87 protein-coding genes, 1 tRNA gene and 7 pseudogenes are annotated in these 101713 nt (G+C 72.2%); 44 read left to right on the top strand and 51 right to left on the bottom strand.

What is annotated here, in order from left to right:
- The coding region (locus AB0L75_RS20275) for a maltotransferase domain-containing protein (RefSeq protein WP_365182571.1) at window positions 1-953 on the bottom strand (953 nt) is incomplete at its 3' end.
- 108 nt (window positions 954-1061) lie between these two features.
- Window positions 1062-1361 carry a DUF5133 domain-containing protein gene (locus AB0L75_RS20270; RefSeq protein WP_365182569.1) on the bottom strand — a complete coding sequence of 100 codons (300 nt, stop codon included), beginning with the start codon at window positions 1359-1361 and terminating at the stop codon, window positions 1062-1064.
- A 284-nt stretch (window positions 1362-1645) separates the two neighbouring features.
- Between AB0L75_RS20270 and AB0L75_RS20265 the strand changes: the two are divergent.
- A pseudogene (locus AB0L75_RS20265) lies at window positions 1646-2101 on the top strand (pep a2); the annotation flags it as partial.
- Window positions 2102-2361: 260 nt separating this feature from the next.
- Window positions 2362-4548, top strand: a complete 2187-nt coding sequence (glgX, locus tag AB0L75_RS20260; protein WP_365182567.1) for a glycogen debranching protein GlgX — start codon at window positions 2362-2364, stop codon at window positions 4546-4548.
- Here glgX and AB0L75_RS20255 read toward each other — a convergent pair.
- Entirely contained in the window at window positions 4531-5340 is an 810-nt protein-coding gene (locus AB0L75_RS20255) for a VOC family protein (RefSeq protein ID WP_365182565.1), read from the bottom strand. The genes glgX and AB0L75_RS20255 overlap by 18 nt on opposite strands.
- A gap of 128 nt (window positions 5341-5468) precedes the next feature.
- Between AB0L75_RS20255 and AB0L75_RS20250 the strand changes: the two genes are divergently transcribed.
- Entirely contained in the window at window positions 5469-5783 is a 315-nt protein-coding gene (locus AB0L75_RS20250) for an ANTAR domain-containing protein (RefSeq protein WP_365182564.1), read from the top strand.
- Window positions 5784-5830: 47 nt separating this feature from the next.
- Here AB0L75_RS20250 and AB0L75_RS20245 read toward each other — a convergent pair whose 3' ends face one another.
- The gene (locus AB0L75_RS20245; protein ID WP_365182562.1) at window positions 5831-6622 is read right to left on the bottom strand and encodes an RNA polymerase sigma factor SigF; all 792 of its coding nucleotides are present in this window, start codon (window positions 6620-6622) and stop codon (window positions 5831-5833) included.
- Between the two features lie 260 nt (window positions 6623-6882).
- On the opposite strand from AB0L75_RS20245, the gene AB0L75_RS20240 reads away from it, so the two are divergent.
- From AB0L75_RS20240 to AB0L75_RS20225, 4 genes are all read left to right on the top strand, one after another.
- Window positions 6883-7368, top strand: coding sequence for a MarR family transcriptional regulator (locus tag AB0L75_RS20240; protein ID WP_365182560.1), 486 nt, complete (start codon window positions 6883-6885; stop codon window positions 7366-7368).
- A 118-nt stretch (window positions 7369-7486) separates the two neighbouring features.
- A complete protein-coding gene (locus tag AB0L75_RS20235) occupies window positions 7487-8449 on the top strand; it encodes an ATP-binding cassette domain-containing protein (protein ID WP_365182558.1) in 963 nt (320 codons plus the stop codon).
- Window positions 8409-9269 carry an ABC transporter permease gene (locus AB0L75_RS20230; RefSeq protein ID WP_365182556.1) on the top strand — a complete coding sequence of 287 codons (861 nt, stop codon included), beginning with the start codon at window positions 8409-8411 and terminating at the stop codon, window positions 9267-9269. Before AB0L75_RS20235 ends, AB0L75_RS20230 begins: the two co-directional genes overlap by 41 nt.
- Window positions 9270-9458: 189 nt before the next feature.
- A complete protein-coding gene (locus AB0L75_RS20225) occupies window positions 9459-9983 on the top strand; it encodes a hypothetical protein (RefSeq protein ID WP_365182554.1) in 525 nt (174 codons plus the stop codon).
- A 99-nt stretch (window positions 9984-10082) separates the two neighbouring features.
- Here the strand turns inward: AB0L75_RS20225 and hemC are convergent, their stop codons facing one another.
- The 6 genes from hemC to AB0L75_RS20195 all read right to left on the bottom strand — a co-directional run bounded on the left by hemC (window position 10083) and on the right by AB0L75_RS20195 (window position 15795).
- Complete coding sequence (hemC, locus tag AB0L75_RS20220; protein WP_365182552.1) at window positions 10083-11018, bottom strand: hydroxymethylbilane synthase; 936 nt, start codon at window positions 11016-11018, stop codon at window positions 10083-10085.
- Window positions 11019-11135: 117 nt separating this feature from the next.
- Window positions 11136-11990, bottom strand: a complete 855-nt coding sequence (locus AB0L75_RS20215; RefSeq protein WP_365182550.1) for a hypothetical protein — start codon at window positions 11988-11990, stop codon at window positions 11136-11138.
- Window positions 11987-12463 carry a GNAT family N-acetyltransferase gene (locus tag AB0L75_RS20210; protein WP_365182548.1) on the bottom strand — a complete coding sequence of 159 codons (477 nt, stop codon included), beginning with the start codon at window positions 12461-12463 and terminating at the stop codon, window positions 11987-11989. The genes AB0L75_RS20215 and AB0L75_RS20210 overlap by 4 nt, the downstream gene beginning before the upstream one ends.
- Complete coding sequence (locus tag AB0L75_RS20205; RefSeq protein ID WP_365182546.1) at window positions 12460-12978, bottom strand: hypothetical protein; 519 nt, start codon at window positions 12976-12978, stop codon at window positions 12460-12462. The genes AB0L75_RS20210 and AB0L75_RS20205 overlap by 4 nt, the downstream gene beginning before the upstream one ends.
- A gap of 87 nt (window positions 12979-13065) precedes the next feature.
- Complete coding sequence (locus tag AB0L75_RS20200; protein WP_365182591.1) at window positions 13066-14046, bottom strand: ATP-dependent DNA ligase; 981 nt, start codon at window positions 14044-14046, stop codon at window positions 13066-13068.
- Window positions 14047-14322: 276 nt separating this feature from the next.
- Window positions 14323-15795, bottom strand: coding sequence for an MFS transporter (locus AB0L75_RS20195; RefSeq protein ID WP_365182544.1), 1473 nt, complete (start codon window positions 15793-15795; stop codon window positions 14323-14325).
- 210 nt (window positions 15796-16005) lie between these two features.
- Between AB0L75_RS20195 and AB0L75_RS20190 the strand changes: the two genes are divergently transcribed.
- A complete protein-coding gene (locus AB0L75_RS20190; protein ID WP_365182542.1) occupies window positions 16006-16656 on the top strand; it encodes a TetR family transcriptional regulator in 651 nt (216 codons plus the stop codon).
- A gap of 70 nt (window positions 16657-16726) precedes the next feature.
- On the opposite strand, the pseudogene AB0L75_RS20185 reads toward AB0L75_RS20190, so the two are convergent.
- A pseudogene (locus AB0L75_RS20185) lies at window positions 16727-17529 on the bottom strand (EamA family transporter).
- Between the two features lie 65 nt (window positions 17530-17594).
- On the opposite strand from AB0L75_RS20185, the pseudogene AB0L75_RS20180 reads away from it, so the two are divergent.
- The 6 genes and pseudogenes from AB0L75_RS20180 to AB0L75_RS20155 all read left to right on the top strand — a co-directional run.
- Window positions 17595-17983 (top strand): annotated as a pseudogene (locus tag AB0L75_RS20180) (4-carboxy-4-hydroxy-2-oxoadipate aldolase/oxaloacetate decarboxylase); the annotation flags it as partial.
- Window positions 17980-18985: pseudogene (locus tag AB0L75_RS20175) on the top strand (PrpF domain-containing protein). The pseudogenes AB0L75_RS20180 and AB0L75_RS20175, both read left to right, overlap by 4 nt.
- Window positions 18966-19565: pseudogene (locus AB0L75_RS20170) on the top strand (VOC family protein). The pseudogenes AB0L75_RS20175 and AB0L75_RS20170 overlap by 20 nt, the downstream one beginning before the upstream one ends.
- Window positions 19566-19738: 173 nt before the next feature.
- Entirely contained in the window at window positions 19739-20026 is a 288-nt protein-coding gene (locus tag AB0L75_RS20165; protein WP_365182540.1) for an MFS transporter, read from the top strand.
- Window positions 20027-20283: 257 nt separating this feature from the next.
- Window positions 20284-20931, top strand: a complete 648-nt coding sequence (locus AB0L75_RS20160; protein ID WP_365182539.1) for a hypothetical protein — start codon at window positions 20284-20286, stop codon at window positions 20929-20931.
- Window positions 20932-21098: 167 nt separating this feature from the next.
- Window positions 21099-22262, top strand: a complete 1164-nt coding sequence (locus AB0L75_RS20155) for an alpha-hydroxy-acid oxidizing protein (RefSeq protein ID WP_365182537.1) — start codon at window positions 21099-21101, stop codon at window positions 22260-22262.
- Between the two features lie 92 nt (window positions 22263-22354).
- On the opposite strand, the gene AB0L75_RS20150 is transcribed toward AB0L75_RS20155, so the two are convergent.
- From AB0L75_RS20150 to AB0L75_RS20140, 3 genes are all read right to left on the bottom strand, one after another.
- Window positions 22355-23146 (bottom strand): XRE family transcriptional regulator, encoded by a 792-nt coding sequence (locus AB0L75_RS20150; RefSeq protein WP_365182536.1) that lies wholly within the window; start codon window positions 23144-23146, stop codon window positions 22355-22357.
- Window positions 23147-23335: 189 nt separating this feature from the next.
- Window positions 23336-23908 (bottom strand): SH3 domain-containing protein, encoded by a 573-nt coding sequence (locus AB0L75_RS20145; protein ID WP_365182534.1) that lies wholly within the window; start codon window positions 23906-23908, stop codon window positions 23336-23338.
- A gap of 208 nt (window positions 23909-24116) precedes the next feature.
- On the bottom strand, window positions 24117-24404 hold the full coding sequence (locus tag AB0L75_RS20140) for a putative quinol monooxygenase (RefSeq protein WP_365182532.1): 288 nt from the start codon (window positions 24402-24404) through the stop codon (window positions 24117-24119).
- 318 nt (window positions 24405-24722) lie between these two features.
- On the opposite strand from AB0L75_RS20140, the gene AB0L75_RS20135 reads away from it, so the two are divergent.
- Window positions 24723-25190 carry a peroxiredoxin gene (locus tag AB0L75_RS20135; protein ID WP_365182530.1) on the top strand — a complete coding sequence of 156 codons (468 nt, stop codon included), beginning with the start codon at window positions 24723-24725 and terminating at the stop codon, window positions 25188-25190.
- A gap of 79 nt (window positions 25191-25269) precedes the next feature.
- Window positions 25270-27609 carry a SpoIIE family protein phosphatase gene (locus tag AB0L75_RS20130; RefSeq protein ID WP_365182528.1) on the top strand — a complete coding sequence of 780 codons (2340 nt, stop codon included), beginning with the start codon at window positions 25270-25272 and terminating at the stop codon, window positions 27607-27609.
- Window positions 27610-27718: 109 nt separating this feature from the next.
- Here AB0L75_RS20130 and AB0L75_RS20125 read toward each other — a convergent pair whose 3' ends face one another.
- Both AB0L75_RS20125 and AB0L75_RS20120 read right to left on the bottom strand, forming a co-directional pair.
- Window positions 27719-28327, bottom strand: coding sequence for a DNA polymerase ligase N-terminal domain-containing protein (locus AB0L75_RS20125; protein WP_365182527.1), 609 nt, complete (start codon window positions 28325-28327; stop codon window positions 27719-27721).
- Window positions 28328-28383: 56 nt separating this feature from the next.
- A complete protein-coding gene (locus AB0L75_RS20120; RefSeq protein ID WP_365182525.1) occupies window positions 28384-29247 on the bottom strand; it encodes an oxidoreductase in 864 nt (287 codons plus the stop codon).
- A gap of 160 nt (window positions 29248-29407) precedes the next feature.
- Here AB0L75_RS20120 and AB0L75_RS20115 point away from each other — a divergent pair, with 160 nt between their 5' ends.
- Window positions 29408-30283, top strand: a complete 876-nt coding sequence (locus AB0L75_RS20115) for a helix-turn-helix transcriptional regulator (protein ID WP_365182523.1) — start codon at window positions 29408-29410, stop codon at window positions 30281-30283.
- A 14-nt stretch (window positions 30284-30297) separates the two neighbouring features.
- Here AB0L75_RS20115 and AB0L75_RS20110 read toward each other — a convergent pair whose 3' ends face one another.
- Complete coding sequence (locus tag AB0L75_RS20110; RefSeq protein ID WP_365182521.1) at window positions 30298-31128, bottom strand: aldo/keto reductase; 831 nt, start codon at window positions 31126-31128, stop codon at window positions 30298-30300.
- Between the two features lie 94 nt (window positions 31129-31222).
- Here AB0L75_RS20110 and AB0L75_RS20105 point away from each other — a divergent pair, with 94 nt between their 5' ends.
- A complete protein-coding gene (locus AB0L75_RS20105; protein WP_365182590.1) occupies window positions 31223-32287 on the top strand; it encodes a LacI family DNA-binding transcriptional regulator in 1065 nt (354 codons plus the stop codon).
- Here the strand turns inward: AB0L75_RS20105 and AB0L75_RS20100 are convergent.
- Genes AB0L75_RS20100 through AB0L75_RS20085 form a run of 4 tightly spaced genes read right to left on the bottom strand, consistent with a single transcriptional unit; the run spans window position 32250 to window position 36914 of the window.
- Window positions 32250-33653 (bottom strand): glycoside hydrolase family 32 protein, encoded by a 1404-nt coding sequence (locus tag AB0L75_RS20100; protein ID WP_365182519.1) that lies wholly within the window; start codon window positions 33651-33653, stop codon window positions 32250-32252. The genes AB0L75_RS20105 and AB0L75_RS20100 overlap by 38 nt on opposite strands.
- Window positions 33650-34525, bottom strand: coding sequence for a carbohydrate ABC transporter permease (locus AB0L75_RS20095; protein ID WP_365182517.1), 876 nt, complete (start codon window positions 34523-34525; stop codon window positions 33650-33652). Before AB0L75_RS20095 ends, AB0L75_RS20100 begins: the two co-directional genes overlap by 4 nt.
- Window positions 34526-34539: 14 nt before the next feature.
- Window positions 34540-35508: a sugar ABC transporter permease gene (locus AB0L75_RS20090; protein WP_365182516.1), complete on the bottom strand. Its 969-nt coding sequence runs from the start codon at window positions 35506-35508 to the stop codon at window positions 34540-34542.
- Window positions 35505-36914 (bottom strand): extracellular solute-binding protein, encoded by a 1410-nt coding sequence (locus tag AB0L75_RS20085; protein ID WP_365182515.1) that lies wholly within the window; start codon window positions 36912-36914, stop codon window positions 35505-35507. Before AB0L75_RS20085 ends, AB0L75_RS20090 begins: the two co-directional genes overlap by 4 nt.
- 151 nt (window positions 36915-37065) lie before the next feature.
- Between AB0L75_RS20085 and AB0L75_RS20080 the strand changes: the two genes are divergently transcribed.
- Window positions 37066-38628 (top strand): GH32 C-terminal domain-containing protein, encoded by a 1563-nt coding sequence (locus tag AB0L75_RS20080; RefSeq protein ID WP_365182513.1) that lies wholly within the window; start codon window positions 37066-37068, stop codon window positions 38626-38628.
- A gap of 55 nt (window positions 38629-38683) precedes the next feature.
- Window positions 38684-39658, top strand: coding sequence for a TauD/TfdA family dioxygenase (locus AB0L75_RS20075; protein ID WP_365182512.1), 975 nt, complete (start codon window positions 38684-38686; stop codon window positions 39656-39658).
- 33 nt (window positions 39659-39691) lie between these two features.
- Here the strand turns inward: AB0L75_RS20075 and AB0L75_RS20070 are convergent, their stop codons facing one another.
- Window positions 39692-40720, bottom strand: a complete 1029-nt coding sequence (locus tag AB0L75_RS20070) for an LLM class flavin-dependent oxidoreductase (protein ID WP_365182510.1) — start codon at window positions 40718-40720, stop codon at window positions 39692-39694.
- A gap of 68 nt (window positions 40721-40788) precedes the next feature.
- On the bottom strand, window positions 40789-42291 hold the full coding sequence (locus tag AB0L75_RS20065) for a metallophosphoesterase (protein ID WP_365182508.1): 1503 nt from the start codon (window positions 42289-42291) through the stop codon (window positions 40789-40791).
- 235 nt (window positions 42292-42526) lie between these two features.
- Here AB0L75_RS20065 and AB0L75_RS20060 point away from each other — a divergent pair, with 235 nt between their 5' ends.
- Together AB0L75_RS20060 and AB0L75_RS20055 are read left to right on the top strand one after the other, a co-directional pair.
- Window positions 42527-42814 carry a DUF1905 domain-containing protein gene (locus AB0L75_RS20060; RefSeq protein ID WP_365182506.1) on the top strand — a complete coding sequence of 96 codons (288 nt, stop codon included), beginning with the start codon at window positions 42527-42529 and terminating at the stop codon, window positions 42812-42814.
- A gap of 453 nt (window positions 42815-43267) precedes the next feature.
- Window positions 43268-45673, top strand: coding sequence for a M4 family metallopeptidase (locus tag AB0L75_RS20055; RefSeq protein ID WP_365182504.1), 2406 nt, complete (start codon window positions 43268-43270; stop codon window positions 45671-45673).
- 50 nt (window positions 45674-45723) lie between these two features.
- Here AB0L75_RS20055 and AB0L75_RS20050 read toward each other — a convergent pair whose 3' ends face one another.
- From AB0L75_RS20050 to AB0L75_RS20040, 3 genes are all read right to left on the bottom strand, one after another.
- Window positions 45724-46923, bottom strand: a complete 1200-nt coding sequence (locus AB0L75_RS20050; protein ID WP_365182502.1) for a glycoside hydrolase family 64 protein — start codon at window positions 46921-46923, stop codon at window positions 45724-45726.
- 174 nt (window positions 46924-47097) lie between these two features.
- The gene (locus tag AB0L75_RS20045; protein WP_365182500.1) at window positions 47098-47853 is read right to left on the bottom strand and encodes a dienelactone hydrolase family protein; all 756 of its coding nucleotides are present in this window, start codon (window positions 47851-47853) and stop codon (window positions 47098-47100) included.
- Between the two features lie 114 nt (window positions 47854-47967).
- Complete coding sequence (locus tag AB0L75_RS20040; protein WP_365182498.1) at window positions 47968-48588, bottom strand: L-threonylcarbamoyladenylate synthase; 621 nt, start codon at window positions 48586-48588, stop codon at window positions 47968-47970.
- A 451-nt stretch (window positions 48589-49039) separates the two neighbouring features.
- On the opposite strand from AB0L75_RS20040, the gene AB0L75_RS20035 reads away from it, so the two are divergent.
- Window positions 49040-50605 (top strand): helix-turn-helix domain-containing protein, encoded by a 1566-nt coding sequence (locus tag AB0L75_RS20035; protein ID WP_365182496.1) that lies wholly within the window; start codon window positions 49040-49042, stop codon window positions 50603-50605.
- A gap of 191 nt (window positions 50606-50796) precedes the next feature.
- Here the strand turns inward: AB0L75_RS20035 and AB0L75_RS20030 are convergent, their stop codons facing one another.
- The 3 genes from AB0L75_RS20030 to AB0L75_RS20020 form a co-directional block, all read right to left on the bottom strand.
- A complete protein-coding gene (locus AB0L75_RS20030) occupies window positions 50797-52047 on the bottom strand; it encodes a serine hydrolase domain-containing protein (protein ID WP_365182494.1) in 1251 nt (416 codons plus the stop codon).
- A gap of 199 nt (window positions 52048-52246) precedes the next feature.
- Complete coding sequence (locus tag AB0L75_RS20025) at window positions 52247-52714, bottom strand: hypothetical protein (protein ID WP_365182492.1); 468 nt, start codon at window positions 52712-52714, stop codon at window positions 52247-52249.
- 216 nt (window positions 52715-52930) lie between these two features.
- Window positions 52931-54034, bottom strand: coding sequence for a PP2C family protein-serine/threonine phosphatase (locus AB0L75_RS20020; protein WP_365182588.1), 1104 nt, complete (start codon window positions 54032-54034; stop codon window positions 52931-52933).
- Window positions 54035-54477: 443 nt separating this feature from the next.
- Between AB0L75_RS20020 and AB0L75_RS20015 the strand changes: the two genes are divergently transcribed.
- Window positions 54478-55386: a GNAT family N-acetyltransferase gene (locus AB0L75_RS20015; protein WP_365182490.1), complete on the top strand. Its 909-nt coding sequence runs from the start codon at window positions 54478-54480 to the stop codon at window positions 55384-55386.
- 82 nt (window positions 55387-55468) lie between these two features.
- Here the strand turns inward: AB0L75_RS20015 and AB0L75_RS20010 are convergent, their stop codons facing one another.
- The 4 genes from AB0L75_RS20010 to AB0L75_RS19995 form a co-directional block, all read right to left on the bottom strand.
- Window positions 55469-56362, bottom strand: a complete 894-nt coding sequence (locus tag AB0L75_RS20010) for a Gfo/Idh/MocA family oxidoreductase (protein ID WP_365182488.1) — start codon at window positions 56360-56362, stop codon at window positions 55469-55471.
- A 35-nt stretch (window positions 56363-56397) separates the two neighbouring features.
- On the bottom strand, window positions 56398-57381 hold the full coding sequence (gene tgmB / locus AB0L75_RS20005; RefSeq protein WP_365182486.1) for an ATP-grasp ribosomal peptide maturase: 984 nt from the start codon (window positions 57379-57381) through the stop codon (window positions 56398-56400).
- A gap of 17 nt (window positions 57382-57398) precedes the next feature.
- Window positions 57399-57590, bottom strand: coding sequence for a putative ATP-grasp-modified RiPP (gene tgmA, locus AB0L75_RS20000; RefSeq protein WP_023553158.1), 192 nt, complete (start codon window positions 57588-57590; stop codon window positions 57399-57401).
- 263 nt (window positions 57591-57853) lie between these two features.
- On the bottom strand, window positions 57854-58729 hold the full coding sequence (locus tag AB0L75_RS19995; RefSeq protein ID WP_365182484.1) for a fructosamine kinase family protein: 876 nt from the start codon (window positions 58727-58729) through the stop codon (window positions 57854-57856).
- A 188-nt stretch (window positions 58730-58917) separates the two neighbouring features.
- On the opposite strand from AB0L75_RS19995, the gene AB0L75_RS19990 reads away from it, so the two are divergent.
- Complete coding sequence (locus tag AB0L75_RS19990) at window positions 58918-59628, top strand: tRNA-dependent cyclodipeptide synthase (RefSeq protein ID WP_365182482.1); 711 nt, start codon at window positions 58918-58920, stop codon at window positions 59626-59628.
- On the top strand, window positions 59625-60836 hold the full coding sequence (locus tag AB0L75_RS19985; RefSeq protein ID WP_365182480.1) for a cytochrome P450: 1212 nt from the start codon (window positions 59625-59627) through the stop codon (window positions 60834-60836). The genes AB0L75_RS19990 and AB0L75_RS19985 overlap by 4 nt, the downstream gene beginning before the upstream one ends.
- A 177-nt stretch (window positions 60837-61013) precedes the next feature.
- On the opposite strand, the gene AB0L75_RS19980 is transcribed toward AB0L75_RS19985, so the two are convergent.
- Entirely contained in the window at window positions 61014-61931 is a 918-nt protein-coding gene (locus tag AB0L75_RS19980) for a hypothetical protein (RefSeq protein WP_365182478.1), read from the bottom strand.
- Window positions 61932-62268: 337 nt separating this feature from the next.
- On the bottom strand, window positions 62269-63264 hold the full coding sequence (locus AB0L75_RS19975) for a hypothetical protein (protein WP_365182476.1): 996 nt from the start codon (window positions 63262-63264) through the stop codon (window positions 62269-62271).
- On the opposite strand from AB0L75_RS19975, the gene AB0L75_RS19970 reads away from it, so the two are divergent.
- Together AB0L75_RS19970 and AB0L75_RS19965 are read left to right on the top strand one after the other, a co-directional pair.
- Entirely contained in the window at window positions 63259-63531 is a 273-nt protein-coding gene (locus AB0L75_RS19970) for a hypothetical protein (protein WP_365182474.1), read from the top strand. The genes AB0L75_RS19975 and AB0L75_RS19970 overlap by 6 nt on opposite strands.
- 175 nt (window positions 63532-63706) lie before the next feature.
- The gene (locus AB0L75_RS19965; RefSeq protein WP_365182473.1) at window positions 63707-64408 is read left to right on the top strand and encodes a class F sortase; all 702 of its coding nucleotides are present in this window, start codon (window positions 63707-63709) and stop codon (window positions 64406-64408) included.
- 14 nt (window positions 64409-64422) lie between these two features.
- Here the strand turns inward: AB0L75_RS19965 and AB0L75_RS19960 are convergent, their stop codons facing one another.
- From AB0L75_RS19960 to AB0L75_RS19950, 3 genes are all read right to left on the bottom strand, one after another.
- On the bottom strand, window positions 64423-65589 hold the full coding sequence (locus AB0L75_RS19960) for a GDSL-type esterase/lipase family protein (protein WP_365182471.1): 1167 nt from the start codon (window positions 65587-65589) through the stop codon (window positions 64423-64425).
- Between the two features lie 24 nt (window positions 65590-65613).
- Window positions 65614-66183, bottom strand: a complete 570-nt coding sequence (locus AB0L75_RS19955) for a WHG domain-containing protein (RefSeq protein ID WP_365182586.1) — start codon at window positions 66181-66183, stop codon at window positions 65614-65616.
- 255 nt (window positions 66184-66438) lie between these two features.
- Window positions 66439-66789 (bottom strand): helix-turn-helix domain-containing protein, encoded by a 351-nt coding sequence (locus AB0L75_RS19950; protein ID WP_365182469.1) that lies wholly within the window; start codon window positions 66787-66789, stop codon window positions 66439-66441.
- Window positions 66790-66851: 62 nt separating this feature from the next.
- On the opposite strand from AB0L75_RS19950, the gene AB0L75_RS19945 reads away from it, so the two are divergent.
- From AB0L75_RS19945 to AB0L75_RS19935, 3 genes are all read left to right on the top strand, one after another.
- Window positions 66852-67739: an NAD(P)-binding domain-containing protein gene (locus tag AB0L75_RS19945; RefSeq protein WP_365182467.1), complete on the top strand. Its 888-nt coding sequence runs from the start codon at window positions 66852-66854 to the stop codon at window positions 67737-67739.
- A gap of 340 nt (window positions 67740-68079) precedes the next feature.
- Window positions 68080-69033 (top strand): LysR family transcriptional regulator, encoded by a 954-nt coding sequence (locus tag AB0L75_RS19940; protein ID WP_365182465.1) that lies wholly within the window; start codon window positions 68080-68082, stop codon window positions 69031-69033.
- A gap of 149 nt (window positions 69034-69182) precedes the next feature.
- A complete protein-coding gene (locus tag AB0L75_RS19935; protein WP_365182463.1) occupies window positions 69183-71150 on the top strand; it encodes a collagenase in 1968 nt (655 codons plus the stop codon).
- 73 nt (window positions 71151-71223) lie between these two features.
- Here the strand turns inward: AB0L75_RS19935 and AB0L75_RS19930 are convergent, their stop codons facing one another.
- Entirely contained in the window at window positions 71224-72678 is a 1455-nt protein-coding gene (locus tag AB0L75_RS19930) for a glyceraldehyde-3-phosphate dehydrogenase (protein WP_365182461.1), read from the bottom strand.
- A 185-nt stretch (window positions 72679-72863) separates the two neighbouring features.
- Between AB0L75_RS19930 and AB0L75_RS19925 the strand changes: the two genes are divergently transcribed.
- The 5 genes and pseudogenes from AB0L75_RS19925 to AB0L75_RS19905 form a co-directional block, all read left to right on the top strand.
- Window positions 72864-74072 carry a glycosyltransferase family 39 protein gene (locus AB0L75_RS19925; protein ID WP_365182459.1) on the top strand — a complete coding sequence of 403 codons (1209 nt, stop codon included), beginning with the start codon at window positions 72864-72866 and terminating at the stop codon, window positions 74070-74072.
- 197 nt (window positions 74073-74269) lie between these two features.
- Window positions 74270-75100, top strand: coding sequence for a PP2C family protein-serine/threonine phosphatase (locus AB0L75_RS19920; RefSeq protein WP_365182457.1), 831 nt, complete (start codon window positions 74270-74272; stop codon window positions 75098-75100).
- 172 nt (window positions 75101-75272) lie between these two features.
- Window positions 75273-76295, top strand: a complete 1023-nt coding sequence (locus AB0L75_RS19915) for an MASE1 domain-containing protein (RefSeq protein WP_365182585.1) — start codon at window positions 75273-75275, stop codon at window positions 76293-76295.
- Window positions 76296-76470: 175 nt separating this feature from the next.
- The gene (gene selA, locus AB0L75_RS19910) at window positions 76471-77886 is read left to right on the top strand and encodes an L-seryl-tRNA(Sec) selenium transferase (RefSeq protein ID WP_365182455.1); all 1416 of its coding nucleotides are present in this window, start codon (window positions 76471-76473) and stop codon (window positions 77884-77886) included.
- Window positions 77886-79583 (top strand): annotated as a pseudogene (locus AB0L75_RS19905) (GTP-binding protein); the annotation flags it as partial. The gene selA and the pseudogene AB0L75_RS19905, both read left to right, overlap by 1 nt.
- Window positions 79584-79666: 83 nt before the next feature.
- Here the strand turns inward: AB0L75_RS19905 and AB0L75_RS19900 are convergent.
- Window positions 79667-79759 (bottom strand) — tRNA-Sec (locus AB0L75_RS19900).
- A gap of 34 nt (window positions 79760-79793) precedes the next feature.
- Here AB0L75_RS19900 and selD point away from each other — a divergent pair.
- Window positions 79794-80813, top strand: a complete 1020-nt coding sequence (selD, locus tag AB0L75_RS19895) for a selenide, water dikinase SelD (RefSeq protein ID WP_365182453.1) — start codon at window positions 79794-79796, stop codon at window positions 80811-80813.
- A gap of 13 nt (window positions 80814-80826) precedes the next feature.
- On the opposite strand, the gene fdnG is transcribed toward selD, so the two are convergent.
- Window positions 80827-83967 carry a formate dehydrogenase-N subunit alpha gene (fdnG, locus tag AB0L75_RS19890; protein WP_365182451.1) on the bottom strand — a complete coding sequence of 1047 codons (3141 nt, stop codon included), beginning with the start codon at window positions 83965-83967 and terminating at the stop codon, window positions 80827-80829.
- 83 nt (window positions 83968-84050) lie between these two features.
- On the bottom strand, window positions 84051-84626 hold the full coding sequence (locus AB0L75_RS19885) for a TetR/AcrR family transcriptional regulator (protein WP_365182449.1): 576 nt from the start codon (window positions 84624-84626) through the stop codon (window positions 84051-84053).
- A gap of 129 nt (window positions 84627-84755) precedes the next feature.
- On the opposite strand from AB0L75_RS19885, the gene AB0L75_RS19880 reads away from it, so the two are divergent.
- The gene (locus tag AB0L75_RS19880; RefSeq protein WP_365182447.1) at window positions 84756-85655 is read left to right on the top strand and encodes an MBL fold metallo-hydrolase; all 900 of its coding nucleotides are present in this window, start codon (window positions 84756-84758) and stop codon (window positions 85653-85655) included.
- 37 nt (window positions 85656-85692) lie between these two features.
- Here the strand turns inward: AB0L75_RS19880 and AB0L75_RS19875 are convergent, their stop codons facing one another.
- On the bottom strand, window positions 85693-87210 hold the full coding sequence (locus tag AB0L75_RS19875) for an MFS transporter (RefSeq protein WP_365182445.1): 1518 nt from the start codon (window positions 87208-87210) through the stop codon (window positions 85693-85695).
- A gap of 282 nt (window positions 87211-87492) precedes the next feature.
- Here AB0L75_RS19875 and AB0L75_RS19870 point away from each other — a divergent pair, with 282 nt between their 5' ends.
- A complete protein-coding gene (locus AB0L75_RS19870; protein ID WP_365182443.1) occupies window positions 87493-88089 on the top strand; it encodes a DUF4232 domain-containing protein in 597 nt (198 codons plus the stop codon).
- Between the two features lie 27 nt (window positions 88090-88116).
- On the opposite strand, the gene nrfD is transcribed toward AB0L75_RS19870, so the two are convergent.
- The 3 genes from nrfD to AB0L75_RS19855 form a co-directional block, all read right to left on the bottom strand.
- On the bottom strand, window positions 88117-89094 hold the full coding sequence (gene nrfD / locus AB0L75_RS19865) for an NrfD/PsrC family molybdoenzyme membrane anchor subunit (RefSeq protein ID WP_365182441.1): 978 nt from the start codon (window positions 89092-89094) through the stop codon (window positions 88117-88119).
- Complete coding sequence (locus tag AB0L75_RS19860) at window positions 89091-90023, bottom strand: 4Fe-4S dicluster domain-containing protein (RefSeq protein WP_365182583.1); 933 nt, start codon at window positions 90021-90023, stop codon at window positions 89091-89093. The genes nrfD and AB0L75_RS19860 overlap by 4 nt, the downstream gene beginning before the upstream one ends.
- A 791-nt stretch (window positions 90024-90814) precedes the next feature.
- Window positions 90815-91261, bottom strand: coding sequence for an ATP-binding protein (locus tag AB0L75_RS19855; protein ID WP_365182439.1), 447 nt, complete (start codon window positions 91259-91261; stop codon window positions 90815-90817).
- 248 nt (window positions 91262-91509) lie between these two features.
- Here AB0L75_RS19855 and AB0L75_RS19850 point away from each other — a divergent pair, with 248 nt between their 5' ends.
- Window positions 91510-91932, top strand: a complete 423-nt coding sequence (locus tag AB0L75_RS19850) for a MarR family transcriptional regulator (protein ID WP_365182437.1) — start codon at window positions 91510-91512, stop codon at window positions 91930-91932.
- Window positions 91933-91994: 62 nt separating this feature from the next.
- The gene (locus AB0L75_RS19845; RefSeq protein ID WP_365182582.1) at window positions 91995-93656 is read left to right on the top strand and encodes an MFS transporter; all 1662 of its coding nucleotides are present in this window, start codon (window positions 91995-91997) and stop codon (window positions 93654-93656) included.
- Between the two features lie 54 nt (window positions 93657-93710).
- On the opposite strand, the gene AB0L75_RS19840 is transcribed toward AB0L75_RS19845, so the two are convergent.
- From AB0L75_RS19840 to mgrA, 3 genes are all read right to left on the bottom strand, one after another.
- Window positions 93711-94334 (bottom strand): DedA family protein, encoded by a 624-nt coding sequence (locus AB0L75_RS19840; RefSeq protein ID WP_365182435.1) that lies wholly within the window; start codon window positions 94332-94334, stop codon window positions 93711-93713.
- Between the two features lie 96 nt (window positions 94335-94430).
- Window positions 94431-94613 carry a hypothetical protein gene (locus tag AB0L75_RS19835; RefSeq protein WP_365182433.1) on the bottom strand — a complete coding sequence of 61 codons (183 nt, stop codon included), beginning with the start codon at window positions 94611-94613 and terminating at the stop codon, window positions 94431-94433.
- Window positions 94614-94791: 178 nt separating this feature from the next.
- Window positions 94792-95835: an L-glyceraldehyde 3-phosphate reductase gene (mgrA, locus tag AB0L75_RS19830; RefSeq protein ID WP_365182431.1), complete on the bottom strand. Its 1044-nt coding sequence runs from the start codon at window positions 95833-95835 to the stop codon at window positions 94792-94794.
- A 277-nt stretch (window positions 95836-96112) separates the two neighbouring features.
- On the opposite strand from mgrA, the gene AB0L75_RS19825 reads away from it, so the two are divergent.
- Complete coding sequence (locus tag AB0L75_RS19825) at window positions 96113-96952, top strand: chitosanase (RefSeq protein WP_365182429.1); 840 nt, start codon at window positions 96113-96115, stop codon at window positions 96950-96952.
- Between the two features lie 24 nt (window positions 96953-96976).
- Here AB0L75_RS19825 and AB0L75_RS19820 read toward each other — a convergent pair whose 3' ends face one another.
- Window positions 96977-97597, bottom strand: a complete 621-nt coding sequence (locus AB0L75_RS19820) for a DUF4328 domain-containing protein (protein ID WP_365182428.1) — start codon at window positions 97595-97597, stop codon at window positions 96977-96979.
- Window positions 97598-97759: 162 nt separating this feature from the next.
- Here AB0L75_RS19820 and pgm point away from each other — a divergent pair, with 162 nt between their 5' ends.
- Entirely contained in the window at window positions 97760-99400 is a 1641-nt protein-coding gene (gene pgm / locus AB0L75_RS19815) for a phosphoglucomutase (alpha-D-glucose-1,6-bisphosphate-dependent) (protein WP_365182427.1), read from the top strand.
- A 53-nt stretch (window positions 99401-99453) separates the two neighbouring features.
- Here the strand turns inward: pgm and AB0L75_RS19810 are convergent, their stop codons facing one another.
- The gene (locus AB0L75_RS19810) at window positions 99454-100371 is read right to left on the bottom strand and encodes an SGNH/GDSL hydrolase family protein (protein ID WP_365182425.1); all 918 of its coding nucleotides are present in this window, start codon (window positions 100369-100371) and stop codon (window positions 99454-99456) included.
- A gap of 562 nt (window positions 100372-100933) precedes the next feature.
- Here AB0L75_RS19810 and AB0L75_RS19805 point away from each other — a divergent pair.
- A pseudogene (locus AB0L75_RS19805) lies at window positions 100934-101713 on the top strand (hypothetical protein); the annotation flags it as partial.

The raw sequence follows: 101713 nt of genomic DNA, 5'->3' as shown, positions 1-101713 counted from the left end.
TGATCCGGCGAGCACTGCAACGCGAAGTCGAGCGCCACCTCCAGACCGAGCGCGCGGGCCTGCCCGACGAAGAAGTCGAAGTCCTCGATCGTGCCGAGATCGGGGTGGACGGTGTCGTGGCCGCCCTCGGGCGAGCCGATCGCCCAGGGCACGCCCACGTCGTCGGGCCCGGCGGTGAGGGTGTTGTCGGGCCCCTTGCGGAACGTGCTGCCGATGGGGTGGATCGGCGGGAGGTAGACGACGTCGAAACCCATGTCCGCGATCGGCTTCAGCCGGCGCACGGCCGTGCGGAACGTGCCGTGCGGCTGCCCGGCGGAGCCCTCCGAACGCGGGAAGAACTCGTACCAGGAGCCGTACAGGGCGCGCTCCCGCTCCACCAGCAGTGGCATGGGATCCGAGGCGGTGACCAGCTCCCGCAACGGGTAGCGGCTCAACAACGCCTCCACCTCGGGCGAGTAGGCCCCCTTCAGGCGCTCGTGCACGGGCAGCGAGTCGTCGCCGAGGGTCTGCGCGGCGGAGAGGACGGCGGTGCGCTCCGGGCCCTTCGGCACCCCGGCGGCCGCACGCTCGTACAGCTCGGCGCCCTCCTCCAGCACCACCCCGATGTCGATCCCGGCCGGGACCTTGACCGCGGCGGTGTGCCGCCAGGTCGCCAGTGGATGGCTCCAGGCCTCCACTCGGAAGGTCCAGCGGCCCGTCGCGTCCGGGGTGATCTCCGCGCCCCACAGGTCGCTTCCGGGGGACAGCTCCCGCATCGGCGTCCACGGGCCGCGACGGCCCTTCGGATCACGCAGGACCACGTTGGCGCCGACGGCGTCGTGCCCCTCGCGGAACACGGTGGCCGTCACCAGGAAGGTCTCCCCGGCCACCGCTTTCGCCGGGCGCCTGCCGCACTCCACGGCCGGCCGGACGTCTCGTACCGGTACACGGCCGATGGCCGGGGTCCTGCGCATGTATCTCACCTCCGCCGTGCGCGAAGCCGGGCACCCGGCCCGGCTTCGCGATCCGAGAGGGGGCCGGCCGACGCCGGCCCCGGGGGGAACGCCTTGTACGGTGCCAGGTCAGGGGCTTGGCGCCGTGGAACGCCGCTCCGATGGCGGCGCTCTTCTGGCCGACCGGCGTGACCGCGGCCGTCCGTCCTGCTCACGCAGGTAGGTGACCAGGTTGGTCCGCAGATAGCGCTCGGCGGCGTCCGCGGCCTCGCGGGCGCAGCGTTTGCCCATCAGCACGCACAGCGTGTAGCCCGAGTCCTCGAAGGTGACCCGGACCGTGCGGTCGTGGGGCGAGGCGAGCATCACGCGCTCCCACGCCCGGTAACGCCGCAACGCCCGGGCCACTTCGGCCTTGGCGGGTAGCAGCATCGCCCTCTTCACCCTCCACGCTCTCGACTGGGCGCGTTCCCGACGGTCGGGTGGTGTTCGCGCGCGGAAGCGCACGGCACCGTTACGGCGATCGAGGCTTTCACTTATGGTGCACGGACGACGACGCAGCGTCTTGTTGGATCTTCAACGAGGAGTGGTGTCGGGTGCTCGTGTTGCACGAATGGCGTAGCACCCGCACCGTAGAGGTGACTCAAAAGCGATCAACGCTCACGTTGGGTGCCCGGGAGGGGAGCGAGAGCTTCGCCGGTGAGGAGCAAGCGACGATGAAGACCGCAGTGCCCTGCTACTACCACCTGGACGTGGAAGTCAGCCCGGAACGGGTGGGACAGGTCAGCCGCATCCTGGCCGCCCACCTGCGCTACTGGGACCTCGAGAACCTCGCGGTCCCCGTCTGCCGCGGCGCCGAACTGCTGCTGCGGGCGATCGACCAGCACGCCACAGACAAGCACACGTCGATCGAGATGTGGTGGAACGGCCAGCACCTCATCACCGCCTTCGGGGACGACGACCCGGATCTCCGTCCCGACCAGGATCTGCGCGCCTGTCTCGCCGACATCGCCGCCATGAGCGACGGCTGGGGCTGCTGCGCCTCGGCCGGCGGCAGCAAGATCATCTGGTTCTCCCAGCGTGCCCGGGCCGGCCAGCGCGTCCCGCTGGTGCCGACCGCCCCCTCGCCCACGCTGCGGCAGGGGCTGGCGGTGCCGCGCGATCTGCCGGTGACGGTCCTGACCGCCCCGGCGGCAGCGGCGGACGACGTCCTCGACGGGCCGGAAGCCGTGCCGGACCGCTTGCTCGCCGGGTTGGTCGCCGCGGTAGCTGTGCCGGACGACGTGCTCGCCGCGCTCGCCGCTGTGCCGGGCGACGTGCCCGCCGGGTCGGCCGTCGTGCCCGACCACGTGCCTGCTGCGTCGGCCGCTGTGCCCGATGGCATCCTCGCCGGGTCGGCCGTTGTTCTCGATGCCGTCCTGGAGGGCGGCCGGTGACCTCCTGCTCCTCCCGCACAGGGCTGCCCGCGTGGAGCGGGCAGCCCTACCCTTTGGGCGCCGCGTTCGACGGGCAGGGCACCAACTTCGCCCTCTTCAGCGAGGTGGCCGAACAGGTCGAGCTGATCCTCGTCGACGACGTCGGCACCGAGACCCCCGTCCGGCTGCACGAGGTCGACGGATTCGTCTGGCACGCCTATCTGCCCGGCATCGCCCCGGGTCAGCGCTACGGCTACCGGGTGTATGGTCCCTGGCAGCCCTCGCTCGGCCACCGCTGCAATCCGGCGAAGCTGCTCCTCGACCCGTACGCTCGCGCCGTGGCCGGCCGGTTCGACAACCACCCCTCGCTGTACGAGCGCGCCCCGGACGGCCCCGCCCCGGCCGACAGCGCGGGGCACTCCATGCTGGGCGTCGTCACCGACCCGTACTTCGACTGGGGCGACGACCGCCCGCCGCGGACGCCGTACGCGGACTCGGTGATCTACGAGGCCCATGTACGCGGCCTGACCCGAACCCACCCGGACGTCCCCGACCGGCTGCGCGGCACCTACGCCGGCCTCGCCCACCCCGCCGTCGTCGAGCACCTGACCTCGCTCGGGGTGAGTGCGGTGGAGCTGATGCCGGTGCACCAGTTCGTGCAGGACGGCGTGCTCCAGGACCGCGGCCTGTCCAACTACTGGGGCTACAACACCATCGGCTTCTTCGCCCCGCACAACGCCTACGCCGCCTTCGGCACCCTCGGCCAGCAGGTCAACGAGTTCAAGGCCATGGTGAAGGCGCTGCACGCGGCCGGCCTCGAAGTGATCCTCGACGTGGTCTACAACCACACGGCCGAGGGCAACGAGAAGGGCCCGACCCTGTCCTTCCGCGGCATCGACAACGCCTCCTACTACCGGCTGGTGGACGGCGACTGGGCGCATTACTACGACACCACGGGCACCGGCAACAGCCTGCTGATGCGGCATCCCTACGTGCTCCAGCTGGTCATGGACTCGCTGCGGTACTGGGTCACCGAGATGCACGTCGACGGCTTCCGCTTCGACCTCGCGGCCACGCTGGCCCGGCAGTTCCACGAGGTGGACCGGCTGTCTGCGTTCTTCGACCTGATCCAGCAGGACCCGGTGATCAGCCGCGTCAAGCTCATCGCCGAGCCCTGGGACGTGGGGGAGGGCGGCTACCAGGTCGGCAACTTCCCGCCGCTGTGGTCGGAGTGGAACGGCAAGTACCGGGACGCCGTACGGGACTTCTGGCGGGCCGAGCCCGGCTCGCTCGGCGAGTTCGCCTCCCGGCTGACCGGCTCCTCCGACCTGTACCAGCACAGCCGGCGCCGGCCGCGCGCGAGCGTCAACTTCGTCACGGCGCACGACGGTTTCACGCTGCGCGACCTGGTGTCGTACAACGACAAGCACAACGAGGCCAACGGCGAGGGCAACCGGGACGGCGAGAGCCACAACCGGTCCTGGAACTGCGGTGCGGAAGGCGACACCAGCGACCCGGCCGTCCTCGAACTGCGCGCCCGCCAGCAGCGCAACCTGCTGGCCACACTGCTGCTGTCGCAGGGCATCCCGATGCTCTGCCACGGCGACGAACTCGGCCGTACACAGCGGGGCAACAACAACGCCTACTGCCAGGACAACGAACTCTCCTGGATCGACTGGAAGACGGCCGACGGGCAGCGCGGCCTCGCGGACTTCACCCGGCGTCTGATCGCCCTGCGTGCCGCGCATCCCGTGCTGCGGCGCCGCCGCTTCTTTCGCGGCGAGACCGCGACCAACGCCGCACAGCCGCTGCCCGACCTGGTGTGGTTCAGGCCCGACGCCCGTGAGATGACGGACCGGGACTGGCAGCGCGGCGACGCGCACTCGGTGGGTGTGTTCCTCAACGGCGACGCCATCGCCGAACGCGACTGCTACGGCCGCCACATGGCCGACGACTCCTTCCTCCTCCTCGTCAACGGCTACTGGGAGCCGGTCGACTTCCGCCTGCCCGACGACTCCTTCGGCGAGCGCTGGACGACCCTGATCGACACCGCCGACCCGGACGGCCCCCCCGACGAACGCGAACGCAAGGCCGGCACGGGGCTCCGCACGGAAGCCCGCAGTCTCGTGCTGCTGTCGCGTCCGTCACGTGCGATGAGCCGAGCGGCGGTCCGCAGGGCCGTCGGCTCAGCGAGCGCGGTGTGACGTCACCGTGAACTGCGCCCCGTCCGGATCCCGCAGGATCGCCTCGTCCTCCTCCTCGCTCAACACGCTGCCACCGTGCTTCTCCGCCGTGCGGGCGCAGTCCAGGACGTCCGCGACGGCGAAGTGGATCTGCCAGTGCGGCCGCACGGAGGGGTCCGGTGCCGCCTCCAGGGCGCCCGAGTCGATCCGCGCCACGATGTCGCCCTGGCTGCGCAGCACCACCTCGCCGCCCTCGTACTCCACCTCGCAGCAGCCCGGCTGCCCGGACGCCCAGTCGAGGATCTCGCCGTAGAACATCGCGGCGTCGAAGGCGTCGCGGGTGTGCAGCCGGATGAAGGTCGGCGACGCCCGCCGCCAGGCCTCCCAGTTGCCGACCAGTTCCCCCTGCCAGATCCCGAAGGTCGCCCCGTCCCGGTCGGCGAGCAGCGCGGCCCGGCCCGGCGGGAAGGAGAGCGGCCCGACGGCCGCCGTACCGCCGCGTTCGCGGGCCCGGGCCACCGCCACATCGGCGTCCGGCACGGCGAAGTACGGCGTCCAGGCCACCGCCATCTGCCACATGGCGGCCACGGCTGCGATCCCCGCCACCGGCACCCCGTCCGCGAGCGCGATGCGGAAGTGCTCGCCGAGCTTGGCGCCGCGCCAGCGCCAGCCGAGGACGGCGGTGTAGAAGTCCTGGGTGGCCTGGAGGTCACGGCTGGTCAGGCTCACCCAGCACGGGGCGCCGAAGACGGAGTGCGTGGAGACGACGTCTCGCCTGCGCGCTCCACCGCCGGCGGGGGCGTTGTGGTTCATGGCAGTCGCATCCTGCTCTCGGGGCCGGGCGGCCACCGGTCTGGCACCAGTGTCCAACCGAAAGGGGGGCGGATGCCTGTCGAGTACCCCCGCTGGCATCGGCGCAGGCCGCCGAGGACGATGGGGGCATGGGAGCGAGCGAGCCCGACCGGCTCTCCGAGCTGCAGGCGCAAGTCGACCAGTTGAAGGAGGCCGTGGCCTCCCACGCGGTCGTCGACCAGGCGATCGGGATGATGGTTGCTCTGGGCAGGGTGACCCCGGACGAGGGCTGGGAGGTGCTGAAGGAGGTCTCCCAGCACACCAACATCAAGCTGCGCAACATCGCGGAGCTGATACTCGTCTGGGGCCGCCGCGGCGACATCCCGCCCGAGGTCAGCGCCGCCCTGGAAGACGCCCTGGACCGGTACGGGCCCACCCAGGTGCCCGGGGCCCTGGACGACTGAGTCATGGTCGGGCCCGGTTGGTCCGGTCGGGTCGGGGCCGGCGGGGTTCAGCGGACTTCGGCGAGCAGCTCCTCGCGCAGCCGGTCGAAGCAGCCGCTGAGCAGCCGGGAGACGTGCATCTGTGAGATGCCGAGCTGCTGGGCGATCAGGCTCTGCGTCATTCCCCGGAAGAACCGCAGGTAGAGGATGGTGCGCTCGCGTTCCGGCAGCGCTTCGAGACACGGCGCGACGGCGACCCGGTCGACCACGAGGTCGTAACCGGGGTCGGAGTCGCCGAGGGAGTCCCCGAGGGCGTAGCCGTCGGTGCCGGCCACCTCGGCGTCCAGGGACAGCGCGGAGAAGCACTCCAGCGCTTCCATGCCCGTGCGCACCTCGCCCTCGCTGAGCCGCGTGTGGGCGGCGATCTCCGCCACGGTGGGCGGGCGCCCCGAGGTGCTCTGGGTCAGTTCCTTGATGGCGGAGCGGACCCGGTTGCGCAGGTCCTGCACCCGGCGGGGCACGTGCAGGGTCCACATGTGGTCGCGGAAGTGCCGCTTGATCTCGCCGGTGATGGTGGGCACGGCGTACGCCTCGAAGGCTCGACCGCGCTCCGGGTCGTAGTGGTCGACGGCCTTCACCAGGCCGAGGGCGGCCACCTGGTACAGGTCCTCCAGGGCCTCCCCGCGGCCGCGGAACCGCACGGCGATCCGCTCGGCCATGGGCAGCCACAGCCGGACCAGCTCATCACGGAGCGCCCGCCGCTCAGGGCCGTCGGGCAGCCCCGCGAGCCGCTCGAAGGACTCCGCGGTGTCGGGGGCGTCGTCGTGCGGATGGGATTTCGTGCTGCCGGTGACACACATGATGCGCACCTCTCTCAACAGGTGCTGGATGAACAGACACCGTGGGAGGCGCGCTCGGACCGGATGAGGGATTCGGGGCGGCCGACGGAGCCTGCTCCCACAGATGTGCCTCCGGTCCGAAGCACTGCCGTGCGGTTTCCCGCTCAGGGACATCATTAAACAAATCGGTGTAATTGGAACACTGCTGGGGGGAACACTGTCTGGCTGCCTTGACCGGCCCTTGGCGAGCATTATCTCTGTAACAGAGATAATCTTCAGGTGTGGAACCCGAGACAGCGCGGCGAACGGCGACGGGGTCCGAGACCCTCCCGGAAGAGCTGGCGGACACGCTGGTGCGTATCCAGCGGCTGATCCGGCGGCGGCTGCGCGACGGGATGACCGTGCCCCGGCTGCGCGGTGCCGAGGTGGAGCTGCTGCGGCTCGTCGAGTCCCGGCCCGGCATCGGCATCTCGGACGCGGCGAGGGCGCTGCACCTGGCGAGCAACTCCGTGTCGACGCTGGTCAACCAGCTCGTCCGGGCCGGATTCCTGCTCCGCGAGACCGACCCCGCCGACCGGCGCGCCGCGCGGCTGCGGCTGACCGAGGCCGCCGAGAAGCGGCTCGCTGACTGGCAGCGCCGCAGGGCCGACCTGGTCGGCCGGCATGTGTCCCGGCTCGACGAGACCGACCGGGAGGCCCTGCGCGCGGCCCTGCCGGCGCTGCACAAGCTGGCCGCCGGCCTGCACGAGGAGGCCGGGGACGGATGACCGAAGGGGCCGGGGACGGATGACGGAGGAGGCAGTGGACGCATGACCGAGGCCGATGGTCATGACGGAGGTCCAGACATCTGACGGGTCACGACACCATGACGGAGGTCCAGACACGATGACGAGGGACACCGCGGACACACCCCCCGAAGCCGTCGGCACCGCCGGCGGGTCCGGCGCACCCCCTGAAGCCACCGACACGGCCGCGCCCCCCGGCGCATGCACCGAATCCGCCCACACGACCGAGGCCGCGCACGTGCCCGCCGAGGCCGTCAGCTGTGTGCGGCTCGTCTACGCCTTCGGCGAGAACCGCGCCGTGGACGGCCTTGATCTGGGCGTCCGTGAGGGCGAGGTGTTCGGGCTGCTCGGGCCCAACGGCGCCGGCAAGACCACCGCGATCCGCTGCATCACCACCCTCCTGCCCGTCCCCGCCGGCCTGGTCCACGTCTTCGGGCACGACGCCGCCAAGGAACGGATGGCGGTGCGCCGCCTGCTCGGCTACGTCCCGCAGCAGCTGTCCGCCGACAGCGGGCTCACCGGCCGGGAGAACGTCGCCCTGTTCGCCCGCGTCTTCGACGTGCCCCGCCGCGAGCGCGCCGCACGGGTCGCCCAGGCGCTGGCCGCCGTCGGCCTCGCCGACTCCGCCGACCGGCTCGCCGGCACCTACTCCGGCGGCATGGTCCGCCGCCTCGAACTCGCCCAGGCCCTGGTCAGTGCGCCCCGGCTGCTGATCCTCGACGAACCCACCATCGGCCTGGACCCGATCGCCCGCACCGGCGTGTGGGAGCACATCAACGGCGTGCGCGCTGCCACCGGCATGACCGTCCTCGTCACCACCCACTACATGGACGAGGCCGACCAGTACTGCGACCGGGTCGGCCTGATGCACCGCGGCCGTATCCGCGCCCTCGGCACCCCGGCGGAGCTGCGCCGGGGCCTGGCCGAACGCCAGGGCGCCGGCACCCTGCCCACGCTGGAGGACGTCTTCCGCCACGTGGCGGGCAGCAGCCTCGACGACCACTCCAAAGGAGGTTTCCGCGATGTCCGCAGCACCCGCCGCACCGCGCGCCGCGTCGGCTGACCGCACCCCCGGCAGCGGCACCGACCTGCTGCTCAGCCCGCCGGTCCCGCGCGCCGGCTGGCGGCTGCTGCCCGCCCGGGTCATCGCCATGTGCGCCGTCGAGCTGCAGAAGCTGCGGCACGACCGGACCGAGCTGTACACCCGCGCGGTCCAGCCCGCCCTGTGGCTGCTGATCTTCGGCCAGACCTTCACCCGGATGCGCGCGATCCCCACGGGAGGCGTCCCGTACATCGACTTCATGGCGCCCGGCATCATCGCCCAGTCGGCGATGTTCATCGCGATCTTCTACGGCATCCAGATCATCTGGGAACGCGACGCGGGCATCCTGGACAAGCTCCTCGTCACCCCGACCCCGCGCTCGGCACTGATCACCGGCAAGGCGTTCGCCGCCGGGGTGAAGTCGCTGATCCAGGCGGTCGTCGTCATCGCCATCGCCGCCGTGCTCGGCGTGGCCCTCACCTGGAACCCGCTGAAGCTGCTCGGCGTCGCCGCCGCGGTGGTCCTCGCCTCCGCCTTCTTCTCCTGTCTGTCGATGAGCATCGCGGGCATCGTCCTCAGCCGCGACCGGCTGATGGGCTTCGGGCAGGCGATCACCATGCCGCTGTTCTTCGGCTCCAACGCCCTGTACCCCGTCTCGGTGATGCCGGGCTGGCTGCAGGCCGTCAGCAAGGTCAACCCCCTCAGCTATCAAGTCGACGCCCTGCGCGGCCTGCTGCTCGGCACGCCCGCGCATCTCGGCACCGACTTCGCCGTCCTGGCGGTGGCCGCCGCGCTCGGCGTCACCGCGGCCTCCTCACTGCTCGGCCGCCTGGCCCGATGATCTTGCGCCGGACGTGATGTGCGGCACGCACGCGTAGCCCGCAGAAAGTGCGGCGCACGCATACTTCCTGGGCAGCGCTTGATCACTGATCAAAGCGGGCGAACCCGCTGGCCACGGCGCATTCTGCTCATTTGACAGTGCGCTCGACGCACAGATAGACAGCAGCTCTCGAAGGTCGAGAGGGGCACTGTGTACGAGCCGAACGTGGTCGGGGACTGGCACGAGTACGACGAGCATGCCGGTCTGCGGGTCCGCGTCCACCGTCTGGAGGCGGCCGAGCCGCCGCGCGGACGTGATGACGCCGCCGTCGGCCTGACGTACTTCAGTGTCCGGGTGACGGTCGAGAACCGTGGTGCCCAGCACTACGGCATCCACCTGGAGGACGGCCAGATCGACGTCCGTGTCGGCCCCGACGGCGAGGGCGCGTTCATCGACTGGCGCAACTCCCAGTTCATCGAGGGCTTCGACGTCTACCCGCTGCGCCGGGCCACCGCCGTGGTCTACGCGGCCGCCCCCGAGGCCGCCCTGACCCACGTGGATGTGCAGGTGCAGCTGCGGGTGGACGAGGAGTGGGCCGACCGCCGGCTGTGGACGGGCGGCATCGGCGTCCTTGAGGCGACCCCGACCGCCGCCCCCGCCGTCACCGGGCAGGGCGGCCTCGCCCACCAGGTCAGCGCCTTCCTGCGGGATCAGACGGAGCCCGGCACCGCCTGATGCGGTCCTGCGGCGCACGAGCCGCGGCTGCGCGCGGTACGACCGTCACCGGGCCGCCGTACGCGGCCCGGTGCCTCAGAGCCTGTGTCGCACAGGCTCTCAGTGCGGGATGCCGTCGATGATCTCCCGGGCGCCCTGCCGCAGCAGCGCCACCGCGACCGAGGTGCCGAGGGTGGCCGGATCGAGCCGGCCCGCCCACTCGTGGGCGTTCAGCCGGGTCTTGCCGTCCGGAGTGAACACACAGGCCCGCAGGGACAGCTCCCCGCCGCGGTCCACGCGTGCGTACCCGGAGATGGGGCTGTTGCAGTGCCCCTGCAGCACATGCAGGAACATCCGCTCGGCCGTCGCCTCGCGATAGGTGTCCGGGTCGCCGAGCCCGCTGACGGCGTCGATCACCTCGGTGTCGTCCTCACGGCACTGCAGCGCGAGGATGCCCGCGCCGATCGGCGGCATCATCGTCTCCGTCGACAGCACCTCGCTGATCACGTCCGTGCGGCCGATGCGCTCCAGACCGGACACCGCGAGCAACAGCGCGTCCGCTTCCCCGGCGGCCAGCTTCTCCAGCCGGCGGTTGGCGTTGCCGCGGAACGGCACGCATTCCAGATGCGGGTGCGTGGCGGCCAGTTGGGCCACCCGGCGCACCGAGGAGGTGCCGATCCGGGTGCCCGCCGGCAACTCGTCCAGGGTGCGGCCGCCCAGGTCCACCAGCGCGTCGCGGATGTCGTCCCGCTTCAGGAACGCGGCGAACACCGTCCCGGCGGGCAGCGGCCGGTCGGCGGGCACGTCCTTGACGCAGTGCACCGCGAGATCGGCCTCCCCGGCCAGCAGGGCCGCGTCGACCTCCTTGGTGAACGCCCCCTTGCCCTCGACCTTGGACAGATCGCCGAGCCACTTGTCGCCGGTGGTCTTCACCGGAACGACCTCGGTGCGCACACCCGGGTGCAGTACGGCCAACTCGGCGCGGACCCGGTCGACTTGGGCCAGAGCCATGGGGGAGTCACGGGAGACGATACGAATCAATTCCGGGACGGACATGGGGGACACGATAGACCCTCGGGCCCGACGCCCGGTCCCGGCCCGCTCCCACCGCGCCCGGGTCCGGATCGCACCACGCTCGCGTCCCGCTCCCACCGCGCTCAAGTCCCGCTCGCGTCACCGCCAGTCGTACGGGAACAGGTCCGCCATCCAGCCGGGGCGGCCGTCGAGCGCGGCGGCCCGCTCCGGGGTGCGCACCAGGCATCGGTGCCGCAGCAGGTCACGCCGCTCGGCCGGGGTCAGCAGCGCCTCCGCGCTGCCCGCTTCGACGTCGTCGATGCGCTCCTCGCCCAGGACGTTGAGGCGATCGCCGTCGGCGGTCCTGACGTCGACGCGGAAGTCGGTGCGCCACTGGGAGTTGGATCCCCAGCCCATGGACAGATCGGCCGTCGGCCGGTGCCGGCGCCGGTAGGTCCAGTACAGCGGGGAGCGGTCGGCCACTGCGCGCTCCGCGTGCCGGAGCCCTGCCCGTACCCGTACGCCCGCCCGGCCGAACAGCACTTCGGCGCCCAGCCACAGGCCGGGCCAGACGACCTCGGTGACCTGGATCGGCTCGGTGGGGTCCGCTGCCTGCTCGACCTCCACGATCTCGTGCAGGAACGGGTCGAACACCGCCGTCCGCCCGAACGGTGTCATCCCGAGAGCCGTGAAGAGCGCCAGATACTGTTCCCTGCTCAGTCCGGGTCCCGCCCAGTGATCGTGCCCGGGCGGCTGGAAGGACAGCAGCAGCGTGTCGCTGACGCGGCTCAGGGCGTACAGCTCCCACAGGTCCGCGGCCAGTCCCGCGGGCCGCGGATCCCGAGTCCCGGGCGGATGGCCGCTCAGCGACTCGGCCACTGCGGCGAGCCGCTCGCGGTAGGCGGCTCCGGCCCGCGCGGCCCATGGCTCGGCGACGGCGTCGTACGCGTCCGGACCCGTGTGTTCGAGCAGCCGCCGATACAACTCCCGGGCGCCGACCGGCTCCTGAGTCACGCGCCTGCCTCGGTGACCGGGAGGCTGTAGCGCAGCTTGTCCTTCGCGCGGGCGCCGAGCCGGTCGTAGAACCGGACCGCGCCCTCGTTCCAGGCAGGCGTCTGCCACTGCACCTCCGCGACGCCGAGCCGCCGCGCCTCGGCGACCACCGCGTCCACGAGCAGCGGGCCGAGCCCGAGGCCGCGGTGGCCGGGGGACAGGAACAGGCAGTCCATGTGCAGGTACTCCCGCCCGTCCCAGGTGGACAGTTCGGGCGCGCAGGTGGCGTAGCCGACGATCCGGCCGTCCGGGGTCTCGGCGACCAGGCAGCGCAGACGCGGGGCGGGCGTGTCGAACAGCAGGCCGGCGAGCCGGGCGGCGAGGTCCGGTACCGGCGGGGCGGCGCGCTCGTACGCGGCATGCTGGGCGGCCAGTTCGGCCACGCGGGGCAGATCGGCGCGGTCGGCGTGCCGGACCCGGGGAGTGCCCGTCACCGGACCTCGCCCTCCAGGCTGTCGGTGCTCCAGGCGGCCAGGCGCTCGGCGAGCGGGGCCCCGCCGTCGAGGACGTGTCGGGAGAACGCCTCCCGCTCATGCGCCAACAGCGCGCCCTCCCAGACGCAGGGCGCGAGCCCCGCCCGGCCCGGCCGCAGCTCGGCCGGTCGTCCTGCCGGTCCGGTGAACACGGCCAGGTCGGACATGTGCCCCTCGATCCAGCTGTGCACGAGGACGTAGTCGCCGTCGCCGCCCGCGTGCACGATGAGCACCGCCAGGCCCAGCGAGCCGCGTGCGCGCCCCAGCGCCAGATGGCCCGAGGCCAGGTCCAGTGCCGTCGCCACGGTCTCGGCACCGACCGTACGCCCCGGCGCCTGCAGCGCGTACACCTTGACGAGGTGACCGGCGGCTTCCCGGACGCCGAGAGCGCGCGCGGTACGGCTGTGATGCCCCTCGGCGAGGGCGAGCAGTCCGGACGTGTCGACCGCCGGGGGTGGTGCCGCGTGAAGATCCATCCGTCCATGATGGGGGTGTGGACAGTGGGGCGTCCATGGCGGGGCGGAGGCGCGCCGTACGGCATGGCCGCGCCCGGGTGTGTCCCCTCAGCCGAAGCCTTCCGGCAGGTCCGCCGCGGAGTCCTCCGGGGTGAGGTCCGGGCGCAGCCGCAGCCACGACGGCTGGCGCAGCAGCCCGGCCCGGGTACGGGTGCTGTAACTGACCTCTCCCACCAGCCGGGGCAGCACCCAGCGGGCGTCCGGGATCCGGGGCGCCGGGTCGAAGGGGCACCGGTCGCTCGCGGCGGCTTCCAGCAGACGGGCCAGTTCGGTCCGTTCCGCCTCGCTCCAGCCGGTGCCCACCCCGCCTGCGTACCGCAGCCGGCCGTGCGCGTCGCGCTGTCCGACCAGAAGGGCGCCGGGCAGTCCGCTCAGCCGTCCCTTGCCCGGCAGCCAGCCGCCGACGATCACATCCTCGGCGCGCATGTTCCGGATCTTGATCCAGGCGCGGGAGCGCACCCCGGGTTCGTACACCGAGTCCAGCCGCTTGCACACCAGGCCCTCCAGGCCGTGCTCCCTGGTCGCCGCGAGCGCCTCGGCCCCGTGCCCGGTCACGGCACCCGGCGTCGACCAGTGCGGCCCGGCCAGCCCCAGCTCCGTCAGCCGGGCCCGCCGCCGTATGTACGGCAGCCGCACCAGGGACTCCTCGAGGTAGGGCACGTCGAACAGCACCAGGTGCACCGGCACCCGGGCGGCCCGGCGCGCCGCCCGCGCGGGGGAGTGGGCGAGGCCCATCCGGCTCTGCAGCAACTGGAAGTCGGCCCGGCCCTGTTCGTCGAGGGCCAGCACCTCGCCGTCCAGCACGGCGGGCGTGGAACCGAGCGCGTCGCCGACCGGCCGCAGTTCGGGATAGGCCGCGGTGATGTCCTCGCCGGAGCGGGCGCGCAGCAGCAGGCTGCCGTCACCGGGCAGATAGACCATCACCCGCTGGCCGTCCTGCTTGGTCTCGTACGCCCATCGCTCGTCCTGGGCGGCGGGCGGCAGGCTGCCCGCCGTGGCGAGCATCGGCGGAATCAGCGGCAGGGGCACGGCGGTCACGGCTGAAGACCTCGACCGCCGCCGCCCCCCTCACGCGCCTGCGTCCACGGGTTCCCCTGAACGGCCCGCGCCGTCTGTGTGGCGTCCGGGCGTCCGGTGCCGTGTTGTCGGGGGTGGTGGTCGGGGCCGTCGTGGCGGCGGGCGCGCCACTCGGAGTGGGGCGCGGGGTGGCCGCGGTGTGGTCGCATGGGCTGTCCCGTGGGGCAGGGGCGGCGCCCGTGCGCCGCCCCCTCACGCGCGATCCGTGCGGCTCCACTCCGCTCGTCCTCAGCCGACCGCCTCCGCCGAAGGCTCCGTGGACGCCGGTGCCGGGGCCGCAGCGGTCGGGCGGGCCCGGGGGAGGAAGGACGCGAGGACGAAGGCCAGGAGCGCCGCGCCCGCGCCGATCGCCATGACGACCTTGAAGCCGTTCTCGGACGGCAGCGCGTGGCCGCCGAGGCTGATCGTCAGCTGCGCCAGGATCACCCCGGCGACCGCGCTCGCCACCGACGTGCCGATGGACCGCATCAGCGTGTTGAGGCTGTTGGCGGCGGCCGTCTCCGACGGCGGGACGGCGCCCATGATCAGGGCCGGCATGGCGCCGTAGGCGAAGCCGACGCCCGCGCCGATGACACAGGACACCAGGATCAGCTGCCAGACCTCGCTCATCAGCACGATGTTGAGGCCGTAGCCGGCGGCGACGATCACGGCTCCGGTCATCAGCGTGATCTTCGGCCCCCGGGCCTTGGTGATCATGGCGGACACGGGCGCCGTGGCCATCATCACCAGGCCCTGCGGGGCCATGACCAGACCCACGGTGAGCATGGACCGGCCGAGGCCGTAGCCGGTCTGCGTGGGCAGCTGGAGCAGCTGCGGCAGGACCAGCGACATCGCGAACATCGAGAAGCCGAACGCGATGGACGCCAGGTTCGTGAAGAGCACCTGGCGGCGGGCCGTGGTGCGCAGGTCGACCAGCGCCGCGGCCGTGCGCAGTTCGAAGAGGCCCCACGCCACGAGGACGACGAGGGCGAGCGCGAACAGACCGAGCGTGGTGCCGCTGCCCCAGCCCCAGTCGGCGCCCTTGGAGATGGCGATCAGCAGCGAGACCAGGCCGACCGCCATGCCGAGCGCCCCGACGAGGTCGAAGCGGCCACCGGTGCGCACTCCGGACTCCGGCACCAGGGCCAGCACGAGCGCGAAGGCGGCGACACCGAGGGAGGCGGAGGTCCAGAACAGCACGTGCCAGTCGTAGTGGTCCGCGATGAACGCGGCGGCGGGCAGGCCGAGCGCACCGCCGACGCCGAGCGAGGCGCTCATCAGCGCGGTCGAGCCGGCCAGCCGCTCCGGCGGAAGTTCGTCGCGCATGATGCTGATGCCGAGCGGGACGACGGCCGCGGCGAGACCCTGCAGCGCACGGCCGACGATCATCGGGACCAGCGTGTCGCTGAGCGCGCAGACCACCGAGCCGGCCACCAGCAGCACCAGGCTGACCAGCAGCAGGCGCCGCTTGCCGAACATGTCGCCGAGCCGGCCCGCCACCGGAGTGGCGACGGCGGCGGCCAGCAGGGTGGCGGTGACCGCCCAGGCGGCGTTCGACGGCGAGGCGTGCAGATAGCCGGGCAGCTCCGGAACGATCGGGATCACCAGGGTCTGCATCAGCGACACGGTGATACCGGCGAGGGCCAGCACCGCGACCACGGCATCGGGCCGCGACGGAACGGATCTGCCGGCCTCGCCGGACCGGACGGGGATCTCGGTCATGGGGGACCTTTCGAAGAGGGCATCATTTAAGTCAATTGATTGACTTACTTTAGCGGGCCCGCAGAGCGCAGTGCGCGGGGCCTGTCCCGGGCGGGGCAGGGACGCACGTAGGCTTCTTCGGCTGGACCTCGCCGCCCCGGTCGAGGCCCCGGGGCGATGTGCGGGACTGACCGCTCCGGGACGATGCACAGTCCCGGAGCGGTGGTGACCATGGCGCAGCGGACGGCGCGGGCCGAGCAGGTGAGCGCGACACGGGAGGCGATCCTGGCCGCGGCGGAGCGGCTGTTCGCGGAAGACGGCGTGTACGCCGTCTCCAACCGCCAGGTCAGCGAGGCCGCCGGCCAGGGCAACAACGCGGCGGTCGGCTACCACTTCGGCACCAAGGCCGACCTGGTCCGTGCGGTGGCCCGCCGGCACGCCGAGCGCATCGAGGCGCTCAGGGTGCGGGCCCTCGCCGCGGCCGGCGACTCCGCCGACGTACGCGACTGGGTCGACTGCCTGGTGCGCCCGGTCACCGAGCATCTGGCCGGGCTCGGCAGCCCTACCTGGTACGCCCGGTTCTGCGCCCAGGTCATGACCGATCCGGCGCTGCACGAGATCATGGTCGAGGAGTCCCTGGTCTCACCGGCACTGCGGCAGGCGATCGAGGGACTGAACCGCACCCTCCCGGAGCTGCCGCCCGAGGTCCACGCCGAACGCGGCCAGATGGTCCGCCTGTTGATCCTGCACACCTGCGCCGAGCGGGAACGGGCCCTCGCCGAGGGCACCCCGACCCCGCGCGCCACCTGGGCGGAGGCGGCCGACGGACTCGCGGACGCGATCGTGGGCCTGTGGCTGGCCCCGGTCGGCCCCGCTCGCTGACTCGCCGCGCCCGCACGGTCCGCAGCACACCTTGTGAACCGGCGCCGTGCCGCCGGTGCGTGAGGTGATGTCAGGTGCGGGTCGTCGCGATGCTGACCGCGTTCGCGGCGACCACCGCCCCGATCCCCGTCCACTCCGGCAGGCCCAGCCCCTGTCCGATGACCACCCAGCCGACCACGGCCGCCAGCACCGGGTTGACGCTCATGAACAGGCCGAAGGTCCGGGCCGCCACCGTGCGCAGGGTGAGCAGATCGGCGAGGTACGGCACGGCCGACGACAGCACCCCCGCCGCCACCGCGCACATGAGGGCCCCGGCCGTCGGCGGATGCGTACGGCGACGAGGATCCCGACCGGCAGGAAGGTCACCGCGGATGCGCACGCGGCCGCCGCCGGACCCTGCGCGCCCGGGACGCGCCGCCCGACGATCCGGTTGAGCAGGATGTACGAGGCCCAGCAGCAGGCGGCCACCAGGCCCAGGCCCATCCCCAGGCAGTCGGTGGACGGCCGCGGGCGCATCAGCACCACGACTCCGGCCGCCGCGAGCACGGCGCACCCGGCGTCCAGCCGGCGCCGCGAGGCGGCCAGCGCGATGCTCAGCGGCCCCAGGAACTCCAGGGTCACCGCCAGCCCCAGGCCGATCCGGTCGATCGCGCTGTACAGGGTCAGGTTCATGGTGCCGAAGACCCCGGCGAGCAGCAGCACCGGCCACCACTGCCGCCAGGTGAACTCGCGCAGCCGCGGCCGTCCGACGGCCACGAGGACCAGCGCGGCGACGTACTGGCGTACCGCCACCACCCCGAGCGGGCCGAGGACCGGGAAGGCCAGTGACCCGATCGCCGCGCCGGTCTGGTTGGACAGGCCGCTGCCGAACATGGTCGCCACGCCGGCCGGCCTACCGGGCGCGGGAGCCTGGGCCGCCGGGGACACCGTCGCCGGGCGAACTCGGCTTCCCCGCCTGGTCCGCGGTGCCGTCAGCGCGCAGGGCACCGTGAAGGCCACCGGCGGCTCGGTCAACGTCCCCGTCGCCCTCAGCGGCCAGGTCGGCCGCCCCGGCGATGTCATCCTCGCCGACGACGACGGCGCCGTGGTCGTACCCCGCGAGCAGGCCCGCGCGGCCGCCCGCGCCGCCCGCGCCGCCCGCGCCGCCCGGGCCGCAGAGGCCCGTGAGGCCAAGGAGGCGGCCGCCCGCGCCGCTTTCCAGGACGGCCAACTCGGCCTCGACCACTACGGATTGCGCGAGAAGCTCGCCCGACTCGGCGTCACCTACGCCTCGTACGACACGTACGTCCGGGCGAATGCCGAGGACCGGGACGGAGCCGGGGCGTGACCGGACCCACGGAGGTGCGCTGCGTGCTGATGCGCGGCGGCACCTCCAAGGGCGCGTACTTCCTGGCCGAGGACCTGCCGGCCGACCCGGCCCTCCGGGGCGACCTGCTGCTGCGCATCATGGGCAGCCCCGACCCGCGCCAGATCGACGGCCTCGGCGGCCCATCCGCTCACCAGCAAGGTGGCGGTGGTCTCCGCCTCGACCGACCCGGACGCCGATGTCGACTACCTCTTCCTCCAAGTCGCCGTTGACCGCCCGGAGGTGAGTGATCGTCAGAACTGCGGCAACCTCCTTGTCGGAGTCGGCCCGTTCGCCGTCGAGCGAGGGCACGTGGCCCCCGGTGACGGCGAGACCTCCGTACGCATCCGCATGCTGAACACGGGGGAGCCGGCGATCGCCACCTTCCTCACCCCCGGAGGACGGGTCGACTACACCGGCACCGCCGAGATCGCGGGCGTGCCCGGCACCGCGGCGCCCGTGGTGATCGAGTTCCCGGCCGGCGACACGCCCCTGCTGCCCACCGGCAACGTCCGGGACACCGCCGGCGGCACCACGGTGACCTGCGTCGACAACGGGATGCCGACCGTGCTGATCCTCGCGGCCGCGCTGCGTGTCACCGGATACGAGTCCCCCGAAGACCTGGAGGCGGACCCGGTGCTCACCGGCCGCCTCCGTGAAATCCGGCTGGCCGCAGGACCGTTGATGGGACTGGGCGACGTCGAGGGCGCCACCGTCCCCAAGCTCACCCTGCTCGCTCCGCCCCGCTCCGGCGGCGCGGTCACCACCCGCACCTTCATCCCCGTCCGCATCGAGCACCCCACGGGCTTCCTGGACATCGACACCGACATCGAAACGGACACCGATCCGGAGGCGCCCATGGCGCGCCGCACCGCCGTCGTCCGCACCGCCCGCAAGATCTTCGACGGCACCGTCTTCCCCCGCGCCGCTGCCACCGCACCCGCGCAGCCCTTTGGAGGCAACGATGGCTCCGCCCCTCGGTGACATCGCCCATGTCGCTCACGCCCAGCTGTTCACCCCGGACCTGGACGCCAGTGTCACCTTCTTCACCGACTACCTCGGACTCACTGTCAACGGGCAGCAGGGCGACACCGTCCACCTGCGCACCTTCGACGACTACGAGCACCCCAGCCTGACACGCCCTGTACGGGGAGAGCGAGCACTGTCAGGCCCCCGAGGAGCTGAAGCCCGCCCTGAAGAACCAGCCGCAGGCCAAGCCCAACCGGGGAGTCGGCGTTCGCCGTCTGGACCACATCAACTTCCTGGCGGCCGATGTGCTCGCGAGCGTCGAGTTCCAGCAGCATGTGCTCGGCGCCCGGCCCACCGAGCAGATCAGGCTCGACTCCGGCCGGATCGCCGCCCGTTGGCTGACCTTCACGAACAAGTCGTACGACGTGGTGTACACCGAGGACTGGACCAGCTCGGCAACCCGCTCACCCGGCTCGTCCTCGCCCCGGACTGGCCGCTGATCACCTGGACCGAGGCCGAGCGGGCCAAGGCGCAGGCGTGGGGCCTGAAGACCATCGAGTCCTTCCACACCCACGGCACCCCACCGGTGGAGTGACGCCACGCGCGGCCGTCCCCTGGGCTGGTCGTCGCCCTGTGCTGGCTGGCCGTCCTCTTCGACGGCCTCGACATGTTCGTCCACGGCTCGGTCCTGCCGCACATGCTGCAGACCAAGGCCCTCGGGCTCACCCCGGCCAGGCCGGTGACCTCGGCAGCTACGCCACCCTCGGCATGGTGGTGGGCACGCTCACGGCGGGCACCGTCGCCGACCGCGTCGGCCGCAAGAAGCTGATGGCCGGCTGCGTCACCCTGTTCTCGCTGGCCGCCTCCGGGATCTGCGCGCTGTCCGGCTCGGTCGCCGTCTTCGGCCTCGGCCGGACCCTCGCCGGCGTCGGCCTCGGCGGGCTGCTGCCCACCGCGATCAGCATGGTCGGCGACTACGCCCGCGGCGGCCGGGCCGCGCTGACCATCGGCACCCTGATGACGGCCCACCACACGGGCGGCATCCTCTCCGCCTAGGTGGCGAGGTGGCTCGTGGAGCCGTACGGCCGGCGGTCCGCCTTCTGGGTCTGCGTGGCGCCGCTGCTCTTCGTGCCGGTTCTCGCCAAGGTCATGCCCGAGACACTGAGCTTCCTCGTCGCCAAGGGCCGTACCGACGAGGCGCGCGCCCTCGCCGGCCGCTACGAGGCCGAACTCCCCGCCGTGGCCGCCCCGACGGCCCCGGCCGACCTCCGGACCCCCACGGGCGCCCTGCTCGGCCTCTTCCGTGACGGCGAGTGGATCCGACCCTCCTCTACTGGCTGGCCTCCTTCGGCGGACTCCTCCTCGTCTACGGCGTCGCCACCTGGCTGCCCACCCTCATGCGCGGCGAGGGCTACCACCTCGGCTCCGCCCTGACCTTCGTCGTGCTGTTCGACCTCGGTGGCATAGCCGGCATTCTCCTCGCTGGCCAAGCCTCCGACCTCCCCCACGCTCGGCTCCGCTCGTGCAGGGGGACCCCCATCGGCCCCGCGCGCGTCTCGGCGATCTGGTTCGCGCTCACCGCGGCCGGAGTCTTCCTGCTCGGCGTGCACATGCCGCTGGGGCCGACCTTCCTGGTCGTCTTCGTGACCGGCGTGTTCCTCAACGGCGCCCAGACGATGATCTACGCGAACGTCTCCCTCCGCTCCACCCCCGCTCACCGCGCCACAGCCGTCGGCTGGACCTCGGGCATGGGCCGCTTCGGCGCCGTCTTCGGGCCTTGGCTGGGCGGCCGGTTGTTCGGCGCGGGCAACGGCGACTGGGCTTCACCGCCTTGGCGCTCGCCGGAGTGTCCTCCACGGTGTTCATCGGCATCGCCGCCCCTGCGCTCGGCCCGGCGGCCCGAACGGCGCAGCGGCACCGAGCAGCGGCTCGCCGCGCCGACCAGCAGGACGCCTGGCTGATCGCCACGACCCGCGCGGCGCCGCCCGGACCGGTCGATCGAGAGCCGGTGATCCTCGCTACTCTGTGGAATTCGCCGCCGGTACGGGGCGATCGAGCTGCTCCGCACCATGCGGTCACCCCAGAGACAGGCACGTTCCGACGCAGTCGAGGAAAAGGGAGAAGAGCGGTGGGCGGGTTCGGCGAGTATCAGAACGAGATCTATCTCGACGGGCTGCGCGGGGTCCTGCCCCGCTTCCCCATGACGTTCGAGGGCTGGGAGGCGGGGGCGCGCGCGGTGATGTCCCCGTCGGTGTGGTCGTACGTGGCGGGCGGGGCCGGAGACGAGCACACACAGCGGGCGAACGTCGCCGCGTTCGCCCGTCATGCGCTGGTCCCGCGGATGTTCGTGGGAGCGGCCCAGCGCGACCTGTCGGTCTCGATGTTCGGACTGTCCCTCCCCTCGCCGTTGCTGATGGCGCCGATCGGAGTGCTGGGGTTGTGCGCGCAGGACGGGCACGGCGACCTCGCCGCCGCTCGCGCGGCGGCCGCCACCGGCGTGCCGATGATCGCCTCGACGCTCTCGGTGGACCCGCTGGAGCAGGTGGCCGCAGAATTCGGCTCGACGCCCGGGTTCTTCCAGCTCTACACGCCCACGGACCGGGACCTGGCCGCGAGTCTGGTCAAGCGCGCCGAGCAGGCAGGGTTCCGCGGGATCGTGGTCACGCTCGACACCTGGGTGACCGGATGGCGTCCCCGGGATCTGTCGACGAGCAACTTCCCCCAGCTACGGGGGCACTGCCTGGCGAACTACACCGGTGACCCGGTCTTCCGCGCCGCCCTCGCCCAACCCCCGGAGCAGGACCCGGGCGGCGCGGTGCTGCACTGGGCGGGCGTGTTCGGCAACCCCCTGACCTGGGAGGACCTGCCGTGGCTGAGGTCGCTGACCACACTCCCGCTGATCGTCAAGGGCCTGTGCCACCCGGAGGACGTGCGCCGCGCCAGGGACGGGGGCGTGGACGGCGTCTACTGCTCGAACCACGGCGGCCGGCAGGCCAACGGAGGCCTGGCGGCGCTCGACGCGCTGCCCGAGGTGGTCGAGGCCGCCGACGGACTGCCCGTGATCTTCGACTCGGGAGTCCGCAGCGGGGCGGACGTCATCAAGGCACTCGCCCTCGGCGCCACCGCGGTGGCGGTCGGCCGCCCCTACGCCTACGGCCTCGCGCTCGGCGGCGTCGACGGGCTCGTGCACGTACTGCGTTCCCTGCTCGCCGAGGCGGACCTGCTGATGGCGGTCGACGGATACCCGGCCCTCGCCGACCTCACCCCGCAGGCGCTGCGTCGGGTCGCCTGAGGTCAGGGGGGCGCTCAGCGGCCGCCGCGTCGCACGGGCCCCCACTTGTCCCGGCGGACGCGGACACCGCCCGCGCACCGCCCCCTTGTGCCTCACTCCTGACCGTTGGGCTCCACGTCCAGGCCCGTGCAGGCCAGCTCCCCGTCCACCTCGGCACAGGCCTCCACGCCCCGGGGTGAGGACACCGAGAGCATGGGGCTGCTGTATCCGGCGGAGTCGGCGGCCGGATAGCCGGCCGAGAGCACGTCCTGTCCGGCCCGCACCGACACCTCGCGCGCCTTGGCCGACCGCAGCTTCACCTCGGACCAGGCGGTCCCGCAGGCGGGCGAGAAACGCAGCCGGACGGAGTAGGCGGGGTCGGCGACGGTGCTCGTGGTCCGCGCGTCCCTGGCGCAGGCCGACGCGTCGGGCAACTCGCCCTGGCAGGACCGGCCGTGACAGCGGGGCACGACCGAGGGGGGATGGACGGCGGGCGAGGCAGCCGGCCGCGCGGACAGGGTCAGGGCTGCGGCCACAGCCGTTGCCGCGCCGAACAGCGCGAGCCCGGACAGCGGAAGCCAGGGCGCCCGCCAGGACGGCATCCGCAGGAGGCGCCGCGTCCGGCCGGGCTGCTCGGGCGCCGCCGTGGCCGCGGCCGGTGGGACGTCGGCCGTCTCCCACCGGGCCAGTACGGCCTCGGGATCGGCGCCGGCGAGCCGGCAGAGCGCCTCCACGGCGGGCCTCGGCGGCGGCGTGCCGCCGGACAGATAGCGGTGCCACGCGGACTTGCTGTACGGGGTGCGAGAGGCCAGCGCCGCGAGGCTCAGCCCCGTACGGTCCTTCAGTTCGCGCAGTCCCACCACCAGTGGCTCGTCCGGTGTGGTCGGCGCTTGGGGGTGCCGCATCGTGCGTCCTCGACTCCCTTTCCGCTATGGGCGTTTTAGCCCCTGTTGCCGGAATGGCTTCCCAGTGGTGCGGCGACTGCAACGCCCGGTGAGGTATGAGGAGGGTGAGGTGTGCGGGCGCACCGAAGGCCCGTTCGGGGATCGTCGAACGGGCCTTCGGTAGCTAGGTGGTGCGGCGGAGTCGTGGCGTCAGCACCAGGGGACGGTGCGGTTGGCGCGGACGTAGTGGGCCGAGACGTAGCCCGCATGGTGCGGCAGCCGGTACCAGGTGCGGTTCCCGTGCACCCAGGAGCCGTGCGTCCGGCAGATGAGCGTCAGGTGCCGGCCCTTCTGCCGGTGGCCGATCACCCGGTAGCCGGTGCCCGGGCCGGAGCGGACGTTCAGCCTGAGGTGCCGCGTGGCGACCCGGCCGGTGACGGGCGGAAGGTGACGGTGCGCCACCGGCTGCGCCGCGAGCCGGTACTGCAGACGGTACGGCGCCATGTGCATGGAGAGCCGGTAGGCCATCGACTGCCCGAAGGAGCGGTACACGGCTCCCTGGGGCGCGAGGCGGTGGGCGCTGTGCACGCGGTGCGCGTGGCGGCGGTGGTGGCGGTGCGTGGCGTGGTGGTGGGTGCGGTGGTGGGCGTCGTCCCGGGCGACGGCGCCGGGCACCGGGTGCTGGCTGGCGGCGCTCGCCGCGGTGGACCCGGCCGCCGTGGGCAGGAACGCGAGCACCGCGACCGTGGCCAGCAGACCGCTCTTGAGACTCCGTAGGATCATGGCAACCTCCGGCTGTCGTTCTCGTGACCACGAGCGGTGATCACGACAGCCAGCGTTTCCATGACGGGCCGTCAGAATGCCGTCCCGCTGTCCCCGGGGACGGCCGGGACGTCCCAGGGGACGGGCACCCCGCGGCGCAGGCCGTCCGGCCCGCGGCCGGGCGGTGTTCCGCCGTCCCGCGCGTCCCGGCGGACGTCCGGGTGACGGGTCAGAGCGTCTCGGTGAAGGTGATGGTCCGCTCCTTCAGCAGCGGGAAGACCGTGGCCCGGATCAGCTCCGCGAAGTGGTCCGTCTCCTTGTGCGCCTCGAAGCCGGCCCGGTCGGTGTAGCGCTCGTACAGCATGAACGCCCCCGGCCGGTCGACGACCTCGTGCGCCTCGTAGGCGAGGTTCGCGGGTTCCGACGGGACGAGTTCGCGCATCTTCCGCAGCGCGTCGCGCACGGTGTCCGCGTCGGCGGGGGCGCACTGGTACTGGGCGACGACGGCGAAGGCCATGGGTTCCTCCGGTCTCGGGAACGGCGGTGGACCCGCTGATTCCAGCACGCCCGCGACGCCCGGCGGCCAGTGCGACACGCAGCGGATGCCCGGCGGCCGGGCGGCGCGAGGCCGCGCAGGTGACGAGGACTGAGCGGCGGCTCCAGATGGGCGGCCGACGTCCTGCGCCAAGGGGGGCACCCTCACGCTTACCGTCCAGTAATATCCGGCGCGGCACCGGGCCGCGCCGCCGGAGGTATCGCCGGTGCCGTGGCGCCGGCAGCTCGCCCGGTGCGAGGAGGGCCCGGGCGGCAGGCGCCCGGGCGAGGAGGGACGGTCATGACGGAACGCATCGAGGTCGGGGACAAGGCCGAGGACTTCGCCCTGCCCGACGAGACCGGCGCCACTCGCCGGCTCGGCGAGCTGCTGGCCGACGGACCGGTGGTGCTGTTCTTCTACCCGGCCGCGCTCACCCCCGGCTGCACCGCCGAGGCCTGCCACTTCCGTGACCTCGCCGCCGAGTTCGCCGCCGTCGGCGCCCGGCCCGTCGGCATCAGCGGCGACACCGTCGACAAGCAGCAGGAGTTCGCCGGCCGGCACGGCCTCGGCATGCCGCTGCTCTCCGACGCCGACGGCATGGTCCGCGAGCGGTTCGGCGTCAAGCGCGGGTTCTCCCTCGCCCCCACCAAACGTGTCACCTTCGTGATCGCCCAGGACCGCACGGTGCTGGAGATCGTCCGCAGCGAGCTGCGCATGAACACCCACGCCGACCGGGCTCTTGCCGCCCTGCGCACCCACAAGGGCTGAACAGCGCCCGCCCCGCGCCGGCTGCTCCGTAACGTTCCCGCGCTTGATGTGCCGGGGCAATCGGAACATCCTGGGGCGTATGAAGCATGGCGCCGCCGTGGCGGTCATCGACGCCCTGGGCACGGTGACGGGGTGGAGCGAGGGCGCGCGGCGGCTCACCGGCCGTCCGGCCGCGGACGTCGTGGGCCGGCCCGCGACCGAGTTGCTCGCCGAGGACATCCCGGACCACACCCTCGCCGCGCGGGCCGGCACCGTCGTGCTGCGGCACCGTGACGGCCACCGTATCGAGCTGACCGTCACGGCCTGCCCCGTCGCCGGAGCCGACGGGCGGCCCACCGGCTTCGTCGTCACGGCCGGCCCGGCCGGCCCGCCCGGCACCCCCCTGGCTGCCGAGGCCTTCGAGCAGGCCTCCATGTCCATGTCGGTCTTCGACCTCCAGCAGCGCTATCTGCGCCTCAACGACACCGCCTGCAAGGTCATGGGCGTCCCCGAGGCCGCGCTGACCGGCCGCTTCTTCCCGGACACCGTGGAGGACGCCGAGTACAACCGGGGCTTCCTGCGCCATCTCAAGGAGGTCGCCGAGACCGGGCGGCCCATCCGCTACGAGAGCTTCGCCGGCGCCCCCGCACTGAACCGGGAGCATCTCTGGAGCATCGAGATGTGGCCGCTGCGCGCCGCCTCCGGCGAGCTGACCGGGGTCGCCATGGCGGCCCTCGACAGCACCGAGCAGTACTGGGCCCGGCGCCGCCTCGCCCTGCTCAACGAGGCGGCCACCGGCATCGGCACCACCCTGGACGTGGTGCGCACCGCCGAGGAACTGATCGACATCCTCGTCCCGCGCTACGCCGACTTCGCCAGCGTCGCCCTGCTCGACTGGGTGCTCGGCGCGGACGAGCCGCCCATGATCCCGGACGCCGGTGTCGTCCTGCACCGCATCGCCCACGGCTCGACCTGCGAGGGCAACCCCGGCGCGGCGGTCCGTATCGGCGAGACCGAGGTCTATCTGACGGACTCACCGCCCGCCCGCGCCCTGCGCGAGGGCCACGCGGTGCTCAGCCAGGCCGGTGAGCCGGAGTTCGTCGAATGGCTCGCGGAACGCAACGCGCGCTCGCCGGAGGGCCGCCCCTATCGGCAGGGCGTCCACTCCCTGATCGCGGTGCCCCTGCGGGCCCGCGGCACCACCCTGGGCGTCGCGGTCTGCGTCCGCATGGCCCACCCCGACGACTACGGCCCCGACGACGCCGTCTTCGCCGAGGAACTCGGCAGCCGCGCCGCCGTCTGCATCGACAACGCCCGCCGCTTCGCCCGCGAACGCACCACCGCCCTCGCCCTCCAGCACAGCCTGCTGCCCAGAGGCCTGCCAGGACAGGTCGCGGTCGAGGTGGCCCACCGCTATCTGCCCTGCGGATCGCTGGCCGGCATCGGCGGCGACTGGTTCGACGTCATCCCGCTCTCCGGCGGCCGGGTCGGCCTGGTCGTCGGCGACGTCGTCGGCCACGGCATCCAGTCCTCGGCCACCATGGGCCGGCTGCGCACGGCCGTACGCACCCTCGCCGATGTCGACCTGCCACCCGATGAACTCCTCACACACCTGGACGACCTGGTCACCCACCTGGCCGGCGGGGACTGCGGCGAGGAGGTCGCCGAACTCGGCGCCACCTGCCTGTACGCCGTCTACGACCCGGTCTCCCGCCGGCTCAGCCTGGCCGCGGCTGGCCACCCGGCCCCGGCCGTGGTCCTGCCCGGTGGCACCGCCGAGTCCGTCCCCATGAGCGCCGGTCCACCCCTCGGCGTCGGCGGGCTGCCGTTCGAGGCGACGGAACTGGAACTGCCCGAGGGATCCGTCGTCGCGCTCTACACCGACGGCCTGGTCGAGGACCGCGACCGGGACCTCGATGGAGCGACGGACGAACTGCGCCGCGCCCTCAGCGCACCCGCCGCCTCCCTCGAGGCCCTGTGCGACAGCGTCCTCAAGGCCGTCCTGCCCGACCAGCACAGCGACGACGTCGCCCTGCTGCTCGTACGCACCCGCGCCCTCGGCGCCGACCGGGTCGCCACCTGGGACGTCCCGCCCGACCCCGCCCAGGTCGCGGCCTTCCGGCAGGCGGCCGGCGAGCAACTGACCGCCTGGGGGCTGGACGAGGCCGCCTTCATCACCGAACTCGTCGTCAGCGAACTCGTCACCAACGCCATCCGCTACGGCGAACCGCCCATCCAGCTCCGCCTGATCCGCGACCGCGCGCTCATCTGCGAGGTCTCCGACGCCAGTTCCACCTCACCGCACCTGCGCCGGGCGCACGCCTACGACGAGGGCGGCCGCGGACTGCTGCTGGTCGCCCAGCTCACCCAGCGCTGGGGCAGCAGACAGACCGGCCGGGGCAAGACGATCTGGGCCGAGCAGGCACTGCCCGACACCTGATCACCGCAGACGGCAGCTGATCACTGGAGGCGGAACTCGTGATTCCGGACCGCTGCCCGAGCCGCCATCGGTCCCGCCACCGGTCACGGCACCGGCCCGGCACCGCCGCTCACTTCTCGCCGTCGGCCGCGACCTGCGCCAGGGTACGGCCGGTGCGCACGGAGCGGGCCCGCCGGGGATCGGGGGTGCCATGGCCGTCCGACCGGGCCGGCCCCTTGCGCACCAGCAGCCACGCCTCCTCCTCGTCCGCACCGCCGCGGAACCGGGTCAGCGCATACTCCCCGTGCAGCTTCGTCCCCCGCAGCCGGAACGTGGCGTGCCCGCCCTCCAGGGACTCCGCGAACTCCACCGGCCGACCCCTGCGGTCGTGGCTGAGCGGCTCATAGGTCCCGCGGTCCCACACGATCACCGTGCCACCGCCGTACTCGCCCTTCGGGATCACGCCCTCGAAGTCCTCGTACTCCAGCGGATGGTCCTCGGTCGGCACGGCCAGCCGCTTGTCCCCGGGGTCGGTGGACGGCCCCTTCGGGATCGACCAGGACTTCAGGACGTCCTCGACCTGCAGCCGGAAGTCGAAGTGCATCCGCCGCGCGTCATGGATCTGCACCACGAAATGCGGCTCGTCGCCCCGGGCCCCGGGCTCCTGCCCCGACGGCTCACGGGTCCGCTCGAAGTCGCGCTTGCCACGGTACGTCCGCAGCCGGTCCTCCGCAGCCACGTGCGGCTCCTTCCGTGCGTCCGGGTCCTGGGCCCCGAGTACCCCGCACCGGCCGTTCAGCCCGCGATGCCGTCCAGCTCGGCGACCGCGTCCTGCGGCAGCACCAGGCTCGCGGCGGCGATGTTCTCCCGCAAGTGCTCCGGCGAGGAGGTACCGGGGATGAGCGCGATGTTCGGCGACCGGCGCAGCAGCCAGGCCAGCGCCACCTGCTGCGGCGACGCCTCCAGCCGGGCGGCGACCTTCGCGAGCGTCTCCGACTGCAGCGGGCTGAAGCCGCCGAGCGGGAAGTACGGCACGAAGGCGATGTTCTCCGCGGCCGTGCGCTCCACCAGCGCGTCGTCCTGCCGGTTGGCCAGGTTGTACAGGTTCTGCACGCACACCACCGGCGCGATGGCCAGGGCCTCGTCGAGCTGCGCTGCGGTTACCGTGCTGAGCCCCAGGTGCCGGACCAGCCCCCGCTTCCGCAGCTCGGCCAGCGCGCCGAACTGCTCGGCCAGCGAGTCCCCGTTCGGGGCGTCCACATCACCCACCCGCAGATTGACGACGTCCAGGGACTCCACACCGAGGTTCCGCAGATTGTCGTACACCTGCGCCTTCAGGTCCTCGGGATGGCGCGACAGGACCCAGCTGCCGTCGGCTCCCCGGCGGGCGCCGACCTTGGTGACGATGTGCAGGTCCTCGGGGTAGGGGTGCAGGGCCTCCCTGATGATCTCGTTGACGACCACGGGCCCGTAGAAGTCGGCGGTGTCGATGTGCGTGATGCCCGCCTCCACCACCGCGCGGAGCACCGCCACGGCCCGGTCGCGGTCCTTCGGCGGGCCGAAGACATGCGGCCCGGCCAGCTGCATGGCGCCGTAGCCGACGCGGGTCAGGGCCAGACCGTCGGCCGGGGTGATCGTGCCGCCGCGTTGTGCAGTCATGTCGTACCTCACGCAGATGCTCAGGGTGTCCGGGCCGCCGGGGGCTTCCCGCGGCCTCGCTCTCCACCTTGCGCCCCACACGTCCGCCGAGGCAGTACCCCGGTGATCCTGGGAGTGGCAGGGCCAGTCACCGCCGCCCGGGCGGCCGTACCGTGGGGCCATGGACGGATCGAACGCGCTCGGCGAGTTCCTGCGCGCCCGCCGGGCGCTGGTGCGGCCCGAGGAGGTGGGCCTGCCCGGCGAAGGACTGCGCCGGGTGCCGGGGCTGCGCCGCGAGGAGGTCGCGATGCTGGCCGGCATCAGCTCCGACTACTACCTGCGGCTGGAGCAGGGCCGGGACCGCAACCCGTCCGTGCAGGTCATCGAGGCCATCGCCCGCGTGCTGCGGCTCGACGCCGACGCCACGGCCCACCTCGTCGGCCTCGCCCAGGACCGGCCCAGCCCCGGCGTACGGTCCGCGCGCCGTACCCGGCAGGTGCCGGCGAGCCTGCTCCAGCTCATCGACGGCTGGCCGCGCAACCCCGCCTACGTCCAGAACCGCTACACCGACTGCCTGTCCGCCAACGCCCTCGCCACCGCACTCACCCCGAACTACCGGCCCGGCGTCAACATCCTGCGGGCCGTCTTCCTCGACCCGGCCGAGCGCGAGCTGCGCCGGGACTGGGAGGACCTCACCGAGGAGGGCGTGGCCGTGCTGCGGTCCGAGGCCGGGGCGGACGCGGACGATCCGCGGCTGCGCGACCTGGTCGGCGAGCTGTCCCTGCGCAGCGAACGCTTCCGCACCCTGTGGGCCCGGCACGAGGTACGGCCCCGCCGCGGCCGGGTGAGCCATCTGACCCATCCGCAGGTCGGCGACCTCGACCTGCAGTCGACCAAGCTGTCCGTGGACGGCACCGACGGACTCATCCTGGTCGTCTTCCACGCCGGGCCCGGCAGCCGCAGCGCCGAGCTGCTGGACATCCTCGGCAGCCTTGCCGCGCCCCCGGGCGACGGCGCCGGGCAGGGCGGGGCGCGGGAGCGGATCGAGGAGCAGTAGGGCCCGCGGCCGGCTCAGAACTCCTCGTGCCGCTCGGGATCGCCACCGAGCCGGCGCGGAGCGCGGCGGGTGATCGCCGCCAGCTGGTCGGAGTCCAGCGTGAAGCCGAAGACGTCCAGGTTGGCGCGCTGCCGGCCCGGATCCGCCGACTTCGGAATGGGCAGCGCACCCATCTGGATGTGCCAGCGCAGCAGCACCTGGCCCGGTGTCACCCCGTGCGCCGTGGCGATCCGCTCCACCGCGGGGTCGTGCAGCAGCCCGCTGCCCCGGCCCAGCGGGCTCCAGCTCTCGGTGACGATGCCCAGGTCCGCGTGGAAGGCGCGCAGCTCCTCCTGCGGGAACAGCGGGTGCAGCTCGATCTGGTTCACCGAGGGCAGCACACCGGTCTCCTTCTCCAGCAGCGTGATGTGCTCCGGGGTGAAGTTCGAGACACCGATCGAGCGGACGAGCCCGTCCTCGCGCAGCTTGATCATCGCCTTCCAGGAGTCGACGTACTTGCCGACCCGGGGATTGGGCCAGTGGATCAGATACAGGTCCACGTACTCCAGGCCGAGCCGCCGCCGGGACTCCTCGAAGGAGGCGAGCGTCTCCTCGTAGCCGTGGTGGCGGCCGGGCAGCTTGGTGGTCACGACCAGCTCCTCGCGCGGAACGCCGCCGCCGGCTATGCCCCGCCCGACACCGGTCTCGTTGCGATAGTTCGTCGCGGTGTCCACCAGCCGGTAGCCGAGGCCGAGCGCGGAGCGTACGGCCCGCTCGACCGCCGTGTCATCGAGCGGCCAGGTGCCGAGGCCGATGGCGGGGATCGTCGTACCGTCGTTGAGCGTGTGCGCCGCAATACCGTTCACGATGGGACCTTCCCTCGACTGTGTCGTCCCTCCAGCCTCACGGATAGGGTGAGCGGTGATCAAGCGGACGGGTGGGGAGAGGGCAGCGGACGGCATGGGCGGCGGCACGGAGCGGGGCGGCGGGGGCGGCGGACGGCCCACCTCACGGGATGTCGCCCGGCTCGCCGGCGTCTCGCACACCGCCGTCTCCTTCGTCTTCAACGGCCGCGCCGAGGGCAACCTCTCGCCCGCCACCCAGGAGCGCATCCGGCAGGCCGCCGCCCAGCTCGGCTACCGGCCCGACCCGGTCGCCCGCGGCCTGCGCCGCCGTCGTACGGCCGTGATCGGGCTGGTCACCGACGAGATCGCCTCCTCCCCGTTCGCCGGGCGGCTGCTGCGCGGCGCGATGGAGACCGCCTGGGACAGCGACCACCTCGTGCTCACCGTGGACTCCGGCGGGGACCCGGCCAAGGAGGACGCGGCCGTCGCCGAACTCCTCGACCGGCGCGTCGACGGCATCATCTACGCGGCCATGTCCCTGCGCCGGGTCCGGATCCCCGAGGGCCTGCACCGCACCCACTCCGTCCTCGCCAACTGCCTGCCCGAGGACGACTCGCTGCCGGCCGTCATCCCGGCCGAGCGGGCGGGCGGGCGCAGCGCCGCGCGACTGCTGCTGGAGGCCGGGCACCACCGGCTCGCCCTGGTCGGCGGGCAGGACGACATCGCCTCCGTGGAGCGGCTGCGCGGCTTCCGGGACGCCCTGCGCGCCGAGGGCGTCACCGTGCCCAGGGAATGGGTCGTACGCACCGGAGGCGAGATCACCGGCGGCTACGAGGGCGCGACCCGGCTGCTCGACGGCACCGACCCGCTGCACCGGCCCACCGGGATCTTCTGCTACAACGACCGGGTCGCGGCAGGCGTGCTGCATGCCGCGACCCGGCTCGGGATCGCCGTACCCGGCGAGTTGTCCGTGGTCGGCTACGACGACCAGGAACACATGGCCGCCTTCCTCACCCCGGCGCTGACCACGGTCGCGCTGCCGCACCGGGCGATGGGCGAGGCGGCGGCCCGGCTGCTGCTCGACGCCATCGACACCGGCCGCACCCCGCCCGCCACGGTACGGCGGCTCGCCTGCCCCGTGGTCAGCCGCGCCTCGGTGGGACCTGCTCCCACCCGCTGACCTCGGCGTCCCCGTCGACCACCAGCTCGGCGACGTCGTCCGGGCGGCGATAGACCCGCTCGGTCACCATCGCCCGGTCCGCGACGAAGAGTTCCAGGAGCGAGCCGTCCACGAGGACCCGGACGGTGAGGGACGGGCCGGACGGCACCCGCACCGTGATCGCCGCCGCGCCCTCGGCGCCCGTGCGGGGCCAGCCGCCGCGGTCCAGGACGACGATGCCCGTCGCCGGGTCCAGCCGGACGGTGAGCGCCCGGTCGGCCGCCCGCAGCAGAGTGACGGCCGTACGTCCGCGGGCGGTGACGGTGAGGTCGTACGACGCCGGGAGCGGCACCCGGCCCGGCGCCGTCGCGAACGGATCGGGCGCGCGCAGGAGTTCCAGCTCCGGAGCCGGTGTCACCCGCAGCGAGCCGTCCGGACCGACGTCGACCACCCTCGGCGCGGTCAGCGTGCCCGCCCAGCCCGCCGCCAGCACCTCCGGTGTCTCCCGCGCCTCCCACGACCAGCCCCACATCAGGGCCCGCCCGGGCTCCTGACGGACCGCGGGCGCGTAGAAGTCCCGGCCCTGGTCCAGCCGGCCCCCGGTGCGGGCGGTGAACCGCAACCCGCCCTCCGCTTCCGCCTCCAGACGGCCCGTCAGATACGCGGTCGAGCAGGGTGCACCGTCCCACAGGGACACCACCAGCACCTGCGCACCGCCGCCGCTCGCCTCGTAGAGCTGCGGGCACTCCCAGCCGACCGCCTTGTCGCCGAAGGCGTCGGCGGCGACCGGGTCGTGGCCGTTCAGCAGGACGCCGGCGAACCGCCACCGGGTCAGCTCCGAGCAGTCGTACAGCAGCACCGACGGAGTGCCGTCGGCATGACCCGCTCCGACCAGTGCCCAGCGCCGGCCGGCGTACCGGAAGAGGAACGGATCACGGAACATCACCACGTCGAGCCCGGCGGGCGGCGCCGCGACCACCGGCTCGGGCAGCGGACGCCACTCCACGAGCCGCTCGTCGCCCGGATCCGCCGCGCGGGCCAGGCAGATGGTGCCGAGACCGGTGTGGGTGTGGTCGACACCGGTGTACACGGCCGTCGGGACGCCGTCGTCGTCCACCACGCAGCCCGACCAGCAGCCTGCCTCGTCGGGGCCGCCCGGCGTCGGGGTCAGGGCGATCGGATGGTGCTCCCAGTGCGCCAGGTCGGGGCTGGAGACATGCCCCCAGTGGACGTTCGCGTGCACCGGAGCGGCAGGATTGTGCTGGTAGAAGAGGTGATGGCGGCCACGCCAACGGAACGGCCCGTTCGGGTCGTTGACCCAGCCCGCGGGCGGACGGACCCGGAAGCGGGGAGCGGCCGGGTCCGGGGTGGGGCGTGCGGGGCTCAACGGTTGACTCCTGCGGAGGTGATGCCCTCGCGCAGAGGGCGCTGGCCGACGACGAACACGGCGACGGCGGGGATCATCGACAGGACGACACCGGCGAGTACGACGGAGATGGAGCCGGTGCCCAGATTGCCCTGCAGGGAGACCAGGCCCAGGGGGAGCGTGTAGTTCTGGCCGGAGGTCTCCAGGATCAGCGGGCGGAAGAACTCGTTCCAGTGGTAGTTGAAGGCCAGTACGCCGACGATCGCCAGGCCCGGCCTGGCCAGCGGCGCGTACACGGACCGGAAGATCCGCCAGGGCCCCGCTCCGTCGAGCATCGCCGCCTCGCCGAGGTCCTTCGGCATGCCGAGGAAGTACTGCCGCATCAGGAAGGTGCCGAACGCGGTCGGAAACGCCGGAATGATCAGACCGAGCAGCGTGTCGGTCAGACCCATCGACTTGAGCACCAGGAACACCGGAACGATCGTGACCTGGAGGGGGACCATCATGGTCGCCAGGACCAGACCGAACAGCGGCTTCTTGAACCGGAAGTCGAGCCGGGCGAACGCGTAACCGGCGAGCCCCGCGGTGATCATCTGGCCGATCGCGATCAAAGCGGTCACGAGGGTCGAGTTGAGCGCGAGCAGCCACACATCGATCTGGTCGAAGACACCGCGGTAGGCGGCCGTGCTCGGATGGGACGGAATGATCTGCGGCGGCAGGTTGAACGAGTCCGCCGGGGTGCGCAGCGAGGTGGAGACGGTCCACACGACCGGGCCGAGCGTGAGCAGGGCGCACACGGTCAGCCCGGCGATCCGCGCCCACGGCCCGAGCGAGTACCGGGCGCGCCCGAGCGTGAATCGGGAGCGGCTGAGGGGCAGGGTTGCTTGGCTCAAGGGGATCACCCGGCTCACTGGTAGTGGACGAAACGCCGGCTGAGCCGGAACTGGACGGCGGTCACCGCCATGATCAGCACGAACAGCAGCACGCCCACCGCGGACGCCTCGCCGAACCGCAGCTGCTCGAAGGCCTTCTCGTAGATGACCATCACCACCGTCCGGGTGGAGTCGCCGGGACCGCCGTCGGTGAGCACATACGGCTGCTCGAAGACCTGCAGGGCGTTGATGATGCCGACCACCGAGGCCACGAGCAGGGTGGGGGAGAGCAGCGGAAGGGTGATGGCGAGGTGCTTGCGCAGCCCGCTCGCGCCGTCGAGGGCGGCCGCCTCGTGGATCTCCTTCGGGATGTTGTTCAGTCCGCCCACGAACAGCAGGAAGGAGAAGCCGAACTGCTGCCAGACGTACACGATGATCACTGTGGCCATCGCGCCGTGCTCCGAGGTCAGCCAGGGCACGGGAGCGATCCCGAACAACCCGATCAACCAGTTGATCACCCCGAAGTCCTGGTTGAACAAGTACTTCATGACGACCGAGATGGACGCCGCGGACAGCACGAGCGGGAAGAAGAACGCCGAGCGGAAGACCGATCGCAGCCAGCCCGGCATCCGGCCGTTCAGCGTGAGCGCGAGTGCCAACGCGATCAGCAGCTGCGCCGCGACCGCGAACACCATGAAGACGAGCGTGTTGCGGAAGGACACCAGCATGGTCGAATCGGTGAACACCTCGCGGTAGTTGGCCGTTCCGGCGAAACCGGGCGAGTCGATCACGTTCCAGTGGAAGAGGCTCAACACGACCGAGCCGATGATCGGTACGACCGTGAAGACCACGATCCCGACCACCGTCGGGGCCAGGAACAGCGCCGCCAGCAGCCGTGAGCCCCGCTCGCGCGCCGGGCGCCGGACGGCCGCCACGGGCGGGGGCGCGGCCTGGGGCGACACGGTGGCGATCCGGGTGTCCGTCGTGTCCGTCGTGTCCGTCATACGTCACGCTCCATGGCCTTCTCCAGATCGCCCTGCATCCGCCGTAGCGCGGGCCTGACCGAGCTGGGGCTCGCCAGGGCCGTCCCGGTGTGCTTGAGCAGCACCTGGGTCACCTCGGCGACCTGCGGCGGGGCCGGGATGGGTCCGGTGTCGGGGAACTTGTCGAGGGTGTCGTAGAAGACCCGCCAGTGCGCCGGGCCGGTCTCCCGGTAGCGGGCCGCCGTCAGCATCGAACGGCGGGCCGGGGTGGTCTGGTTGGTCGAGAACAGCTCGGTCAGGGTGTCCAGCCGGGCCGAGTACTTGATGAACTCCCAGGCCGCGTCCCGCTTCTTCGATGTGCGCAGCAGCGCGTAACCCGCCGCGCCGAACTGGTGCCGCTGGGTGCGCCAGCGCGGGAAGTAGCGCACGTCGAAGGCGTCGTCGCGCATGCCCGCCAGATGCAGACCGCCCGCCCAGAAACCGCCGGCGGGCGTGACGCCGACCCGGCCGGTGGAGAACACCCCGATGAGGTTCTGGCCGTTGCCGCCCTCGGGCCGTGTGCACAGCCCCTCCTGGATCAGGGCGGTGAGATAGTCGTACGTCTCCTCGACCCGGCCGTCCGTGGCCTGCGGGGTCGTCCAGCGGAAGCCGCCCCCGCGCCCCTGCCGCTGCGCCGGCGGATAGAAGCCGTCCCACAGCCAGTTGCCGCCCGGCGCCTTGGACTCGGCGAGCAGGTTGGTGCCGTTCGCGAACAGCCAGGGCACCACCCCGCCCCACAGCCGGTTCGTCCAGAAGTACGGCGTGAAATGGGAGTCGTTGGCCTTCTTCATCCGGCGCAGCAGCGCGGTGAAGTCGTCCCGGGTCCAGTCGTCCGCCGGCAGGTCCGCGCCCGCGCGCTGGACCACTCCCGTGTTGAAGTACATGTCGGCCGCGTTGAACTCGATCGGCAGCTGATACAGGCTGCCCTCGTACATCATCGACTCCACCAGCGAGGGATGGACGTCGGCGAAGTACTCCTTCAGCTCCGCCGCGTCCCGCTTCACCCAGCGGTCCAGCGGCACACCCAGGTGCCGGGCGAACAACTGCACGCCCTCGGTGGCCACATAGACCAGGTCGGGCGCGGTGCCCGCCGCGATCTGCGTGAGGATCTTGGCGAAGAAGTCCGGCCAGTCCACGGCCTGTACCGCGTTGACGCGGACCTTGATGTCGGGGTGCAGCGCACGGAAGCCCGCGACCAGGGCGCGGACCCCGGCCGGGGAGAACGCGGAGCCCAGGGTCGCGACGACCAGCGAGCCGTCGTCTCGGCCGGGAATGTCATTGCCGGTGAGCCGGTCCCAGCCGGCGGCGGTACCGGCGAGCGCCGCGGCCCCCGCGCCGTAGGCGCCGTAGCGCAGCAGTGCGCGGCGGGAGAGATGCGAGTCGGTCATCCAGAGTGCCTAACTCGTGTTAGCAAACGTGAGATGACCCAGATGATGAGAAGCGTGTTACGTCCCTGTCAAGGTGCGGGGACGCTTGACCTTTAACGAGTTAGGTCTACAGTCCTGGTCCCATGGATCATCACGAGAGGGACGATGCGTGATGCGTGGCCCGACCAGAAGAGCCCTGTTCACCACGACCGCCGCGGGAGCCGGCGCGGCGCTGCTGCCGGCGCTCCCCGCAGGCGCTGAGCCGAGTGCGAGGCCCAAGCCGGCGCGGAACTGCCTGAGTTACCGGGCCGGTTACCACTTCACGGTCCCCGACCAGTGGAAGAACGACCCCCAGCGCCCCGTCTGGATCGACGGCGAGTACCACTACTACTACCTCTACAACGCCGACTATCTCGACGGTGGCGAGGTGGGCACCGCCTGGCGCCTGGCCACCAGCACCGACCTGGTCTCCTTCACCGACCGGGGGATCGCCGTGCCCAAGGACACGACCGTCAACGGCGATGTCTGGTCGGGCTCGGCGGTGGTCGACAGCGCCGACACGGCCGGTTTCGGCGCGGGCGCGGTGATAGCCGTCGTCACGATGTCACCCGGCGGCGGCACCGACCGTCAGGCGCAGTTCCTGTACCACTCCGCCGACGGCGGCCGCACTTTCGCGAACTACGGCACCGACCCCGTCCTGGCCGGCCCGGGCGTGGGGGCCGACTTCCGTGACCCCAAGGTCATCAGGGACGAGGACCACGACCGCTGGCTGATGGCCCTCGCCGAACGCGACAAGATCGGCTTCTACCGGTCGGCCGATCTCAAGTCCTGGACGTATGCGGGCGGTTTCGTCAAGGACGGCATCGGTGTGTTCGAGTGCCCCGACCTGTTCCGGATCACCGCCGACGACGGCACGCAGAAGTGGGTGCTGGGCGCGAGCGCGGACGGCACGGGGTCGGGACAGCCCAACACCTTCGCCTACTGGACCGGTTCCTTCGACGGCACTTCCTTCACCGCCGACTCCGGCGATCCGCAGTGGCTGGACCACGGCTGGGACTGGTACGCGGCGGTCACCTTCGAGAAACGGCAGGCGGACGGATCCCCGGACCCGGCCGCGCGCTACGCCCTCGGCTGGCTGAACAACTGGGCCTACGCCCACACCACACCCACGATCGACGCGGACGGCTTCAACGGCACCGACTCCGTCGTCCGCGAGATCACGCTCAAGAAGTCCGGTTCCGGCGGCTACTACCTGGCCTCCCGGCCGGTCGCCGCACTCGACTCCTACGTCTCGCGCACCGTGAACCTCGGCGACCTCACCGTCGACGGTACCCGCCTCCTCGACCACACCGGGATCTCCTACGAGCTGACGACGGAGATCACCTGGTCCCAACTCACCGGAGCGGGCGTGCAGTTGCGCCGCTCACCCGACGGTGGGCGGCACATCGACGCCGGGTTCTGGAACGACTACGTCTTCCTCAACCGGCGGGGGACCGTCAACCCCGACACCAGCGGCAACCGGCAGGAGAGCCGCAGCCCGTTCGATCCGAGCGCCGGACGGGTGAGGCTGCGCATCCTGGTGGACCGCACCTCCGTCGAGATGTTCGTGGACGACGGCCGGTATGTGCACTCCAGCGAGGTGTTCCCCTACCTGGTGGACGACCGGCTGGCGCTGTTCTCGGCCGGCGGCACGGCCGTGTTCGGGAACACGCTCATCCGGGAGTTCGCCGTGTGAGGCCCGCGGTGCCACGATCTTGGTGGAGCCGGTTCGGACGAGCACGGGAGCGCGCATGACGACGCACAGAGCCACCGCGGAGCAGACGGAGCGGGTCGAGGGCGTGGAGGTGAAGCCGGCTGCCGGACACATCGGGGCCGACATCACCGGCGTCGATCTCGCCGGGCCGCTGGACGACGCCGTGGTGGCCCTGATCCGGCGGGCCGTGCTGCGCTGGAAGGTGGTGTTCTTCCGCGGGCAGGAGCTGGACCACGCCGCTCATCTCGCCTTCGCCCGCCGCTTCGGCGAACCGGTCGCGCTGCCACGCCGCGGTCCGCACTCGCCGCCGGACTTCCCCGGGGTCGAGACGACCGCCGACCTGCTGGAACTGGCCGGACAGTACGGCATGGAGCGCGACGAGTGGCTGCACCGGCGCCACCACACCCTGCTGCGCGGCTGGCACTGCGACCACGGCACCCGGATCGACCCGCCGGCCGCGACCATCCTGCGCGCCGAGACCGTCCCGCCCTACGGCGGCGACACCACCTGGGCCAATCTGGCCGCCGCCTACGCCGGTCTGTCGGCACCGGTCCGGGCCTTCGTGGACGGGCTGTGCGCCGAGCACCGGCTCGGCGTGGGCTACCAGCCCCGGCCCGGCGACGACGCGTTCGCCCGGCGCCTCCTGGACAGCCAGGTGGCCTCCCTGCACCCCCTGGTGCGGGTGCATCCGGAGACGGGGGAGCGGGTGCTGTTCGTCAACGGCTACTACGTGGAGGAGATCGCCGGCCTCTCCCGTCCGGAGAGCACGGCGATCCTGCGGATGCTGCTGGAGCAGGCGGTCCGCCCCGAGTACACCGTCCGCTTCCGCTGGGAGCCGGGCAGCGTCGCCTTCTGGGACAACCGGGCCACCATCCACCTCGCTCCGAGCGACCACGCCCACGCCGGCTCGCCCCGGATCATGCACCGGGTGATGCTCCAGGGTGATGTGCCGGTGGGCGTGGACGGCAGGGCGTCGCAACCGGTCGTCGGTACGGAGGCCGGCCGCTGGTGAACCGAGACATCGAGCGGCGGTGCGGGACCCCGGTCAGCCCGCAGGCTGCCACCCCAGCGCCGGGCCCAGCCTGGTCGCCATGTCCGTCAGGATCTGTATGTAGTCCTCGTGCTCGAAGGTGAACGGCAGCGCGAACGCCACCTCGTCCACCTCCCGGAACGCGGCATGCGCGTGCAGCTGTCCGGCGATCTCCTCCGAGGTGCCGACCAGGTCCGGGGCGAACAGCAGCCGGCCCGGTCCCTGCGGGGAGGTCGTGCGGGGCAGGCGCTGGGCCGCGTACGCCGTGTACCTGGCGCGCTGCTCCGGGGTCGCGGAGTCGGTGGGGATCACCACCAGCCCCTGCGAGACCCGGGCCGCCTCCCCGTCGGGATGACGGGCGCGGAACTCCCTGATGAGGGACAGCTGGATCTCAGCGAAGTCCCATGGCCCGTCCGGCTGTTCCGCCTTGACGACGCTGCTGGTGAGCAGGTTCATGCCGTGCTCGCCCGCCCAGCGCGCCGAGCCGGGGCTGCCGCCGCCGTACCACAGCCGCCGGCCGAGTCCGGGGGAATGCGGCTGGACCACGTCCGAGAACACCTCGAAGCCCTCGACCCCGCTGAAGTCGCTCGCGGGCTTGCCGCGCACCAGGTCCAGCAGTCGCCGCACCCGTTCGTGGCCGAAGTTCTCGGCCTCGGCGGTGTCCGGGTACAGGGCGTCCTTGACCTGCTCGAAGTGCATCGGCGGGCCCACGCTGACGCCCGGGTTCAGCCGGCCGCCGGACAGGATGTCCACCGTCGCGAGGTCCTCGGCGAGGCGCAGCGGGTTCTCCCAGCCGAGCGGGGTCACCGCGGTGCCCAGCTCGATACGGCGGGTGCGCTGGGAGGCGGCGGCGAGGACGGCGACGGGGGACGAGATGCCGTACTGCAGATGGCGGTGGCGCAGCCAGGCGCTGTCGAAGCCGAGCCGCTCGCCCAGCTCGATGATCTCCAGCGTGGACTCGTGGCCCCGCCCCGGCTGCGCCGGGTCGAACAGGCCGATGGTGAGGAAGCCCAGCTTGCGCAGCGGACGGGGCATGGACGGCACGGGCTCCTCCAGCGGTCGTACGTCGGTTCCGCCCTCGATTCTGGCAGGCGGATGTGACAACCGTGTGATCACTTCAGCGGGATGGTGATCTCGTCCTCGACCGGTGGATCGACCTCCTGCGCTCGGTTGCCGGTGGCGGCGAAGCAGCGCAGCCGCAGCTCCTCCGGAGCGACGTCCAGCCGCAGGAAGCACTTGAAGAACGGCGGGCTGTAGGTGGCCGAGCTGGGCGAGAACAGCCGGGTGTAGAGCTGGCGCACGGGCAGCCGGAAGCGGGACGTACGGTCCGGGCGGCCGCCGGTGCCCAGGAGGCTCGCGACCAGACGGGTGCGCCGGGTCACCCGGGCGTCCGGACCGGGCGCGCGGCCCGGCTTGATGCCGAGCCGTTCGGCGACGACGGCCATGGCCTCGGACTCGCTCAGGGTGAACAAGCGGGGCAGCCGCAGCCTGCGGCCGTACAGGCGGCTGTAGAAGGCGAGCGAGTCGCCGCGCAGCGGATAGCAGCGGAAGTCCCGCTCGGTGACGCCGCCGACCGACACCCGCGGGATGGTGTGCGTGGCGTGCATGAACGCCCCGCCGCCGCCCGCGACCACGTACTGGATGGTGCGGCCGTCCACGTCGACCGGGTAGCGCTGGTAGTTGTGGATGTCGCCGCCGATCGCGGCCACGTAGTGGTGTTCCGGGTCCCGCACGATCGCGTCCACCGTGCCGCCGCCCTCGATCTCGCACGGGTGGTGCTCGCCGTCGACGTACAGCGGCGACCCGGTGATCAGGATCTTCGGCTTCGGTCCCCGGGACACCTGGCGCAGCCAGGCGCCCTGTTCGGCGTCGATGGTGCCGAGCAGGCCGGTGTCGATGCCGACGATCCGGACCGGACCCGCGTCGATCGCCCAGTACGGCCCGGGCTGTGCGGCCTGTTGGCCGGGTGCCGACCGCAGGGCCCGCGCGGCGGCGAGCCGTCGCTCGTCGGTCGGACGGGGCCGGTGCCACAGCAGGGCGCGCCACCAGGCCCGGCTGAGGGGGCGCGGCCGGGGCTCGGGGCCGAGCGGCGGGGTGTCGGCGCAGAAGACCCGCATGAAGGCGCCGAGGTCCTCGTACCAGTCGTGGTTGCCCGGTATCGCGTATATCGGCGCCGGATAGTCCTGGTAGGGCCGGAAGAACTTGTCGCCGTAGTCCTGGGCGCTGCCCACCGGATAGATCACGTCGCTCGCGATCACCGCGAAGTCGGTGTCCTGACTCATCTTCAGAAAGCCTGGCACGACGGCGTACTGGGGGTCGTCGCCCTCGCCGGTGTCCCCGATGACCATGAAGGAGAAGTGGTCGGTGACCTCCTGCCGGATCACCTTGTCCGCCGGCGCCCCGGCCGTCTCCCGGCGCGCCACCCAGCGGGCTCTGGTGTGACCGGTCGGATCGCCGAACCAGGACGCCAGCACGCCGTTGCGGGCGATCCACAGGGTCCGTGGATTCAGCCACGACAGTTTCTCGACGTGGTCCGGCATCAACTGCTTGTAGGCGCCGGGCTCGGCCGAGCCCCAGCCGGCGCCCTGTGCGGTATCGCGTGAGGAGTCAGACACACCATGCACCGTAACAACGTGCCGGTCAGCGGCGGTTGGGGGGTCCGGTGCCCGGGCGTGTCGCCCGCGGGCCGGGGCTCGGTGTCCGTCCGGAACGCCCAAGGTGCCCACGAGCCGGGCTGCACACCGCGCTGGACGGATCGCACCGGTCGCTTGCGGATCGGAGGTGACCTGACAGCCGGGGAGCCGGGCGGGCGCCGCTACTCTGTGGTCCTCCTTCAGGACGGGGCAGGGCATGCAACTCGCGTTCGCCGGACGGGTCGTGGAGTGGCGGGGGCCGGCGCCGTACTACTTCGTCGCCGTGCCGGACGCGGAGTCCGCCGACATCCGTGACGTGGCCGCGCTGGCCAGTTACGGCTGGGGTGTGATCCCGGTCGAGGCCAGGATCGGCGCCACCGCCTTCACCACGTCCCTCTTCCCCAGGGACGGCGGCTACCTGCTGCCGCTCAAGGCCGCCGTGCGCCGCCCGGAGGCGCTGGAGGCCGGCGACGAGGTGACGGTGGCGATGACCGTACGGCTGTGAGCCGCCGGGCTGGACGGAGGTGAGCCCCGGTGGCTGCCGGTCGCAGGCCCCGTGTCCCGATCCCGCAGGCCCGTCGTACCGCCTACGCCTGCTCCGTGTTCCGCGCGGCGCCGGAGCCCGCGGGGCCGCCTGTGCGAGGTGCTGTTGTCGCCCGGCGCGGGGCGCCGGCCCGTCGGCGGCGACGTCACCTGCGACCTGCTGCGGCGCCAGGTGCGGTTTCCGCGCCGGGACTTGGGAGCGACCCGGCCCTGAGCCGTCTCATAGGGAAAACCCTCGATTGGCCGCAAGTGTGATGACATGGCCTGGTCAATCCTGTCATCCTCCGTGCGCACGTCGATCCTTCGCAACCCGCACACGGATCCACGGTCCGCACAGCTCAGCTCACCGGGCAGCAGACCGGTCTGCCCGTCTGTCACCGGCCGCGACCCGGCGGCCGCAGCAGGAGGAGTACGAGTGAGACCCCACAGACGCTTTCCCCACAAGCGCACCACCGTCGGAGCCGCCCTGGTCTCCACCGCGGCCTTCCTCGCCGTCGGCATGCAGGCGGCCCCGGCGATCGCCAAGCCCGCCGCTCCCCACCCCAGCCCGCTGCGCACCGGCGGCCTGGAGGCCAAGCTCAGTCCGGCCCAGCACCAGGCGCTGCTGACGAGCGCCCAGCAGCAGACCACCGCGACCGCCCGCACCCTCGGGCTCGGCGCGCAGGAGAAGCTGGTCGTCAAGGACGTCGTGAAGGACAACGACGGCACCCTGCACACACGGTACGAGCGCACCTACGCCGGCCTCCCCGTCCTCGGCGGCGACCTCGTCGTGCACACCCCGCCCGCCTCCCTGGCCAAGGGCACGGTGACCACGACCTACAACAACAAGCACAGGATCACGGTCGCCTCCACCACCGCGACCTTCACCAAGTCTGCCGCCGAGAGCAAGGCTCTGAAGGCCGCCAAGTCCCTCGCCGCCAAGAAGCCGACCACCGACAGCGCCCGCAAGGTGATCTGGGCCGGCAGCGGCACCCCGAAGCTCGCCTGGGAGACGGTGATCGGCGGCTTCCAGGACGACGGCACGCCCAGCCAGCTGCACGTCATCACCGACGCCGGCACCGGCAAGGAGCTGTACCGGTACCAGGCGATCAAAACCGGCATCGGCAACACCCACTACAGCGGGCAGGTCACGCTCACCACGACCCAGTCGGGCTCGACGTACACGCTGACCGACGGGGCGCGCGGCGGCCACAAGACGTACAACCTCAACCACGGCTCCTCGGGGACCGGGACGCTGTTCTCGCAGTCCAACGACACCTGGGGCGACGGCACCAACTCCAACGCCGCGACCGCGGGCGCGGACGCCCACTACGGCGCGCAGGAGACCTGGGACTTCTACAAGAACACCTTCGGCCGCAGCGGCATCAAGAACGACGGCGTCGGCGCCTACTCGCGCGTCCACTACGGCAACGCGTACGTCAACGCGTTCTGGGACGACAGCTGCTTCTGCATGACCTACGGCGACGGCTCCGCCAACAACGACCCGCTGACCTCGCTGGACGTGGCCGGGCACGAGATGACCCACGGTGTCACCTCCAACACCGCCGGCCTCGACTACACCGGTGAATCGGGCGGACTGAACGAGGCGACCTCCGACGTCATGGGCACCGGCGTGGAGTTCTACGCCAACAACAGCAAGGACGTCGGTGACTACCTCATCGGCGAGATGATCAACATCAACGGCGACGGCACCCCGCTGCGCTACATGGACAAGCCCAGCAAGGACGGCAGTTCGGCCGACTCCTGGTACTCGGGCGTCGGCGGCCTGGACGTGCACTACTCCTCGGGCCCGGCGAACCACATGTTCTACCTGCTGTCCGAGGGCAGCGGCACCAAGGTCATCAACGGCGTGACCTACAACAGCCCGACCTCCGACGGCGTCGCCGTCACCGGCATCGGCCGCGCCGCCGCGCTGCAGATCTGGTACAAGGCGCTGACGACGTACATGACGTCCAGCACCGACTACGCCGCCGCCCGCACCGCCGCCCTGAACGCGGCAGCCGCCCTGTACGGCGCCAACTCCACGCAGTACGCCGGAGTCGGCAACGCCTTCGCCGGCATCAACGTGGGCAGCCACATCACCCCGCCGAGCAGCGGAGTGACGGTCACCAGCCCCGGCAGCCAGACCTCGACCGTCGGCACCGCCGTGAGCCTGCAGATCCAGGCGAGCAGCACCAACAGCGGCGCGCTGTCCTACAGCGCCTCCGGACTGCCCGCGGGCCTGTCGATCAACAGCTCCACCGGCCTGATCACCGGCACGCCCACCACGGCGGGCACCTCCAGCACCACGGTGACGGTGACCGACTCCACCGGTGCGACCGGTACCGCGACCTTCAACTGGACGGTCAACCCCAGTGGCGGAGGCGGCTGCACCTCGGCCCAGCTGCTGAGCAACCCCGGTTTCGAGTCCGGGAGCACCGGCTGGACCGCCACCAGCGGAGTCATCACCACCGACAGCGGTGAGGCGGCCCACAGCGGCTCCTACAAGGCCTGGCTGGACGGTTACGGCTCCTCGCACACCGACACCCTGTCCCAGTCGGTGACCATCCCCGCGGGCTGCAAGGCGACCCTGACCTTCTACCTGCACATCGACACCTCGGAGACCACCACCAGCACGCAGTACGACAAGCTGACGGTGACCGCGGGTTCGAAGACGCTCGCGACCTACTCGAACCTCAACAAGGCCTCCGGCTACAGCCAGAAGTCCTTCGACCTGTCCTCGCTGGCGGGCTCGACGGTCACGCTGAAGTTCAACGGCGTGGAGGACTCCTCGCTGCAGACCAGCTTCGTCGTGGACGACACCGCCCTGACGACCGGCTGAGTCACCCCGCCTCGCGGCCCCGCACCCGAGCGGTGCGGGGCCGTGCCATGTCAGCTCAGCGGATCCAGCGTCAGATACGCCTGCTGCGGGCTGCCGTCGTGGACCAGCGACTCCTGGTTGCCGACGTCGTCGAAGGCGAACGCGTAGGCCTTGCCGTCGGCCATCTGGGCGTGCACGGCACCGGCGTACCGGTTGGTCACCGCGTCCTGGTAGAAGCCGGCCGTCGTGGTGTCCGGCTGGTTCGGGTTGATCAGCAGCGTGGAGCGGTTGTAACCGGCGCACAGGGTGCGGGAGATGGGGCCGCGAACGGTGTCGTTGGGCGCGTCGAGCAGCTTGTGACAGCCGAAGACGCTGTCCGCGTCGGGCTTCTGGAAGCTGGTGACGACCGCGCCCGAGGCGTTCGTGAAGTTCATGACGCCGCCCGAGACACGGCCGTAGTACTTGGTGTTCGGCTGGTCGGCGAACGGCGTGACGGTCAGTGTCGACGTCGTGTACTTCTGCCAGACCCGGTTGACGTAGTCGTCCATCACGTTGGCCGGCAGGGCGCCGGTCTCCACGCCGTACAGCGGCGACAGCGCGCGCAGCACCGTGCCGTCGGAGCGGGTCTGGATCAGGCCGGACCAGCCGCCCGACCGGCTCCGCAGCGCGTTGAAGAAGCCTGTGTAACCACCGGACTTCAGATGCCCGGTGCTGCTCACACTCCCGTCGGAGCGCTGCACCCCGACCGCGTACGGCGCCGAGACCATGTCCACCTGGGTGCTGTTCAGCCACAGCCCGGAGTCGTTGAGGGTGTACTCGGACCAGTTGAACAGGATGTTCCGGTTGGGGTCGGAGGGATTCTGCACCGCCGGCTGCACCAGGCCGCCGGTGGTCAGCCGGAAGTCGAGCTTCTGGCCGTAGGAGAAGTAGATCCGGCCGGAGAACTTCGGTATCCGGATCGTCTTCGACTGCCCGGGGGCCGGGCCGTCGATCGCCGCGTCCGGAGCGGGCGTCGGGGGGTTGCCGCCCGCCGGCCAGGCGTGGAAGGCGCCGCCCGCGTCGGCCCAGCCCTGCTGCCCGGAGGACAGCTGGGTGCCGAGGTCGTAGACATAAACGGGTCCGGAACGGCCCGAGTTGTTGGTGATCTTCAGCGGGATGGTGTCCGGTACGGCAGCGGCGGCGCGGTCCGGGGAGCCGAACGCGAGCACCGAGCCGGCCAGGGCCGCGGCGGCCGCCAGGGGCAGTGCCGGGCGCGTGCGTGTATGAGGCACTCTCCTACCTCCGTGTGGGGTCGGGGTCGTACGGATGTTGGTCCGTACCTGTTTGAGAGCGCTCTCAGACTCATGCCAAGGCGCGTGCATGTCAATGAGTTGAGCGGGGCGAAGTGGGCCGGGACGGCTCGGCGCCCGCCGCGAGCCGGACTCGGGCGGGCGCCGGACCCGGTGTCAGAACGTGCGCTTGAGCAGGTCCAGCAGAGCCGCCCAGTGCCGCTCGTCGGCCTCGTGGTCGTACGCGGGCGTGTCCGCCTGGGTGTAGCCGTGCCGGGCGCCCGGGTAGACCTCGCAGGCGTGCCGTACCCCGGCCGCGTTGAGGGCCTCCTCGAAGCGCGCGATCTGCTCCGGGGGCAGCGCGTGGTCGTTGTCGGCGTGCCCGAAGTACAGCTCCGCGGTGATGGCCGGGGCGCCGAGGTGCGGGCTGGTCGGCTCCTCGGTGGCGAGGGCGCCGCCGTGGAACCCGGCCACCGCCGCGACCCGGTCCGGATGCGCGGCCGCCGTCCACAGGCCCAGCCGGGCGCCCATGCAGTAACCGGTCACCGCGACCGGCCCCTCGGCCACCAGCCGGCTGTCGGCCAGCCACCGCAGATAGGCGCCCGCGTCCCGGCCGGCCAGGTCCGGTGTCAGCGAGGACACCACCGGGCCGAGCCGCTGCCATATGGTCGGATCGGCGCCGGGGTCGATGAACTCGGGCAGGTCGACGACCGGGGTCCGGCCGAGGCGGTAGAACACGTTCGGCACCAGCACGGTGTAGCCGGCGGCGGCCAGCCGGTCGGCCATCGACCGCAGGTGCGGACGCAGTCCGTAGGCGTCCTGGTAGAACAGCACGCCCGGACGGGGGCGTCCGTCGGCGGGATGGACGAGGTAGGCGTCGCAGACGCCGTCCTCGGTGCGGATGTCGACATCGTTTCCCTGGACATCGGTCATGGTGAGCAGACCCTCCCTCGGGGAATCGGCGTCGGACGGAGTCTGCCTCGACGCCACGGCTACGCCCATGCTGTCATGCAAGATCGGCAACCCCGCACCCGGTGCGCCGCGCGCTCACTCGAAGCGGCTGGTGTCCCCGGCGCCCCGCCGTACGATCTCCGCCTCGCCGCTGGAGAAGTCCACGACCGTCGTCGGCTCGGTGCCGCAGTCGCCCGAGTCGACCACCGCGTCCACCGCGTGGTCGAGCCGGTCCTTGATCTCCCAGCCTTGCGTCAGCGGCTCCTCCTCGTCCGGCAGCAGCAGCGTGCTGGACAGCAGCGGCTCGCCCAGCTCGGCCAGCAGCGCCTGGGTGACCACGTGGTCGGGGATGCGTACGCCCACGGTCTTCTTCTTCGGGTGCAGCAGCTTGCGCGGCACCTCGCGGGTGGCCGGGAGGATGAAGGTGTAACTGCCGGGCGTGGACGCCTTCACGGCGCGGAACACGTCGTTGTCCACCCGCACGAACTGGCCGAGCTGCGCAAAGTCCCGGCACATCAGCGTGAAGTGGTGCCGGTCGTCCAGGCGGCGGATGGAGCGGATCCGCTCCATGCCGTCCCGGCTGCCCAGCCGGCAGCCCAGCGCGTAACAGGAGTCGGTCGGGTATGCGATGAGTGCTTCCGAGCGCACCGCGTCGGCGATCTGAGCGATGCTGCGCGGTTGCGGGTTCTCGGGGTGCACGTCGAAGTACTTCGCCACCCGTCGAGCTTATGCCGTCCCCGGCACCCCACGCGCCCCCAGACGCCCACCGGCCCCACAGTCACCCATCACCGTCGGTCACCAACGTAATCGAGGGCAGTGACCGGGCGTTCATGCCCGTGTGTACGCCGCCATGCCGGTCACCGGGGTGTTGTGCCTGGTGGGAGCGGTACGTGCGGCGGCGGGGGTGCGCGGCGCCACGGCGAACGGGGCCGGACCGAGCCGCACCTGGCCGACCGCCTCGAATTCGCAGGAGTACTTTCGGGATTCGGGGGCATGCGACCCTGAGCCGTCCTGGGCATCCCCCCCGCCTCGGACGCGATGTCTCCGTCGGCAGCCCACCCCCCCGGGCCGCCGGCGGAGCCATGTCCGGCGCGGGAGCGCGTCGCGTCGGGTACCGTGTGCGGATCTGTAAGCCCAGGTCAACACGGAGACGAGGAGAGGGGCGCACGTGGCCGGCCGAGCGGACGGGGGCCCGGCGTTCCAGCAGCCGCACAGCGGCGACAGCGCCTGGGCGCAGGAGTTGCTGGACCATCTGCGGCCCGCCGGACGCGATCTGCGCCGGCTCGTCGCCTGGCTCGGCAGGACCGTGCAGGCGGCGGTGTGCCTCCAGGACGCGCGCGGCGCGCTCCTCGCCGGCGAACGCCTGCCACTCGACGCCGCCGTGGTCGCCGACGTCGCCGCCGGGCGGGTCTCCGCCGCGGCCCTCCAGGACGGCGTACGGCATGTGCGACTGGTCGCCATACGACACCCGGGACCTGGCCCGACAGCCGGAGCCGTCCTCGCCGTGGCACGCGCGACACCCTTCGACCGGCAGGCGGCGGACATCCTCGGCCACACCGCACCCGTACTGGAACTGCTGCTCCGGGAAAAGGAGTTGACAGAATCCGGCCGACGGCTGCGGCGGGCCACGGCCGATCTGCGGCTGGCGATCCTGCAACTGCTCATGGTGGAGGACACCGTCTCCGCCCGCCGGGTCGCCGCCGGTCTCTGGCCGGGCCTGCTGGAGGAGGACACCGCCCGCGTCTACGTCCTCGAGGGCGCCGCCGCCGAACGCGACCGGCTCGCCGAGGCGTGCGTGGACTCCACCGCCGGCGGGGCGCTCGTCGTCCGCTGTCCCGCCGTGGACGAACACGTCATCGTCGTCGGCCCGTGCACCGGCGTGGGGGAGCGGCTGCGGTCCCTCGTCGCCGACCGGCCCGGCACCTTCCTCGGCGGCAGCCCCCGCCAGCGACTCGCCCTGACCGCCACCGCCTATGGGCAGGCCGTCACCGCCCTCGCCGTGGCCCGCTTCCGGCCCGACCGGGCGGCCGTCTACGCCGCCCGCACCCGGCCCGCACAGCTCATGGATCCAGCCGCGCTGCGGGTCTGGGCCGGCGCGGTGCTGCGGCCGCTCGACGCGCTGGCGCACCATGTGCGCGCCGAACTCCTCGCCACCACCCGGCTGGGCCTGGAGTTCACCGCCGTGAACGCGGCCAAGGTGCTCGGCGTCAGCCGTAACACGGTGCGCGCACGGATGGACCGGGTCGCCGCGCTGCTCGGCGTCGACTTCTCCCGGCTGGCTGTCCGCGCCGTCATCCACGCCGCCCTCAACACCGAGGCCGCGCACGGCCCGTACGACCCGTGCCGCGACGCCCCCGATCCGCCGGACCGCACCCGGCTCACCGAGCTGCTCCGGACGGGCGCGCTGCGCGCCTGGGCCGAAGGGCTCCTCGGCCGCCTCGACGACGACGGCCGGGACCTGCGCCGCACCCTGCGCGCCTGGACCGGCGCCGACGCGCACGCCGAACGCGCCGCCCAGGTGCTCGGCGTACACGCCCAGACCGTGCGCGAACATCTCCGGGCGGCCGAGCCCGTCCTGGAACGCCGGCTGACGGCCGGCGGCACCGACCTGTACGAGGTCGTCCTCGCCCACCTCGTCACCGGCGAGCTGCCCGTACCCGGCCTCGGCGCGCCGAGCGGTCCCGAACCCGCACGTGCGAACCCGGACCAAACGGACTCACCTGTGCACCGGTGAGTGCGGTGCGGGCCGCGCCGGGCACCGGTGCACTACCCCGTCCCCGGCAATGCCCGTACCTTCGGCATCCGCGGGGCACGACCGGAACGGGGGACCGGTCGCGGCCCCGCCTCCAGGCCCGCGCACCGCACCGGACCGCGAACTCCCGCCGCAGGCGCCGGTGGTGCCGCCCCGCCGTTCGCGCCGGTCCCTCAGCCGGTGCGTGTGCGCGGCAGGTTGTAGACGTGCGCGGGGGAGATGACCTTCGTGATCGCTTCGCCGAGCACGGTGCTGGGTTCCTGGGACCGGTAGGCGGTGTCGGTGTTGAGGAGTGCGACGAGCGTCGTACGGGTCGAGGGCAGGTAGACGGCCAGCGACTCATAGCCCGGCAGGGAGCCGTTGTGGCCGATCCAGCCCTGCACGTCGAAGATGCCCAGGCCGTAGCCGGCGCCCTTGATCGACCCGGTCTGCGGGGTGGTCAGCCGCTGCCTCTGGGTGGCGGCAGCGACCATCCGCGTCCCGTCCGGGAACCGGCCCATGGCCACCGTGGGCGCCCAGGTGTGCAGATCCTCCAGGGTGGAGATGACGGCGCCGGCCGCCCAGCCCCAGGACGGGTTCCAGTCGGCCGCGTCGGCCTCCTTGCCGTTCGCCGTCTGCTCGGTGTAGCCCTGCGCATGCGGTGCGGGGAACTCGTTGCCGGTCGGGAAGAGCGTGTGCCGCATGCCGGCCGGATCGAGGACGTGCTGCTTGATGTAGTCCCCCAGGCGCTGCCCGCTCTCCTTCTCCACCACCAGACCGAGCAGGATCAGATTGGTGTTGGAGTAGTAGAACTTCTGCCCCGGCTGGAACATCACCGGATGCTTGAAGGAGTAGGCCAGCAACTGCTGGGGTGTGAAGGGCCGTTGCGGGTCGGACGTCAGCGCCTTGAAGAAGCCCGGGTCTTCCGAGTAGTTGAACAGTCCGCTGCGCATGCCGGCCAGTTGACGCAGCGTGATCCTGTCGCCGTTGGGTACGCCGTCGATGTACATGCCGATCGGGTCGTCCAGGGCGACCTTCTTCTGGTCCACCAGCTGCAGCAGCCCGGTCACGGTGAACGTCTTCGTCTCGCTGCCGATGCGCACATACATGTCCGGCGCCATCTTCTGGCCGGTGCTCTTGTCGGCGACCCCGAACGAACGGACGTAACTCGGCTGTCCCGGCGTCCAGATGCCGACGGTCACGCCGGGCACGTTCGCCTCGCGCATCACCTTCTGTACGGCGGCGTCGAGTTGGCGTGCCACCTGCGGGGTGAGCGAACGGACGGCCGGCTCCGAGGGCGACGGGCTGGGCGAGTCGGCGCCGACCGCGGCCGGTACGGCGACCGGTGCCGCCCTCGCGCCCCCGGCGGCGGTCGGTACCACCAGCGTTCCCGTCAGCGCGGCGATCGCGGCCCCCCGGCGCAGACGTGCGGACGATTGCGACATGGTCTGACTCCAAGCACGTGAGAGCCGTACGTGCGGTGAGCGGACGTCGGAGCCCGGACCTTCCCAGCATAGGAGCGCTCACCCTGCCACGCCCGTCGGACGGGGGACCGGCACGCGGCCCCGCTCGGAGCCCGCCCACGGGAACCGCCTGGACCGGCTCGATCAGCTGGACCGGATCGACCCGTCGCCGGGTGAACCGTCACCGCCCGCACACCGGCGCGAGCACGGCGAGGGCGCCGTTGGCCTGCCGCAGTGCTTCTTCCAGCGCGCCGGCCGAGTGGAGCGTGCCGGTGCCGTCGGGCGGCACGAGCCACTCCAGGAAACGCGCGGGCCGATACGGCGGCGGTACGGCGACCCAGGCCCCCTTGGCCGCGTACCGCAGACCGGCGCCCGTCCAGCCCCCGGACGGGTCCGGCGGCAGGAAGAACCCGACACGGCCGGCCGCCGTGTCGATCAGTGTCGGTCCGGGCACCGGCAGTCCGGGCCGCCACAGCAGGTCGAGAGTGAGCAGGCCCAGCCGGTCGGGGACGCTCAGCACGTCCCAGAAACGGCCCGCCTCCAACAGCGCGATGCCCTCGCCGTGATCCCACTCCCACTTGCAGGAGCGCGGGTCCGCCGCCGCGGCGGCCAGCCACTCCACGCCCCGCATCCACATCGTGTTCGTCATGCATCGCTCCGGGTGTCCTCGCTCGCCCGCGCCGGCCGCGGGGAACGGCCGTGACCGGGCACTTCGTGCGCCTGCACACCAACCCGGCATATGCATGCTCGTAGATATTTCTACGCGGCGGAAGGGGTGGCGTGGCCTGGCGTTTGAGTCGAGACGTTCGAACTCCGGCTGTGGGTTCGCCGGTTGGGGAGAGGAAAGAGCCGCCTTCTCGTACGGTCAGGCGGCCGGCGGTTCGGGTGCCAGCACCAGCATGGTGACGTCGTCCCGGACCTCGTAGCGCAGTCGTGCGAGGTCCGCCCACACCGCTCCGGACAGCTCGGCGGAGGCCGTGCCGGTCAGGGTGGCCAGCCGCGCGGGCAGCGGATAGAAGGCGTCGACGGAGTCCCGTGCCTCCCACACCCCGTCGGAGGCCAGGAAGAGCCGGTCGCCCGGCGTGAGCGGCACGGTGACCTCCTTCGGCGGGTCGACGCCGACCAGCCCGACCCCCAGCGGCGGTCCCGGCGGGACCACCACCTCCAGGGCGTCCCGCTCGTGCAGCAGCACGGGCGCGGGATGACCGCAGGCCACCACGCGCACCGCGCGCCCGTCGCGGGAGAACTCCAGCAGCACCCCGGTGGCGAACAGCTCCCCGTGCCGTACGCCCGCCGAGTCCACGGCCAGCCTGCGGTCCATCCGCGCGGCGACCGATTCCAGCTCCGGCTGGTCCAGCACCGCCTCCCGGAACGCGCCCAGCAGCGACACCACCGTCGCGACCGCCGAGAGCCCGTGCCCCTGTACGTCGCCCATCACCGCGCGCACGCCGTACGGCCCGTCCCGCACGTCGAAAAAGTCGCCGCCCACCAGCGTTCCGTCCTGCGCGGCCCGGTAGAAACCCGCGCACGCCACGCCGCCGACCCGCTCCGGCAGCGGCGGCATCACGGCCCGCTGCACGGCCTCGCCGATCGCCCGCTCCGTGTCCAGCTGGGCGTCCCGGCGGCTGCGCACATACGACACGAACACACTCAGCACGGCCACGAACACGATGGTGAGCAGATCGGTGTTGCCGGGGCGGTTGAGATGGGTGGCGGGGATGTTGAGCACCGCGACCACCACGACGCCGAGCAGCGCGGTGGTCAGCGGCCCGTACGACAGGACGGCCAGCGGCGGAATGGCCCCGAGCAGGAAGCCCAGATCACGGGCGTGGGGCGTGACCAGCGTGGCCGTGCTGACGACCGCGAGCAGCAGCACGGGCAGCACCCGCACCCAGAGCGGCGGCGGTGCGCCCCGCAACCAGCCGCGCTCCTCCCGGTCCCGACGCGACGCCCAGCCGCGCACCGACATCACACCCCCAAGCTACGCCGCCCTCCACACGACGGCCTCCGGCCTGCGCCCGCGGCCTGGGTGGCGTCGCGGTGTCCCGGCCGGGGCGGCACCTCCAGCCCGGCCCGTGGTGGCGCGGTGGGTCCGGTCCGCCGGAGCAGCCTGGGACCTGGGCGTGAGCCGGGGATCCGGCGACGATCGGCGGACGTCCCGCGCGCGGCCGCGGCACAGCGGTGGCGGACACACGCCCGACGTCGGCGAAAAGGCACTCAGCGGCAGCGAAAAACGGTGGACGCCCCGGATACGGCCCCCATAACCTGTGGCCGCACGCCCGAGACGGACGGAAGGAGGCGAGCGTCATGGTCACTGTCATCCCGCGCTCCCATCTCCCCGTCACCCGGGTGTGCCAGGCCTGACCGGGAGCGCATCCCCGCCGCATCGCGGCACGCATCCCGGAGGAACCCATGACCACCTTGGTCATCCGCACGCTCGACGAGAGCAGCGCGCACCTCTTCGACACCATGCCCGACCCGCTGGCCTTCCGCGCCAAGCACCGGCTCACCCGCTACCGCGCCGACTGGCAGCGCATCGCCGTGCGCGACGGCCGTACCGTGGCCCGCGCCGCCTGGTGGGGCCGGGCCGAGGACCCCGAACCGCTCGTGATCAACTGGTTCGACGTCGCCGAGGGCGAGGCGGAGGCCGGAGCCGAACTCCTGCGCACGGCACCCTGGCAGACCGGTGAACTCGAACTCGACCTGCCCTCCGGCTGGCGCGCCGACCCACGGCTGCGCGCCGCCGCGGACATCCGGGCCGCCGCCGCGCACGCGGCCGGCTACGCGCCCCTGGTGGAGCGCTTCCTGTACCGATGGACCCCGGACCAGGGCCTGCCCGAGCGGCCCGGCCGCCTCGTCTTCGCCCCCGAACCCGACGACGCCGTCTTCTTCGACCTGCTGCGCCGCATCCACTCCGTCACCCTCGACGCGCACGCCCGCCGGGCCATCGAGCAGGGCGGACCGGACCTGGCCGCACAGCAGGAACTGGACGTCCTGCGCTGGCTTCCGTCTCCGCGCGCCTGGTGGCGGATCGCCCGCACGCCCGACGGCGAGACGGCCGGCATCCACATTCCCGCGCGCAATCCGTCCGGGCCGTGCGTCGGCTTCATCGGTGTCGTGCCGCAACAGCGCGGGCACGGCTACGCCTACGACCTGCTCGCCGAATGCACCCACTTCCTGGCGGGCCAGGGCGCCGAGTTCATCGCGGCCGCCACCGACCAGACCAACGCCCCCATGGCCGCGCACTTCACCACGGCCGGCTATCCCGTCGTACGGGAACGCATCAACTTCTGGGCCGCCCCCGTTGTCAGTGCCGGGTGACACGCTGAGGGAGTGGTGATCGGCGAGGGACCTTGTGGAACAGGCCGCCCCACCTGCCGTCGGGGCCGGTCGGGGCCGAGGATCAGGGCTGGACCCTGTCGGCTGCCAGGCGGGCCTCCGCCGTGGTCAGGATCTCGGTGACGCGAAGGCCGAACGCGGCGTCGCAGGCGTGCGGGCGGCCCGTGCGGGCGGCCGTCAGCAGGGCGTCGACGGCGCGGGTGAGCGCCAGGACCGCTCCCTCGGAACTGCCCGGCATCAGTGCCACGCCCGCCTCTCCCCGCAGTTCCACATCGGCCCCGGCCGCCGCGGGCGGCGCCGTCAGGCTCAGCGTGAGCGTGCTCGACGCACCGGTGGCGTGGTCGAGGACCAGATGCACGGTGTCCGCGGGACCGTGCGCAGCCGCCACCACCTGCCGTACGTCGCCGAGGACCGGCAACAGCACCGACAGGGCGTGCGGGCCGACGTCCCACAGCGCGCCCTTCTCCCGCCGCCACGGCGAGGCTGCGAACGGGCTGTCGGAGGTGAACACGGCCCCGAGCCACTGCGCGCGGGCCGTGAACCACCCCGCCTCGGCCGCCTGCTCCTCGATCCAGGCATCCGGCTCCTTCTGGAAGCGAGCCGTGAAGAACACCACCGAGGCCACCTGGGCCCGCTCCGCCGCGGCCAGCACGGCCCGGCCCTCGGCTACCGACACCGCGAGCGGCTTGTCCAGCAGCAGATGACGGCCCGCCCGCGCCGCCCGCACCGCCAACTCGGCCTGCACGGACGGCGGCAGGGCCACGGCCACCGCGTCCACATCGGCCAGCAGCGCGTCCACGGCGTCGTACGCGGCCACCGCGTACTGCTCGGCCAGCGCCGAGGCCGCCCTGGGCCTGCGGCCCCACACCCCGGCGAACTCCACGCCCGGGTGCCCGGCGAGAGCGGGGGCGTACGCCGCCTGGGCCCATGGGCCCGTTCCCAGCAGTCCGATGCGCATGAAGCGTTCCTTTCTCCGAGCCGTTCCCCGCACCCTCAAGAGGCTGCGCCCCGGTCGCCCTGCGCACACCTGCGGTCCGGACCGCCGTCCCCGGCAAGCCACTTGGCGATCGTGGCGGCGATGGGCTGACCTGTGTCCATCTCGACGAACCCGAACTGGCCCGACTGGTTGCACTCCAGGAACCACCAGATCCCGTCGGCGTCCTCGGCGAAGTCGAATGCGCCGTATGCCAGTTCCGCGCCCCTCATGTACCGCCGCACGCCCTCGGCGACGCGCAAAGGCACGTCCGCGGGCAGCCAGGGCGAGACAGACGGGGCGAAACGGACGTCCACCTCGTCCGGGTGGGCGTCCGGGTCGGCGGGCTTGCGCGCGGCCAGCAGGGTGTCGCCGACGACGGTGAGCCGGATGTCGGCCCGCTTGGGGATCCGGCGCTGCAGCAGGGTCGGACCGAAGGCCACCGCCGAGAAGTCGGCGTTCGGCGCGACGCGGCTGGTCGGCACCGCGCGCGGCGGCTCCTGTGGATGCGCACCCGACACCGGCTTGACCACCAGGTCCGGGAAACGTTCCGCGAACTCCCGCGCCGCCTGCGGGAACGTCGTGATCAGCGTGGCCGGCACCGGCAGGCCGCTGCGCTGCCCGAGGTGCAGCTGCCAGGGCTTGTGCCGGGCGCGGCGGGCCGCGTCCGGATGGTTCATCCAGCGGGTGTCGGTGGTGCGCAGCATGCCGTACAGCGCCTGCGCCGACTCCTCCGTCAGCCAGGCGGACGGCTGGGCGGCGCGAGCGGCCGCCTTCCCGGGCCTGCGCACCCAGACGGAGCGCAGGCCGCTCATGGTCACGAGGCGCCCGCCGACGGACAGATGCCCGCGGTAGGCGCCCTGCACGTACTCGCCCGACAGCGCCACCCCGTTGGTCAGATCGGCGGGATCGAGCCGGACGACGGGCACGCCGGCTTCGCCCAGCCGGAGGACCACCATGTCCGCCGTCACGTCTTCTTCACTGGTCAGGATGAGCACGGTCATGTCTCAAGGTCCGCGGTTCAGTCGTCGAAGTGGGTCTTGGATCCGGCGGTCGATGTCGTGGTCCCCAGAGTTCGCAGGGTCGCGTGGTCGGTGGCGGCGATCCGCCCGTCCGGGAGGACGTTCAACTGCAGTCCGGAGTCATACGCGTACGGAGTGGTGACGTCCAACTGCACAGCGGGCCGCGCGTAGTTGAGCGTGAACGGTTGCATGGTCTCTCCCTGATTCGGCTTTCACGTCCTTATACGAATCGAACGGGTGGTTGGTTTCCTTACGCTGCGTAACCGCGGGTCGGGGAGGGCGCCGGAAAGGCCCTTCGAGTGACGGGTGACGGAGCGTGGTCCCGTTGTGTGTGCGGGAGGGCATGCCCGCATGGCACAGGACGCCGTTGGAGCCCACGGCGTTGCGTTCAGCGGCTCGGCGGACGGCGCTGGCGGACCAGGTTCGACGGAGCAGGCCGCGACCGGACCTCGCGTCAGGCCGTCAGTGTGTTCTGTGCCACAGTCAGGGCCTGTTCCGCGTAGCCGCGTCCGAACAGCACCGCGTGCACCAGCAGCGGGAACAGCTGGTGCACGCCCACCCGTTCGCGCCAGCCGTCGGCGAGCCGTGCCGCCTCCTCGTACCCGGCGAGCACCCGGTCCAGATGCGGGCAGCCGAACAGCCGGAGCATCGCGAGGTCGGTCTCCCGGTGTCCGCCGTGCGCGGCCGGGTCGATGAGCCGGACCTCGCCGTCGGAGCCCCACAGCACGTTCCCGTTCCACAGGTCGCCGTGGAGTCGCGCCGCCGGCTCGGCGGGGCCCGACAGCTCCGGCAGCCGTGCGCAGACCCGCTCGAACACCCTCGCCTCGTCCGTGCCGAGCGTGCCGCGGTCGACCGCGCCGCGCACATACGGCAGCACGCGGTGCTCGGCGTACCAGCGGGGCCAGTCGGCGCCCGGCGCGTTGCGCATGGGGGCGAGGCCGATGAACGCGTCCTCGAGGCCGTCGGGCGGTGCCGCCCCGAAATGCGGCGCACCGGCCGCGTGCAGGGCTGCCAGGGCCCGGCCGAAACGCAGTGCCGCGGCGGGATCGGGCCGCCCGGTCGGCACCCGCTCCGTCACCATCCAGCGTTCGTCGTGTCCGAGCAGCGCCGGCACCCGGACCGCGTGCGCCGCGGCCAGCCAGCGCAGTCCGGCCACCTCGGCCCGTACGGCCCCGGGAGCGTCACCGCGCTTGACCATGACCCGTGCGCCGTCGTCCAGTGTCACCTCGGCGGGCGAACCGGACACCGCCCGCGCCCCGGTGGCCGGGCGTCCGGTCAGCCGGGACGCTGCCCGGCCCGGGTCCTCGTCAGCCTCGTCTCGGTTGGCCACGGCCCCAGGGTACGGCTTTCAACAGATGCACAATGCATGGTACTTCGAGCTTTGCTACGACTGTTTTCAGCCAAAACCAGGCAGTAACTGCCCGTGCTGATCCAGTACGGTTAGCGTGAGGGCGCCGCGCAGCCACACCAGGGGCACAGGGCCCCGCCGGGACTAGCGCGCGGCGGAGGCTTTCCCCTTTGACCACAGCATCCGTGCTGATGGCCGACGTCTTCGAAGTCCAGCCGTACACGTCCCACTGCGAGATCATCCTGGGCGAGGGCGCGCACGCCGTGATCGGTGTGTCCCCGGGCAACAGCTACTTCTCCGGCCGCCGCCTGCACGACCTCGCCCGCTGGGGACTGGACCACTTCGACAGGGTCGACTTCGTCTACACCGACCTGTACGTCGCCGAGATGTACGAGGCGTCCGGCTATCCCCCGGACGAGGCCCGGCGCAAGGCGGTGAAGAACCTGCGCGGTGTGCGCGCAAAGGTCCGCGACGCGGTGGCGGCGGCGGACCCGGAGGGACTGCGGCTGGACTGGCACCCGATGTCGGAGTTCCGCACCAACCCGGCCTACCAGGAGATCCACCGGCAACTCAAGGACCGCCTGTCCTCCGACGGTTCCTTCCGGGCCGTCTGCGACGCCCTGGTGAATCGTTTCCTCAGTGCGCGTGGTGAGACGCCGACCGAGCTTCAGCGCGCCGTGTGCCTGGACTACGTCTGCGCCGAGGCTCCGCTGTTCCTGGACACCCCCGCCATCCTCAAAGTGCCCTCCTCGCTCAACTGCTACCACCAACTTCTGCCGATGGCCGAGCTGTTGTACTCCCGCGGCGCCGGCCTGCGCGCCTCCCGCAACCAGGGCCACGCCATCGTCACCCCCGCCGCCCTGGAAGGAGCCGCCGCATGACCACTGCCCCGGACATCCGCGCCGACGACCCGCCCCTGCTCGACTTCCCGTTCTCCTGGGACGGCACCCGGGTCCCTGCCGAGGTCGAGGACGTACGCGCCGCCACCCCCGTACGGCGCGTGCGGACCATCGCCGGTGCCGAGGCCTGGCTGGTGTCGTCGTACGACCTGTGTGCGCAGGTACTGAAGGACGACCGGTTCTCGCTGAAGGACACCTCCGCCCCTGGAGTGCCCCGGCAGTACGCGCTCACGATCCCGCCCGAGGTCGTGAACAACATGGGCAACATCACCGGCGCCGGACTGCGCCGGGCGGTGATGAAGGCGCTCAATCCGAAGTCACCCGGCCTGATGGAGTGGCTGCGCGAGGAGGCGCACCGGCTGGTGGACCGGATGGAGGACGACGGCCCGACGGTCGATCTGCGCAGCGCGTTCTGCGAGCCGTACTCGGCGAGCATGCACTGCCGTATCCTCGGCATCCCGCAGACCGAGGCCCCGGCCTTTCTGCGCAGCCTGGACATCGCCTTCATGAACTCGCCGTGCCCGATCACCGGCGCGAAGATCAACTGGGACCGGGACATCGCCCGGATGGCGGCCCTGCTCGACGATCCCGCGACATACGGCCTGATGGGTGAACTCGCCGCGCTGCGCGACGACCCCGAGTACGCCCATCTCAGCGACGAGATGCTGGCCACCGTCGGAGTCACCATGTTCGGCGCCGGCGTGATCTCCACCTCCGGCTTCCTCGCGATGGCCCTGGTCTATCTGCTCACCCACCCCATCGCCCGCGACCTCCTCAGGGAGCGCCCGGACCTGATCGGCCCGGGCGTGGAGGAACTGCTGCGGGTCAACCTCTCCATCGGCGACGCGCTGCCCCGCCTGGCGCTGGAGGACGTCCGGCTCGGTGACGTCGACGTGAAGCAGGGCGAACTCGTCCTGGTGCTGGTGGAGGGCGCGAACCTCGACCCGGTCAAGTTCCCCGACCCGCACCGCTTCGACGTCCACCGCGACAACACCGCCGACCACCTCTCCTTCGGCGGCGGCGCCCACTACTGCCCCGCGACCGCGCTCGGCCGCGCGCACGCCCGGATCGCCCTGGAGGTCCTCCTCGACCGGCTCCCGGACCTCGCGCTCGCCGTGCCGTCCGGCCAACTGGTGTGGCGCACCGGCTTCATGAAGCGCATACCCGAGCGGCTGCCGGTGACCTGGTAACCGGCGACACCCAGCCACCCGTACGGCATCCCCGGCCTGGCACACGGGGTGGGGTGCCGTACGGCTTGGCCGGGTGGGGGCAGGTGGTCGATGTGACCTGCCGCTACGTCTCGTTGCGCTGAGGGTCGAGGGGGCGTGTGTGTCAAGGATGTCGAGGTGGACTCGCGCCGTGTTCGCTCACCGGCCGATGGGCTGCGCGCGCCGGGTCAGTCCCACCGGATTGCCCGTGGGCAGCAGGCCCGAGCCCTCGACCAGGCCGGCCAGCGGCTCCAGCAGATCGGCCAGACGGGTGGTGCGGTCGGTGCCGAGCGCGGTCCAGGGTCCTTCGGCCGCCGCGTCGGTCAGCGCCTCCACCTCCGTGCGTACGACGGCCCCGGCCCGGGTGAGGGACCCGTCGGCCGCGAGCAGCCCGCGCTCGCGCAGCCGTGTCGCGGCCGCGTCCCAGTCCGCCCGGTCCCACTTGCGGGTCTCCCGCAGCATGGTCCCGTCGGACTCGCCGGACGCCGCCTTGAGCACCATGGCCTCGACCGGCCCGAGCCCCTGACCCACCAGCACCGCGACATGCGAGTCGCCCCTGTGCTCGCGCAGCGTCGTCAGGCCCTGCCACAGCCGGGCGGCGGGGCGGTCCGGGCGGTCCAGCGCCTGGTTCGCCGCGGCCAGCACCCGACCCGAGGTGTCCGCTCCCGCGGCGGCCTCCCAGGCGAGGTCGGCGGCCTCCGCGAAGTCGGCCGAGCCGACGACGTCCGGTCCGAACAGGCCGGTCATCGCCTCGTCCAGGGCGTCGAAGCGGGCGGCCAGGACATCGGCGGGCGCCGCGTACGACCAGGCATCCGGCAGGGCTCGGGCCACCCGGGCGGGGTGAAAGACGTAGAAACAGCTCGTCACGACGGACGAGGGGACCGCGCCGAGCGGTGCGGCGCGCAGCGCGAAGTACCCCATCCAGAACCCACGCATCCCGAGCGCGTCCGCCGCCCGGTGCACCTCCGGCGCGAAGTACACAAGATCGTGCACCGGCTCGTACCGCTCCCACAGGGCCCGCGCCCTTCCGTCCGCCACCGCTTCCTCCACCGTGTCGATGCGCCGCACTGCCGCCACCAGCCTGCGTTATGACGACGGTCATAACAAGAGGGCCGGGGGCTTCCGCAAAGCCCCCATGGGGGGTGTGGGGCGCTCGGGGGTGTCAGAGGCGCGCGGCGCGCCCGGGGATTCGCCCGGATGAGGGTATGCGGGGCGCGATCACTGGGACAGACGGGTGGCACAGTGACCCGGCTGGACCGCTCGAATGGTGGGACTTCGAGCACGCACTGACGGTGGTTCATGTCGAGGCCGGGTCTATCCAGCTGATGAGGTATCCGCTGCCCGGTCACGGCGGAAGGACATCGCTATGCGTTCTGCCCGCATGCTTCTGGCATCGGCGGCCGCCACAGCCGCCCTAGCCTTCGCAGTGCCCAGCGCAGCGCTCGCCGTTCCCGCAGGTGACGACGGGGGCCGCGACGACTCCTCTTTCAGCCGGGACCACGACCGGGGTTCCGACGACGACCATGGCCGCAACGACGACCACGGACGCGACGACGACTCGGGTCGCGGCCACAACAATGATCACGGCGACGACCACGGCAAGGGCCGCGGACACGACGAGCCACGCGGTGGAATCCACACGGGTGGCGGAGCGCTGACCCTGGTGCGAGGCCACGACCGGGGCTCGGACGACGACCACGGCCGCGATGACGACCACGGTCGGGATGACGACCACGGCCGCGGCGACGACCACGGTCGGGACGACGACCACGGCAAGGGTGACGACCACGGCCGTGGCGATGACCACGGCAAGGGTGACGATGACCACGGCAAGGGTCGTGGGCACGACGAGCCGCGCGGTGGTGTGCACACCGGTGGTGGTGCGCTGGCCCTGGTGCGGGGCGACGACCGGGGCTCCGACGACGACCACGGTCGCGATGACGACCACGGTCGCGATGACGACCACGGTCGGAACGACGACCACGGCCGGGACAACGACCACGGCCGGGACGACGACCACGGCCGGGACGACGACCACGGCAAGGGTGACGACCACGGCCGTGGCGATGACCACGGCAAGGGTGACGATGACCACGGCAAGGGTCGTGGGCGCGACGAGCCGCGCGGTGGTGTGCACACCGGTGGTGGTGCGCTGGCCCTGGTGCGGGGCGACGACCGGGGCTCCGACGACGACCACGGCCGGGACGACGACCACGGCCGGGACGAGGACCATGGCCGTGGCGACGACCACGGCAAGGGCGACGACCACGGCAAGGGTGACGACCACGGCCGTGGCGGTGACCACGGCAAGGGCGACGACGACCACGGCAAGGGTGACGACGACCACGGGAAGGGTGGCGACGACCACGGCAAGGGTCGTGGGCGCGACGAGCCGCGCGGTGGTGTGCACACCGGTGGTGGTGCGCTCGCCGCGCTGCGCGGTGACGACTGGGGCTCGGGCGGTCGTGACGACGACCGGTTCGACAACGACCACGGACGGGACGGCGGTCGCGACCACGACGGTCGCGGCGACCGCGACCGGCCGCACGGCGGTATGCACACGGGTGGCGGCGCGCTTGCCACGCCGAGTGTCACCGCGGGCGGTCTGGCCGCGCTGGCCGTAGGCGCAGGCGGTATGTACGTGCTGCGCCGCAAGAAGGCCGGCCAGACGTCCTGACCCGACACTCCGTCCAGAGGCTGCGGCCGCCGCCGACGCGCCCACCGCGTCGGCGGCCCGCCCCGGCGGGCGGCGGCAGCCGCCCCGCACATACCTACCCCTGCGCGCCGGTCCCCGTGCACCGGCGCCCCAGTCCTGATCCCCGTGCTGCCGTGCCCTAGTGAGGTGGTGTTCGATGGCAGCAGATCCCAACTCCCCGACGCCCGTGAACTCGTCCGCGGACGGGCGGAGTTCCGGCCGTAGCGGGCGGCTGACGTTGTGGGGCGTGGCGATCGTCCTCCTCGCCGTCAGTGTGTTCGGCGGCCATCACGGCCCGGACAGCACGCCGCAGACTTCCCGCGCCGGGGCGCCGCACACCTCCCGTGGTGCGGGCGCCGGCACCCCTTCCCTGCCCAAGGCCGACACGCACGAGGTCAGCGAGGAACTGCCCAGATCCGAACCGACACGCCTGCTCATCCCCAAGATCTCCGTGGACGCCCCCTTCACCACCCTGGCCATCGGTGCCACAGGGCAGCTGGAGCCGCCACCGGCCGGCGACACCAACCTCGTCGGCTGGTACGCCAAGGGTGCCGCGCCCGGCGAGAGGGGCACCGCGATCATCGCGGGGCACCTCGACACGACGACCTCCGCGGCCGTCTTCGCCAACCTCGACGACCTGACTCCGGGCGACCAGATCACCGTGCAGCGCGCCGACGGACGCGATGCCGACTTCGTCGTGGACGAGGCCGAGACGTTCGCCAAGGACAGCTTCCCCAGCAAGCGTGTCTTCGCCGATGCCCAGCGCCCCGAGGTCCGGCTGATCACCTGCGCGGGGCCCTACGACAAGGCCGCGAAGGACTACACCGACAACCTGGTGGTCTTCGCGCACCTGGTGTGAGTCGGCCCGTACGGTCAGGCGGCGCTCTTCCCGAAGGGGCCGCCCGGAGTGAACGCCAGCGCCGCGAACCGTTCGCCGATGCGGCGGTGCGCGGCGGCGTCGGGGTGGAGGCCGTCGGGCAGCGGCAGTTCGCCGAGGTCGGCCTCACCGTACAGATCACGGCCGTCGAGGTAGTTCAGGTGCGGGTCCTCGGCCGCCCGTTCGCGCACGATCCGGGACAGCTCCTCCCGGATGACACCCAGGGTGAGTTTCCCGCTCGCCTTCTCCGCCGGGTCCCCGGCCGCCCGGAACCGCAGCCGTCCCTCGCTCAGAGCGGCGACGTCCATGAGGCTGGGCCCCGGCGTGTCCTCGTGCATCGGGCACAGGATCGGCGAGACGACGAGCAGCGGGGTGTCGGGGTGCCCGTCGCGGATGGTGTCGAGGAACCCGTGCACGGCGGGCCCGAACGCGCGCAGGCGCATCAGATCGGTGTTGACCACGTTGATGCCGAGCTTGACGCTGATCAGGTCGGCGGGCGTGTCCCGCAGCGTGCGAGCGGTGAACGGGTCGAGCAGGGCGCCGCCGCCCAGCCCCAGATTGATCAGTTGCACCCCGCCGAGCGACGCGGCGAGCGCCGGCCAGGTGGTGGTCGGGCTCGCGGCCACCGAGCCATGGCTGACAGAACTGCCGTGGTGCAGCCACACCTTGCCACCCGGGTCCGGCACGGGCTCGACGGGCGCGTCGGTGCGCAGGGCGACGAGTTCGGTCGTCTCGTCGTACGGCAGCCAGATCTCCACGACCTTGGCCGCTTCGGGCAGCCCGGTGAAGCGCACGGTGCCGACCGGGCCCGGCCGGTGCTCGGCGGTGCCGGTGGCCAGGTCGATCGTGAGCGTGTGGCCGCCGGCGACGCTTGCGCTGCCGGCCGGGCGGCCGTCGACGAGCAGGTCGTACAGGCCCTCGGGGCGGGGCGGCGCGCCGACGTAGACCCGCTTGGTCGGCAGGGTGTCCAACTCGACGGTGGTCGCGCGGGTGCGGAAGACCAGTCGTACGCCGGAGGGCTGGGACTCGGCCAGGGCGAGCTGCGGATCGGTGCACTGCGCGCGGGCGCGGGCCGGCAGCCGGTGCGGCAGCAGCCCATGGGCGGTGCGCTCCAGGTCGAGGGCGCCGCGCAGGAGTTCGGGGGTGAGGGGGATGGAGTGCATGTGTGGGCCTGTGGGTCGAAGGGGTCAGGGGGTGGGCCAGTCGCGCAGCAGGGAGTCGAGGGCGTCCAGGATCCGCCTCCAGGACTCCTGGGAGTCGGGGGCGCTGTGGCTGAATCCGCCGGCCAGCTCCAGGCTGACGTAACCGTGGAAGACGCTGCCGAGGAGCCGGACCGCGTGGGTCTGGTCGGGCTCGGCCAGGTCGTAGCCGCGCAGGATCGCGCGGGTCATCTGGGCGTGCCGGCCGCCCGCGCTCGCGGCCGCCGCCTCGGGGTCCAGCGGGTGGCGGGTCGCCCCGTAGCGGCCGGGGTGTTCCCTGGCGTAGTCGCGGTACACGTCGGCGAAGGCGGTGAGGGCGTCCTTGCCGGCCCGGCCGGCGAGCGCGTCGGCGGCGCGGTCGGCCAGCTCCTCCAGCGCCAGCATCGCGATCCGGGTCTTGAGGTCCTGGGAGTTCTTCAGGTGCGAGTACAGGCTCGCGACCTTGACGTCGAACCGCCGGGCCAGCGCGGACACGGTCACCTGCTCGAAGCCGACCTCGTCGGCCAGCTCCGCTCCAGCACGGACCAGGCGCTCGGTCGTCAGGCCTGCGCGAACCATCATCTCTCTCCCATCTGCCATAAGTGATTATGGAGCTACCTAAAGGCTTTAGGCAAAGACTTTAGGTGACGGCTTTGGGAGGACGAGGGTGGGCTGCACCCGCGATCGTGGCGCGGGCGCACTGATCGGGCACCCGACGAGCCCGCATACCCACTTTTTTGTGCGTACTTGGCAGCCGGGGCCGGGCGGGAGAGGCTGATTCACGAGGTCAGGGGCAGGGCGACTGGTGCGAGAGGAGGTGACGGCGATGGTGCGTCAGGATGCCGCCCCGCGGGCGCGGAGCCGTTCCAGGCGGCGGTGGCCCCAGTCGGACACGGGGCCGAGGGCCTCGGACAGGTCGCGGCCGGACTCGGTCAGCGTGTACACCGTCTTCGGCGGCAGCACGTCGTACGCCTCCCGGTGCACCAGGCCGTCCTCCTCCATCTCGCGCAGCGCCTGAGTCAGTACCTTCTCACTCAACCCCGGCAGCCGGCGCCGTAGTTCGGCGGGCCGGTGCGGGCCGGACTCCAGCAGCCACAGCAGGGACGTCTTCCACTTGCCGTCGATCACGGCGATCGCGGCGGTCACTCCGCAGACGTTCGGATCCTGGGCGCGGCTGCGTGTCATCGGTGTCCTCTTCCTCATCAGGCCGCAGGGCCATATTTCTTCATTTATCCAGGAGTTGAAACATGTCCGCATCCACGAATCTTCCTGCCGTCACGGTGCTCGGTCTCGGCCCGATGAGCCGGTCGCTGACCGCCGTGTTCCTGAAGGCGGGGCTGCGCACCACGGTCTGGAACCGCACACCGGGCAAGGACCGGGAGCTGATCGAGCAGGGGGCGGCCGGCGCCGGATCGGCCGAGGAGGCCGTGGCGGCCGGCGAACTGACCGTGGTCTGCGTGGTGAACTACGACGCGGTCGACGCCCTCCTGCGACCCGAGCCCGTCACCCGGGCGCTCAAGGGCCGTACCGTCGTGAACCTGACCGCCGACACCCCGGACCGGGCCCGGAAGTCGGCGGACTGGGCGGCCCGGCACGGCATCCGCTACCTGGACGGCGCGATCATGACCCCGGCCCCCAGTATCGGCACACCTCAGGCCGTCTTCCTGCACAGCGGACCGCGTGCCCTGTACGAGGAGTACCGGCCCGTGCTGGAGGCGCTGGGCGGCCGGCACACCCACCTCGGTGAGGAGATCGGGCGCGCCGCCACCTTCGACATCGCGCTGCTCGACCTCTTCTGGACGGCGATGGCGGGCTATGCGCATGCCGTGGCGCTCGCCCGGGCCGAGGGGGTCACCGCCGGGGAACTCGCACCCTTCGCGCGGGGCATCGGCGCGATCCTGCCCCCGCTCTTCGCGGAGTTCGCGCAGAACGCCGACGACGGTACCTACTCAGGGGCGATCAATCCCCTCACCTCGGCCGCCTCGACCATGGCTCATGTCATCGACGTCTCCGAGGCCCACGGCATCGACGCGGGCGTGATGCGCGCGGCGGAAGGCATGGCCCGGCGCACCATCGGCCTCGGCCACGGCACCGACGGTTTCATCCGGGTCGCGGAGGTGCTGGGCCGGAAGTGATCCGACCCGGCCTGGCAGGGGCGCGTGGCCGCGGGGCCGCTGCGGAGGCGGTCCCTGTGGCTCCGAGGGGGCTGAGTCAGGGAGTCGCACGGGCGCTCCGCCGGCGGGGCCCACCGAGCGGGCCGGACATGTCGAGGCGTGCGTCATTCGGGCGGCCGGAGCACGGCCGCCGGGCACCGCCCAGGTCGGCGGACCTGCGACTTGTGTCGGACGCGGCACAGTGCGACGCTTCGGTCCGCCGGCCGCGACCACGGCCGGGGGTGCCGGTGAGCACCGGTTTTCCCGGAGAGGCGAACGGATCTCCCGGGACCGGCCATGGACGGAAACGGGGAGTGGCGCGATGGAGCTGGAGCTGCGGCATCTGCGGGTGCTGTGCGCGATCGCCGACGCCGGCAGTGTGGGGCGCGCCGCGACACAGCTCGGCTACTCGCAGCCCGCCGTGAGCACCCAGTTGCGGCGCATCGAGCGCCACCTCGGCGAGCCGCTCTTCGAACGCGGCACGAGCGGGGTACGGCCGACCCGCTACGGCGCCGAGGTCGTCGCCCAGGCCCGCGACGTGCTGGCCCGGGCCGACGCCATAGGCCACCGACCGGCCGCCGCGCGAGGCAGCCGTACCCTGCGGGTGGCGTCGACCAACTCGCCCATGCTGTCCGGCACGGTCTCCCGTGTCCGTACCCGGCTGCCGGACCTGTCCGTCGCCGTCACCAGCGTCTACGCCTCCTCGCGGATCGTGGAGCTGCTGGAGGAGGGCGCCGTGGACGCGGCGATCGCCGCCGACTACCCGGGCATGGAGCTGAGCCACTCGGGCGCGGTGCGGCACCGCGGGATAGTGACGGAGCCGACGTTCGTCGCCCTGCCCTCCCGGCACCGGCTGCGGCAGCGCGCCCAGGTCCAGCTCGCCGACCTGGCCGAGGACGCCTGGTTCGTGACCCCGGACGACGGCGCCGGCTGGCCCGGGGTGTTCTACGACGCCTGTGCGGCGGCCGGGTTCACACCGGTCACCGTCCACGAGTTCCTCGGCGACCAGACCCAGTTGCAGAGCATGATCGCCGACGGCCTCGGTGTGTCCCTCGTCCAGCCGACGCTGCGGCCGATCCCGCATGTCGTGGTCAAGCCACTGGTCGGCTCCCCGCTGTGGTGCCGTTATGTGCTGGCCTGGCGGCCCGACACCGTCGCCGAGGAGGTCGCGGAGGCCGTGGCCCAGTCCGCCACGGCCGCGTACCGCGACCTCGTCGCGCAGGCACCCCACTTGAGAGCCTGGGCCTCACGCACCTGGAGCGTCACCGGGGCGTAGCGGCCGGTCAAGGGCGCACCGTGATGTTATGAGCGGTCAATGCCATGTGCTATGTCACACGGCATTGTTGGGGCGGCGGCCCGCTGAGACAGTGCCTCACACGCCTCAGCACCCCACCGAGGCGCATCCCTTCGTGGAGGAAACCCCAGATGCGCTATCGCTTCGCGCTGCCCAGAAGCATGCCCGGTCACGGGAACCCTCGCAGGGCCGGACGCATGGCCGGCGCCGCGGCCGTCGGCGTCACCCTGGCCGGGCTGCTGTCCATGCCCGCGACGGCCGCACCGCAGCCGCACACCGCTGCCGTCCCGGCGCCCCGCTCGCAGGGGTCGGTGCCCTCGCCGACCGGTGCGACCACCGCCGTCACCGAGCGCCCCGCGAGCGCGGCCCGGCGGCTCAGCCCGGCCCAACTCCCGCCCCTGCAGCCGTTGTCGGCCCATCCGGCCCACCCGGCCCGCAGAGCCGCCAAGGCCGCCTCCTGCACTCCGGGCGACTTCGGCAGCCGTAGCGGCGCCGCCCTCGTGGCCTTCGTGAAGGCGTCGACCACGGACTGCGTCAACACCCTCTTCTCGGTCACCGGCAAGGACGCGCACGACGTCTTCCAGCAGTCCCAGATGCTCACTGCGGCGGCCGCGTTCACGCGCACGGCCGGGCAGTACCGGGGCGACAACTCCGGCAGCCTGGAGCAGCTGGTCCTGTTCCTGCGGGCCGGGTACTACGTGCAGTTCAACCACCCCGGCGACGTGGGCACCTACTCCACCCGCCTCACCAAGGCCGTCACGGCCGGCCTGGACGCCTTCTTCGCCCGGTCCCACTCGAAGGATGTGACGGCGGCGAACGGCGACATCCTCGGCGAGACCGTCATCCTCACCGACAGCGCCGATGCCCAGGGCCGCTATCTCCCCGTCTACGAGCGGTTGTTGAGCGACTACGACAGCCCGTACGACTCCGTGCCCAGCATGGTCAGGGCGGTCAACGACGCCTACACTCCGCTGTGGCGCGGCAACTGGAACCCCGACTACGTCAAGGCGGTCGCCGCGGACCCGTCGATCACCGACACCCTGCACGAATTCGCCCTGGACCACACGGACCTGCTCGGCACCGACAACGCCTTCCTGGACTCCAACGCCGGGATGAACCTGGCCCGTTATGTCGAGCACCCGGAACTCCAGGCGACCGTGCGGCCGCTGGCCAAGGATCTGCTGGACCAGTCCGGGATCACCGGCCCGACGGCCGCGCTGTGGGTCGCCGTCGCCACACAGGCCAACGCGTACGACGGGACCGACTGCGCGTACTACGACGTCTGCGACCTGCCCGCCAAGCTGACCGCCGCCGCCCTGCCGATCACCCACTCCTGCGACGCGGACCACACCATCCTCGCCCAGGGCCTCACGGACGCCGACCTCGACGCGACCTGCGCCAGCGTGCTGCACCAGGACGCCTACTTCCGCGGGCTGGTGAAGGCCGGCGGCGCGATACCCGGTCAGTACGTCTCCGCCATCCAGCTCGTGGTCTTCGCCAGCCGCGCCGACTACCAGACCTACGCCGGCGCGATCTACGGCGTCAGCACCGACAACGGCGGCATCACGCTGGACGGCAACCCGTCCGACCCGAACAACCACGCCACGTCGATCATGTACCAGAAGGACTCCGACGACGGCTTCACGGCCCGGATCTGGAACCTCAACCACGAGTACACGCACTTCCTCGACGGCCGAGACGACATGAAGGGCGACTTCAGCCAGCAGATCTCCGTGCCGGACATCTGGTGGATCGAGGGCCTGGCCGAGTATGTCTCCTACAGCTACCGGGGAATAGCCGACGACCAGGCCGTCCAGGAGGCCGCCAAGCACACATACAAGCTGAGCACCCTGTGGCAGAGCACGTACGACAACAGTGACGTGACCCGCACCTACCCCTGGGGCTATCTCGCCGTGCGCTACATGGCCGAGAACCACCCCGATGACATCCAGAACATGCTCGCCCGCTTCCGCGTCGGTGACTACGCCGGCGGATACGCCGTCTACCACGACGGCATCGGCACCCGTTACGACGCCGACTTCGACCAGTGGCTCACGGCGTGTGCCGCGGGTGCCTGTGCCAAGCCCGCCAAGCCTTGAGCACACGCGCCGCAGCACGGCGGCCGCCGACCGGAAACCCCGGTCGGCGGCCGCCGCCGTGCGCTGACGGTCGTCAGACCGCCGTGGCCGGGTAGGTCGGGTACTCGACGCCCGACACATGCTGGACGACCCGGACGACCTGGCAGGAGTAGCCGAACTCGTTGTCGTACCAGAGGTAGAGGATCGCGTTGTCCCCGTCGACCTTGAGGGCGCCGGCGTCCACGATCGAGGCGTGGCGCGAGCCGATGAAGTCGCTGGAGACCGCGTCGGGCGCCGTGGTGAAGTCGATCTGGCGCTTGAGCGGAGAGGTCAGCGAGACCTCACGGAGGTAGTCGTGGACCTCCTCGCGGGTGGCCTCGCGGGCCAGCTGCAGATTGAGGATCGCGATCGAGACGTCCGGCACGGGCACGCGGATCGAGCTGCCGCTGATCTGCGCCTTGAGGTCCGGCAGGGCCTTGGCGACGGCGGAGGCGGCACCCGTCTCGGTGATCACCATGTTGAGCGGCGCGGAGCGGCCGCGGCGCTCGGACTTGTGGTAGTTGTCCAGCAGGTTCTGGTCGTTGGTGAACGAGTGGACGGTCTCCACATGGCCGCGCAGCACGCCGTACTCGTCGTCCATGGCCTTCAGCGGCGGCACGATCGCGTTGGTGGTGCAGGAGGCGCAGGACAGGATCTGCTCGTCCGGCTTGACGGTGTCGTGGTTGACGCCGTGCACGATGTTCGGGACGTCGCCCTTGCCCGGCGCGGTCAGGACGACCTTCTCGATGCCGGGGCGCAGGTGCTTGGACAGGCCCTCGCGGTCGCGCCACTTGCCGGTGTTGTCGATGAGGATGGCGTCCCGGATGCCGTACTCGGTGTAGTCGACGGCGCTCGGGTCGTCGGCGTAGATCACCTTGATGGCGTTGCCGTTGGCGAGGATCGTGCTGTTCTCCTCGTCGACGGTGATCGTGCCCTGGAACTGGCCGTGGATGGAGTCGCGGCGCAGCAGCGAGGCGCGCTTGACGAGATCCTCGGCGGCCCGGCCCCCACCACCGCGCACCACGATGGCGCGCAGCCGCAGGCCGTTGCCGGAGCCGGACTTCTCGATGAGCAGCCGGGCGACCAGGCGTCCGATGCGGCCGAAGCCGTACAGGACGACATCGCGCGGCTCACGGCGCTCGATCTTGTTCGCGCCGGTGGCACCGGCGACGGCCTCGGCGGTGAACTCTTCCACGCTCAGGCCGCGGTCGTCGGCCTTGTAGGTGGTGGCCAGCATGCCGAGGTCGATCTGGGAGGGTCCCAGGTCGAGGGAGGTCAGGGCCTTCAGGAACGGCATGGTCTCGGTGACCGACAGCTCCGCGCCTGCGATCTGCCGGGCGAAGCGGTGCGTCTTGAGGATGCTGACCACCGACTTGTTCACCAGGGAGCGGCTGTGCAGCAGGACGGTCACGTCCTGCTCGCGGTGCAGCTTCCCGATGAGCGGGATCATCGACTCCGCGATCTCCTCGCGGATCTTCCAGTTGGTGAACGAGTCGTCGTTGACAGTCACGGATCCATCTTTCGAGCTAGGGAGCGCTCATATGGTAACCAGACCTCTCACGTGCTTCTTCGGGGGGTGGTGGGGGTAAGGGATTTGCACGCTTTCCTTGACTGATTCCTGAATCAGGGTGGATGTACGTAAGAAACCCGAGTCGCGGATTGCACGTCTAACCTGGCGTGCCCAAGGTCAATAGAGTGAGCACCTCCTCCATGCCGCGGCCCGAGTCGGCCGCCCCGTCCCGGCCCCTGCGCCCCCCGACCCTGCCCTGGATCGCCCGGCGTGGGATCCCCGAGGGGGCGCTCCCAGCCCTCGCCCTGTTCGCGGCCGTACGGCTCGCCGGGGTTCTCGTGGTGATCCTCACGAACGCGGTGCGGGGCCATCCACTAGTCAAGAGCTTCGCCCATTCCTGGGACTCGCGCTGGTATCTGCACATCGCCGAGCACGGCTACGGCCACCTGATCTGGATCACCCCGCAGGGCGCCCCGCAGAGCGACTGGGCGTTCTTCCCGCTGTACCCCGCGCTCATCAGGACACTGACCACGGTCCTGCCGTTCACCCCCGGCCAGGCCGCGATACTCATCGCCTGGATCGCCGCGGGCATCGCGGCGTACGGCGTGTACGTCATCGGCCACCGCCTCTATGGGCGCGGGGTCGCCACCGCGCTGGTCGCCCTGTGGGCCGCCCAGCCGCACTCCGTCGAGCTGACCGTCGCCTACACCGAGTCGCTGTTCGCCGCGCTCGCCGTCTGGGCGCTGTACTACGTGCTCAAGGGCCGCTGGCTGTGGGCCGGGACCCTGGCCGGGCTGGCGGGGCTGTCCCGGCCGAGCGGCTTCGCGGTGGCGGTGGCCGTCTCCCTCGCCGCCGCCGTCGAGGTGCTGCGGCAGCGCGGCCGGGCCCCGGTGAGCCTGTGGGCCGGTGCCGTGCTCGCCCCGCTGGGCTGGCTCGGCTATGTGCTCTGGGTGGGCACGCAGACCGGAGACGTGCTCGGCGGCTACTTCAAGGTGCAGAGCGCCTGGGACTCCCGCTTCGACTTCGGTGCGGGCTCGGCGCGCTTTCTGAAGAACCTGCTGCTGCACGGCGGAGGCTTCGTCTACCCGGCGGCCCTGGTGATCGTCGCGGCCGGTGTGCTGCTGTTCGCGCTGCTCTGCCTGGAGCGTGCCCCGCTGGCCCTGGTCGTCTTCGCCGGGGTGCTGATCCTGCTCGTGGTCGGCGGTTCCGGCACCTTCTCCTCCAAGCCGCGGTTCCTGCTGCCCGCCTTCCCCCTCCTCATCCCCATGGCCCGTGCGCTGACCCGGACCTGGCGGGTGCGGCCGGCCCACGCCATGGTCGTCTACGGCGGCCTCACCGTCGTGTCCCTGTTGTTCGGCGCCTATGTGGCGGTGGTGGCCCACTCGCCGCTGTGAGCCACGACGGCACCAAGGCCCCCGGAGCCCGGACGTACGCGAAGGTGCGTGCCACCCGGGTTCGCGGGGGCCGCTTTCGGGGATCCGTGCCCTCGGGGCCGCGAGAGCGCGATCATGAGATATAGGTAAAATCTAGGCGTTTGCTGAAATTTCAGGCGGACGGTCATGCAAGGCCACCGCCGCGCCGGAAGTGATCGATGCCCCGCAAGCGCTCCACGGACAACGGCGACGAGCTGCTGGTCAGACTCGGTTCGCTCACCGCCCAGGCACGTGAGCGCGCGGAGCTGCAGCGCACCCAGGTCGAGCTGGCCATCGCCCTGCAGCGCGGCATGCTGCCCCGGGACCTGCCCACCGCCCCCGGCCTGCATCTCGCCGTCCGCTACACACCGGCCAACCTCGGCCTCAACGTGGGCGGCGACTGGTACGACGCGTTCGCCCTGCCCGACGAGCGGATCGGGCTGTCCATCGGCGACGTACAGGGGCACAACATCGAGGCCGCCGCCTTCATGGGCCAGGTGCGGGCCGGACTGCGCGCCCTCGCCTCGGTGACCGGCGATCCGGGCGAACTGCTCGCCCGCACCAACGACCTGCTGCTCTCGCTGGGCACCGACCTCTTCGCCACTTGCACCTTCATGCGCCTCGACCCGGCCACCGGGGTCCTGGAGAGCGCACGGGCCGGCCACATCCCGTTCGTATGGGCCACGGCCGAGGGCAAGTCCGGCGTCGTCGACGACGAGGGAGGGCCGCCGCTCGGCATCGACAAGGGCATGGAGTTCCCGGTGAGCAGACACCGGCTCACCACGGGCGGAGTGTTCGTCCTGGTCACCGACGGCGTGGTGGAGGGCCCCTCACTGAGCATCGAGGAGGGCCTCGACCAGGTGGTGCGCCTCGCCGGCATCGCCGCCGTCGCCGGCCTGGAGGCCCACGCGCTGGCCGCCGCCGTGATCAAGGGCGCCGAGAGCGTCGGGCACGAAGACGACGCGGCCGTCCTCGTCGTCGGCCTGGACGCTCCCGGAAACCAGCCGTGACCGGGCCGCCGCCCCCGTGCACGCCGGAACCGGATCCAGCCCGACCGGTCCGCTCGCCCGCCGTGCACCTGGACGTCGGGTGCCGCGCAGGCGGTCCTGCATTCAGCCATAGGGCCGGACGGCACCGGCTCTCGCCTCGCCGAGCCGGGGCCACCGGTGTGAGATGGCTGCTGTGGTGGGTATCCAGGATCTGCGCCGGCCGGGCGGCTACGCCGTCCAGGTACTGGCCGTCGCGGCCTGCTACTACGGCGCGGCCCGCCTCGGACTCCTGCGCGGACTCGCCGTCGAGGACGCCGTCGTCACCCCCATCTGGCCACCGACCGGCATCGCCGTCGCCGCCCTGCTGATCCTCGGCCTGCGCTGCTGGCCCGGCATCACCATCGGCGCCTTCTTCGCCGTGCTGTACCTCACCACCCCCGGCCTCGACGTGCTCGGCACCCTCGCCGCCCAGACCTGCGCACCGGTGGTCGCGGTGCTGCTGCTGCGCCGGGCCCGCTTCCACACCGACCTCGGCCGGTTGCGGGACGGCGTCGCCCTGGTGTTCCTCGGCGCGCTGACCGCGATGCTGATCAGCTCGACCGCCGCCGCGGGGCTCCTCGTCCTCACCGGCAAGCTGGACGCGGACAGCTTCGGGCCGGTCTGGCTGGCCTGGTGGGTCGGCGATGCCATGGGCGTCCTGCTCGTCACCCCGCTGCTGCTGTTGCTGCACGGTGCGCGCTGGCCGCCGTCCCTGGCCCGCTGGAAGGAGGCGACCGCGCTGACCGTCGTCGCCTGCTGCCTGGTGCCGGTGGCCGTCTACAGCTCGCTCAGCCTGCTGTACCTCGTCTACCCGCTCCTCATCTGGGCCGCCCTGCGGTTCCAGCTCGTGGGCAGCGTGCTGTGCGCGCTGCTGACGTCCGTGCTGGCCAGCGTCGCCGCGACGGACGGCGTCGGGGCCTTCACGGGACTGAGCCGGATCGAGATCATGGCCAAGCTGCAGACGTTCAACGGCTCGATGGCGCTGACCGCCCTGCTGCTGTCCGCGCTGATCACCGAGCAGCGCAACACCCGGCGCTCGGTGGAGAAGGCCTGCCAGGAACTGGTCGAGGTGCTGGAACACCTCACCGCGGGCGAAACCCCACGACCGCGGTCGCAGCGGGACACCGACGGCGCGGACGGCATGGACGACCGGCCGTGGCCCACCGGACCCCTGTGACGCGTACGGCGGCCCTGCGACTCCTCCAAGGCGGCCAGGCGGCCAGGCATCCGGTGACGGGGGCTGGGCGGACCGGTGGTCACCTCCCGGCGTGTCGTGCGGCCGGTCCGGGGCACCGGGAGACGATGAGCCGAGCCCGGAGGGGCACGGTCCGGACCGGAGGGACAGACGCGGCATGGAGCAGCGGACGGCGAGCGCGGCGGACCGGCGGACCGGCGCGGACCGGGCCCGCTCCAACGGCCCGGAACGGCCCGACGGCACGGTCGTACGGCCCCCGGACGCCACCGATGCCCGCCGTCGTGTCCCGCGCACCGACCGCCTGCTGAGCGACCCCCGGCTGATCGCGGCGGTGCACCGGCTCGGCGCCACCGTGGTGAAGTCCGCCGTACGCGAGGCGCAGCAGCGGGCCCGCGAGGGAACCGTCCCGCCCGAGCGGGTGCCGGAGACGGCTCTCGCCCTGCTGCCGGGTACCGCGAGCGGCCTGCGCCCGGTGATCAACGCCACCGGGGTGCTGCTGCACACCAACCTCGGCCGGGCGCCGCTGTCGGCCGCCGCTCGGCAGGCCGTCCAGGAGGCCGCCGGGCCCACCGACGTCGAACTGGACCTGACGGCCGGCGTCCGCGCCCGCCGCGGCCGCTCGGCGCTCGGCGCCCTGCGCGAGCGCGTGCCCAGCGCCGGGGACGTGCACGTCGTCAACAACGGCGCCGCCGCGCTCGTCCTCGCCGCCACCGCTCTCGCGACCGGCCGGGAGATCGTCGTCAGCCGCGGCGAGATGGTGGAGATCGGCGACGGCTTCCGCCTGCCCGACCTGCTCGTCTCGACCGGCGCCCGGCTCCGCGAGGTCGGCACGACCAACCGCACGACCGCCGCCGACTACGCAGCCGTGCTCGGCCCCGAGACCGCCTTCGTGCTCAAGGTGCATCCGTCCAACTTCCGCATCACCGGCTTCACCCGGTCCGCCGAGACCGCCGAACTCACCGGTCTCGGTGTCCCGGTCGTCGTCGACATCGGCTCCGGGCTGCTCGCCCCGCATCCGGCGCTGCCCGGGGAACCCGACGCCGACACCCAGCTGCGCGCGGGCGCCTCGCTAGTCACCGCCAGCGGCGACAAACTGCTCGGCGGCCCCCAGTGCGGACTGCTGCTCGGCGACCGGGACCTGGTCCGCACCCTCGCCCGGCACCCGCTGGCCCGCGCCCTGCGTGTCGACAAGCTCACCCTCGCCGCGCTGGAGGCCACCCTCTCCGGCCCGCCCACCCCGACCGCCCTGGCCCTCGCCGCCGATCCGGCCGCGCTGCGCGCCCGCGCCGGCCGGATCGCCGAGCGCCTCGCCGCGGCCGGCATCGACGCACGACCCGTCGAGTGCGCCGCCACCGTCGGCGGCGGAGGCGCCCCCGGACTCACCCTGCCCAGCGCGGCGGTGTCCCTGCCGGAGCCGTACGCCGCCGTGCTGCGCACCGGCCCCGTCCCCGTCGTCGGGCGGCTGGAGTCGGGCCGCTGTCTGCTGGACCTGCGCGCGGTGCCCGGCCAGGACGACGAACGGCTGGCCGAGGCCGTGCGCGCGGCCCGGCCCGCGGGGGAAGGGCCGGCCTGATGCGGGTGCTCGCCACCGCCGGCCATGTCGACCACGGCAAGTCCGCCCTGGTACGAGCGCTCTCCGGCATGGAACCCGACCGCCACCCGGAGGAACGCCGCCGCGGCCTCACCCTCGACCTGGGCTTCGTATGGATGAGGCTCGGCCCGGACGGGGACCACCTCGCCTTCGTCGACGTACCCGGGCACGAGCGTTTCGTGCCGACCATGCTGGCCGGAGTCGGCCCGGTGCCCGCCGTGCTGTTCGTCGTCGCCGCCGACCAGGGCTGGCAGCCCCAGTCCGAGGAGCACCTGGCCGTCCTCGACGCGCTCGGCGTCCGGCACGCCGTCCTCGCGGTGACCCGCAGCGACCTCGCCGACCCCGGACCCGTACGCGCCGACGCCGTCGAGCGGCTGGCCCGGACCTCCCTCGGGAAGGTGCCCGCGGTCGCGGTGAGCGCGGTCACCGGTGCCGGACTCGACGAGCTGACGCACCAACTGGAGCTGCTGGCAGGTGAGTTGAGCGATCCCGACCCTGACGCCGACGTACGGCTGTGGCTCGACCGGGCCTTCACCGTGCGCGGGCACGGCACCGTCGTGACCGGCACGCTGGGCGCGGGCACCCTGCGCGTCGGGGACCGGTTGGCCAGTGGCGACGGCCCGGCCGTGCTCCGGGTGCGCGGGCTGCAGACCCTGCGCGAGCGGCGGACGGCGGTCAGCGGCGTCGCCCGGGTGGCCGTCAACCTGCACGGACACGGCGACGACGGCCTGCGCCGGGGGCAGGTGCTGCTCACCCCGGACCGCTGGCCGCGCAGCGAGGTGCTCGACGTCCGGGTCACCGGTGAGCCGGTGGCCGACCTGCCCCGCTCGGTCACCCTGCACATCGGCACCGCCGCCGTCCCCGTCACCGTCCGCCCGCTCGGCGACGACACCGCCCGCCTCACCCTCGCCCGCGGCCTGCCGCTGCGGGTCGGCGACCGCGCGGTGCTGCGCGAACCGGGCGGCGGCCGTACGCCCTGCGGGGTCACCGTCCTCGACGTACTGCCGCCCCCGCTGACCAGGCGCGGCGCCGGCCGGGCCCGCGCCGCCGAACTCGCCGCCCTGACCGGCCGCCCCGACGGCGCCGCCGAACTACGCCGCCGCAAGCTGATCCGGCGCGCCGACCTGCGGGCGATGGGCGTCCCGGCGCCCGTCGCACCGGTCGTGGGGGACTGGCTGGCGGACGACGTGCACTGGGCCGCCCTGAAGGACCGGCTGGCCACCGAGGTGGGGCGGCACGCGCGGGAGCATCCGCTGGAGCCGGGTCTGCCCACCGAGGCGGCCCGCCGCCTGCTCGGTCTGCCCGACCGGGCCCTCGTCGACGCCCTGGCCGATGCCCTGCCCCAACTCCACGGCGTCCAGGGCCGGTTGTATCTCGCCGACGGCCTCGGACCGGCCGCCCTGCCCCCACCCGTCCACGCCGCCGTGGACGCCGTACGCCAGGACCTCGCCCTTACCCCGTTCCGTGCCCCCGAGGCCGGCCGGCTTGCCGAACTCGGCCTGGACCGCAAGGCGTTGGCTGCCGCACACGCGGCCGGTGCTCTGCTGCGGATCGCCGACGGGATCGTGCTGCTGCCCGGCGCCGCCGCCGAGGCCGCCGCCGTACTGCGCGCACTGCCCCAGCCGTTCACGCTCGGCGAGGCCCGGCGCGCGCTCGACACCACCCGTCGGGTGGCCGTACCGCTGCTGGAGTTCCTGGACTCGCGGGGCCACACCGAACGTGTCGACGACCAGCGCCGCCGCTGCCGTACGGATGCGACGGACGGAGACGGACGGGAATCGAACCCGCCGGCCCGAGATCCTCGGGCCCCTCGGTTTTGAAGACCGGGAGGGCCACCAGGCACCCACACGCCTCCGCCCGTCAGGCTACTGCCCCAGGAGACCGCCGGAATGACACCGACATCCCCGCCGTTCCACCAGGCCCCTGTCCGGCTCACGCAGTACGCCCACGGCGGCGGCTGCGCCTGCAAGATCCCGCCCGGGGAGCTGGAGGAGATGGTCGCGGGACTGACCGCACAGGGGGTGACCGGGGGAGACACCACGCTGCTCGTCGGGCTCGCCACCGGTGACGACGCCGCCGTGGTCGCGCACCGGGGCACCGCGGTCGTCTGCACGGCCGACTTCTTCACCCCGGTCGTGGACGACCCCTACGACTGGGGGCGTATCGCCGCCGCCAACGCCCTGTCCGACGTGTACGCGATGGGCGGCCGGCCGGTGCTCGCCGTGAACCTGCTGGCCTGGCCGCGCGAGAAGCTCCCCTTCGAGCTGGCCCGTGAGGTGCTGCGCGGCGGACTGGCCGTCGCCACCGAGGCCGGCTGCCACATCGGTGGCGGGCACAGCGTCGACGACCCGGAACCGAAGTACGGCATGGCCGTCACCGGACTCGCCGATCCCGCGCGGCTGCTGCGCAACGACGCCGGCCGGCCCGGGCAGCCGCTGTCGCTGACCAAGCCGCTGGGCGTGGGTGTGCTGAACAACCGGCACAAGGCCACCGGCGAGCGGTTCGAGCAGGCCGTCGCCACGATGGCGGCCCTGAACCGGGACGCCGCCGAGGCCGCGCTGGCCGCCGGGGCCGGCTGCGCCACCGACGTCACCGGGTTCGGTCTCCTCGGCCATCTCCACAAACTGGCCCGGGCCTCCGGCGTGACCGCCGTGGTCGACACCGCCGCAGTCCCCTATCTGGAGGGGGCGCGGGAGGCCGTCCGGGACGGGTACGTCAGCGGCGGCACCCGGCGCAATCTCGCCTGGGTCGCCCCGCACACCGACTTCGGGGACACCGACGGCGACACCCGGCTGCTGCTGGCCGACGCCCAGACCTCCGGCGGGCTGCTCGTCGCCGGCGAGGTACCCGGAGCGCCGGTGGTGGGGGAGCTGGTGCCGCGCGCCGGCCACTCGCTGGTGCTCCGATGACTCAGGGCTCCGCTCAGGGCTCCGTTCCGGTGTGCTCGTCGATGCCCGCGCGCCGCCGGTAGGCCCGCACCAGTTCCACGGACGCCGGACCGCGCGGCCGTCGGCCCGGGCGGATGTCCACGGCGAACGCCTTCGACTCCTGGATGTGCACGTTCGGGTCCAGGGACAGATGGAGCAGCTCGTTGGCCGCGTCCCCGGTGCTGTAGCCGTTGGGACCCCAGTGGTACGGCAGCCCCACCTGGTGCAGCCTGCGTCCCTGCACCGTCAGCGGCACCATCCGGTGGGTCACCAGCACCCGTGCCTCGATCACGCCTCGGGCGCTGACGATCGTCGCCCACCCGGTGTGGGCCAGACCCCGCTCGGCCGCCAGCTCGGGGGAGACCTCGCAGAAGAACTCCGGTTGCAGCTCGGCCAGATACGGCAGCCAGCGGGACATGCCGCCCGCCGTGTGGTGCTCGGTGAGCCGGTAGGTGGTCGCCACGTACGGGAACACCTCTGCGCCGGGTTCGTCGCCGCTCGGCTGGTAGCGGTTGTCGGGAAGCGACGGCATCACATGCCGTACCGGATTGCGCTGTTGGTCGTAGAGCAGGTTCGGGAACGGCGAGTCCTGCGGCTCGTAGTGGGCCGGCAGCGGGCCGTCGGTGAGCCCGGACGGCACATACAGGGAGGCCTTGCCGTCGGCCTGCATGAGGAACGGGTCCGTGCCCGACAGGGCCTCGGGGCCGGTCGCGTCCTCGGGCGGCTCGTGGCCGGGTGCCTTGTCCTTCTTGAAGTCGGGCACGTCGTGCCCGGACCACTCGCCCTTCTCCGCATCCCACCACACCAGCGCCTTCCGCTCGCTCCACGGCCTGCCCTGCGGGTCGGCGGAGGCCCGGTTGTACAGGATCCGGCGGTTGGCCGGCCACGCCCATGCCCACTCGGCCGCCACCCAGTCCTGCTCCCGGCCGGGCCTGCGGCGGGCGGCCTGGTTGACGCCGTCGGCGTAGACACCGCAGTAGATCCAGCAGCCGCAGGCGGTCGAGCCGTCCGGCTTCAGCTGCTCGTAGGAGGAGAGCGGGGTGCCCGCGGCGTCATGGCCGTTGATCTCGGCGAGCACGGCCTCCGCGTCCGGTTCGGCAAGCCGGCCCCTCGTCGGATAGTCCCAGGCCAGATCGAGCACGGGCCGGTCCATCTCGTCGGTGGACCCCGCGAGTTTCTGCCGGATGATCCGCCCCAGGTGGTAGGTGAACCACAGGTCGCTGCGTGAGTCGCCGGGCGGCTCGACCGCCTGGTGGTGCCACTGCAGCAGCCGCTGGGTGTTGGTGAAGCTGCCGTCCTTCTCGGTGTGCGCGGCGGCCGGCAGGAAGAACACCTCGGTGCGGATGTCCTCGGTGCGCAGCTCCCCGGTCTCGATCTCGGGCCCGTTCTGCCACCAGGTCGCCGACTCGATCAGCGAGAAGTCGCGGACGACCAACCAGTCCAGGTTGGCCATGCCCAGCCGCATCACCTTGGCGTCGGCGTTGCCCACCGCCGGGTTCTCGCCGAACAGGAAGTAGCCCTTGCAGACGCCCTCCAGCTGGGCCATGGCCGTGTCGTACGCCGAGTGGGAGCCGGTGAGCCGGGGCAGGTAGTCGAAGCAGAAGTCGTTCTCGGCGGTCGCCGCGGCGCCCCAGTACGCCTTGAGCAGGCTCACCAGGTACGCGCGCATGTTGCCCCAGTAGCCCTTGCGGGTGGTCGTGGCCGCGACGAAGGCGTCCAGGTCCTGGTCCCGCTGGGCGTACGGCATCGGGATGTAGCCCGGCAGCAGGTTGAAGAGCGTCGGGATGTCCGTGGAGCCCTGGATGGAGGAGTGGCCGCGCAGGGCCAGGATGCCGCCGCCCGGCCGGCCGATGTTGCCGAGCAGGGTCTGCAGCACGGCCGCCGCACGGATGTACTGCACGCCCACCGTGTGCTGCGTCCAGCCGACCGCGTAGGCGAAGGCCGTCGTACGGTCACGGCCGGAGTTGTCCGTGACCAGCTCGCACACCTGCCGGAACAGGTCCTGCGGCACCCCGCAGATCTGCTCGACCAGTTCCGGTGTGTAGCGGGCGTAGTGCCGCCTGAGCACCTGGAACACACAGCGCGGATGGGCCAGTGTCTCGTCCCGCTCCGGCTCGCCCGCGGCGCCCTCGTACTGCCAACTGCCGTTGTCGTACGTGCGGTTGCGGGCGTCGAGGCCGGAGAACACGCCGCCCAGGTCCTCGGTGTCGTGGAAGTCCGCCCGCAGGATCATCGGGGCGTTGGTGTACGCCACGACGTAGTCACGGAAGCACTTGTCCCGCTCCAGGACGTAGTGGATGATCCCGCCGAGGAACGCGATGTCCGTGCCCGCGCGCAGCGGCACGTGCACGTCGGCCAGCGCGCTGGTGCGAGTGAACCGCGGGTCGACGTGGATCAGCTTCGCGCCCCGCGCCTTGGCCTCCATCACCCACTGGAACCCGACCGGGTGGCACTCGGCCATGTTCGAGCCCTCGATGACGACACAGTCCGCGTTCTGCAGGTCCTGCTGGAAGGTGGTCGCGCCGCCGCGTCCGAACGAGGTTCCCAGACCGGGAACGGTGGAGGAGTGTCAAACCCGCGCCTGGTTCTCGATCTGGATCGCTCCCAGCGCGGTGAACAACTTCTTGATCAGGTAGTTCTCTTCGTTGTCGAGCGTGGCTCCGCCGAGGCTCGCGATGCCGAGGGTGCGCCGGGTGCGGGTCTCGTCCACCTGCCACTGCCACCCCGCCCGGCGGGACTCGATCACCCGGTCCGCGATCATGTCCATCGCGGTGCCGAGGTCCAGCCGCTCCCACTCGGTGACGTGCGGGCGCCGGTGGAGCACCTGGTGCTCGCGCGCGTCCCCGGTGGTCAGCTGCAGGCTCGCCGCGCCCTTGGGGCACAGCCGGCCGCGCGAGACGGGGGAGTCCGGGTCGCCCTCGATCTGGGTGACCTTCTCATCCTGGACGTACACGTTCTGGCCGCAGCCCACCGCGCAGTACGGGCAGACCGACTTCACCACGCGGTCGGCGGTGGCCACCCGGGGCGTGAGCCGCTCGCTGCGCCCGCTCTTCGCCGCGGCGCCCCGGCCCAGCGGATCGGTGCCGGTCAGCTGGCGGTAGACGGGCCAGGAGTCGATCCAGGTGCGTACGCCCACGGCCATTCCTCCCGCTCGGTCCCTCGATCTGGGCGGTTCCTCGATTTTCCCGCACGCGCGCGGTTACGGCATCTCGCGCCCCGTCACCGGCCGGACCCGGCACCCGCGTCCAGCAGTTCGGCCACGAGACGGCGCGCGTACGCGGCGTCGAGCCCGGCCGGGCGGAAGAGGATGCGGTACATCATGGGGGCGACGACGCGATCCATGACCGCTTCCACGCCGGGAGCACCCTCCCCGCGGTCGATCGCCCGGGCGAGCATGGCGTCGGCCTGTTCGGCCGCGTAGGCCGAGCACCGGCCGGCGTTGCCGCCGTCCGGGTCGCCGAGCAGGGCGTCGCGGATGTACGCCCGGCCCGGTGGAGAGGCCATCTCGTCGAGGAACTGTTCGGCCCAGGCTGTCAGGTCGGCCCGCAGGTTCCCGTGGTCCTGCGGCGCCGTCTCCGGCCGCAGACGCTCCACGGCGACGTCGGACAGCAGTTCCTGCAGGTCGCCCCAGCGGCGGTAGATCGTCGACGGTGTGACGCCCGCGCGGTGGGCGACCAGCGGCACCGTCAGCCCGTCGCGCCCAAGCTCCGACATGAGTTCGCGGACAGCGGCGTGCACCGATGCCTGCACCCGGGCGCTGCGCCCGCCGGGGCGCACCATCTCCTTGCGGCTCATGGACCCAACCCTAAAGAAGGCCGACGCCTAAAGCTAATCGTTTGCTTTAGCTGAGGTGTGCGCCGTAGGCTGCTTAAAGCAAACGGATTGCGTTTATTCTCGTACCGAGATCGCAGGAGATGACGGACCATGCAGCCCTCCCTCGCCGCCCCCCTCCCCTCCTGGACCTTGGGTGACATCGCCGTGCACCGCGTCGACGAGGTCCCGCTGCCGCCCGCCACCGGACCGTGGCTCCTGCCCGACGCCCGCCCCGACGTCGTGACCGGTCAGGGCTGGCTGCACCCCCACTTCGCCGACCGCGAGGGCACCTTGCGCATCGACAGTCACAGCTTCGCCTTCGTCGTGGACGGGATGCGCGTCCTCGTAGACACCGGCATCGGCAACGGCAAGCAGCGGGCCAACCCCGCCTGGCACAACCTGCACACCCCGTACCTGGAGCGCCTCACCGCCGCCGGGTTCCCCCCGGACTCCGTCGACCTGGTGATCCTCACCCATCTGCACGCCGACCACGTCGGCTGGAACACACGGGAACGCGACGGCGTCTGGGTCCCCACCTTCCCCCACGCCCGCTACCTCACCTCACGCACCGAACGGGACTTCTGGGCCGGGTACGACATGGACGAGGCGCGCCGGCAGATGTTCGCCGACTCCGTGATCCCGGTGGAGCAGGCGGGGCTGCTGGACCTCGTCGACGTTTTGGCCGAGGGCGCCGAGATCACCCCGGGCCTGCGCCTGACACCCACGCCCGGACACACCCCCGGCCATGTCGCCGTCGAGCTGACCAGCCGGGGCGCGCGAGCCGTGATCACCGGCGACTGCGTCCACCATCCGGTCCAGCTCGCCCACCCCGCCATCGGCGCCTGCGTCGACATCGACCCGCGGCAGTCCGAGGCCTCGCGCCGCGCACTGCTCCGGTCGGTCGCCGACACGGACACCCTGCTCCTCGGCACCCACTTCGCCCCGCCCACCGCCGGCCGCGTGATCACGCAGGGGGACGCCTACCGACTGCTGCCGGTGCCCGCGGCCTGAGCCGCCATGCGAACGCACGGGGCGTGCCGCTCGGCGGTCAGCTCTGCCTGGCGTGCATGGGGTTGTGGGCGACCTCGTCCGGGCAGGTGCCGTGCGCGCCACGCATCCGCCGGTCGCGCTGCCAGTCGGACGTCGCGAGGGCGAGCGACGCCAGCATGCCGACGAGGGCGGCGCCCAGTGCGGCGAGGAGGGCGCCGCGGTAGTCGTGGCCCCTGCCGAGCACCAGGTAGAAAAGGCCGGGCAGGGCGGCGGTCCCCACCGCGGCGCCGAGCCGCTGTCCGGTCTGCAGGGCGCCGCCCGCCGCGCCCGCCATGTGCACGGGCACGTCCCGCAGGGTCATGGTGATGTTGGGGGAGACCACGAAACCGCTGCCGATGCCCCCGAGGAACAGGACCGGGGCCGCGACCCAGGGCGCGATGCCCGGGGGTGCCAGACGGAGCAGCAGCGCGGTGCCGCCCAGGCCGACGATCACGCCCGTGAGGCCGCACACGGTGAGCAGCCGGCCGAACCGGTCCACCAGTCGGCCCGCGACCGCGGCCGCGCCCGCCGAGCCCAGGGCGAAGGGGGTCACGGCGAGACCGGACCGGAGCGGGGAGAAGCCCAGCCCGTGCTGGTAGAAGAGCGCGAAGACCAGCCAGATGCCGCTGAACCCGATGAAGTACAGCGTGCCCACGCCGGCGCCGACGGCGTAACCGCGCACGGTGGTGAACAGGCGAGGGTCGAGCAGCGGCTGTTCACCCCGGGCGACCAGGCGGCGCTGCCACAGGGCGAAGACGGCGAGGATCGCGGCGCCGACCGGGAACAGCCACCACAGGCGGCCGAGCCCGCCGGAGTCCGCCTGGACCAGCGGGAACATCAGCGCGAGGACGCCGAGGCCGAGGAGCAGGACGCCGGGCAGATCCACATGTCCGCGGCCGGAGCGCCGGGTGGCGGGCAGCAGGCGGCGGCCGAGGAGGACGGCGAGGATGCCGATGGGGACGTTGACGTAGAAGATCCACCGCCAGCCCTGGGCGCCGGAGGCGAGGGCGAGGACGGCGCCGCCGGTGAGGGGACCGGCGGCCGAGGAGATGCCGACGGTGGAGCCGAAGAAGCCGAAGGCGCGGCCGCGTTCGGCGCCACGGAACATCTGCTGGATCAGCGCGGAGTTCTGCGGGGCCATGAAGCCGGCCGCCAGCCCCTGGGCGAGGCGGGCCACCACCAGCAGCGTGATGTCGGGAGCCGCCCCGCAGGCCGCGCTGAAGACGACGAAGCCGGTGAGGGCGAGCAGGAAGATACGGCGCCGGTCCAGTGCGTCGCCGAGCCGGCCGGCGACGACGAGGGCGAGGGCGAAGGTGAGCGCGTATCCGGACACCACCCACTGCACCTGGGCGGGGGAGGCGTGCAGCTCCCGCTGGATGGTGGGCAGGGCGACCGCGACGATCGTCACGTCCAGCAGGCTCATGAAGCCGGCCACCAAGGTGACCCACAGGGCCCGCCACCGGCGCGGATCCGGCTCGTACCCGGCTTCCTGCGCGCCAGGCCCGCCGCTGTCCGCCGCTGATGCCGCCGCTGTCACCTGGGCTCCTCTCGCCAAGGCCGCACCCGGATCGCCAAGGCCGCACCCGGATCGCCAAGGCCGCACCCGGATCGCCGGCGCCGGCCGGGCGAACCGCCTACCCCGGCCGACACGGGCACACCACACAGCCTGCTACCGCGGCCTTCCCGGGGCAAAGGCGGACCGGGCGGTCACCGCGCCGAGGGTTCTGACCTGATTCCGCCCGAACTTTTCCCGCACTTCCGGCATCACACCTGGGGTAAGGCGAGTTACGAATCCACGACGAACGGGAGAACGCGCACCATGACCCACCCGCACCAGAGCCACACGCCTGACACCGCCCCGCTTCCCCGCTCCGACCGGCGGCGGCGCCTCGTACGCGCGGCGCTCGCCGTCACCGGCGTCGCCACACTGGGGATCGCCGGCGCGGGAGTGGCACAGGCCACCGGGACGGGTGCCGCGCATGCGACGCCCACCTGTGCCGTCTCCGCGCTGAGCGCCTCGTTCGGCGAAGGGCTGGCCGGTGGCATGAATCACCAGGGCGTGGTGGTGAAGCTGAAGAACACCAGTGCCCACACCTGCCAGTTGCGGGGCTACCCGGGCCTCGGTCTGGAGAACGCCGCTCACCGGACGCTCCCCTCGACCACCCACTGGGGCGACACCTGGTACGCGAAGAGCCCCGCCAAGACCACGCTGACGCTGCGCAAGGGGCAGAGCGCGGAGGCGGTCATAGCGTGGACGCACGCCAACACCGGCACCGCCGACGCCGTCCATGCCGCCTATCTGGAGGTCACGCCGCCCGCGGCCACGAACCACAAGACGCTCAAGTTCCCGGAGTGGGTCGACAACGGAGACCTCAGTGTCACCGCTCTCGCCTACCGGGTCCCCGTCACCCCCTGAGCACGCCACCACCGTGACACCGGAGGCCTAGCGACCGCGGGCCGCGAGCCGTTCCCGTTGCGGTACGACGGTGTACTCGGGGTCCTCGGCGGAGGCCACCCCCGCGTGGAACACGCCGAAGCGCAGGGCCGCCGAGCCGGTGAGCAGTGCGGTTCCGGCCACGAGGGCGAGGCGCCGGTCCCGCCCGCGCCACAGAGCGAGGGCGGCGCCGCCCGCCGTGAGCAGTTCGGCCGTCCGCAGCAACAGCTGCGGGCGGCCCTCGTCGAAGGGCTCGGCAGCCAGGCCCATGCGCCGCTTCATCGCCCGGAAGGCGCCCAGTTCCAGGGCGGCCCCGAGTGCGGCCAGCCGGCGTGCGGGCCCCGCCTGAGCGGTCGGCGCCGCGGCCAGGGCCAGGCCGGACGCGGCGGTGGCGGCGGAGCCCGCGAAGACGAAGGGCAGCTCGCGGTAGCCCTCGTGCCAGGCGGGCACCGCCGTGTCGGACAGCAGTACCGCGGTGTATGTCGCCACCGCCGGTCCGAGTACGGCGGCCGCCGCCGTCGCGGCCGAGCCCAGCAGCCGGCAGCGGCCCGCGGCTTCGGTGGCCGCCGCGGTCATCGTCAGCGGCGCGTATCCCGCCAGCAGCCACGAGCCCACGCTCATCGGGGAAGTGGGTTTGAAGACCCGGAGCATGTTCAGGAAACGGGCCGGGCGGCCCAGGTCGTGCACCAGCGCGGCCAGCGAGAGCGAGATGGCCCCGGCCGCCCCGAACTTCGCCGGTGCCGCGAGCCCCGGCCGGTCGGTGGCCTGCGCCCCGGCCGCCAGCAGCGAGGAGGCCCCGGCCAGACCACCGAGGTACAGATACCCGGCGATGTCCAGCGCCCGCCACGTCGGCTTCTTCAGCACGGGCCTGCCGTAGTACGACGAGAACGCGGCGTCCGGCACCATCGGCTGCTCGCCCCGCCCGCGCCGGCGCCTGCCACGGCCCGCGCCCGGTACGCCCTCGCGCCCGGCGTCCGACTCCGTCATCGCCCCCTCCGGACGAAACCGCCCAGGGCGAGCGCGGCCAGGGAAGCGGCGGCCAGAGCCGCGTGCCGCCACATGCCGGGCAGGTCCCGGGTGGTGACCACCGGGTCCGGGGGCAGGCCGTAGACCTCCGGCTCGTCCAGCAGCAGGAAGAACGCCCCGGCGCCGCCGACGCCGTCGTCCGGGCTCTCGCCGTACAGCCGTGCGCCGGACACACCGGCCGCGTGCAGCTCGGCCACCCGGACCCGCGCCCGCTCCCGCAACTCCTCCAGCGGGCCGAACTGGATCGAGTCGGTCGGGCAGGACTTCGCACAGGCCGGTTCCATGCCGACGCCGAGCCGGTCGTAGCACAGGGTGCACTTCCACACCCGGCCGTCGTCCCTGCGCTGGTCGATGACGCCGTACGGGCAGGCGGGCACGCAGTAGCCGCAGCCGTTGCACACGTCCTGCTGGACGACGACCGTGCCGAACTCGGTGCGGAACAGCGCACCGGTGGGGCACACGTCCAGGCAGGCGGCATGGGTGCAGTGCTTGCACACGTCGGAGGCCATCAGCCAGCGCAACTCGGTGCGGCCGTCGGGCGCGACCGGGGAGATCTGCCCGGCGGCCGTGAACACGTCGACGTCGTCGTGCGCGGCCGCGGGCTGCTGTCCGCCGAAGGTCCCGTGCTGCTCGATGAAGGCCACGTGCCGCCAGGAGTCGGCGCCGAGGCCCTGCGTGTTGTCGTAGGACATGCCGGTCAGTTCGAGCCCGTCCTCCGGGACGGCGTTCCACTCCTTGCACGCCACCTCGCACGCCTTGCAGCCGATGCACACAGAGGTGTCGGTGAAGAAGCCCGCCCTCGGCGGGGCGTCGGGGTAGCCGGAGGCACCGGCCACGTCCGGCAGCGGGCCGTAGAGCTGATGCCCGCGGACCTGGTCGCCCTCCCTCATCGCCGCACCTCCTCGCTCCCGGCTCCGCGCACTCCCCGGTTCCGAGCGTGGCACGGGTGCCTCCGCTCCGCGCGCGCGAAGCGGTCCGGAGGGACGGAGGTAGGCGTAGTCCTGGTCGTCGGCGATGACGGCGCTCTGGCCCGCGGCCACCACATGAGGTCCGGTCCTCGGCGCCAGGGTCAGGCGGCCGGAGAGCACGTGGTGGATCTCCTGAGCGCCCGGCCGGCCGGGTTCGGCGTCGTAGTGGCCGCCCGGGGCCGGGGTCCAGCGGCACATGTCGACTCGCGGTCCCTGTGTCGCGCCCGGGAGCAGGGCCTGGCTGCCATCGGAGGCCTGCCGGACGAGCGTTCCCTCGACGTGCTCGTCCGCCGCGTCGCGCTCGGGCAGGGCCAGGGCCGAAGCCGGTGTCCAGGGCCCGCGCGGCGCGGTCGACCGTGCCGAGGCTCGGCCCGGCCCGGCCCGGCCCGGCCCAGCCCGATGCCGGTGAGCATCCGCCGGCTGAGCCTCGCGGCCTCGGCCAGCCGCTGCACGCTCCGCCGCGCCGCTTGCGCAAGGCCCGGACACGCCCGCCGATGCGGGTGACGAACTCCTGCGCGGCCTGGTCGTCGGCCTGTACCCGGCCCAGGGCCAGGACAACGTCCTGTTCACCCCCGCCGCCGCGTTCGGCATCGAGCACACCGTACGGATCGGCTTCGCCGACGGCGCCGAGACCCTGCGCACCGGTCTGCGCCTGGTCGGCGGGTTCCTCGACCACCTCGCCCGGGCCTGACCCGCAGCCGGGGCTCCCGTGCTCACCCCGCCGCGGCGGTGAGCGGCACGGTGGCCGTGATCCGCTTGCCGTGGGGCAGCCAGGTCACCTCCAGGTCGCGGGAGACCATCGCGACGAGAATCAGCCCGTGCCCGCCGATCCGGCAGGGATCGGGTGGCTGCCGCAGGGGCGGCTCGGTGGAGGTGTCCGTCACCGAGACGCGCAGCGCGGTGCCGTCGGGTGGCAGCTCCAGGCGCAGGGCGCACGGGCCGGGGGCGTGCTTGGCCGCGTTGCCGACGAGTTCGCTGACGACGAGCTGGGCATCCTGCACCGAGCACCGGGCGGGTGCGGGCCGCAGCCGGGAGAGCAGGGCGGCGACGGCGTCCCTGGCCTCGCCGATGCCGGACATGCCGGTGTCCCAGGCGCGGTCGTAGCGCAGCGGGGCGTGGCGGGTCCGCGTCGTCGCGTGCCTCCCGAGCGGGATGTCCATAGGTCGTCGCCCTTTCCCTCCGGGGCCGGGTCTCTTCCTGGTGCCTACCGGTTCGTCCCGTCGTTGCCCGGTTACCCGCTGGGCTGTCGAACAAGGGGCGTCCGCCGGGTATCCGCCCGATTGCCGACAAATCCCTGGGCATAGGCGCCCACGGGCCCTGCCGGGGTCCCCGGGTAATGCCCTGCCGTGTGCCCCGTTACTTACACTTGGTTGAACAGTCCAGACTGATAAACCTACTGTTAGTAGTCATGGACACGGTTGCACTGGCCGCCGCGCTGCGGCTGGCCATGGGCCGGATCGTCCGCCGACTGCGCCAGGCGCACGCGGTCGGGGACGTCACGCTCTCCGGCGTCTCGGTGCTGGCTCGGCTGGCCCGCACCGGTCCGGACTCGCCCGGCTCGCTCGCCGAGTCCGAGCGGGTCCGGCCGCAGGCGATGGCCGGCACGCTCGCCGGGCTCGAACAACGCGGCCTGGTCAGCCGTACCCCGGACACGGCCGCCGGCCGCCGGGCCATCGTGTCCCTCACCGACGAGGGACGGACCGTCCTGGAGCAGCGCCGATCCGAGTCCGTGGGCCGACTCGCGCACGCCCTGGACGAGTTCACCCCGCAGCAGAGGCAGGCCCTGTACGACGTCCTGCCCCTGCTCGACCGGCTGGCGGAACGGCTGTGACCGGCCCCGGCTACAAGTGGGTCGCCCTCTCCAACACCACGCTCGGCGTCCTGATAGCCACCATGGACGCCTCCATCGTGATCATCTCGCTGCCGGCGATCTTCCGCGGGATCGGCCTCGACCCGCTCGCGGCCGGCAACATCGGCTATCTGCTGTGGATGATCCTCGGCTATCTGCTGGTCTCGGCCGTCCTCGTGGTCGTCCTCGGCCGGCTCGGCGACATGTTCGGCCGCGTCCGGATCTACAACCTCGGCTTCCTGGTCTTCGCGTGCGCCTCCGTCGCCCTGTCCCTCGACCCGTTCCGGGCGGGCGCGGGCGCGCTGTGGCTGATCCTTTGGCGCATCGTGCAGGCCTTCGGCGGCTCCATGCTCACCGCCAACTCGGCCGCCATCCTCACCGACGCCTTCCCGGCCCGGCAGCGCGGCATGGCCCTCGGCATCAACCAGATCACCGCGCTCGCCGGGCAGTTCCTCGGTCTGCTCGCCGGCGGTCTACTGGCCGCGGTGGACTGGCGGGCGGTGTTCTGGGTGAGCGTCCCGATCAGCATCACCGGCACCGTCTGGTCGTATCTGAGCCTGCGTGAGACCTCGGCCGGCGTCCGCGGCCGTATCGACTGGCTCGGCAACCTCACCTTCGCCACCGGCGCCGGCATCCTGCTGGCGGGCATCACCTACGGCATCCAGCCCTACGGCGGCCACCCCACCGGCTGGACCAACCCCTGGGTGCTCTCGGGCCTGATCGGCGGCGCGTTCCTGCTGCTGGTGTTCTGCCTGGTGGAGACGCGGGTCGACGAGCCGATGTTCCGGCTGTCGCTGTTCGGGGTGCGGGCGTTCGCCGCCGGCAACCTGGCCGCCCTGCTGACCGCGATCGCCCGCGGCGGACTCCAGTTCATGCTGATCATCTGGCTGCAGGGCATCTGGCTGCCGCTGCACGGCTACGACTTCGAGGACACCCCGCTGTGGGCCGGCATCTTCATGCTGCCGCTCACCCTCGGCTTCCTCGTCGCCGGGCCGCTCTGCGGCTATCTCTCCGACCGGTTCGGCGCCCGCGTCTTCTCCACCGCCGGCCTGCTCGTCGTCGCCGGGTCCTTCCTCGGCCTGCTGGCCCTGCCCGTGAACTTCGACTACGGCGTCTTCGCCGCCCTGTTGCTGCTGGGCGGCCTCGGGCAGGGCATGTTCTCCTCGCCCAACACCTCCTCCATCATGGGCAGCGTGCCGGCCCGCCACCGGGGCGTGGCCTCCGGGATGCGCTCCACCTTCCAGAACTCGGGTACGGCCCTGTCCATCGGCGTGTTCTTCTCGCTGATGGTCTCCGGCCTCGCGAGCACCCTGCCGAAGACCCTCAGCAGCGGCCTCCAGGCGCACGGCGTGCCCGCCGGAACCGCGGACCAGGTGGCCTCGCTGCCGCCGGTCAGCACCCTGTTCGCCACGTTTCTCGGCGACAACCCGATCGGCCGTCTGCTCGGCGACGGCGGCACCCTGGACCACCTGACCGCCGCCCAGCGCGCCACCCTCACCGGCCACACCTTCTTCCCCGAGCTGGTCACCGGGCCCTTCCACCACGGACTGACCATCGTCTTCGGCGTGGCCACGGGCATGGCACTGGTCTCCGCGCTCGCCTCCGCCCTGCGCGGCGGCCACGAACGCGCCGACGACACGCCCGGGCCCGGGCCGGACCCCGGCACGAAAGAACAGCCGGCACGGCGCACATCGCGCCCCTCGTGACGGGCGTCCACCCTGAAGTCGGCCCGCACGGCGAGGTGTTCGGCGGCCGACCGGTCAGTGTGCGCGGCGCCGCCGTGCGAAGTGCCGTACGGCTACGGCCGCGATCAGTACGGCGGCGGCGATGAGGACGTAGAGCTGGTAGCGCGAGACCTCGTCGTAGACGGTCGTGATGTGGGTGCCGACCAGGTAGGCCAGGGTCGTCCACAGGCCGACCCACAGGACCGCGCCGAGCGCGTTGAAGGCGAGGAAGCGGCGCCAGTGCATGCCCGTGGTGCCGGCGATGATGCCGTTGGCCTGGCGCAGTCCCTCGATGAACCGGGCCACGGTCACAATCTTGCCGCCGTGCCGGCCGAAGAATTCCTCGGCGGCCGCGAACCGCTTGGGAGTCAGAAAGACGTACCGCCCCCACCGGTGCACGAAGGCCCGCCCGCCGACCCTGCCGATCAGATAGCCGATGTTGTCCCCGATGACGGCCGCGGCGAACGCGATGAAGGCGACGGCCACGACGTTCAGCCGCCCCGCGCCCGCGTACACCCCCGCGGCCAGCAGGATCGTCTCGCCGGGCGCGGGCACTCCGAAGTCCTCCACCAGGACCACGGCCCCCACGGCCCAGTAGCCGTAGTGGCCGAGCAGCGGCGCCAGATGCGCGAGCGGACCCGGAAGCGGAGGGGCGGCCATGCGTCCACGGTACGTCGCCGCGATCAGCGGCCCGAGACCGGCCGCCGGCCGGAAGCCGGGGCCAGGGGAGGGGCTCGCCTCGATGGGCGGGTCGGACTATCGGCCGGAATAGGCGATGCCCTGGTCATCGCCTGGTTCCGCCTGGCAGGCGTGGCACAGTTCGTGGTCCCCGTCGCGGGTGACGACGGTGCCCCAGCCGAGGCACACCTCGCAGTCGCGGGCGAGACCCAGGTCGGGGTGGGGAGGCAGGAGGGGGCTGCGGTGGGCTCCGTGCGCCATGAGGGTGGTGGCTCCTTGGAGGTCGCGGGAGGGACGTGAGGGCGTGGTCGTGGGTGATGACAACGCTGTCCGTGCGATCTCCAGTATGTCCGACTTATCCCTCTTGTCAGTGACGTACGTCACTCGACGCCCGCCTCTCCCCTCGGCGGCCCGACGGGTCACCCAGGGTGGCCCGGTGTCACCCCAGTCGGCCCAGCCGGGCCTCGCGCCACAGGTCCACCCCGCCGTCGGTGGCGTGCTTGTCGATCTCGGTCAGCTCCTCCGCCGTGAAGTCGAGGTTCTCCAGGGCGGCGACGTTCTGCTCCAGCTGCTCGGTGCGGGAGGCGCCGATGACGAGGGATGTCACCCGCTCGTCGCGCAGCGCCCAGGCCAGCGCCAGCTGCGCCAGCGTCTGCCCGCGCCGGGCCGCGATGTCGTTCAGGGCGCGCAGCCGCCGCAGCGTGTCGTCCGTCAGCCAGGACGTGTCGAACGACGTGCCGCGCGCCGCCCGCGAGTCCTCCGGGACGCCGTCCAGGTAGCGGCCGGTCAGCAGGCCCTGGGCGAGCGCCGTGAATCCGATGACCCCGAAGCCCTCCTCCCGGGCCGCGTCCAGCAGGCCGTCGGTCTCGATCCAGCGGTTGAGCATGCTGTACGACGGCTGGTGGATCAGCAGCGGGGTGCCCAGGTCCCGCAGGATCGCCGCCGCCTGCCGGGTGCGCTCGGCGTCGTAGGAGGAGATGCCGACGTAGAGGGCCTTGCCCTGGCGTACGGCGGTGTCGAGCGCCCCCATCGTCTCCTCCAGCGGGGTGCTCGCGTCCAGCCGGTGGGAGTAGAAGATGTCCACGTAGTCCACGCCCATCCGGCGCAGCGACTGGTCCAGCGAGGCCAGCACGTACTTCCGGGAGCCGCCGCCCTGCCCGTAGGGGCCGGGCCACATGTCCCAGCCGGCCTTGGTGGAGATCACCAGCTCGTCCCGGTACGGCGCGAGGTCCCGCTTCAGCAGCCGCCCGAAGTTCAGCTCGGCCCCGCCGTACGGGGGGCCGTAGTTGTTGGCCAGGTCATGGTGGGTGATCCCGAGGTCGAAGGCGCGCAGGGCGATCTCGCGCTGGGCCTCGAAGGGGCGGTCGTCGCCGAAGTTGTGCCAGTAGCCCAGGGACAGGACGGGCAGGTCCAGCCCCGAGCGGCCGGTGCGCCGGTAACGCATGGTGCCGTCGTAGCGTGCGGGGTCCGCGACGTGGGTCATCGGGTCTTCTCCGGGTGGTGCCGTAGGGGTCGCCCCTCCGTGGACGGACGGGCTCGTCCACCCTGCGCCCCCGCGCCGCCCAAGTCCAACCGCCGTCCCGGATGGGATTGAGCGGTTCCGTTTCTGAATCGGCGGCAGTAGTCGTTCGATCCGTCGTTCGATCCTACGAATTTCATGCCAGGCGGGTTACCGGTCCGCCCCGCATTTGATAGGAAACTTTCCTACCAGTATGTGGTCCAGTTCAACTCCCCACCCCCCACCCCGATTTGGAGCCCCCGTGGTGCACGCAGACCGCGACACAGCATTCCCCACCACCGTCTCCCGCCGGACCGTCGTCGCCCTGCTCGGCGCCGTCGGCACCGGCGCGCTGCTCGGAGCCCAGCGCGCCCTCGCGGCACCCGCGGCCGCGTCGGGCCTGGACGACCCGGCGAAGAAGGAGATCGCCATGGAACTGGTGTCGAGCGCGGAGAACTCCTCGCTCGACTGGAAGGCCCAGTACAAGTACATCGAGGACATCGGCGACGGCCGTGGCTACACCGCCGGCATCATCGGATTCTGTTCCGGCACCGGCGACATGCTCGACCTCGTCCAGCTCTACGCCGACCGCGAGCCCGGCAACGTCCTCGCCAAGTACCTGCCCGCACTGCGCAAGGTCAACGGCTCCGACTCGCACTCCGGCCTCGACCCGAACTACCCCAAGGACTGGCGCAAGGCCGCCCAGGACACGGCGTTCCAGCAGTGCCAGAACGACGAACGCGACCGGGTCTACTTCAACCCCGCCCTCGCCCAGGGCAAGACGGACGGCCTGCGCGCCCTCGGCCAGTTCTGCTACTACGACGCCCTCGTCATGCACGGCGACGGCGACGACCCCACCAGCTTCCGCAACATTCGCAAGCGCGCCCTGCGCAGCGCCAAGCCGCCGGCGCAGGGCGGCGACGAGACGACGTACCTCAACGCCTTCCTCGACGCACGGGTGTGGGCCATGAAGCAGGAGGAGGCGCACAGCGACACCAGCCGCGTCGACACCGAGCAGCGGGTCTTCCTGCGCAGGGGCAACCTCGACCTGAACACCCCGCTCGACTGGAAGGTGTACGGGGACAGTTACCACATCGGCTGAACCCCGGGCATTACAAGGCGTGTGCTACGAGGCGTGCGGCAGGCCGTCGGGCGCGGGCACCGGCTCCAGCGAGCGCAGCCCGGCGGCTTGCCGCTTCGTCACGCGTTCGATCAGGGTGGCCGCCAGGGCGGCGGCCAGCAGGTCGAGGGACTGCGCCGCCACGAGCACCGGCAGCGAGGTCCCGCCGGCGATGTGCATGCCCGCCAGGTACAGCACCGCGTGACCGACCCAGGCCGCCCACCAGGCGTTGACGAGCATGTCCCGGCGGCCCGGGTCGGCACCGGCGGGGCCGCTCGCCCGGCGCACGTCGAGCAGAAGCCCGCGCGGAGCCCAGAAGTTGACGCCGGGTATCAGCCATGCGAGAACGGCCCACGCGGCCGAGCCGCGCACCGTACCGGGCGAGAGGAGTTCGGCGTTGCGCCGGCAGCGGGCGAACCAGAGGAGGAACAGCACGACCGCCGCCGTCATCGCGTACACGTAGATCATCGACACACGGGCGGCCTCGGAGGCGGTTGCGGTCGACGGGTGCAGCAGATGAGCGCGGACCTTCAGTGCCCGGACCAACTCGACACCGGACGCCGCTGCCACGGCGAACTGGGCGCAACGAGCGAAGGGCCAGGGAGCCTGCGCGGCGGATCCGGTCATGGTGGAAGAAGGCCTGTCTGTGGAATGCGCCCTGCACAGGCGGCAGCGCGGCGTGAAGATCGAAGCACCGGATCATAAGGCGGGACGTACTCGCGTGTCAGGGTCCTGACGAGGAAAGATGGGCCGTGAGCGATCGATCCGACGACGCGGAGGAACGGACTCATGCCGCACGAGCGAGCCGGCCGGCCGGCCGGTCCCGAGGACCTTGTCGACGTGGCCCGGCTGGTCACGGCGTACTACGCACTGCACCCGGACCCGGCCGACCCGGCCCAGCGGGTGTCCTTCGGCACCTCCGGGCACCGGGGCTCTTCCCTGGCGAGCGTCTTCAACGAGGACCACATCGCCGCCACCAGCCAGGCCATCTGCGAGTACCGCACGGCCCAGGGCATCGACGGGCCCCTCTTCCTCGGCGCCGACACCCACGCCCTGTCCGAGCCCGCGAAGGCCACCGCGCTGGAGGTGTTCGCCGCGAACGGCGTGACCGTGCTCGTCGACAGTGCCGACGGCTACACACCCACCCCCGCCGTCTCGCACGCGATCCTCACCCACAACCGTGGCCGCACCTCGGGCCTCGCCGACGGCGTGGTCGTCACCCCCTCCCACAACCCGCCCGCCGACGGCGGCTTCAAGTACAACCCGCCGAGCGGCGGACCGGCGGCATCCGACGCCACCTCCTGGATCCAGGACCGGGCCAACGAGATCATCACGGGCGGCCTGAAGGACGTACGCCGGGTGACGTACGCGCAGTCGCTCACCGCGGAGACGACACAGAGGTACGACTTCCTCGGCGCCTATGTGGGCGATCTGCCGGGCGTGCTCGACCTGGACGCCGTCCGCGCGGCCGGCGTCCGCATCGGCGCCGACCCGCTCGGCGGCGCCTCCGTCGCCTACTGGGGGCGCATCGCCGAACAGCACGGCATCGACCTCACCGTGGTCAATCCGCACACCGACCCCACCTGGCGGTTCATGACGCTGGACTGGGACGGCCAGATCCGCATGGACTGCTCCTCGCCGTACGCGATGGCCTCCCTCATCGAGCAGCGCGACCGGTTCCGCATCGCCACCGGCAACGACGCCGACGCCGACCGGCACGGCATCGTCACCCCGGACGCCGGCCTGATGAACCCCAACCACTACCTCGCGGTCGCCATCTCCTACCTCTACCGGCACCGCGAGCAGTGGCCCGCCGGTGCGGGGATCGGCAAGACGCTGGTCTCCTCGACGATGATCGACCGGGTCGCCGCCGACCTCGGCCGCCGACTGGTCGAGGTGCCGGTCGGGTTCAAGTGGTTCGTGGACGGACTGGTCGACGGCAGCCTCGGCTTCGGCGGCGAGGAGTCGGCCGGCGCGTCCTTCCTGCGCCGCGACGGCTCGGTGTGGACCACCGACAAGGACGGCATCCTCCTGGCCCTCCTCGCCTCCGAGATCACGGCCGTCACGGACCGGACGCCGTCGGAGCACTACGCCGGCCTGACCGCCCGCTTCGGAGAACCCGCCTACGCCCGCATCGACGCGCCCGCGACCCGCGAACAGAAGGCACTGCTCGGCAGGCTGTCCCCGGCGCAGGTCACCGCCGACACGCTCGCCGGCGAGTCCGTCACAGCCGTCCTCACCGAGGCGCCCGGCAACGGCGCCGCGATCGGCGGCATCAAGGTCACCACGGAGAACGCCTGGTTCGCGGCCCGCCCCTCGGGCACCGAGGACGTCTACAAGGTCTACGCCGAGTCCTTCCTCGGTCCCCGCCATCTCGCCCGGGTGCAGGAGGAGGCACAGGGCGTGGTCCTGGGCGCGCTCGGCGGCTGAGCGTCGTACGGCGGCCTCCGGCTGCGCGTTCCGGAGGCCGCCGCCTGCCCGGCTCAGCCGTGCCGGGGCCCCTCGTCCAGCCGGGCCAGGACCGCCCGGGCCATCGCTTGCTCCCCCTGGGCGTTGGGGTGGGCCGGGGCCGCGGGCGCCGCCGGCTGCAGCGGCTCGATCCAGCGGTCCGCGGGCGCCTTGCACATGTCGTGGCCGACCGTGGGGGTGTAGGTGTCGGCGTACTCCGCCCGGTTGAGGGCCGCCACCACGCGCAGCATCAGGTTGAGCCGCTTCTCGGTGTCCCGCAGATAGGCGAAGTCCCGCTGCGCGAAGGGGACCTGCGGGAAGCAGCCGCTGCCGTCGTCGGGCAGCAGGTCCGGGTAGCCGACGACGACCACGCGCGCGTGCGGCGCCCGGGCATGCACGGCCCGCAGCACCCGGTCGACCTTCGGCGCGGTCCGTACGATCGCGAGGGTGAGCTGGTCGTAGCCCGACGCCTGGTAGGAGCGCTCGCAGGGGTTGCCCGTCGGGTCCTGGGCGGAGAGGCGGGCGCAGGTGCCGATGATCGAGCCGAACCCGACGTCGTTGCCGCCGATCTGAACGGTCACCAGATCCGTGCCCCGCCCCAGCGAGTCGAGCTGCGGCGGGTTGGTGCCCTGCGCCTGCCACATCTGGGCGGTCGTCGCTCCGGCGCAGCTGACGTCCGTGAAGGCGGCCACCTGCCGCTGGGCCGCGACCAGCGTGGGGTAATTGTGGTCGGAGCGCGCGCAGCCCGCGTCCACCTGGCTCGGGATGCCGGGGCCGGAGGTGTACGAGTCGCCGAGCGCCACGTAACGGACGTCCCGGCCGTGTCCGGCGGAGTGCGCGGCGGCCGGCGCCGTGGAAGCCGCGACCAGGGCGCAACCGCCCAGTGCGGCCCCCACCACGGCGGCCCGCCGCCGGCCTCTCGCACCGCCCGCCGGACGTGTGTCGTTCGCCATGAGTCCTCCCCCTGGGGTCGGTACATCGCGCGGTGACGACACCGGAGAGCGCCCCCGCGCATTCGACTGGGTCTGTATACCGCCCGGTAGGTCTCGCGGACCAGAACCAGGGAGCAACGAGTTCGGGAGGCGCGTGTCGAGGCACTGTGGTAGTGCGCGTGCAGCGGGCAGGCCCGACGGGGATCAGGGGCCTGCTGACGCCCTTCTCCCTCCGGCGCCGGGCAGCCTGATGGTCTCGTACGGCGCCCATGACCGGGCCAACCGGTGCGCCCCACTACACCATATGGAGGCTTATGACCTCCGAAGTGTTATTCAGGTCTTCGATTTCCTGATCATTCCACTATCGAGCCCTTGGGACTGACCAGCCGTCATAAAGCTCTGACCCAAGTCGAGGAGAGTGGGAAGAATGACGACATCGCCGCGACGGCGATCTGTTCTGGCGTCGGCCGCAACAGCCGCCGCGCTCGCCGCAGCCACGCTGGCGACCGCGGGAGCCGCCTACGCCCAGGACCACACCACCCCGAGCCCGCCGTACCCGAACGAACCCGCCCACCCACGTCACGTGGAGAAGCCCACGCATCCGGTGAAGCCCGAATCCCCGGCTCACCCTGAGAAGCCGATGATGCCGGTGAAGCCGGAGTACCCACAGCACCCGGTGAAGCCGATGGTGCCGGTGAAGCCGGAGTATCCACAGCATCCGGTGAAGCCGATGGTGCCGGTGAAGCCGGAGTATCCGCAGCATCCGGTCAAGCCTGAGTATCCGCAGCATCCGGTGAAGCCCCAATACCCGGCTCACCCTGAGAAGCCCGTGATGCCGGTCAAGCCGGAGTATCCGCAGCATCCGGTGAAGCCGGTGTACCCGGAGAAGCCGGTGAAGCCCGCTTACCCGGTGAAGCCCGAGTACCCGCAACGCCCCGTCAAGCCGGAGTATCCGCAGCACCCGGTGAAGCCTGCGTATCCGGTGAAGCCGGAGTATCCGCAGCATCCGGTGAAGCCGGTGTACCCGGAGAAGCCGGTGAAGCCCGCTTACCCGGTCAAGCCGGAGTACCCGCAACACCCCGTCAAGCCGGAGTATCCGCAGCGTCCGGTGAAGCCGGTGTACCCGGAGAAGCCGGTGAAGCCCGCTTACCCGGTGAAGCCCGAGTACCCGCAACACCCCGTCAAGCCGGAGTACCCGGTGAAGCCGGAGTATCCGCAGCACCCGGTCAAGCCCGAGTACCCGCAGCATCCGGTGAAGCCGGAGTATCCGCAGCATCCGGTGAAGCCGGAGTACCCGCAGCATCCGGTGAAGCCGGAGTACCCGCAGCATCCGGTGAAGCCGGAGTACCCGCAGCATCCGGTG

It is taken from the genome of Streptomyces sp. NPDC052101, assembly GCF_040680235.1.
Lineage (GTDB): Bacteria > Actinomycetota > Actinomycetes > Streptomycetales > Streptomycetaceae > Streptomyces.
Note: the sequence above shows the minus strand (reverse complement) of the source record. Positions and strands in the feature narration are given on the sequence as shown.

Bases quoted from the DNA above. Each gene is read 5' to 3' on its own strand.
- AB0L75_RS20270 (WP_365182569.1), bottom strand. From the start codon at position 1,361: ATGCTGCTACCCGCCAAGGCCGAAGTGGCCCGGGCGTTGCGGCGTTAC.
- AB0L75_RS20255 (WP_365182565.1), bottom strand. From the start codon at position 5,340: ATGAACCACAACGCCCCCGCCGGCGGTGGAGCGCGCAGGCGAGACGTC.
- AB0L75_RS20250 (WP_365182564.1), top strand. From the start codon at position 5,469: ATGGGAGCGAGCGAGCCCGACCGGCTCTCCGAGCTGCAGGCGCAAGTC.
- AB0L75_RS20245 (WP_365182562.1), bottom strand. From the start codon at position 6,622: ATGTGTGTCACCGGCAGCACGAAATCCCATCCGCACGACGACGCCCCC.
- AB0L75_RS20235 (WP_365182558.1), top strand. From the start codon at position 7,487: ATGACGAGGGACACCGCGGACACACCCCCCGAAGCCGTCGGCACCGCC.
- AB0L75_RS20230 (WP_365182556.1), top strand. From the start codon at position 8,409: ATGTCCGCAGCACCCGCCGCACCGCGCGCCGCGTCGGCTGACCGCACC.
- hemC (WP_365182552.1), bottom strand. From the start codon at position 11,018: ATGTCCGTCCCGGAATTGATTCGTATCGTCTCCCGTGACTCCCCCATG.
- AB0L75_RS20205 (WP_365182546.1), bottom strand. From the start codon at position 12,978: ATGGATCTTCACGCGGCACCACCCCCGGCGGTCGACACGTCCGGACTG.
- AB0L75_RS20195 (WP_365182544.1), bottom strand. From the start codon at position 15,795: ATGACCGAGATCCCCGTCCGGTCCGGCGAGGCCGGCAGATCCGTTCCG.
- AB0L75_RS20190 (WP_365182542.1), top strand. From the start codon at position 16,006: ATGGCGCAGCGGACGGCGCGGGCCGAGCAGGTGAGCGCGACACGGGAG.
- AB0L75_RS20165 (WP_365182540.1), top strand. From the start codon at position 19,739: ATGGTGGTGGGCACGCTCACGGCGGGCACCGTCGCCGACCGCGTCGGC.
- AB0L75_RS20150 (WP_365182536.1), bottom strand. From the start codon at position 23,146: ATGCGGCACCCCCAAGCGCCGACCACACCGGACGAGCCACTGGTGGTG.
- AB0L75_RS20145 (WP_365182534.1), bottom strand. From the start codon at position 23,908: ATGATCCTACGGAGTCTCAAGAGCGGTCTGCTGGCCACGGTCGCGGTG.
- AB0L75_RS20140 (WP_365182532.1), bottom strand. From the start codon at position 24,404: ATGGCCTTCGCCGTCGTCGCCCAGTACCAGTGCGCCCCCGCCGACGCG.
- AB0L75_RS20135 (WP_365182530.1), top strand. From the start codon at position 24,723: ATGACGGAACGCATCGAGGTCGGGGACAAGGCCGAGGACTTCGCCCTG.
- AB0L75_RS20130 (WP_365182528.1), top strand. From the start codon at position 25,270: ATGAAGCATGGCGCCGCCGTGGCGGTCATCGACGCCCTGGGCACGGTG.
- AB0L75_RS20120 (WP_365182525.1), bottom strand. From the start codon at position 29,247: ATGACTGCACAACGCGGCGGCACGATCACCCCGGCCGACGGTCTGGCC.
- AB0L75_RS20115 (WP_365182523.1), top strand. From the start codon at position 29,408: ATGGACGGATCGAACGCGCTCGGCGAGTTCCTGCGCGCCCGCCGGGCG.
- AB0L75_RS20105 (WP_365182590.1), top strand. From the start codon at position 31,223: ATGGGCGGCGGCACGGAGCGGGGCGGCGGGGGCGGCGGACGGCCCACC.
- AB0L75_RS20090 (WP_365182516.1), bottom strand. From the start codon at position 35,508: ATGACGGACACGACGGACACGACGGACACCCGGATCGCCACCGTGTCG.
- AB0L75_RS20085 (WP_365182515.1), bottom strand. From the start codon at position 36,914: ATGACCGACTCGCATCTCTCCCGCCGCGCACTGCTGCGCTACGGCGCC.
- AB0L75_RS20080 (WP_365182513.1), top strand. From the start codon at position 37,066: ATGCGTGGCCCGACCAGAAGAGCCCTGTTCACCACGACCGCCGCGGGA.
- AB0L75_RS20075 (WP_365182512.1), top strand. From the start codon at position 38,684: ATGACGACGCACAGAGCCACCGCGGAGCAGACGGAGCGGGTCGAGGGC.
- AB0L75_RS20060 (WP_365182506.1), top strand. From the start codon at position 42,527: ATGCAACTCGCGTTCGCCGGACGGGTCGTGGAGTGGCGGGGGCCGGCG.
- AB0L75_RS20045 (WP_365182500.1), bottom strand. From the start codon at position 47,853: ATGACCGATGTCCAGGGAAACGATGTCGACATCCGCACCGAGGACGGC.
- AB0L75_RS20030 (WP_365182494.1), bottom strand. From the start codon at position 52,047: ATGTCGCAATCGTCCGCACGTCTGCGCCGGGGGGCCGCGATCGCCGCG.
- AB0L75_RS20025 (WP_365182492.1), bottom strand. From the start codon at position 52,714: ATGACGAACACGATGTGGATGCGGGGCGTGGAGTGGCTGGCCGCCGCG.
- AB0L75_RS20020 (WP_365182588.1), bottom strand. From the start codon at position 54,034: ATGTCGGTGCGCGGCTGGGCGTCGCGTCGGGACCGGGAGGAGCGCGGC.
- AB0L75_RS20015 (WP_365182490.1), top strand. From the start codon at position 54,478: ATGACCACCTTGGTCATCCGCACGCTCGACGAGAGCAGCGCGCACCTC.
- AB0L75_RS20010 (WP_365182488.1), bottom strand. From the start codon at position 56,362: ATGCGCATCGGACTGCTGGGAACGGGCCCATGGGCCCAGGCGGCGTAC.
- tgmB (WP_365182486.1), bottom strand. From the start codon at position 57,381: ATGACCGTGCTCATCCTGACCAGTGAAGAAGACGTGACGGCGGACATG.
- tgmA (WP_023553158.1), bottom strand. From the start codon at position 57,590: ATGCAACCGTTCACGCTCAACTACGCGCGGCCCGCTGTGCAGTTGGAC.
- AB0L75_RS19985 (WP_365182480.1), top strand. From the start codon at position 59,625: ATGACCACTGCCCCGGACATCCGCGCCGACGACCCGCCCCTGCTCGAC.
- AB0L75_RS19965 (WP_365182473.1), top strand. From the start codon at position 63,707: ATGGCAGCAGATCCCAACTCCCCGACGCCCGTGAACTCGTCCGCGGAC.
- AB0L75_RS19960 (WP_365182471.1), bottom strand. From the start codon at position 65,589: ATGCACTCCATCCCCCTCACCCCCGAACTCCTGCGCGGCGCCCTCGAC.
- AB0L75_RS19955 (WP_365182586.1), bottom strand. From the start codon at position 66,183: ATGGTTCGCGCAGGCCTGACGACCGAGCGCCTGGTCCGTGCTGGAGCG.
- AB0L75_RS19950 (WP_365182469.1), bottom strand. From the start codon at position 66,789: ATGACACGCAGCCGCGCCCAGGATCCGAACGTCTGCGGAGTGACCGCC.
- AB0L75_RS19945 (WP_365182467.1), top strand. From the start codon at position 66,852: ATGTCCGCATCCACGAATCTTCCTGCCGTCACGGTGCTCGGTCTCGGC.
- AB0L75_RS19940 (WP_365182465.1), top strand. From the start codon at position 68,080: ATGGAGCTGGAGCTGCGGCATCTGCGGGTGCTGTGCGCGATCGCCGAC.
- AB0L75_RS19935 (WP_365182463.1), top strand. From the start codon at position 69,183: ATGCGCTATCGCTTCGCGCTGCCCAGAAGCATGCCCGGTCACGGGAAC.
- AB0L75_RS19920 (WP_365182457.1), top strand. From the start codon at position 74,270: ATGCCCCGCAAGCGCTCCACGGACAACGGCGACGAGCTGCTGGTCAGA.
- selA (WP_365182455.1), top strand. From the start codon at position 76,471: ATGGAGCAGCGGACGGCGAGCGCGGCGGACCGGCGGACCGGCGCGGAC.
- selD (WP_365182453.1), top strand. From the start codon at position 79,794: ATGACACCGACATCCCCGCCGTTCCACCAGGCCCCTGTCCGGCTCACG.
- AB0L75_RS19885 (WP_365182449.1), bottom strand. From the start codon at position 84,626: ATGAGCCGCAAGGAGATGGTGCGCCCCGGCGGGCGCAGCGCCCGGGTG.
- AB0L75_RS19880 (WP_365182447.1), top strand. From the start codon at position 84,756: ATGCAGCCCTCCCTCGCCGCCCCCCTCCCCTCCTGGACCTTGGGTGAC.
- AB0L75_RS19870 (WP_365182443.1), top strand. From the start codon at position 87,493: ATGACCCACCCGCACCAGAGCCACACGCCTGACACCGCCCCGCTTCCC.
- nrfD (WP_365182441.1), bottom strand. From the start codon at position 89,094: ATGACGGAGTCGGACGCCGGGCGCGAGGGCGTACCGGGCGCGGGCCGT.
- AB0L75_RS19860 (WP_365182583.1), bottom strand. From the start codon at position 90,023: ATGAGGGAGGGCGACCAGGTCCGCGGGCATCAGCTCTACGGCCCGCTG.
- AB0L75_RS19855 (WP_365182439.1), bottom strand. From the start codon at position 91,261: ATGGACATCCCGCTCGGGAGGCACGCGACGACGCGGACCCGCCACGCC.
- AB0L75_RS19850 (WP_365182437.1), top strand. From the start codon at position 91,510: ATGGACACGGTTGCACTGGCCGCCGCGCTGCGGCTGGCCATGGGCCGG.
- AB0L75_RS19845 (WP_365182582.1), top strand. From the start codon at position 91,995: ATGGACGCCTCCATCGTGATCATCTCGCTGCCGGCGATCTTCCGCGGG.
- AB0L75_RS19840 (WP_365182435.1), bottom strand. From the start codon at position 94,334: ATGGCCGCCCCTCCGCTTCCGGGTCCGCTCGCGCATCTGGCGCCGCTG.
- AB0L75_RS19835 (WP_365182433.1), bottom strand. From the start codon at position 94,613: ATGGCGCACGGAGCCCACCGCAGCCCCCTCCTGCCTCCCCACCCCGAC.
- mgrA (WP_365182431.1), bottom strand. From the start codon at position 95,835: ATGACCCACGTCGCGGACCCCGCACGCTACGACGGCACCATGCGTTAC.
- AB0L75_RS19820 (WP_365182428.1), bottom strand. From the start codon at position 97,597: ATGACCGGATCCGCCGCGCAGGCTCCCTGGCCCTTCGCTCGTTGCGCC.
- pgm (WP_365182427.1), top strand. From the start codon at position 97,760: ATGCCGCACGAGCGAGCCGGCCGGCCGGCCGGTCCCGAGGACCTTGTC.
- AB0L75_RS19810 (WP_365182425.1), bottom strand. From the start codon at position 100,371: ATGGCGAACGACACACGTCCGGCGGGCGGTGCGAGAGGCCGGCGGCGG.